Genomic DNA, 115,343 nt, shown 5'->3' with positions numbered 1-115,343 from the left:
TTAACAGCGCCGCCTTACGGGTCGCGCTGTTGGCTTGTTTGGAGAAATCATGGCCTATACCACTTTTTCACAGAATAAAAACGATCAACTGCTGGAACCGATGTTTTTCGGCCAGCCGGTTAACGTGGCGCGTTACGATCAGCAAAAATATGAAATTTTCGAAAAGCTGATCGAAAAACAGCTTTCGTTCTTCTGGCGCCCGGAAGAGGTGGACGTCTCCCGCGATCGTATCGACTATCAGGCGCTGCCGGAGCACGAAAAACACATTTTTATCAGCAATCTGAAATACCAGACGCTGCTGGACTCCATTCAGGGACGCAGCCCGAACGTGGCGTTGCTGCCGCTCATCTCCATCCCGGAGCTGGAAACCTGGGTGGAAACCTGGGCGTTCTCGGAAACTATCCACTCCCGTTCCTATACCCACATTATCCGCAACATCGTCAACGATCCGTCGATTGTGTTTGACGACATCGTTACCAATGAGGAAATCCTCAAACGGGCGAAGGACATTTCCGGGTTCTACGATGAGCTGATTGAACTGACCAGCTACTACCATTTGCTGGGAGAAGGCACCCATCAGGTCAACGGCAAAACCGTGGACGTCAACGTGTATGAGTTGAAGAAAAAACTCTACCTGTGCCTGATGAGCGTCAACGCGCTGGAAGCCATCCGTTTCTACGTCAGCTTCGCCTGCTCCTTCGCCTTCGCCGAACGCGAGCTGATGGAAGGCAACGCCAAGATCATCAAGCTGATCGCCCGTGACGAAGCGCTGCACCTCACCGGCACCCAGCACATGCTTAACCTGATGCGCGCCGGCCAGGACGACCCGGAAATGGCGCAAATCGCCGAAGAGTGTCAGCAGGCATGTTACGACCTGTTCGTACTGGCCGCTCAGCAAGAAAAAGAGTGGGCGGAATATCTGTTCCGCGACGGCTCAATGATTGGCCTGAACAAGGACATCCTGTGCCAGTATGTGGAGTACATCACCAATATCCGTATGCAGGCGGTTGGCCTGCCGCTGCCGTTTGAAACCCGCACCAACCCGATTCCCTGGATTAACGCCTGGCTGGTATCGGACAACGTGCAGGTGGCGCCGCAGGAAGTGGAAGTCAGCTCCTATCTGGTCGGCCAGATTGACTCGGAAATCAACACCGACGACCTCAGCGACTTCCAGCTGTAACCACGATGACCGCCTCCACCGTGACGCTGCGCCTCTCCGGGGCGCAGTTGCTCTGCTCCGATGAACACACCTCCTTACTGGAAGTGCTCGAATCCCAGCGGGTGCCGGTCGAATATCAGTGTCGTTCCGGCTATTGCGGCGCCTGCCGGTTGCGGCTGACCAAAGGCAAGGTCGCCTACCGGGAAACGCCGCTGGCCTGCCTGCAACGGGGCGAAATCCTGCCCTGCTGCTGTATGCCGCTGGACGATATCGAACTGGATATGTAACCGTACGTCATACCATTGCAGCCCGCTTTTCGTGCGGGTTCGCATAATCCCTTGTTCGCCCGCAACTTTGCTACGCCGGTTACGTCATCCTGCGTTACACTCTCCACAGGAAAAAACCACGGAGAGCAACGCACATGCTGACATTTATCCCGGTTCTGATTGTCGTCGCGCTGGTCCTTGTCTGGTCCGGCATCAAAATCGTGCCTCAGGGTTACCAGTGGACGGTGGAACGTTTTGGCCGCTATACCCGCACCCTGATGCCCGGCCTGAATCTAGTGGTGCCGTTCATGGACCGCATTGGCCGCAAGATCAACATGATGGAACAAGTGCTGGAAATTCCCTCGCAGGAAATCATCTCCAAGGACAACGCCAACGTCACCATTGATGCGGTTTGCTTTATCCAGGTGGTGGACGCTCCACGCGCCGCCTATGAGGTTAGCAATCTCGAACTGGCCATCATCAACCTGACCATGACCAACATTCGTACCGTACTCGGTTCGATGGAACTGGACGAAATGCTGTCCCAACGCGACAGCATCAACACCCGGCTGCTGCATATCGTGGATGAAGCCACCAACCCGTGGGGCATCAAGGTCACCCGTATTGAAATCCGCGACGTGCGCCCCCCCGCCGAACTGATCGCCTCAATGAACGCCCAGATGAAAGCGGAACGTACCAAGCGCGCGGATATTCTGGAAGCGGAAGGAGTCAGGCAGGCGGCCATTCTGAAAGCCGAAGGGGAAAAACAGGCGCAGATTCTCAAGGCCGAAGGGGAACGGCAATCCGCCTTCCTTGAAGCCGAAGCCCGCGAACGCGCCGCCGAGGCCGAGGCCCGCGCCACCCAGATGGTGTCCGAAGCGATTGCCGCCGGCAACATTCAGGCTATCAACTACTTTGTGGCGCAGAAATACACCGACGCGCTGCAAACCATTGGCAGCGCCAACAACAGCAAAGTCATCATGATGCCGCTGGACGCCAGCAACCTGATGGGCACCATCGGCGGCATCAGCGAACTGATTAAAGAAAGCCAGGCGGACCGGAGAAAATAATCATGATGGCGCTGCTGGTGCTGGAAAATGCCCACTGGTTCTGGCTGTCGCTCGGTGGGCTGCTGCTGGCGGCTGAAATGCTGGGCGCTGGCGGTTATCTGCTGTGGAGCGGCATCGCCGCGCTGCTTACCGGGATTTTCGCCTGGTTGCTGCCGCTGGACTGGACATGGCAATGCATCGCCTTCGCCGTGCTGACGGTGGCGGCGGCGCTGCTGTGGTGGCAATGGCTACGTCGGCGCATCGAAAAGCAACCGCCTCCGGTGCTTAACCAACGCGGCCAACAACTGATTGGCCTGCATACTACGCTGACCGAACCGCTGGTTAACGGCTTCAGTCGGGTAAACATCGGCGACAGCAGTTGGCGGGTACAGGCGGAACAGGATTTGCCCGTCGGTACCGTAGTGGAGATTATCGCCGTGGAAGGCATTACGCTGCGAGTGCGGCCGCGTACCTGATACGTCGCAAAGCGCATTCCGTCGAGACGGCGACGTTGCCGCTATCCGATGACATAACCGCTAATAACGGCTAATGCTTGCCATGCTCTCCTGACGATGCATGGCAGCAGCCCGCCAGTTGAGTAATGATCGGGCATTCGGCGCTGCTGTCGCCGGGGCAGGACTCCGCCAGCGTCAGCAAACGCAGACGCATCGCCTTGAGTTCTTCGATCTGCTGTTCGATATCGTCCACTTTCTGCAATGTGCGCGCCTTAACGTCGGCGCTGTGCCGCAGCGGATCATTGAACAACGTCACCAGTTCGCGGCACTCCTCCAGCGTGAACCCCACCTGACGCGCCTGACGCAACAAGGTCAGCTCCTCAATATGGTGGAGATCATAACTGCGGTAACCATTTTCACATCGCAGTGGCGCCGTCATCAGCCCCTTTTCTTCATAGAAACGGATGGTCTTGCTGGTCAGCCCGGTTTTTTTCGCCACATCGCTGATATTCATGATTCCCCCTTGACCCTTCCCTTACTGGAAGGTTTACGCTTCAGGTAGTGCTTAGAACTAATCAAAATCACGCTTGCGGTCAATGCCTTTGACGTTCGGCTGTGATCACTGAGGAATATTATTATGTCGCAAACCATACTGCTTTCATTGCAGGGATTATCCTGCGAACACTGTGTCGGAAGAGTAAAAAAAGCCCTGGAATCCCGCCCGGACGTGGAACAGGCCGATGTATCGCTAAAATACGCCAACGTCACTGGTGAAGCCGATAGCCAGTCGCTGGTAGCAACAATCGAAGCCGCGGGCTACGAAGCCAGCCCGGCGACCACGCCAACTGTCACCTTGCAGCTCTCCGGTCTCAACTGCCAGCATTGCGTCGCGTCAACCCGCAAAGCGCTGGAAGCGGTGCCGGGCGTAGCGGCGACGGACGTTACCCTGCAACAGGCGGCGGTTTATGGCGATGCCGAACCGCAGGCGCTGGTACAGGCGATAGAACAAGCCGGTTTTCATGCAACGCTGGCGCAGGAGAAACCCCTCCCAAAATCTGAGCCGCTGACACCCCACGCCTCCTCGCCGGACAGGCTGTCAGCGGCTTTCGACTCGGTTCCGGCAAACACCGTTCGTGATGACAACGTCGCCCATGATGACAACCGTGTTCATAACGGCGACGGTATTCATGACAACAACAGTATTCATGATAACGACAGCGTCCAGTTGTTGTTGAGCGGCATGAGCTGCGCCAGTTGCGTCAGCCGGGTACAGCAGGCGCTGCAAAGCGTCCCCGGCGTCACGCAGGCGCGCGTCAATCTGGCCGAGCGCAGCGCGCTGGTCAGCGGCAACACGCCGCATCAGGCGCTGATCGATGCCGTACAGAATGCGGGCTACGGCGCGGAAATCATTCTTGATGAAGCCGAGCGGCGCGCCCGGCAGGAGCAAACGTCTCGTCAGGCCATCCGGCGTTTTCGCTGGCAGGCCGCACTGGGGCTGGCGCTCGGTATCCCGCTGATGGTCTGGGGCATGATCGGCGATAACATGATGCTTACCGACGACAACCGCTCCGGGTGGCTGCTGGTCGGCGGGCTGACGCTGGCGGTCATGATCGCCGCCGGCGGGCATTTCTATCGCAATGCCTGGCGTAGCCTGACGAACGGCAGCGCGACTATGGATACGCTGGTGGCGCTCGGCACCGGCGCAGCCTGGCTTTACTCCATTACCGTCAACCTGTGGCCGACGTGGTTCCCGATGGAAGCGCGTCATCTTTATTACGAAGCCAGCGCCATGATTATCGGCCTGATCAATCTCGGCCACGCGCTGGAACAACGCGCCCGTCAGCGCTCTTCTCAGGCGCTGGAGCGTTTGCTGGATTTGACGCCGCCGACCGCGCGGCTGGTAACACCGCAAGGCGACCGCGTCATCCCACTAGCAGAGGTACAAACCGGTATGACGCTGCGCCTGACCACCGGCGACCGTATTCCGGTGGACGGCCTGCTGGAACACGGGGAACTGTGGATTGACGAAGCCATGCTCACCGGCGAGCCGATCCCGCAACAGAAAGCGGCCGGCGACAAGGTGCACGCCGGAACTCAGGTGCAGGACGGCAGCGCCACGTTGCGTGCAGGCGCGATCGGCAACCAGACCACGCTGGCGCGCATCATTCATCTGGTGCGTCAGGCGCAGAGCAGCAAACCGGCGATAGGCCAGTTGGCCGACCGGATTTCCGCCGTCTTTGTACCGGTCGTGGTGGCGATAGCGCTGCTGAGCGGCGCCATCTGGTACGTTGTCGGCCCGGCGCCCCATATCGTGTACACGCTGGTGATTGTCACCACGGTGCTGATCATCGCTTGCCCTTGTGCGCTGGGGCTGGCGACGCCGATGTCGATTATCTCCGGCGTCGGACGAGCCGCGGAACTGGGCGTACTGGTGCGGGACGCCGATGCACTTCAGCAGGCCAGCCAGCTTGACGTGCTGGTGTTCGACAAAACCGGCACGCTGACGGAAGGCAAACCGCGCGTGGTGGCGATCCATACCTTTGGCGATATCAGCGAATCGCAGGCGCTGCGCTGGGCTGCGTCGCTGGAACAAGGAGCCAGTCACCCACTGGCGCAGGCGATTGTTCTGCGGGCTGATGGCGTAGAACGGGGCGACGTCACGCAATTCCGCACCCTGCCCGGCCTGGGCGTCAGCGGTCAGGTCGACGGCGTGCCGCTGTTGCTCGGCAATCCGGCCTTGCTGGCGCAGAGCCAGATTCCGCTGGCTGACGGCGAGAACTCGCCGCGCGACTGGCTGGAGAAACAGTCGGCGCTCGGCATGACGCCGGTACTGTTGGTGGCGAACGGTCAGGTGGCGGCGCTGTTTTCAGTGCAGGACACTCTGCGTCAGGACAGCGTCAGCGCATTACAACGGCTGCATCGCCAGGGCTACCAGTTGGTAATGCTGACCGGCGATAATCCGGCGACGGCTCAGGCCATCGCCCTCGAAGCCGGCATCGACCAGGTCATCGCCGGGGTACTACCGGACGGCAAAGCGGACGCCATTCGCCATCTGCAATCGCTGGGAAAACGGGTTGCCATGATTGGCGATGGCATCAACGACGCGCCGGCGCTGGCGCAGGCCGACGTGGGGATCGCCATGGGCGGCGGCAGCGATATCGCGGTGGAAACCGCCGCCATGACGCTGATGCGCCACAGTTTGCACGGCGTCGCCGATGCGCTGGCGCTTTCCCGGGCCACGTTGGGCAACATGAAGCAGAACCTGTTGGGGGCCTTTGTCTACAACACGCTCGGCATTCCGATTGCCGCCGGCGTGCTCTACCCGTTGACCGGAACCCTGCTGAGCCCGGTGGTGGCGGGAGCGGCCATGGCGCTCTCATCCATTACCGTGGTGAGCAACGCCAACCGGCTGCTGCGTTTCACCCCCGCCGACGCACCAGCCAGACGCGACTGAGTCAAGCTGTCGACCACGGCGCGCTGTTCTCTCCCGAACATCGCGCCGCTTGCCACCATATGCGTCCCGTAGCGCGCAGCGAACGCATGCCGAATTAGCGATACAACTTGCCGGCTGAACCGTTTAGCATAGAGACCTGACGACGCGAAAGCGCACGTCCTGCAACAGCGCGACGCCTGATTGCAGGATAACGTCCTGAGTCGCCACTACCGGAGACGTCGATATGAAACGGCTGATACGCCAGATTGCAACGTTCCTCGGCCTTCTCTCGCCCGCGGGTTACCGTTACCCGGCGTTGGACGTCGAGATCGTCAACCAACGCCAGTTCCATTTGGTGGGCAGTATTCACATGGGCACAGTGGATATGTTTCCTCTGCCGTCTGAATTGCTGGCACGGCTGGAGCAGGCGACGGCGCTGATCGTAGAGGCCGACATTTCCGGCGGCGATTCGCCGTTTGATCCGGTGGGCACCGAACCGCCGCTGGCGGAGCGTCTGGATAGCGCCACGCTGCAGCGCTTGCAACGGTTATGCCGTGAATTGTCGTTCAACTACGACAGCCTCGACCGGGTACCGGCCTGGCAGGCGGCGCTGATGTTACAGGCGCGTCAGGCCATGATGCTGGGCCTGCGTCCGGATTACGGTATTGATTACCAGTTGATTAACGCCGCCCGGGACAAAGGGGTGAAGATCATCGAGCTGGAAGGCCAGCAGGCGCAGATCGACATGCTGCTGCAACTGCCGCAGGGCGGCCTGCCGTTGCTGGAAGACACCCTGACCCACTGGCATACCAATGCGCGTCTGTTACAAACGATGGTCAGTTGGTGGCTCAGCCATAAACCGACCTGGGCGGATAACGTGCCGCCCACCTTCAGCAACGAAATCACGGAAATGCTGATGAATCACCGGAATCAGCGCTGGCAACAGCAACTGGCCGCTCTGCCGCAGGGGAATTATGTGGTGTCTGTCGGCGCACTGCATTTATACGGTGAAAACAACCTGCCCGACTTGTTACAAGCCTATACGGCTACCTTTTGAAGCAAGGACAGTACATTATGACGCCCGCAGTAAAACTGCTTGAGAAGCAAAAAGTCGCTTTTACGCTTCACAGCTACCATCACGACGCTGATGAAACCAACTTCGGCGAAGAAGCCGCCCGCAAACTGGGGCTGGATAAACAACAGGTTTACAAAACCCTGCTGGTGTCGCTCAACGGCGATGCCAAACAGCTGGCGGTAGCGGTCACCCCGGTCGCCAGTCAGTTGGATCTGAAAAAAGTGGCCAAGGCGCTGGCCGCTAAAAAAGCCGATATGGCGGATCCGCAAATCGCCCAGCGAGTAACGGGCTATCTGGTGGGCGGCATCAGCCCGCTGGGGCAGAAGAAACTGCTGCCCACCGTGATCGACGACGGGGCGCAGCAATTCGATACTATTTTTATCTCCGGCGGCAAGCGGGGATTGGACCTCGAACTGGCGGCCGCCGACCTGGCCCGGTTGCTAAAAGCGCAGTTTGCCGATATCGCCAAGCGTGATTGACCGTAAAAATGAAGACGGCGGCAGAGGGTTCCACGGCCAGTGTTGCCCTCTGCCGCCGCTTCATAACCGTCCTTCCCTGGGGAGTACGATCGCTTCCCGGCGCGTTACCGGATGACGTTCGCCCCTTTATCCAGCAGCAGCGCATCCCCTTGTTTTACGTTCAGGGTCAGCCCTTTGGTGGCCAGTTCCGCGTTGCGCACCCGCAGCCCTTTTTCAGCGTCAATCCGCACCTGTTCAAAATGGAAACCGCTCAACGGCGCTTCCGGTACACCGATAATGTACCCGGCGGCCTTGCTACGGCCGGTTGATTCCAGATCGACGATAGTGACCTGGCTGAAATGCGGCGTTTTCACCTTGTCGAACGGCTGGGCCGGCTCGGTATCCGGCGGATAAATCTGTTCGCCCAGCGTAAACCCGCCCGCCTGCAGCAATTTATCCACCTCGGCCTGTACGATAGGCGCCGCCTGATAGTAACCGGAGAACACCAGCGGTACTTCGACATCCACCATCCGGGTATGACGATAGGTGACGTTCTTCACTTCACCGCCTTTGCCGCGCAGCGACTTGATGCGAATGCCGTACATCGAACCTTCAAAGCGGTTATTTTCCACCAGCACATTGTTGACGCCACCGGAGGTTTCGCTACCGATAGAAATGCCGCGTCCCTGCTTTAACACGTTGTTGGCAATATAAATATTGTCTACCACGCCATTCGGGAAACGGCTGTCCGGTTTTTCCGCCTTGATGGCGATATGGTCATCGTTACAGTCGATGACGTTGTTGGTGATGCGGATATTCTGGCTATCGATCGGGTCGATGGCGTCCGTGTTGGGCGCATGCCAGGGCGCAATAATGTTGGTGCCGTTCACCGTGACATCATGGGCATAGCGCATCACCACATGGAAGCTGGGAGAGTTGGTCAGGGTCACGCCGTCAATCAGTACCTGACTGGAACGGGTCACGTAAATCAGTCGTGGACGGTCGGTGCCGCCTTTCTTGCCGGTGGCGCGAATCGCCGCGCGCCAGCGTTCCCACCACACCGCACCTTGTCCATCAATGGTGCCTTCGCCGGTAATGGCGACGTTCTGCGCATCGGCAATACTGATAAACGGCAGCCAGCCATTTTCCGCTTCGGCGTAGCGGGTGCTATCGGTGGCGCGATAGGCATTTTCTCCGGTCGATGCCACTAGCGTGGCGTTCTTTTCCAGATGCAGGCGGACATTGCTTTTCAGGAACAGCGGCTCCACCAGATAGTTGCCCGCCGGCACCAGCACGGTGCCGCCGCCGGCGGCGGCGCATTCATCAATCGCCTTCTGAAAAGATTCCGTATTCAGCGCAATCTGCAAGCGATGCCCCTCGGCACCATAGCGGGTCACGTTACAGACCCGGTCCGGAAACGCTACCTTTTCAGCCGCCTGAGCCGCCACGCTTGCCAGTGCGCAGGACGCCAGCAGCGAAAACGCCACACCTTTATGCATAATCACCCCATAAGTAAAACAACGTTTCATTTATAGGAAATGTATCATCGCTAGCTTCCCAAAACGGTTGTGGCGATCACGATTTGGTTTGCGAAACAAGGTTTTGGGGATCTGCCCAGTTTTATTGGCAAATAATCGGGGAATTGAACAACAGAGTAAAAGCGGTGCTGAATCAGATTGAGAACGTCACGTATGGGGCTCTTTGTATTATTGAGCGCGGCATCAGGAAATGGCGGCCTCTGGGCTATCCAGAACACCGCACCCCATCCGCCGCCTGTTTTATTAAATTTACCCGCTACCCCGTATGCCCAATCCTCAAGGTGTCGCGGCTATGGTCAGAGCCGTCAGTATTAAAATAAGCGACAGACTCTTTCAACCGCTGCGTCTGTAGTTCCAGTTCATTTGCCGCGGCTACCGCCTGTTTAACCAGGGCTGTATTCTGCTGGGTGATCGAATCAATCTGAACAATCGACTCATTGATATAGCTAATGCCTTTTCCTTGCTCGCTCGTCGCCGTAGAGATTTCCACCATGATATCAGCGACATGCTGCACGGCACTGACCACCTCTTTGATGCTGCCGTCAGCCACTTTGATTTTCGCCGAGCCGCTACTGACGCGGGAAACCGATTCTTCTATCAGGCTTTTTATCTCTCTGGCCGCCTCTGCACTACGCAGGGCAAGGCTGCGCACCTCGCCAGCCACGACGGCGAAACCGCGCCCCTGTTCACCGGCACGCGCGGCTTCCACCGCCGCGTTCAGGGCAAGAATATTGGTTTGAAAGGCAATATTATTCACCACCTCGGTGATGTTGGCGATTTTGTCGGAGCTTTCAGAAATACCATTCATCGTGTCGTTAACTTCCTGCATCACCGCACCTCCCCGGGAGGCTATCTCAAGTGCGGAATGCGCCAGCTGACGGGCCTGCTCGGTATTGTCAGCATTCTGTTTAACAGTGGAGGTAATTTCCTCCATGCTCGCCGACGTTTTCTCCAGAGAAGTAGCCTGCCGCTCCGTGTGTGACGACAACTCCACGTTACCGGCAATAATTTCACCGGTACTGGCATTGATAGCCTCTGCTCCGGAACGGATATCTTCGATAACGTTGATTAGCTGTTCCCGCATCAAGCCCATCTCATGCAGCAGGCTGATTTTGTCGCCAGGTAATGTAGTGACCGGATAAGATAAATTACCTGCTGCAATGCGTGCGGCCACTTCTGCGGCGTAAGTGGGTTCGCCGCCAAGAATGCGCAAGATGCTACGGTTTATATAGTAAGCAAAAAATAAAAGCACAGCGCTGATTAATACAAAGACAATCACATTCTGATATAAAGAATAAATAAACGCCTCATCAATATCATCGACATAAAGACCGGTGGTAATTATCCAGTCCCAGGGGGCGTAGGGTGAATTATAGGCCACTTTAGGTTGTGCAACGGTGGAGCCGGGGCGCGGAAAAGCGTAAGCAGTATAAGCAGACTGGTTGTCTCTTGTTACCGTAACCATCTCTCTGAAAAGGTAGACGCCATTCGCGTCTTTAAAATCCTCGCCCTGCCCAATGAGTTTTTCATTTATTGGGTGCATTAAGACCCGGGCCTGGGAATTGAGTATTGTGAAATATCCTGAATCACCATAGCGCAGGTCTTTTATGGCTTTCATTGCGCGCTGCTGTGCTTCACTCTGAGTAATCAATCCATTGCTGGCTTGTTCGGCATTGGTTTTTACTACCCCCAACGCCAGTTGCGTAACATGCATTAGCTCACTTTTTCTTAGCGATAACTGATCCTGTTTGATTTTTACCGAACCATAAAGTAGCGTTCCTGCCAGACACAGCAAACTAATAATAAGCGGAAACCAAAGCCTCCTGGCGAGGGATATCTTCATCGGTTGATCACCTTTCATGAGATTATGTTATCAATTTTTTATGCCATACCCACCGCTTATGACACTATTTCGAATAAAATCAGCAATGCATTACTTTTTAAATAGCAGAAAATACAAATCTTTCTTATATGCTTTTTAAGCATAAAAAAGATTATCCATTAATAAATCTGGTTTACTCTCTACCCATGTAAACCAAGTCCGGCATAGTACAGTGAAGAAAAGACGCATCCTCCTTAGAGCCTATCCCAATAGGTGTCATTGACGCAGCCAGTTTGGACTCGGACAGCGCGGAGACAATATGCAACGCATATTGAACGGACAACGTCATTGTCCGGCCCAACGGGCGAGCGCGGCGAGTAAACCGGAGCGAACACGGAGTACGTGAGGATTTCGCGCACTGCCCAGGGCCTAAATGGCCCTATTGGGATAGGCTATTAGCCATCATGCGCCAACAATATCACAGGGTTAAGGCCGTACTCTCACAGAATGTTATAAAACTGATGCCGACGTCACTGATTTGTAAAAAAGCAGGTCAACGCGCTGTGCGCCGTCAATATCAGCAGGTCTTTTCTTCGTTAATAGCGAAAATCTATCGGCTGATTTAAGCATATTTATGAATATTGTTTTTTGGATAAAACCATTCAAAAAGTAGGATTATTTAATTCTCATTACCTCCCGGAAAATAGACATGTCCAAACTTGAGATTCAGGCAACCAGCGCTTCATTTACGCCAGCTCGCGTTCTCCGGACCGAGTCAGAAAACGACGCCTTCGGAATTGAGCTTAAAAAAGCACAGGCAGAGGAACACATCCCTTTCAGGAATGAAACTCACCTCAGGGCACAACCACAGCCGTCCGCTGCGGCACAGGAACTCATGGAGTGGCTTGCGATGTCCCCGGAAGAAAGGTTGTTTTTTTCCGTACTGTCCTCAATGGGAATATCCAAAGAACAGTATGAAGCTATGCCTCCGGAGCAACAGATGGAGCTAGACCGCAAGGTACAGGAGCGCATAAAAGAAATGGCAAAAGAAGGCTGTTCTCCATCAGCGCTCCAGGCATGATTTCCTGGCCCATCCTGAAGCGGCGGTATCCACTCTCAACAGCAGAATGGAAACCCGTGATGATGCGCTTCATGCACAGGGCCTGACACACAATTTGAAAACCAATGCCTCGCGAAGAGCGGTGTTCATGCCTGCGGGTAAGATAGCAACGTGGCGACACCCCGTGTTCGATGGCGGAAACGGCGATATAGCGCCCACACCAGAAAATACCAATAGAGCGCTATTTGCAGACTAATATAACTCGTCATCTACCGGTATATCGGTGTGCCGAGTAGGAAAACGATAAGTCCGAGTCGATAATTAAAACTAAAGCTATTAATTAAATCACCTGGGAGCGAATTAGTTTGCTTTTTGTATCAGCAACGTCGCCTGACCAATATTATCATTACAATTATCGTCGCTGATATAGGCTATAAACGGTGAGCCAGATGAATCCACAACAATCGGATTGCTGGTAACAGAGACGCCCCAACGAGCGTTTTTAAATCCACCTTGCACCATGACTGCATCAATAATACAGCTATTACCAGAAGAGCGATTACAATTCATACTATTAGACACAAGAGATAAAACATATCTCCCTGGCTCTAAAGAAAACTTAGCTGACGTACCTGCCAGGGTATCAAGAGCAGGCGCTGTCAGACAATTCCGTTGAGGATCAATAGTTATGCTTGTCGCCGCTTCACTGACAAAAGGAAGACATGCCAGCATGAATATGCCAATAGAGGTATTGCGCATGATTAAATCTCCTGAAAATTTTTGATAAATTAATGCAATTCCATTTCATTGAAAAAAAACAATTTACTTTATAAAAACTCACCCATAACGATGGTATTTCATACTAATCCATGCAATCAAAAAATGTCAATATTCAGCATCTTGCTGAACCACATTAAAAAACAGGCCGACAGATTCCAATTATTTAAACTGGCACAAAAAGATTACTCTAACTTAAATACCCTTAGCCCAAACTGTCTTTTATCAAACAATATTCCTTTCGGAACTAAGCTACAAAATAGTTATTATTCACGAATCACAACACCATCGGATAATATCGTCAATTAATAATTACCACGCAATGTTTCTGGATGACCATTATTCTTTACGAAACGCCGTCTGATAAAGTGGCTGTAATATCGTTGATGTTCTATTACGTGAACAAGAGTGAAGTATTCATGTACAAGGCTATATCGCAAAAGTTTTTTAGCCGAGAAAAAAGCGGTTCCCACTCTCAAAAAACAGAGCAGAAACCGCCATATGCATCAATTATTTATAAACAATCTCGCCTTTCGGCTCGTAATCTGCCGCCTGCAATGGAGAGTGTTTTTCGACGTACTGACGCAACACTTCCGCGTCCACAAAGCCGGTATTGACGTAGCTCGGCAGGTCGCTCAGTTTCGGGTAACCGTCACCGCCGGTGGCGTTAAAGCTCAGGGTGGAAATGCGGTAGATCTTGTCCGCCTGCAGCGGTTCGCCCTTGATCTTCACGTTCTTCACGCCGGTGCCGTCCGCTTCCAGGCTGACATTCAGGAACTGAGCATACGCGCCGGAATCCACCTTCTTATTGGCGACCACCGCCAGGTATTTTTCCACCTCGCTGCCTTTCAGGTCGGCATATACCAGCGTGTTGCCGAACGGTTGTACCTTGAGCAGGGTCTTGTAGGTGATGTCGCCGGACTCAATCGAATCCCGCACGCCGCCGCCGCTCATGACCCCGAAATCCGCTTTGGCCCGCTCCAACTGGGCAGACAACAGCACCCGCGACAGGTTGGTTTGCACGAAACGAACCTTGTTGCGGTCGCCTTCCAGTCGACCATTCACGCTGCCCACTTTCACATCCAGTTGCGCCTTGCCCTTCTCCTGGAACGGCGTCAGCAGTTTCATCATGTCCGGGTTCTGGCTGATTTCCTGGGTGTAGTACACGCGCTCGCTGCTGCCGTCGGCCTTCTCGACTTTCTTCTTCAGGTTGACAGGAATCAGTTGATAGTGAGCCAGCTTCAGCTCGCCGTTGCGGAAAGTAAAATCGGCGCGGCCCACATACTTGCCCCACTCATGCGCCTGCACAATCCAGGTGCCGTTCTGGCGATCCGGCGCGCAGGGGGTGCCGGGCACATAATCCACCTGTTTTTTATTCTCGCTGGCCATGCACACCGGGTCCTGCGAATGGCCGCCGACGATCATGTCGAGATATCCCGCAGGCAGGCTGCGCGCCATTTCTACATCGCCCGGCGCATTGGAGCCGTGATCGCCGTTATCGTAGTGCCCCATGTGGGTAGCGGCGATGATGACATCCGGCTTCTCTTTTTTGCGCAGTTGTTCCACGACCTTTTTCGCTTCATCGGCCGGTTTGCGAAACTCGATGTCGTGGAAATACTCCGGATTGCCGATTTTGGCGGTGTCGTCAGTCGTCAGGCCGATAACGGCAATCTTGATTCCCTGACGGTCAAACAGCGAGTAAGGCTTGAACAACCGCTTTTTGGTGCTTTTCTGGTAGATGTTGGCGGAAAGCAGCGGGAAATGCGCCCATTTTTCCTGCTGGCGCAATACCGTGAGCGGGTTGTCGAATTCATGGTTGCCGATAGCCATCGCGTCATAACCCACCAGGTTCATGCCGCGGAAGTCCGGCTCGGCGTCCTGCAGGTCGGATTCCGGCACCCCGGTGTTGATATCGCCGCCCGACAGCAGCAGTACGCTGCCCCCTTTGCCCGCCACTTCCTGACGAATCTGGTCCACCAGCGTTTTCTGCGCCGCCAGACCGTATTCGCCGTAGTCGTTATGCCAGAAATGACCGTGGTGGTCATTGGTGTGCAAAATCGTGATGTTGTAGGTTTTATCTTTTTCCCATGCCAGTGCATAAGGCGACGACAGCGCCAGCGTTACCGCCATCAGGCATCCCAGATTTTTGACAGAAAAATGCATAACCGCTCCCCGTAATAAAAATTCCTTATAGAATTGTTACATTAAACCTGTTGTGACGCGCACAAATTAACACAAATCAGCGCAGGATGGTTGACGTTATGATGAACCTGAGATGCCTCGCGTTATCGCAGAACAGCCATACTATTATTCTGATAATCCGTAACTTGAATCATGGCAGAAATACCGGTGGATGCGGCCGGCGGGATTTCTCCGCAAACAGAGATTGAATTAGCCCTATATATCAACGATAAAAGCAATAATTTAACTGAAAATATGTGTTACACTATTTAAATAGATGAAAAACACCATTTTATGTCTCACTCTGCCCGTCTTCCTGACGGTTTTCCCCCTCTGACGTTGAATAGTGCCATCGGTATACGGATAGGGAACGGTTTGGGCCGGCAGGGTACATAAGCATTCAGGAGCCGCAACCTACTGACGGCTCAGGAATATCCGCCCATTCTCGTTACGCATGGCAAAGGAGTCGGAATGCATGATAATACCACCCCCTTAATCTCCACGATGGCCGTCGGTCTGGTGCTGGCTTTTCTGCTCGGCATCCTGGCCAACCGACTGCGTATTTCCCCGCTGGTCGGGTATCTGGTCGCCGGCGTGTTGGTCGGTCCTTTTACGCCGGGTTTTGTCGCCGATACCCAACTGGCGCCGGAAATTGCCGAACTGGGCGTGATTTTGCTGATGTTCGGCGTTGGGCTGCATTTTTCGCTACGGGATTTGATGGCGGTAAAGTCGATCGCCATTCCCGGCGCGGTGGCGCAAATCATGATGGCGACCCTGCTCGGCGCTGGATTGTCGGCGCTGCTGGGATGGAGCCTGCCGGAGGGGTTGGTATTTGGTTTGTGTCTGTCCACCGCCAGTACCGTGGTGCTGCTGCGCGCGCTGGAAGAACGCCAGTTGATCGACAGTCAACGCGGGCAAATTGCCATTGGCTGGTTGATTGTCGAAGATCTGGCGATGGTGCTGACGCTGGTGCTGCTGCCGGCCTTCGCCGACATGCTGAAAACCGATACCACCAATACCAGTAAGCTGCTGCAGGACCTGGCGATTACGCTGGGCAAAGTAGTGGCGTTCATTACGCTGATGGTGGTGGTGGGCCGACGCGTGGTGCCGTGGGTGCTGGCGAAAAGCGCCAGTACCGGTTCACGCGAGCTGTTTACGCTGTCGGTGCTGGCAATGGCGCTCGGCATCGCGTTCGGCGCGGTCAAACTGTTTGACGTCTCGTTTGCGCTGGGGGCGTTTTTCGCCGGCATGGTGCTGAACGAGTCGGAACTGAGCCAGCGCGCCGCACACGACACTCTGCCGCTGCGCGATGCATTCGCGGTGCTGTTCTTCGTTTCCGTCGGCATGCTGTTCGACCCGATGATCCTGGTGAGCGAACCGCTGGCGGTGCTGAGCACGCTGCTGATTATCGTGGTTGGCAAGTCGATGGCCGCCTTTGTGCTGGTGCACATGTTCGGGCATTCCAAACGCACGGCGCTGACTATTTCCGTCAGTCTGGCGCAGATTGGCGAGTTCGCCTTTATTCTGGCCGGTCTTGGCATTTCGCTTGGCATGTTGTCGGAAAACGGCCGCAATCTGGTGCTGGCCGGCGCAATTTTGTCGATCATGCTCAACCCGCTGCTGTTCGCCTTGCTGGAACGCTATCTGGCCAAGCACGAAACCATTGAAGAGCAGATCGTCGAAGAAGCAATCGAAGAGGAAAAACAGATCCCGGTTGACCTGTGCAATCATGCGTTGCTGGTGGGTTATGGGCGTGTAGGCAGTCTGATCGGCGCCCGGTTGTATCAGGCTGGCGTACCGATGGTGGTGATTGAAACCTCGCGTGCGCGCGTCGATGCGCTGCGGGAACAAGGCATCAAAACGGTGCTGGGCAACGCCACGCGGCCCGATATCATGGACATCGCCCGTCTTGACTGCGCCAGTTGGCTGTTGCTGACCATCCCCAACGGCTACGAAGCCGGGGAAATTGTGGCGGCGGCGAGAGCGCGTCGCCCGGACCTGAAAATCATCGCCCGGGCTCACTATGACGATGAAGTCGCTTACATCACCGATCACGGCGCCGATCACGTGGTCATGGGCGAACGGGAAATCGCCGAAACCATGATCACCATGCTGAACGTCGACGAGATCGTCGCCGCCAAAGCGTGCCCGCTCTAAACCGTCCCCCGTCAGGCGCCGTTGGCGCCTGACGTCACGTCGCGTACCGCCATCGATGAGCGCCTTACGCCGGCGCGTTCACCAACTGCGCCAGCAACGCAATGTGCTGCGGGTCGTCGTTCAGCGCCGGGATATAATGGAAAGACTCCCCGCCGGCATGCAGGAAAATCTCCCGATTCTGTTCTTTGATCTCTTCCAGCGTTTCCAGGCAGTCGGCGGCAAAACCGGGGCAGATGACTTGAACCCGTTTTACCCTCTGCTTCGGCAGCGCCTGCATGGTTTCATCGGTGTAAGGCGTCAGCCAGACTTCACGGCCGAAACGAGACTGGAAGGTCATCATCACCTGTTCCGCCGGCAAGCCGAGCGCGGCAGTCAACGCCTGAGCCGTAGCGGCGCAGCGTTCAGGATAATCATCGCCTTCGTCAGCGTAGCGCTGCGGAATGCCGTGGAATGAAATAACCAGCTTATCCGGCACGCCATGCTCCGCAAATGACAGTTCGACGCGGTGCTTCAGCGCCGCGATATACGCCGGATGATCGGCATAATCACGGATAAAACGAATGCCCGGCACCTGACGCCGGGTACTCAGCAACTTCGCCAGACCATCCCACACGGCGGCGGTGGTGGAGCAGGAATACTGCGGGTACATCGGCAACACCGTCACTTCGGTGACGCCCTGCGCCAGCAGCGCATCCAGCGCGGACTGCAAACTCGGCGAACCATAGCTCATGCCCAACTCCACCGGCATATCCGGCAAACTCGCCGCCAGCGCCTGCTGCTGCCGGCGGCTGTAAACCAGCAGCGGCGATCCCGCCTCCATCCACACCGACTGGTAGAGCTTCGCCACCCGCGGTGAACGGGTCGGCAGAATAATGCCGCGCAGGATGGCGCACCACAACAGCCGGTTCAGATCCACGACGCGTTTATCACTCAGGAATTCGGCCAGATAACGTTTTACCGCCTGCGGCGTCGGTGCATCCGGCGTGCCCAGATTCACCATCAACACACCGCGTTTTTCTTTTTTCATCAACGTTTTCCTCTGCTGCCGCTTCGGCATCATCGTTTGGACGGGAACGGAGTGTCATTGTAGCGGAAACGCCGCTGTGAAAAACCGGCTGGCAGCGTGGTTAACGCCGATACCAGCAATTGTCGGGAGCAATACAGAGGAGAAAACAGCGGGAGAATGCGGGAAGAAGCGCCATCAGCCATGATGGCGCATCCGAAAGACGGAATCAGCCGAGGATACGGGCCAGCTCTGCGCTGACTTCGCTGACCTGGCGGGTGCCGTCAATCTTGTGGTAACGGGTGTGGTTAGCCGCGGCTTCCTGCTGATAGTAATTCACCAGCGGCGCGGTCTGCTGATGGTATTCCACCAGACGTTTGCGTACGGTGTCTTCCTGATCATCTTTACGGATGGTCAGCTCTTCACCCGTTACGTCATCTTTGCCTTCCACTTTAGGCGGATTGAACTTCACGTGATACACACGACCGGAAGCCGCATGCACGCGACGGCCGATGATGCGCTCGACGATCAGCTCGTCAGGCACGTCGAACTCAATCACATGATCGACATTAATGCCGGCTTCTTTCATCGCGTCAGCCTGAGGAATGGTACGCGGGAAACCATCCAGCAGGAAACCATTGCGGCAGTCATCTTGTGCGATGCGCTCTTTGACCAGGGCAATCACCAGTTCGTCTGTCACCAGTTTACCCGCATCCATGATTTCTTTTGCCTGCTTGCCCAGTTCACTACCGGCCTTTACCGCCGCACGCAGCATATCGCCGGTGGAAATTTGCGGAATGCCATACTTCTCCATAATGAACTGAGCCTGAGTACCTTTGCCTGCGCCCGGAGCGCCCAGCAGAATAATACGCATTGCGTAATTCCCCTTGCTATGTAGTTTTTTTAAAAAAAATTTGAAAAACGCTAAACCATACCATTCCGGAGGCGCTTCCTCAAGGAACGGGCTCGGTTCAGCGGGCGCGGTACTACTGAAATCTGTGATGGCGTATGACTTTTCAGCCGACTCTGAGAGTGTAGACGACGAATTGGCAACCCGGGAGTTACCAATCGTTAACATTAGAGCAAATATATGCAGAAGCGGTATAAAAAACGCCCCGGCAAGCCGGAGCGTTCAGTCTCATCATGATAAGCAGAATCAGGCAGTCAGCAGTTGGTTCATTCGACGGATAAACTGGTTAGGATCTTCCAGCGTACCGCGCTCGGCAAACAGCGCCTGATCCAACAGCAGCTCTACCCACTCGCCGAACTGCGCGTCATCCTGCGTATCGGCGGCGCGTTTTACCAGCGCATGTTCCGGGTTCAGTTCGAAAATGTACTTCACTTCCGGCGCCTGCTGGCCCGCAGCGGCAAACAACTTCGCCATCTGGGTGCTCATGTCGTTGGCGTCAGTGGTGACAATCGCCGGCGTGTCGGTCAGGCGGTGCGTCAGGCGCACCTCTTTCACGCGCTCGCCCAGCAGCGTCTTGACGCGATCGACAAACGGCTCCAGCGCCTTCTCCGCTTCTTTCTGCGACTCGTCAGCCTCATCCGCCAGTTTGTCCAGCGACTCGTCGGCCTTGCTGACCGACTGGAAGGACTTACCGTCGAACTCGGTCAGGTAGCTCATCATCCATTCGTCGATGCGATCGGAGAGCAGCAGCACTTCGATGCCTTTCTTGCGGAACAGCTCCAGATGCGGGCTGCTCTTGGCGGCGGCGTAGCTGTCGGCGGTGATGTAATAGATCTTGTCCTGACCTTCCACCATGCGGCCGATGTAGTCATCCAGCGACACGCTCTGCTCATCGCTGTCGTTATGGGTGGTGGCGAAACGCAGCAATTTGGCGATGGTTTCACGGTTGCCGCTATCTTCCGCCGGCCCTTCCTTCAGCACCAGGCCGAACTGGCGCCAGAAAGTCTGGTATTTTTCGCTATCGTCTTTGGCCAGTTTTTCCAGCATCTGCAGCACGCGCTTGGTCAACGCGGTACGCAGGCTCTGCGTGACACGGTTGTCCTGCAGAATTTCACGCGAGACGTTGAGCGGCAGGTCGTTGGAATCGATCAGACCGCGGACAAAACGCAGGTAGGTCGGCATGAACTGTTCGGCATCGTCCATAATGAACACGCGCTGCACGTACAGTTTCAGACCATGTTTGTGATCGCGGTTCCACATGTCCCACGGCGCCTGGGAAGGAATGTACAGCAGGCTGGTGTATTCCTGCTTCCCTTCCACCCGGTTGTGGCTCCAGCTCAGTGGGTCGGTAAAGTCATGGGCGATGTGCTTGTAAAACTCGTGGTACTCGTCGTCGCTGATCTCAGACTTGCTGCGGGTCCACAGCGCCTGAGCTTTGTTGATCTTCTCCCAGGTGACGGTCTCTTCCCCGCCCTCTTCCTCGCTTTCAGTACGGGATTCGATTTCCACCGGCAACGCGATGTGATCGGAATACTTGCTGATCACCGAGCGCACGCGCCAGTTGTCGAGGAACTCATCCTCGCCTTCGCGCAGGTGCAGGGTGATTTCGGTGCCGCGTTCCGCTCTGGCGATATCGGCGATGGTGTATTCGCCTTCACCGGCGGATTCCCAGAACACGCCCTGATCGGCGCTGGCGCCCGCCACACGGGTTTTCACCGTCACCTTATCGGCAACGATAAACGCGGAATAGAAACCGACCCCGAACTGGCCGATCAACTGGCTGTCTTTCGCCTGATCGGAACCGAGAGACTCCAGAAACGCCTTGGTGCCGGATTTGGCAATGGTACCCAGGTTGTCAATCACGTCATCGCGGCTCATGCCGATGCCGTTATCGCTAATGGTCAGGGTCCGCTGTTCTTTATTGATCGATACCCGAACGCGCAACTCGCCGTCGCCTTCATACAGATCCGGCGTCGACAGCGCGCGAAAGCGCAATTTATCCGCCGCATCGGATGCGTTGGAGATCAATTCGCGCAGGAACACTTCTTTATTGGAATACAGCGAATGGATCATCAGGTGCAGCAGTTGCTTCACTTCGGACTGGAAGCCGCGGGTCTCTTGGCCTTTCATACTCATTATTACTTCCCTCAATACGTATTTATTCAGGCTGATTCAACGGAGGATAAGCAACAGATGGGGATAACCCGATAGGGTTTCAAGGGGGGAACTGTAATTGACCACACCGGCTATTTGTCTACAGCGACAATTTGTCTACACCGACACGTTGACCGCACCAACAATTTGACGACATAAGCAATTTGCCGACATAAACAATTTGGCGACATAAACAATGTCAGCGAGATGTCGGCCGCCGACAGGCGGCCGCAGAAATCAGAACCGGATGGGGTGTCGCCCGGCCAGCGAGTGAGACAGCGTGGTGCCGTCCACCATTTCCAGCTCGCCGCCCACCGGCACGCCGTGAGCGATACGGCTGGCCATTACCCCATGTTCGGCGCACAGCTCGGCGATGTAATTGGCCGTTGCATCGCCTTCCACCGTCGGGTTGGTCGCCAGAATCACTTCACTGATGGTTTCCGTCGCCAGACGCTCTTCCAGTCGATCCAGCCCGATATCGCCGGGACCGATGCCGTCCAGCGGCGACAGGTGGCCCATCAGCACAAAATAACGGCCGGCGAACTGCCCGGTCTGCTCGATGGCATGAATATCCGCCGGGCTCTCCACCACACAAATCTGGCCGTTCTGCTGACGACGCGGATTGGCGCAGATGGTGCAGACCTCCTGCTCGGTAAAGGTCCGGCAATCGGCGCAGTGGCCGATCTCCGACATCGCGCGGGTGAGCGCCTGCGCCAGACGCATACCGCCGCTGCGATCGCGCTGCAGCAGATGAAACGCCATACGCTGCGCCGATTTTGGCCCCACGCCGGGTAAACAGCGCAGCGCCTCCATCAGCGATTCAAGAAGCGGGCTGGTTTGCATCAGAACGGCATCTTGAAGCCGGGCGGCAGCGGAATACCGCTGGAAACCGACGCCATTTTTTCCTGCTGGACTTCAGCGATACGACGCGCCGCATCATTGAAGGCCGCCGCAATCAGGTCTTCCAGCATCTCTTTGTCGTCTTCCATCAGACTGGGGTCGATTTCAACACGACGGCAGTTGTGAGCGCCATTAATGGTCACCTTCACCAGCCCGGCGCCCGATTCCCCGGTCACTTCCAGGTTGGCGATCTCTTCCTGCGCCTTCTGCATTTTTTCCTGCATCTGCTGAGCTTGCTTCATCAGATTGCCTAAACCGCCTTTACCAAACATATCGTTCTCTCTACCACTTCGGGCTGCCGGCAGGCAGCGGGTTAAACGGGGCGGATACTCTCTTCGTCCAGTTCCGCATCAAAGAAACGCCGTAGCGTTTGAATATTATTATCAGCCATGATGGACTGGCGCGCCTGCGCCAGCTTCTCTTCATAAATGGCCTGACGCCACTCCAGCGGCGTACGGACCGCCGGCGTATCGTCTTCGGTGACAGTCAGGCTGATCGGACGCCCGTAGTGCGTCGCCAGCGCTTCCGACAGCGCTTTCTGCGCCGCCGCCGAATTCAGATGGCGCTGGGAAGAGCGCAAGTGCAGGTGAATCGCGCCCTCCTCCGGCATCTCTTTAAACGCATTAAGCGCCAACTGTTGTACCAGCTTAGGCAACGTCAGACGATCGATTTCCGCCGCCCAGGCATCGCGTTCGATGGCTTCCACCGCCAGCCTTGCGGCCAGCTCCGGCGTCTTTTCATATTCCAGCGCCGAGCGTAGCGCCTTGGGCGTAGTCACCGGCGCCGTTTCAACCGGCTCGGCTTTCTTCTGCGCCCGCCAGCGATAAGCCTCCTGCTTTTTCTGCTCTTCCTGCGCCACGGCTTTGGCCGCCATTTGCTGCTGACCACGCTCGGTCACCGAAGCCAGCCGCTCCAGCGCCGAGTTTACCGGCCGCGTTTTTCCTGACGCCGCCGGTTCAGTCTTTTTTGTCGGGGTATTTCCCTGTCGGCTCAGCAACTGGCTGCGCGCCTGCAACAACTGTGCGGTCGCATCCGGCAAATTGCTGTCCGGAGTTGGTGGTGCCGCAGGTTCGCTACCCGCAGCAGGAGCTGGTCTGGCCGCCGGTTCATCGCCGGATGCGGCAGGCACCGCGCTGGATCTAACCGATGGCGGCACACGCGCCGGTTCGACGGGTAACGGCGCACTCGCCGCAGGCGTCGCGGATGGCGCGCTGACCGGAACCGGTTCGGCGATCGTCTGGCTGGGATGAAACGCCAGCGCCCGCAACAGGGTCATTTCCACGCCCATGCGGCGATCCGGCGCGTACGGCAATTCCTTGCGCCCCACCAGCAGCGTCTGATAGTAGAGCTGCACCTCGGCAGGCGGGATCACCCGCGCCAGTTCACGCAACCGGGGCGCGACCTGATTGTATTCTTCACCCAATGCGGAAGGCAGCAACTGCAGCATAGCAATCCGGTGCAGCAGCGTCAGGGTTTCCACCAGCAGCGCTTCCCAATCGACGCCGCGCGACGCCGCCTGCCCCATCAGCGCCATGACACCGGCGCCATCGCCTTTCACCAGCGCTTCAATCAACGCCAGCGGCTGCTCATCATCCAGCGTGCCCAGCATCTGGCTGACGGCGGCGGCGGTGACCTGCCCTTGCCCCATGGCGATAGCCTGATCGGTCAGGCTCAGCGCATCGCGCAGGCTGCCATCGGCGGCGCGGGCCAGCAATTGCAGCGCGCGCGGTTCCGAGGCCAGTTGTTCCTGCTCCAGCACCTGTTGCAAATGCTGACGAATCTGCTCGGCATCAAGCGCTTTGAGATGAAACTGCAAGCAGCGGGACAGAATCGTCACCGGCAATTTTTGCGGATCGGTGGTCGCCAGCAGGAATTTCACATGCGGCGGCGGCTCTTCCAGCGTTTTCAGCAACGCGTTGAAGCTGTGGCGGGAGAGCATGTGCACTTCGTCGATCAGGTAGACCTTGAAGCGGCCGCGGGCCGGAGCGTATTGCACGTTATCCAGCAGGTCGCGGGTATCTTCCACTTTGGTGCGGGATGCCGCATCAATCTCGATCAGGTCGACGAATCGTCCCTGCTCGATTTCCCGGCAGGTAGCGCACTGGCCGCAGGGCGTAGCCGTGATCCCGGTTTCGCAATTCAGCCCTTTCGCCAGTAAACGGGCGATAGTCGTCTTGCCTACGCCCCGGGTACCGGAAAACAGGTAAGCATGATGGATACGGCCTAACGAAAGACCATTGGCTAACGCCGTCAGGACATGTTCCTGTCCTACCACGTCAGCAAAGGTTTGGGGACGCCACTTACGGGCAAGAACCTGATAGCTCATCAATACCGCAGCAGTTGAGTTATTGAGGAGGTGATGCTAACACAGTCTCGCCGCCATCGGCGAGACTGCCGTCATCAATGGCCGGGGAAATCGACCAGGCTGTAGCAGGCGATGCCCATGCTTTCGAGGCGCTGCTGTCCACCCAGGTCAAAGAGATTGATGATAAAAGCGGCGTCGGCAACCTGGCCGCCGAGACGACGAATCAGTTTGACGGTCGCTTCGATCGTACCGCCGGTCGCCAGCAGATCGTCCACCACCAGCACTTTGTCGCTGGCGGTAATGGAATCGGCGTGAATTTCCAGCGTATCGCTGCCGTATTCCAGTTCATAGCTTTCGCTCAGCGTCGCGCGCGGCAATTTACCCGGCTTGCGCACCGGCACGAATCCGACGCCCAACGCCAGCGCCACCGGCGCGCCAAACAGGAAACCACGCGCTTCGGTACCGACCACTTTGGTAATGCCGGCGTCCTGATAGCGTTTAACCAGCATGTCGATGCTCGCCGAATAGGCCTGCGGATTCTCCAGCAGGCTGGTCACATCACGAAACAGTATGCCCGGCTTGGGGTAATCCGGAATACTCTTGATACTGTTTTTAATCAATTCTGGCTGCTGAGTTGCGGTCATAATGTTGTGCCTGATAAAACCTTATATTCACTGAACACCGCCACGGCCCTTCGTCATGCCGCCCGCAGGCGTTGGCGATAAAAAATACGGTGGCGGCTCGCGCACGAAAACGCTCAAATCTAGTCAAACTGACCGGCAAATGCAACCGGCCCGCGCAGATCCGCCTGTTTTTATCGCAGGCTATTGCTTCGGATCAATAACCGGTAAACGCAGCATAAAGGTTAGCAACGCGACCAGAATCACCAGCAGCAGGCCCCTGACCCAGTTAATATCCACCAGCCACAATGACAAGGCAAAAGTCGCGATAATCACCAGCACCGCCTTGGTTTTGACGCCCGGCGGCAGCGCGCGATGCTGCTGCCAGTGGCGCAAATAGCCGCCGAACCAGGAGCGGTACAGCAGCCAATAGTGGAAGCGCGGCGAGGAGCGGGCAAAACACCAGGCGGCCAACAGCAGAAACGGCGTGGTCGGCAACAACGGCAACACTACGCCCAACGCCGCCAGCACTACCGCCAGCCATCCCACGGTTATCAGCACCACTCGATACATCTTGCCTCCATTGCATTTCCACACGAACGTTCATTTCCAGATAGGTCACCCGGGCCGCAGCAGACCCGATCGCAATCCACAGGAATCGTTGTATCATACCGCCACGTTAACTCAATCCGTCCGCCGTAATGTTTGATCATTCCATTCTCGACCCCATTCATGCCTTCCTGACCGCCGCTACGCCAGATGAGTGGATCGACGAAGCGCGCAAACCGGAAAATCTGCCGGTATTGCTGCGCGATCATCTGTTATGCGAACTGAAAGCCGCCCAGAGCGCGCTGTTTTTGATCCGTCGTTACGCGGTGGATCAGGAGAGCCGGCATCAATTGCAGGACTGGATTGCCCCGTACGAGCATTTCGCTTTCCGACAAGTGGGCGACATGCAGATGCTGACAGCAGGCGGGCAAATTACCCGTCAGATTACCGCCCGCGCCGGCTGCCACTATAGTCAGGACATGATCGATAAAATGGTGATGTTGATCCGCGAAGAGCTGCACCATTTCTATCAGGTGCTGGAAGTCATGGAGCAAAAGGGCATTCCTTACCAGAACGTGCCCGCCAGCCGCTACGCCCGCGGCATGACGCAACACATGAAATCTCATGAGCCGGATGCGCTGGTGGACAAACTGATTATCGGCGCCTTTATCGAAGCGCGCTCCTGCGAGCGCTTCGCCAGACTGGCGCCGCATCTGGAAGAAGACCTGCGCAAATTCTACATTTCATTGCTGCGTTCCGAGGCCCGCCACTATCAGGATTATCTGGCGCTGGCGGAACAGATCGCCGGTCAGGAGATTACCGCGCGCGTCGCCTTTTTTGCGCAAACAGAAGCACAGCTGATCACCAGCCCGGACAACGATTTCAAATTCCACAGCGGCAAACCGGCGTTCAGCACCCACTGAACCGGCCCGTGATTCCACATACCGCGGCTTACGGATGCCGCGGTCGACCGACGGAGGAAACGCCATGGAAACACAGGCACTGCTGGCCGTGCTGGCGCGCCAGATTGATACGCTGGCGCGGGATATCGAGCCGATTGCCGCGCGACAGGCGCCCCGGTCACGTTTTGATCGCCAGTTATTCAGTTGTTACGGCACCCGGCTGGGCGATTATCTCGACGAGATCCGCCATAACTACCAACATCTGCAGCAATATGTACAGGAACAGCGCCTGGATCGGGTGGCGTTCATGGCGGAAAAACTGCTGACGCAAATGACGGCGCTGCAACGGGAACTGGCAACCCAACCGCTGCGGGAGCAGGAGCCCGCGACGCCGGCGCCGCAGGACCGGTACCAGAAACTGGCGGAATATCAGGGCTATGAGCGTCGACTGCTGGCGATGATTCAGGATCGGGAAAGCTTGCTGGCGACCCAGAGCCAACTCAGCGAGCAGCAACGCCTGCAACGCGAGCTGGCGGCGCTGGAAGGCCGACTGGCCCGTTGCCGTCAGGCGCTGTCGCGGCTGGAGCGTCAGATTGAACGCCAGGAGCAGGGGTTTTGACCTTTCGTGATCTTCGTTCACTATTCTCTGCTATGTTTTAGAAAAAACAGAACAGGATTGGAGTGAGGTAGAAAAATCATGTCGCTGGAAAATGAAACGCCAGAAGTCAAACTGGCGGTCGATCTCATTATGCTGTTGGAAGACAACCAGATAGCGCCGAAGGTAGTGCTGGCGGCGCTGGAAATCGTACGTCGGGACTACCAGTTGAAGGCCGACGCCCCACCCCACCAGACGCCCGCCTGACGCCGGAGCAGGCGTTCCCGCTCCGACGCATATTCCCGACAACGTTATTTAGCGGGTTTCCATCGCATCCTGCGGCGGTGTTAGTACGCGGGACACTTCCTGTATCTCGTTGCCCTGTGCGTTATGCAGGTGTACTTCCAACTGGTTGAAGGCGATGTCGATATTATTTTCGCGGCACAGACGATCGATGGTGCGGTTCAGTTCATCGACGGTGTAGCTGCGATCCCGCAGTTCCCGCACGTACAAACGCAGTTCATGATCCAGCGAGCTTGGGCCGAACGACAGGAAAAACACCTGCGGTTCCGGGTCGGTCATCACGCGTGGATTATCGCGCGCCGCCTGCAGCAGCACCTCTTTCACCTTGTCCAGATCGGAACCGTAGGCGACGCCGATACGAATCAGTACACGCGTGATGGTGTCCGACAGCGACCAGTTGATCAGACGTTCGGTAACAAACGCCTTGTTGGGAATGATGACTTCCTTGCGGTCAAAATCGGTAATCGTAGTGGCGCGGATACGGATCTTGCTGACCGAACCGGAGAACGTGCCGATGGTGATGGTGTCGCCAATACGCACCGGCCGTTCGAACAGGATAATCAGGCCCGACACGAAATTGGCGAAGATCTCCTGCAAACCAAAGCCCAACCCCACCGATAACGCCGCCACCAGCCACTGCAACTTGTCCCAGGAAACCCCGAGCGAGCTCAGCGACGTGACCGCACCGACGGCGGTAATCAGATAGGTCAGCACGGTGGTAATGGCGTAAGACGTGCCTTGCCGCAGTTGCAGGCGCGACAGCACCAGCACTTCCAGCAGACCTGGCAGGTTGCGGGTCATCACATAGGCCACGCCGCCAATCACCATCGCCACCAGCAGGTTGCCTAGCGTAACCGGCTGCAATACGGCGCCGCTGGCATTCGTGGTGCTGTAATGCCACAGCGTGATGCTGTCCAGATAAGAGAACACGGTCACCAGATCGGCCCAGATCCAGTAAAACGCGCCGGAGAATGCCAGGAACAGCACCATGGTGGTCAGGCGCAAAGATTGCTGGCTGATCTGCTCCAGCGCCAGCGGCGCTTCCGGCACCGGCTCGCTGCCTTCCGCCCCTTCTTTGACCAGATTCTGGCGTCGCGCCACCGCGCGGCGATACGCCAGACGGCGGGCCGCGACGCTTAAGCCACGAATAGTAGCGAAATAGACGATATTCCAGACGATCAACAGATACAGGCTGTCAATCCAGCGACTGGCCAGACGCAGCGTGGTATAGAAAAACCCGTTCAGCATCAACCCAATCAGAAACAGCGGCATGGCGGCCATCATGGTCACCACGATCAGTTGCACCGTGTGACGCTCCTTTTCCCGCCAGCAATCGCGGCATACCGGGAACACCAGAATGGTCAGCAACAGCAGGTTACAGACGATAATGATCTGCCCGATGACGTCATCCACCAGGTACAGCGGCGCTTTCTCGCCCACCACCGACCAGAACATCAGCGGCAGCAACGCGCCGCCAAGTCGCAACGTCTGACGCCGGTAATGCGCGCAGCGGTACGCTGGAATATTGAAGTGACGCTCGCTCAGACTGCCCGGCTTGAGACTAAACCAGGCGGTGGCGAACACCATCCAGAACAACGCCAGATTTTCGCTAAGCAGCCAGGCGAAGCTGCTGATCTGGCTATCCGTCCGCTTCAGCCATAGCCCCAGCGACAAAATCACCAGCACGCCCGGCAACGTACGCAAAATCAACAGCAGAATGGCTTTCGGCGTATGCAACTGGCTGTCACGCTTGAGCAGCCCCACATCGTCCGCCAGCTTACTCATATAGCTATCGATGCTTTTTCGCCGCCACAACAACAGGCAGACCATTATCAGCGCCGGGATGATCAGCAACAGCGAATTCATGATCCCCTGGCCCAGCGGTACGCCTTTCAGGTTGAAATGCAGATTTTTTATCTGCTGTTTCAGTGTCGACGGCAGATCCTTCAGCCAGTTCCAGTCCATCGGTTTATTGCTGCTGACCCAGAAGATTTGCTGAGTCAGCGTACGCTGCAGCGAGTCATTCACGCTCATCAATTGCTGGCGGCTGATTTGCAGGTTAATCGCCAGCATCAGCTGATTGCCAAGCTGCTTGTTGAGCTGGTCGAGCAGTTCGCGGCGCATGTCCAGAATCTGCTCCAGCGCATCGGTGACTTCGGCGTCCACCGTGGCATTGCTGTGAACGACCAGTTGCTGGATATATTCATCGCCACGGAACAACACATCGCGTTGCTGGTTGATATCAAACTGTTCCAGCCGCAGATCGGCGATTTGGGTGCTGATGTTGCCCATCGCATCGGCCGACGGCAGATTTTGCTGTTGTTGATAAAGGATACGCGACAGCAGCAGACTGCCTTTCAGCACCGTAATCTGTTCTTTCAGGTTGCGTTCCGACTGTGTGGCGCGATCCAGCCAGTTTTTTACCTGAATGCTCTCCTGAACCAGCGTATTGCCTGCTTCGGTCGCTTTGATCAAACGTTGGCTGAGCTGACGATTGGTATCCATCTCCGCTTTGACCAGCGGGTTCTCCTGAATACGCTGCAACTCATCCGAATTCTGCGCTTCCTTGGCGGTTTTCTCCGACAGGTTGAGACGTTTGTTGTTGATGACGCCCTGCAACGTCTGCACCATGTGTTCCAGCTGACCAATCTGTGCGGCGGTGTAATCCCGCTGCTTCTGCAGCAGATCCTGCATGGTGGTGTTCACTTCCAGACTTTTGCGCTGCTGCTCCATTTGCAGCCCGACCAGCGCCTGCTCCGCCTGCAGTAAAATCTGCTGACTCGGCCGTAGCGGCTCCTGCGACGGGTCAAGCCCACTGAGCTGGGTGCGCAGTTGCTGGCTGCGTTGCGAGGCGGCATATAACGCGCTCTGCACCCGCTCCGGCTGGGTCTGCAACGAAATCAGCTGGCTATTGTAGGTAGAGAGGTTTTCCTGCGCCGACTGCAAGTCATCCAGCGTTTCATTCAGGCGGGCCTCCAGCTGTTTTAGCGACAGCGACTCCAGCGATGGCTGAGACACCGGCGCAGCGCTCCCCAGCGACACCAGATCTTCATTCACCTGCTTCAGTTTGGCCGGCGCCTGCGCCGCCTGCTGCTTCAACTGGCTGGTTTCCTGCCTAACCCGGTCGATAGAGTCCAGCACATCCAGCGTTTGGGTTAAATCCTGCTGGGTCAGCTTGTCTACCGAAGTCAGACTTTTTTGTTTGTTGAGGGTATCAAGCCGATTCTGAATCTCATTCCGGGTCGGCAAATCGTTACCGGCGGCAAGCGCCGACCACTGCGGCATCAACCCGAGCAGAAACGCCCAGATATACGGCAGGCTACGGCGAACAGAATCATAAAGGAAAGAACGGAAAAGAACGGTAAACGAACCAGAAACGGCGAAACAGCGACTCATGATGCATCATCGGTTTTACAGAGATGGCGCAGTTTATCACGTCTGCCGGAAGACAAGGTATGTCAGGCTACATTTATGCATATCAGGCTTCGGAGCTACCGGTCTGACGTAAGGCCAGACTGCCGCGCAGCATATCGATCAGCCCATCGACCAGATACGGCGCTTCGTTTTTCAGGTCGAAGCTTGTCGGCATAAACAGCCAGTTTTCCATGATACCCGACAGATAAGCGCGCATGGCGACCGCTGCGCGTCGGGGATTCACGTCCATCGGCAACATCCCCTGCCGAATGCAGTTCATCAGCGAGGCTTCTATTTTGTAGTAGCAGTCGAAATACAGATCCTTACGGCCATTAAATGTCGGCAACATTTCACCGACAAACTCGCATTTATGGAATATGATCTCCATCATTGAGCGCCACTCGATATCTGACTCGGTCAATCTCAATATATAAATCAGCAACTCTCTGAGCACATGCAGTGGATCGTCAGGAAATTTTGCCTGATACTCAGTTTCGAAATCAGAAACTTTGGCTTCTGATCGCGCCCATATCTCATCAAACAGTTCAGCTTTGTTTTTAAAGTGCCAGTAAATAGCACCGCGGGTCACGCCGGCGGCAGTCGCAATATCGGACAATGATGTTGAGGAAACGCCATGCTCGGAAAACAGACGCAGCGCTGCGTCCATAATCTGAAGTTTGGTCTCATGAGCCTGTTGTTTGGTTTTTCGTGCCATAGCGCCGACTTTCAAGGGAAGCGAGATTTACATACATTCACGGATGTATGTAACATAGCACGAGCCTGAATTTATCGCAGCAATGGGTTTAAAAGCTTGTGATCCATTGGTCAATTAAAAATCGGATACTTGGGGTTTATCTATGAATAAAAACAGAAGGCTTACGCCTCTGGCGGCTATGCTGATGCTTTCTGGCGGCCTCGTACTCACAGGATGTGACAACAAGGCTTCTCAAGAAGGGGCCCATCAGGGAGGCGCACCGGAAGTCGGCATCGTTACGATAAAATCACAAACTCTGAATATCATCACCGAGCTGCCGGGACGCACAAGCGCCTATCGTATTGCCGAAGTACGCCCTCAGGTGAACGGTATTATTCTGAAGCGCAACTTTGTGGAAGGCAGCGACGTCAAGGCAGGCACATCGCTGTATCAGATCGATCCGGCCACGTATCAGGCCCAGTACAACAACGCCAAGGCCGCGCTGGTCCAGGCTCAGGCTAACGCGGAAATCGCGCGGTTGACCGTTAACCGCTACAAACCGCTGCTCGGCACCAACTACGTCAGCAAGCAGGATTACGATCAGGCTGTTGCCACCGCACGCCAGACCGAGGCGGCGGTTGCCGCGGCTAAAGCCAGCCTCGACAACGCGCAGATTAGCCTGAACTATACCCGCGTAACGGCCCCGATTACCGGTCGTGTCGGTAAATCCACCGTGACGGAAGGCGCGCTGGTGTCCAATGCGCAGACGACAGCGCTGACGACTATCCAGCAGTTGGATCCGATCTATGTGGACGTCACCCAGTCCACCAACGATTTCCTGCGCCTGAAAAAGGAACTGGAAAACGGCACCCTGCAACAGACCAATGGCAAAGCCAACGTTCAGCTGACGCTGGATAACGGCACCCATTATAACCAGCAAGGGACTCTGGAATTCTCCGACGTCACCGTGGATGAAACCACCGGTTCCATCACTTTACGCGCCGTGTTCCCGAATCCGGATCACAATCTGCTGCCGGGGATGTTTGTCCGCGCGCAGATGGATTCCGGCGTCACTCCCAACGCGATTCTGGTGCCTCAACAGGGCGTGAGCCGTACACCGCGCGGCGACGCTACCGTGATGCTGGTCGGCGAAGGCGACAAAGTGGAAGTCCATCCGATCACCACCGGCCAGGCCATCGGCGACAAATGGCTGGTGACGTCTGGCGTCAAACCGGGTGACCGTATCATCTTGACAGGCCTGCAGAAAATCAGACCGGGCATGCAGGTAAAAGCGCAGGAAGTGGCCGCAGGTAATGCGCAACAGCAGCAACCGCAGTCCCAACCCGCCAAGTCTTAACAGGAGCCGGTAATCCATGGCCAAGTTTTTCATAGATCGCCCGATTTTTGCCTGGGTCATCGCCATTATGGTGATGCTCACCGGGACACTGGCAATCCTGAAGTTGCCTATTGCGCAGTACCCAACCATTGCGCCGCCCGCGGTTCAGATTACCGCCAACTACCCGGGCGCGGATGCGAAAACCCTGCAGGATACCGTAACGCAGGTAATCGAACAGAACATGAACGGGATCGACAAGTTACTGTATATGTCTTCCAACAGTGACTCGTCAGGCACCGTGCAGATTACACTGACGTTCGATGCCGATGCCAACCCGGACATTGCTCAGGTGCAGGTACAGAATAAACTGCAACTGGCGATGCCGTTGCTGCCGCAGGAAGTGCAGCAGCAAGGCGTTAGCGTGCAGAAATCCAGCAGCAGCTTCCTGATGGTACTCGGTTTCGTCAGCGACGATAACAACATGACCCAGCAGGACATCGCGGACTTCGTCGGCGCCAGTATCAAAGACCCGATCAGCCGCGTACGCGGGGTGGGTGATACCCAGTTGTTCGGCGCCCAGTACGCCATGCGTATCTGGCTCGACCCGGACAAACTGAACAATTACCAGCTCACTACCAGCGACGTGGTCTCGGCGATTCAGGTGCAGAACAACCAAATCGCCGCCGGTCAGCTTGGCGGCACGCCGCCGGTTCCCGGTCAGAAGCTGAATGCGTCAATTATTGCGCAGACGCGGCTGAATTCGCCGGAACAGTTCGGCAATATTCTGCTCAAAGTGAATCAGGACGGTTCACAGGTTCGCCTGAATAACGTTGCCCGTATCGAACTCGGCGGCGAAAGCTACAGCGTCATCGCCCGCTATAACGGTCGTCCGGCCGCCGGTCTGGGTATTAAACTCGCTACCGGCGCCAACGCGCTTGATACGGCTTCAGCGGTAAAAGCGGAAATCACCAAATTACAGTCGAATTTCCCTGCCGGGCTGAAAGTGGTTTATCCGTATGACACCACGCCGTTCGTAAAAATCTCCATTTACGAGGTGGTGAAAACCCTGCTTGAAGCCATCGTGCTGGTATTCGTGGTGATGTACCTGTTCTTGCAGAACTTCCGCGCCACGCTGATTCCCACCATCGCCGTACCGGTGGTGCTGCTGGGAACCTTCTCCATACTGTCCGCCTTCGGCTATTCGATTAACACCCTGACCATGTTCGCCATGGTGCTAGCCATCGGCCTATTGGTGGACGATGCCATCGTCGTGGTGGAAAACGTGGAACGCGTGATGGCGGAAGAAGGGTTATCGCCCAAGGAAGCCACCCGCAAATCCATGGGGCAGATTCAGGGCGCGCTGGTCGGTATCGCGCTGGTGCTGTCCGCAGTATTCGTACCGATGGCGTTTTCCGGCGGCTCGACCGGCGCCATCTACCGCCAGTTCTCCGTCACCATCGTGTCCTCCATGGTGCTGTCGGTGCTGGTGGCGTTGATCCTGACGCCGGCACTGTGTGCAACCATCCTGAAACCGATTGCCAACCATGGCGAGAAAAAAGGTTTCTTCGGCTGGTTCAACCGTCTTTTCGATAAGAGCACCAATCACTACACCAACAGTGTCGCCAACATCCTGCGCAGCACTGGCCGTTATGTGGTGGTGTACCTGATTGTCGTGGCTGGATTGGGTCTGATGTTTACCCGTCTGCCAAGCTCCTTCCTGCCGCAGGAAGACCAGGGCGTATTACTGACAATGGTGCAGTTGCCGGTGGGCGCAACCCAGGAAAGCACGCAGAAAGTGCTTGATCAGGTTAACGATTACTACCTGCAACACGAAAAAGACAATGTGAACTCGGTGTTTACCGTTAACGGCTTCGGTTTCGCCGGTCGCGGACAGAACATGGGTATCGCCTTCGCCAGCCTGAAAGACTGGGATGAACGAAGTGGCGCAGCCAACAAGGTCGACGCAATTATTGGTCGCGCTTTTGGCGCCTTCTCGCAAATCAAGGAAGCGATGGTCATCCCGTTCAACATACCGGCGATCGTCGAGCTGGGTACCGCCAGTGGTTTTGACTTTGAACTGATCGATCAGAACAACCTCGGCCACGATAAGCTGATGGCCGCCCGTAACCAGTTGCTGGGAATGATCGCCCAACATCCTGACACGCTGGTGCGTGTTCGTCCCAACGGGATGGAAGACATGCCGCAATACCGGCTTGATATCGATCAGGAAAAAGCGGAATCGCTCGGGGTATCGATTGCCACCATCAACGCCACGCTGTCCACCGCGTTGGGGGGAACCTACGTCAATGACTTTATCGACCGCGGTAGGGTGAAAAAGGTGTATGTTCAGGCGGAAGCCAAATTCCGTATGCTGCCCAATGATATCCAGAAATGGTATGTCCGCGGCACCTCCGGCCAGATGGTCCCCTTCTCAGCTTTCGCTTCCGAGCGTTGGGAATACGGTTCGCCGCGTCTGGAGCGTTACAACGGCCTGCCGGCAGTAGAATTGGTGGGTGAAGCCGCTCCCGGCAAGAGTACCGGTGAAGCCATGGCGCTGATGGAAGAACTGGCGTCACAATTACCACCAGGAATCGGATTCGACTGGACCGGTATGTCCTATCAGGAACGACTGGCCGGTAACCAGGCGCCGGCGCTGATCATTATCTCCGCCATCGTGGTGTTCCTGTGTCTGGCCGCGTTGTATGAAAGCTGGTCGATTCCATTCTCCGTTATGCTGGTTGTACCGCTGGGTGTATTTGGTGCGGTGATGGCCGCCGGCCTGCGCGGACTGGAAAACGATGTTTACTTTAAGGTCGGCCTGCTGACAACCATCGGTTTGTCCGCCAAGAACGCCATTCTGATCGTCGAGTTCGCCAAGGACCTGATGGAGAAAGAAGGGAAAGGTCTGGTGGAAGCGACCCTGGATGCTGTACGTATGCGTCTGCGCCCCATTCTGATGACATCGCTGGCGTTCATTCTGGGCGTAGTACCGCTGGTAATCAGTACCGGCGCAGGCTCCGGCGCACAGAACGCGGTCGGTACCGGCGTAATGGGCGGGATGATCACCGCTACCGTACTGGCTATCTACTTCGTGCCGGTGTTCTTTGTGGTGGTGCGCCGCCGCTTCGGCAAGAAAAAAGAAGCGGACGACTCCCATCACGAGCACTCCCAGACCAGTCACTAACACATTCTATTGCTTCTCAAAGGCCGCTTATGCGGCCTTTTCCTTTTCAGGTTCAGGCCAGCATTCCCCCTATCCCCCAGCCCTGAGATTTCCCTGCAAATCGTAACGTTGATCATCACGCCAAAAAAGCGCAGAATATAGATATGTTATAACATAACAAATGAGGCTGTCATGAAAGCGGGTATCCATCCCAACTACCGCACTGTGCTGTTCCACGATACCAGTGAGAATGTATTTTATAAAATCGGCTCTACGATCAAAACCGATCGAACCTATGAGTACGAAGGCGAAGTCTATCCTTACGTCACTATCGACGTTTCTTCCGCCTCTCATCCTTATTACACCGGCAAGCAGAAAGAATACGCCAAAGAAGGTAGCGCAGCGCGTTTCCAACAGCGTTTCGGCCGTTTTCTGAAATCGTAATCTGGGGAATTATCCATGCAGGTATTAAGTTCTCTTCGCAGCGCCAAAACGCGTCACAAAGACTGTATCGTGGTCAAACGTCGCGGGCGCGTCTATGTCATCTGTAAGAGCAACCCACGTTTCAACGCGGTACAGGGCAGGAAAAAGAAAAAACGCTAATTATTATTTGCTCAAAAACTATCGGAAGGTGTGCTCATCACCACACCTTCTGTCATTGCCCCTTCATCAATCCCCTTAAAAAACAAAAAGATAAAATAATTATCTTTTCATTCCATCAAAATCTTTACAAATAAAGACAAGCCAGAAAAATTAATTAACACTGTGATTCTTGCTAACAACGAAAAAAATTAAATATACTTGTTCCAGTGGCCGATAAATATATCACGGCTCACCGGAAGCAGCCCGCACCGATAGCAGTAATCGTCATAAAATTGGTTCGACCACACCGTAAACGTTGGCTTTTTTGCTATAATGAATTCAGAATGATTGTTGACAGTGACGTCGAGTCATTCTCTGGCATTCACCGTGTTACCCCTGTTCGTCTTAAGATTAAGGGAAATTGAGGCATACTGAGGGGCATTCTATCTTCTGCACTTCATCACACCACCTGTCTGGCCGAGTGGTGGCCCTAAGTGACACTGAATCGTAGCTTACGGAGGGATAGAAATGGATGAGTACACACCTCAACATTATGATATTGCCCAACTCAGATTCTTGTGTGAAAATCTGCACGACGAAAGTATCGCGACATTAGGTGACAGCAGTCGTGGCTGGGTGAATGATCCGACCTCTGCGGTCAACCTTCAACTAAACGAACTTATCGAGCATATTGCGGCATTTGTTGTTACCTACAAAATAAAATACCCGCATGAAGCGGCGTTATGTGAACGGGTTGAGAAATATCTGGACGACACTTATATTCTTTTCAGCAATTACGGTATAAATGACTCCGAGTTGCAGAAATGGAAAAAATCCAAGTCACAATTATTCAGAATGTTCTCAGAAAAGAGCATCTGTACGGTAGTAAAAACTTAAGCAATAATTTGTCTCATACTTAATTTAAATCCAGGAAAATTAACAAGGTCACTATGAAAAAAATCGACTATTTAATGCGTTTGCGTAAATGCACAACCATCGACACGCTTGAGCGTGTTATAGAAAAAAACAAGTACGAGCTTTCCAACGATGAGCTTGAAATGTTCTATTCAGCTGCAGACCACCGCCTGGCAGAGCTGACGATGAATAAGCTTTACGACAAAGTACCAACTGCTGTGTGGAAATACGTTCGTTAAGCATTAAAAACAGCAGTTTAAATACATAAAGACACTGTGCCGATATTCTGTCGGCCTTTGTTTTTTATGAACTGTAAAGAATAACACCCCCTTTGTAACAAGAAGTATCACGCATTACTTAAATTTCTCTTTATTAATTCATTCACTCTCCCCAGAATTAAATCGAACCTTTCTGATTAAAAACCTTTTCACCGAATTTATCGTATAAAAAACGTTGTACCTTTTATTGATAAAACATCAGGCGGGGATATTAGAAATAATGTTGAAGCCATAGGGAGAGAGATAAAATGGTGGAGGCCCCGCCAGCTACATCCCGGCACACACGTCGCCTGCTGCGGCTGCTTCCTTCCGGACCTGACCGGGTCCACAGGTTAGTGTTGCGGGAGAACCAACGGGGCCTCCATTGACAGCTCCACAGTTGTGGAGCGGAGGGCATTATCGGTGATGAACTGGGCAATTGCAAGTTACCGCCGCCTAACCGCTGTTTTCTTACCCATCGCCAGCTTTTATACTGCTGATACCGTTCATTCTCTACCGGTTTCAACATATTGGATCCCGCCATGATTACCGAAGCGGACAATTTTCGTCAGCGAGTCATCCACGTTATCGCCGCCATTCCTTACGGCTGTGTCGTTACCTATGGCGATGTCGCTCGTCTTGCCGGCTCGGCCCGAGCCGCACGGCAGGTAGGCGGTATACTGCGGGGGCTCCCCGCCGGCAGCCAGCTACCCTGGTATCGGGTGATTAATCGAAAAGGAGAGATTTCGCTTACCGGCCCGGATTTTCAGCGGCAAAAATCGGCCCTTCAATCTGAAGGGGTGATACTGGATTTGGAAGGGAAGATCGATCTGGAGAGATTTCGCTGGCGGTACGTGCAGGATGTCCTGTAAGCAGGCACCGCCAGCGTGATTAACAATATTAATAGGATTGTGATGACGAATCTGAAACACCCTCATCGGACGCTGCCGGTGCATTCGGCGTCAGAAACCCGCCGGACTTCGCCGGCACCGGTACAGTCGGAACCGGTATCAGTGTCAGATCGGCATTATTCACCCCATTGCTGACCACCGGCATCACATGCTCGGTAATCAATGTCACCCGGTGGTTAATGGCAACGGCGGCACTGAGCAGGATACGGGCGTCCGGCCGGATTTCCGCCGGGTTATAAGGCAGCACAAACCGGAATGGCGCCTGCTGCCCTTCCGTGCGGATAACCCGCTGAGAGATCACTTTTGAAGGTGCATCCGGAATCGACGCATCGGATACGGTAACCGTCAGCACCGAATCCGGCGGCAACGCGATTTTTTGGCGAATATTGACTGTGCCGGTCACAGCGGGCATGCCGCTAACAGGTTGAGAAAGAGTCTGAGTCTGCCCCGTTGCCGGCGCAGTCGCTTCAGGAGCAACACCATGGTTATTCACACACCCGGAGAGCGCGATCGATACCGTAATACCACCAAAGATATGCCATAATCTCATAGGTAAGTCTCCTTAATTATTTTATCAGGATGACGGTCAGAAAAACCGCCACCCGTTAAGAAGTATGAACCAACCGGCATAACAATTATGGTGGAAAATTCCGATAGTTATCGTGTAATCATATTAACATCCCGGAACCTGCCAGTATCTTCATGTCTGAATTCGATGGAAAGCGTTCTTTTAGCGCACGACGAGCCATTCGCGTAATCACGATTAACCCAAATGCAGAACTATTAACCCAAAGGCAGAGCTATGAGCCAGGCATTACAAAATCTTCTCGAGTTGTTAAATCTGGAAAAACTGGAAGAAGGCCTGTTCCGCGGCCAGAGTCAGGATCTGGGGTTACGCCAGGTATTCGGCGGTCAGGTGGTCGGTCAGGCGCTATCGGCCGCTAAACAGACCGTGCCGGCTGACCGCTTCATTCATTCGTTTCACAGCTACTTCCTGCTTCCCGGCGACAGTCAGAAACCGATTATCTACGATGTGGAGACACTGCGGGACGGCAACAGTTTTAGCGCCAGACGCGTCAGCGCTATTCAGAACGGCCGTTCGATTTTTTACATGACCGCTTCTTTCCAGACACGGGAAAGCGGTTTTGAGCACCAGTGCGACATGCCGCAGGTGACGCCGCCCGACGACTTGCCGTCAGAGCAGGACATCGCCCGTAGTATGGAACATCTGATTCCGCCGGTTATGCGCCAGGTTTTTACCAATGACAGGCCGATAGAGATTCGCCCGGTAAAATTTCATAACCCGTTGAAAGGTGAAGCCGCGCCTCCAGTCAGACAGGTGTGGTGCCGGGCCAACGGCGTCATGCCGGATGACGAGCGAACCCACCAATATCTGCTTGGTTATACCTCCGATTGCCATTTTCTGCTCACGGCGCTGCAACCGCATGGCGTGGGGTTTCTGGAACGAGGAATGCAAGTCGCAACCATTGACCACGCGATGTGGTTCCACCGGCCGTTCCGGCTGGATGACTGGTTGCTTTACTCTGTCGAAAGCCCCTCGGCTTCCGGCGCCCGCGGGTTTGTTCGCGGCCAGTTCTATACCCGTGAAGGGGTGCTGGTGGCATCCAGCGTGCAGGAAGGCGTCATCCGGCGTCACGGTCAATAGCCCAGCGCCAGACATAAAAAAACCACCTTTTTCAAGGTGGTTTTTTGTTTGGTATATGACGGTAACCGTTATTATCCGCTACCGAACGGGAATTACTGGTTGTATGCGTTTTCGCCGTGGCTGTTGACGTCCAGACCTTCACGCTCTTGTTCTTCCGGTACACGCAGACCGACAGCAATGTCTGCAACCTTGAAGGAGATGAACGCGGCGACGCCGGACCACACGATAGCGACGATCACGCTAAACAGCTGTACCCATACCTGATGAGCCATGGTCACACCCTGCGCATAACCGGTACCACCCAGCGACGCGGCGGTGAACACGCCGGTCAGCAGACATCCGACGATGCCGCATACGCCGTGCACCCCGAACACATCGCACGGATCGTCGACGCGCAGCCATTTTTTCAGTACGGTCACACCCCACAGGCCAGCAAAACCACCGGCAAAGCCGATAATCATCGCGCCGCCGATACCCACAGTGCCTGCGGCCGGCGTGATGGCAACCAGACCGGCGATACAGCCAGAACAGGCGCCCAGCAGAGACGGTTTACCGCGACTAATCCACTCGCCAACGACCCAGGCCAGAATCGCAGCGGCTGTCGCCACCACGGTGGTCAGGAACGCCAGACCCGCGATGTTGTTGGCAGCAGCGGCAGAACCGGCGTTGAAACCGAACCAGCCGATATACAGGATAGCGGTGCCCAGGAATACCATCGGCAGATTATGCGGCTTGAAAGCCTCTTTGCCGAAACCGACACGTTTGCCCAACAGCAACGCGCCAACCAGACCAGCCACAGCGGCGTTGATGTGTACAACGGTGCCGCCAGCGAAGTCCAGCGCGCCGTCTGCCGCCAGATAACCGCCGCCCCATACCATGTGGGTCATCGGCAGATAAGACAAGGTGAACCACAGTGCGGAGAAGATCAGTACGGCAGAGAAACGAATACGCTCACCCAGCGCACCAATCACCAGCCCCACGGTAATGCAGGCAAAGGACGCCTGATAAGCCACATGGATAAACTGGTAGAAAGTACCGCTGACAGAGTTGATATCAATGCCATTCAGCATGAAATTGGTCAGGCTGCCGAAGAACGGGCTGCCTGTACTGAATGCCACGCTGTAGCCATAAATCACCCACAGAATGCAGACCAGCGCAAAAGCCACCATAATCTGAGTCAGCATGGACAGCACGTTTTTGCTACGAATCAGGCCGCCGTAAAACAGCGCCAATCCAGGAATCGTCATGAACAGCACCAATGCGGTACAAATCATCATGAACGCATTGTCCGCTTTGTCCGCCACAGGCGCCGGCGTATCCGCCATGACCCATGCAGGAAGCATGGCAGCCGCCCCTAAACCTAATGACAAGGAAAGTTTCTTCATTTTCTCTTCATCCCTATTTAATAAGGCTAAATCAGGTAATTGTTATAGTGCGGCTTCGTCAGTTTCGCCGGTGCGGATACGGATGACACGCTGCAGTTCCGCGACAAAGATTTTGCCATCGCCAATCTTACCGGTGTAGGCAGCTTTACTGATGACATCGATAACTTCATCCAACTGGTCGTCAGCGATCGCGATGTCAATTTTCACTTTTGGCAAAAAGTTAACGCTGTACTCCGCGCCACGATACAGTTCCGCATGCCCTTTCTGACGCCCAAACCCTTTCACCTCAGTGACGGTGAGCCCCTGGATGCCTACAGAAGACAATGCTTCGCGTACGTCTTCCAGCTTGAACGGTTTAATTACCACAGTAACCAGTTTCATCCTCATCCCCCTAACCATGTAAGTTCAGGCCTGCGCCCGTCACTCTCAAATATGTCCACGAATCACTTAAAGCAAATCGTGTGCCATAAATGTTGAGCCGAAGCAAAAGCGATAAAACGCGACCCGTTAGGGACAGAACGGAAGATGACTGTATGAAGTATGGACAATGAACAGGAAAAACAGGAGCGCGCGACGCACAAAAATAGTGCATCGCGCTTGGTTTCAGTGCAGCGCACTGCACAACAAGGCGGGCTCTGCCAAATTATGGTGCGAAACGCTGCACTGCGTTGGCAGTCATGGTGCCTGAGATATCAGTTCGGAAGAATCGTGCGGTTGCGAAAAGGCCAACTCTCGGCTCGCCTGCTGCAACTGGTACATCTGGTAATAACGCCCTTCCTTCGTCAGCAACTGTTCGTGCGTTCCCTGCTCCACCGTTTTACCGTGGTGCAGCACCAGAATGTTGTCCGCCTCGACAATGGTTGACAGGCGATGTGCGATCACCACCAGCGTGGTATGAGAACGCACCAATCGCAATGCCCGCTGGATAGCCTGCTCGGTACCGGAATCGATATTGGCGGTCGCTTCATCCAGAATCAGAATTCTGGGAGCCGCCACCAGCACTCTGGCCAGCGCCAGCAACTGTTTTTGCCCAACCGACAGGTTGTTCCCTTGCTCGCCGATACGAGTATGAAGACCTTCCGGCATGTCTCGCACCAGCGGCGCCAGTTGCACCGCTTCCAGCACCTGCCAGACGTTGTCCTCACTGATGTCGCGCCCCAGCGTGACATTGGCGTACATAGAGTCAGCCAGCACTACCGGGTCCTGTTGCACCATTGCCACATGCTGACGCAGCACCTGATGCGACAACGTCGGCAACGAACGATCATCGAGACGGATTTCCCCGCTATCCGGCACGTAATACCCCATTAACAGGCTTGCCAGCGTACTCTTACCACTGCCGGTATGCCCAACCAACGCGACAAATCCGCGATCCGGCACGTGCAGCTCGATGTCATGCAGCACCGGTTTGCCTTTATGGTAGGAAAACGTCATCTGATTGATATCGATACGCCCGCTCTCCAGCGCACGAACATCGTCACCATAACGCTGGCGGGCGCCGTCCATCAGCTCAAAAATACGCTCTCCCGCGACGACAGCCTGCTGCAACATTGACTGCTGGGTGGTGAGTTCAATCAGCGGCTCATTCAGACGCCCCAGATAGTTGATAAAGGCATACAGCACCCCCACCCCGACGGAACCGACCGAACTGAACCCAAACTGCAGTAACAGACCGCACATCACCAATGCCGAAAACAGGCTCAACAGCGGGCGCAACAGGAAACCGTCCAGCCGTAGCGTCTGCATGCGCGCATCATAATGCGACCAACTGGCGTCACTCAGCTTTTTGCCAAACCGTATCTGCTGGCGAAACTGCTGGATAACGCTCATGCCGCTGATGGACTCGTTGAAACCATCGTTGATGTCCGCCAGGTAACTGCGCATCCGCCGGACAATCGGCGTGCTGTAGCGTTGATAAATCACCATGACAATCGCGACCGCCGGAAAAATGGTCAGCGCCACCAGCGCCATGCGCCAGTCCAGACTGAACATGGCTATCAACATCGCCCCAATCAGCGCCGCGCTGCGCAACACGCTGCCCACTACCATCACATACAGATCGCGAACCACTTCCGTATCGTTGGTCACGCGTGAGATCAATTGCCCGACCGGTTGGGTATCGAACACCGCTAACGGTTGACGCAACGCCGCATCCATCACATCAATGCGCAGCTGTTGCACGACGCCAACCGCCACCCGGTTGAACATCAGCGCCTGAACATAATGCAATAGCGCCGCAATCCCCTGCAGCACGATATACCCTACCGCCAACCCGGCCGCCATCATCAGCGGAAATTCGCCTTTGCTCACCAGATGGTCAATGAAATAGCTGACCAGTACCGGCCCCGCTACTTCCGCGCCCGCCGCCACCCACAGCAGCAAAACTCCGGCCCCTACCGTTTTTTTCCACGGCAGACCGTAAGCCAGCAACCGTTTCAGCGTCGGCCATAATGCCCGGGAATTACTCATGCGGTCGCTCCTCATGGGGTGAATCATCCAGCGCGGCTTCCAGTTGTTGATAACGATACATATCGCGATACCAGCCGGCCTGCTGCGACAGTTGCCCATGATCGCCGCATTGCGCGACATGCCCTTGCTGCAACACCAGAATTTCATCGGCATCCACCAGCGCCGACAAACGATGCGCGCTGATAATTAGCGTTCGCCTCTGCCCCCACTGACGCAAATTACTCAAAATCTGGTGCTCCGTGCGACCATCCACCGCAGACAACGCATCATCCAGCACCAGCACTTCAGCTTCCAACAGCAGAGCACGGGCAATGGCGATGCGCTGTTTCTGGCCGCCGGACAGCATCACCCCCCGTTCGCCGACTTCGGTCTGATACCCCTGCGGCAAGCGAAGAATATCGTCATGCACATTTGCCAGCCGCGCCGCTTCTTCAATCTGTTGTTGGGAAGCATCAGGGCGCCCCAGCGCAATATTGTTGGCTACCGAGTCCGAAAACAGGAACGGCGTCTGGCCGACTACTGCAAATCGGCTTCGCAGCTCATCCAGTCGAATCTGGTTTAATGGCTGTTGGTGATAGGTAATCTGCCCTTGTTCGACATCAAAATAACGCAGCAGCAATGCCAGCAGCGTACTCTTGCCGGAACCGGTCGGGCCGCAAAGCCCCAGGGTTTTCCCCGGCGCCAGCGTAAAACGGACATCATTGAGCACCGACGCCGAATGCCCCGGGTAATGGAAGGCGGTAATCTCCGCAACCAGCGTTCCCGGCTGGGCAGGCAGCGCCTGAGAGCCATCCACCACCACCGGAGCCTCAGACAAGAGCTGACGGATGCGGCTATAGGCGGCGCTGCCGCGCTCGACAATATTAAACATCCAGGCCAGCGCCAGCATCGGCCAAATCATCAGGCCAAGGTACATCACAAAACTGGTCAACGACCCCAACGTCATAGAACCATTAATCACCATCCAACTGCCGCCCCCTACCGCCAGCAGGTTGCAGAAGGCCACCGCGATATAAATCGTCGGGTCGAAACGCGCATCCACCCGCGCCACTCGCATGTTTTTCTGACCGGCGTCGGCGGCGACCCGGGCGAAACTGCCTGACTGGTGATCTTCCAGACCAAACGCTTTAATCATGCGGATACTGGTGAGGCTCTCCTGGGCATGGTCATTGAGCGAGGAGAATGCCGCCTGCGCGTCTTTGAAACGCTGATGCAACTGCGTACCATAACGTTTGATGATCACCGCCATCAGCGGCATCGGCGCCAGCGCTATTAGCGTCAGTTGCCAACTGAGTTGGGTACACATCACCACCAGTACCGCGCACCCCATCACCAGCGAATCCACCAGCGTCAACACCCCTTCCCCGGCGGCGAAGACCACCCGGTCCACGTCATTGGTCGCGCGAGCGATCAGGTCTCCGGTGCGATGGCGAAGGTAAAAAGCAGGATGCTGTCGGCTCAGTTGGCGATAGAAATCTTCACGCAGCTCAACGGCCAGTTGATAGGCTGCGCCAAATAGCCAGATGCGCCAGAAATAGCGCAACAGATAGGTCAATAACGCAACCAGAAGAATCCCGCCAATCCACCACAGTACCGTGGTCGTGGTCATTTGACGCTGCGTTACGCCGTCGACAATGATGCCAACCAGTCTGGGCGGCAGTAATTGCAGGATAGCAATCACAATCAATAGGATTACCGCCCCCAGATAGCGCTTCCATTCACGGCGGAAATACCATCCTAGTTGAACAAAAAGTCTCACGCGATTTCAGTCCATTAGCTACAGAATTATGATGCAGGGAACAGATTATTATACATAAAGTGTATGGCGAATAAATTTTATACCTGCAGGGGCAAAGCCGTTGTCTGTTTCATGCACTCCATAGCGAAACTGGATGTGACATCAACCAACCCCGGAATGCCATTAACCAGCCGTTTGTAAAAAGCGTCATAGCTTTTCATATCCGCCACCTGAACCTGCATCAGATAATCGTATTCTCCCGCCATACGGTAAAACGCCAGCACCTCCGGCATATCGGAGACAAAATGGGAAAACTCCTGGTACCAGGCGCTATTGTGCTGCTGGGTTTTCAACAACACAAATGCCGTCAGCCCCAGCCCCAGCTTTTCATTATCCAGCAAAGCGACGCGGGACTTGATGTACCCGTCATCTTCCAGCCGTTTTAGCCGTTTCCAGCAAGGAGTGGACGTCAGGTTCACCGCCTCGGCCAGCGCCTGCAACGACAGAGTACAATCCTGCTGTAGCAATGACAGCAGCATACGATCGGTTTTATCCAGCATATCGACATAAAAGAGAAAAATTTTCTCTCATTAGCCCTTTTTAAAAACAAAAAGGCAATCTTTTTTTCTGCAAAAAACGATACGCTAAATCCTATCCTCGCCATTGTGCGTACGCGTTGCGTCGGATGGCGAAACAGACTTTGAAAACATAATTCTTATTCAGCAGGACAACATCACATGACCAGCACCTGGGTACGCGACGCCGTCAGCGCGATTGAGGCCGATTTTCAACGTTCGGCAGACACTCACCTGATTCGCCTGACCTTGCCGGACTACCCCGGCATCTACTTTTACCTCAAGGATGAGAGCACGCATCCGAGCGGCAGTCTGAAACACCGCCTTGCCCGCTCCCTGTTTCTGTACGGTCTGTGCAACGGCTGGATTAACGAGGGCACGCCGATTATTGAGGCCTCGTCCGGCAGTACCGCCGTGTCGGAAGCCTATTTCGCCCGCTTGCTGGGACTGCCGTTTATTGCCGTGATGCCTGCCTGTACAGCCAGACGAAAAATCGAACAAATCACGTTCTATGGCGGGAATTGCCATTTCGTTGAACAATCCGGCCAGATTTACGCCGCCTCCGAAGCGCTGGCCAAAGAGCTGCACGGCCACTACATGGATCAGTTCACGTACGCCGAACGCGCTACCGACTGGCGCGGCAATAACAACATCGCGGACAGCATCTACCGGCAAATGGAACGTGAACCGTTCCCGGTACCGGACTATTTGGTGATGAGCGCGGGCACGGGCGGTACTTCCGCCACGCTGGGGCGCTACATCCGTTACAAAGGTTTGGATACGCAACTGGTGGTGGTGGATCCGGAAAACTCGGTGTTCTACGACTGCTATCGCCAGCAAGATCGCACACTCACCGGGAAATGCAGCAGCCGTATCGAAGGCATCGGCCGCCCGCGCGCCGAGCCGTCGTTTATCCCCGGCGTGATCGACGACATGATGAAAGTGCCCGACGCCGCCAGTATCGCCACCCTTTACTGGCTGGAGCGGATTCTGGGGCGCAAGGTCGGCCCGTCCACCGGTACCAACGTCTGGGGTATGCTGCAACTGGCCGGGCAGATGGTGGCGGAGGGGCGCCGCGGTGCGATCGTCACGTTGCTGTGCGACAGCGGCGAGCGCTATCTCGACACTTACTACAATCAGGATTGGGTACGCGCCCAGATTGGCGATATCACCCCTTATCTTCAGCAACTGACTGAAGGATATCGAATTCCGTGACGCTATCCCGGGAGGCCTCGTTCCCCTTACGCTGAACTGCGCCGGGATTTCAGGTACCATAGCCGCCAGAATATGGTTGACGGATAGCGGCCGCCTGGCGGCTCCCACGCATGAGGGTGAACGAGAATGACAAGCGCAGTTGTAGTTTTCAGTGGTGGACAGGATTCCACCACCTGCCTGATACAGGCCCTGCAGCAGTATGATGAAGTCCATTGCGTCACATTTGATTACGGGCAACGCCACCGCGCTGAAATCGACGTCGCCGCGGAGCTGGCGCAGACGTTGGGAGCCAGAGCGCACAAGGTGCTGAATGTCGGCTTGCTCAACGAACTGGCGGTCAGTAGCCTGACCCGTGACAATATCCCTGTCCCCGAATTTGATGCCAATGCCGACGGATTGCCCAGTACCTTTGTTCCCGGTCGAAACATTCTTTTTCTGACGCTGGCCTCGATTTACGCCTATCAGGTGGGCGCGGATACCGTTATCACCGGCGTCTGCGAAACCGACTTTTCCGGCTACCCCGACTGTCGTGACGAATTCGTCAAGGCGTTGAATCAGGCGGTAACGTTGGGTCTGGCAAGAGACATTCGCTTTGTTACACCGCTGATGTGGCTCAACAAGGCAGAAACCTGGGCGCTGGCGGACTATTATCAACAGCTTGATACCGTTAGAAACCATACGCTTACCTGCTACAACGGCATTAAAGGAACGGGGTGCGGGCAGTGCGCCGCATGCCACCTGCGGGCAAAAGGGCTGGCGGAATACCAGCATAACCCATCGGCCGTGATGGCTTCCCTGAAGCACAAAACCGGTCTGAAATGAAGGTACCGGTACCAGACAAGCCAACGCTCGTCTGGTACTGATCTTTCACATTCAGTTTTCGCTACTGTCGGGGAATTGCGTTTTTGCCAGTTTTCCCCGACGATGCTCCGACTTACAGGCGCAAGCGGGATTGGTTACGCTCGATCAGCGCACTGCCGATTCCCGGCACTTCCTGCAGCTGTTCAATCTGGGTAAACGGCCCATTTTGCTCACGATAAGACACAATCGCCTGCGCCTTTTTCAGTCCTACCCCATTGAGCGCCGCGGCCAGTTGTTCCGCCGTTGCGGTGTTAATACTCACTTCCTCTTCATCTGTCGCCGACGTGGTCGCCTTTTCAAGCTTCTGCTCCGGCGAAGCGGATTTCACCGCAGCGACGCCGGTTTTATCCGGCGCCGTCACGGCTGGCGCGGCATGAAGCCACGTTGATACTCCGGCAAAACTCATCCCCACAATCAGACATAACGCTTTAATTCCTGAATTTTTCATGCTGCTTCCTCCTTGTGTTTGACAGCCCGGTCACAATGCCCGAGCCTTCAAAACACGGCAAACAGCAAACTAAAAATGTGGAAAAGGCCGCGAAAGCGGCCTTTGGATGTTGCAGTGATTTGCAGAATTCTGCGAGGTTTATTGCACTTCTTGTGCAGCGCTACCGTACTTGATCTTCGCCTGACTGCGCAGGCTCGTCAGCAGGGTGTCAAACAGCGCGCCGACAGAACTCTGTTCCACCTGGGCGCCGAACTGTTTCTTCTGATCATCCGACAAGACATGCGGTTTCACTGCGTCCAGCGCGATCAGCACGACATTGCCGGCCTGATCCTGAGCCACCGCGTAAGAAGGCTTGTCTTTCTTCGGCTGCTGCATCGCAAACACCGTTTCGGCCAGCGCATCGGTCTGCCCGGTAGAGGACATCTCTTTCGCTGCGCTAAAGCTCAGGCCAGCAGCCGTCATGCTGTCGGTTTTCCCCTGATAAAGGTCAGCCATAATCTTTTCAGCTTCAACCTTGGCCTGTTGTTCAGCTTTCTGGCGTTTCAGCGTCTGAACCACCTGATCGCGCACCTGATCCAGCGACTGGGTCGCCTCCGGTTTATGTTCGGTCACGCGCAATACAAACGCACGGTCGCCTTCAACGCTGATCACATCCGAGTTATTACCCGGCGTGCCATTCTCGCCGACTAGCGAACCACCGAAAATAGCCTGGGTGACCGGCTGGAAGTTCAGTGCAGCTGGCACATTGTCACGCGTAAACCAGTCGCTCTGAACCGCTTTGACATTGGCGACTTTCTCAGCGGAGACCAACGATTCATTATCATTGCTGGCGGCTTCGCTGATTTTCTGCTGCAGAGAATAGAACGCATCCAGCGCTTTCTCGCGTTTTACCTTCTCCGCCAAATCGGCGCGAACTTCGTCCAGCGCCTTGACGCGCTGCGCCTGAATATCATCCAGACGAATAATCAGGTAGCCGACCGAGGATTTGATGACGTCAGACAGCTGGCCTTTCTCTTTCAGACCGGCCTGTTTGATTTCATCCACCGTAGAGCCGTTATCCATCCAACCCAGGTCACCGCCGTTGCGACGGGAAACGATGTCGGTAGATTTCTCTTTAGCCAACGCGGCAAAATCAGCGCCTTTCTTCAGTTGCTCCAGCGCGGCTCTGGCGTCTGCTTCGGTTTTCAACTGAATGACGCTGTATTTTTTACGTTCCGGCTGGGTGAACTCACTCTTATGCTGCTCGTAGTAGGCTGCGATATCGGTGTTATCCACCTTGGTTTTATCCATGATGGAAGCGGCATCCAGCATGATATAGCTGACTTTGAACTGTTCAGGCGCCAGATAGCGACCCTTGTTCTGATCGTAGAAGTTTTTCACTTCCTCATCAGAAACGGTCTGGTTCTTGGCGCGAGCGCTCAGATCGATAGTTGCCGTGCGAATGGTGCGATCCTGCGCCGCCATCGCCACCAGGTTATCGAGCTCTTGCTGCAATACGAAGTCAGTATTGCCCAGCCCGCGAATCAATTGCTGGGTTAACAGCTGCTTGCGCAGAAACTGCGCGTAGGCATCCGGCGTCAGCCCCAGCTGACTCACCTGCGCCAGGTATTTATCATTATCGAAACGGTTGTTGGTCTGGAACTCAGGCACGGAGAAAATCGCCTGTTTGACCTGTTCGTCGCTGATATTCAGTCCCAGATTATGGGAATATTGAACAACCAGCGTTTCGTCGATCAGCTGTGACAGTACCTGCCTGCGCAACTGCTGCATATACCCTTCGTTGGCAGCCAGCGCGGAGAAATTCTCTCCCAGCATCTCTTGCTGACGACTGCGTTCGTTCTGTACGCCCTGCTCTAGCTGAGCCCGGGTAATTTCCTGCCCATTCACCTTGGCCGCGTAATCGCCTGAACCTCGTATCAGGTAATCCCCCACGCCGGTCAACACGAATGAACCAATAATCAAGGCAAGAATAATTTTCAGCACGACGTTGTTAGCGGCCGCGCGTAAATTGTCCATCATAATGTGACAACACTCCGCTGTAGAATGGATAACACTTCCCCTGCGCAGGCCGTAGCCATGCCTCCCTGCTATTGCTATAGCCGCATTCGGCTAGGGCGCACTCAAGTATTTGCCTGATAACAGTAATCTTAATGACCTGTAAAAAAAGGCACATCATACCATGATGCGCCTTATATCTTACCCTACCCAGTACGCCGAGTCAGGTAGTTGTTTGGACTGGAAAACCGTCCCACCTCAGATTTTGCTACTTAATCATCAATTCACTGAGTCTTTCAGTGCTTTTCCAGCACGGAAACCCGGCACTTTAGCGGCCGGAATGCTGATTTCTTTCCCGGTTTGCGGGTTACGGCCGGTGCGTGCTGCGCGCTCACGCACGGAGAACGTACCAAAACCGACTAAAGCAACGTCATCCCCTGCTTTCAGAGATTCAGTAACAGACCCAATAATTGCATCCAACACACGCCCTGCTGCCGCTTTGGAAATATCAGCATCTGCGGCAATTTTGTCGATCAATTGTGACTTGTTCACACTCTCATCCCCTCTGAAATACTGTCATTACGCCAGAGCGCCCAGCGCAACACGTAGCTTTATCAATTCAGTCAAGCCGCAGACTACCAGCCAGCAGGCTCAACAGTGCTCTAACTTAGCGGCACGAAAAAAGGCTGGCAAGCACCATTTTACTTACCAGCCTTTATTTTCTCAGTGGTTTTTGCGATAGGTCACTATTTTTTGGCTACCGACTTCACCACATCCATGCCATAAGGCGAGTTCTGCAAAGCAATAGTGAGCACTTCCTCAATGCGTTTGACCGGGTGAATCTCCAGATCGGCAATCACATTCTGCGGAATCTCTTCCAGATCGCGCTTGTTCTCTTCCGGAATCAGCACGGTCTTGATCCCGCCGCGATGCGCGGCCAGCAGTTTCTCTTTCAACCCGCCAATCGGCAGTACCAGCCCACGCAGGGTGATTTCACCGGTCATCGCCACATCGGCGCGCACCGGGTTGCCGGTCAGGCAGGACACCAGTGCGGTACACATGGCGATACCGGCGCTCGGACCGTCTTTCGGCGTAGCGCCTTCCGGCACATGCACGTGGATATCGCGCTTTTCATAAAAGTCGGAGTTGATCCCCAGCTTTTCCGCTCTGGCGCGCACTACGGTCAGCGCAGCCTGAATCGACTCCTGCATGACCTCACCCAGCGAACCGGTATAGGTCAGCTTGCCTTTGCCCGGCACACTGGCGGTTTCGATGGTCAGCAAGTCGCCGCCCACTTCCGTCCAGGCTAGGCCCGTTACCTGACCCACGCGGTTCTCTTCGTCCGCACGGCCGTAATCGTAGCGTTGAACGCCAAGATATTCCTTCAGGTTATCGCCGGTGATCTGGATATGCTTGAGTGCTTTGTCCATCATCAGCGATTTTACCGCTTTACGGCACAGTTTAGAGATTTCGCGCTCCAGACTACGCACCCCGGCTTCGCGGGTGTAATAGCGGATAATGCCGATAATAGCGCTATCTTCGACCGTCAGTTCGCCTTTTTTCAGGGCGTTGCGCTCAATCTGTTTCGGCAGCAAATGCTGGCGGGCGATATTGAGTTTTTCGTCCTCGGTATAACCGGACAGACGAATCACTTCCATACGATCCAGCAACGGCGCTGGAATATTCATGGAGTTGGACGTCGCCACAAACATCACGTCGGACAGGTCGTAGTCCACTTCCAGATAGTGATCGTTAAACGCTACGTTCTGTTCCGGATCCAGCACTTCCAGCAAAGCGGAAGCCGGGTCGCCGCGCATATCGGAGGACATCTTATCGATCTCATCCAACAGGAACAGCGGGTTTTTCACCCCCACTTTGGCCATCTTCTGAATCAGCTTGCCCGGCATGGAACCGATATAGGTACGGCGGTGACCACGGATTTCCGCTTCATCACGCACGCCGCCCAACGCCATACGCACATATTTACGACCGGTGGCTTTGGCGATCGACTGACCCAGAGAGGTTTTACCCACCCCCGGCGGCCCGACCAGACACAGGATCGGCCCTCTGATCTTGCTGACACGGCTCTGCACCGCCAGATATTCGAGGATACGTTCCTTGACGCGTTCCAGACCATAGTGGTCGCTGTCCAGCATCTCCTGGGCTTTAACCAGATCTTTCTTCACCTTGCTGCGCGCCTGCCACGGTACCTGCACCATCCAGTCGATGTAGCTGCGCACCACGGTCGCCTCAGCCGACATCGGCGACATCATACGCAGCTTCTGCAACTCGGCTTCAGCTTTTTCGCGAGCCTCTTTCGGCATGCTGGCGGATTCGATCTTGCGTTTCAGCGCTTCCTGTTCGTCAGGCGCGTCATCCATTTCTCCCAGCTCTTTCTGAATGGCCTTCATCTGCTCATTCAGGTAATACTCGCGCTGGCTTTTTTCCATCTGTTTTTTAACGCGGCTGCGGATCCGTTTCTCCACCTGCAACAGGTCAATCTCGGACTCCATCATCGCCATCAGGTATTCCAGACGTTCGGTCACGTCGGACATTTCCAGCACAGACTGTTTGTCCGCCAGCTTCAGCGGCATGTGCGCGGCGATGGTATCAGCAAGACGCGCCGCATCATCAATACTATTAAGAGATGTTAATACTTCAGGGGGAATTTTCTTATTCAGTTTGATGTAGCCTTCAAACTGATTGATGGCCGTGCGCATGAGCACTTCCTGCTCACGCTCTTCAATTGCCGGCGACTCCAGGTATTCCGCCTGGGCCGCAAAATGTTCTCCGCTGTCAGAGAGTGTCGTGATGCGCGCTCGCTGCAAGCCTTCCACCAGCACCTTTACGGTACCATCAGGCAGTTTCAGCATTTGAAGAATAGAGGCGACCGTCCCTACCGAGAAAAGATCGTTAACACCAGGCTCATCCGTTGAGGCTTCTTTCTGTGCCACCAGCATGATCTTTTTGTCGTGATCCATAGCCGCTTCAAGGCACCGAATTGATTTCTCCCGACCAACAAACAACGGAATGACCATGTGCGGATAAACCACCACATCGCGCAACGGCAATACGGGGATTTCTATGCGTTCGGAACGCTCAGGGTTCATAGAGCTCTCTCTTAGTTTCGTTTCCGCCAGGTTAAGGGAATCCGTGAACGCGGGCATCACGGGTTTCACCTATAGGTAATCGAGTATATGGGGATAAATATCTCACATTCAACGACTGAACGTGTGTAAAAAAAAATGGGGGGCTAAAACCCCCCATTTTATCGTTTACCGTTGTTTTTTAGGCTAATTATTCGCCAGATGCCTGCTGTGCTTCAGGCTTGCCGTAAATCAGCAGCGGCTCGGTTTGCCCCGAAATGACAGAATCGTCGATCACCAATTTATCCACGTTTTCCAGCGAAGGCAGGTCGTACATGGTTTCCAGCAACGCCGCTTCTACTATGGAGCGCAAACCACGAGCGCCGGTCTTACGCGCCATGGCTTTTTTCGCAATGGCGGTCAACGCTTCGTCACGGAACTCCAGCTCCGCGCCTTCCAGTTTGAAAAGCGCCTGATACTGTTTGGTCAGCGCATTCTTCGGCTCGCGCAGGATCTGGATCAACGCTTCCTCATCCAGTTCTTTCAGCGTCGCTACCACCGGCAAACGCCCGATAAACTCGGGGATAAGACCAAACTTGATCAAATCGCCCGGCTCTACCTGGCTCAGCAGTTCACCTTCTGTCGCCTTCTGGGACAGGCCCTTCACCGTGGCGTTGAAACCAATGCCGCGACCGGTATCGGTACGCTGTTCAATAACCTTGTCCAATCCGGCAAATGCACCGCCACAGATAAACAGGATTTTGGAGGTATCCACCTGCAAAAACTCCTGCTGCGGGTGCTTACGCCCGCCCTGCGGCGGAACGGCGGCGATAGTGCCTTCAATCAGCTTCAGCAACGCCTGCTGCACCCCTTCTCCGGACACGTCGCGAGTGATGGACGGGTTGTCGGATTTACGGGAAATCTTGTCGATCTCATCGATGTAGACAATACCGCGCTGCGCTTTCTGCACATCGTAGTCACACTTCTGCAGCAGCTTCTGGATAATGTTTTCAACGTCCTCGCCCACATAACCGGCTTCGGTCAATGTGGTGGCGTCAGCCATAGTGAAAGGCACATCCAGGAAACGAGCCAGCGTTTCCGCCAGCAATGTTTTCCCGCTACCGGTCGGACCGATCAGCAGGATGTTGCTTTTGCCCAGTTCGACGCCATTATTGCTGTCGCCATTACGCAGACGTTTGTAGTGGTTGTAGACAGCAACCGCCAGCACCTTTTTCGCCTGTTCCTGACCGATAACATAATCGTCCAGATGACGGCGGATTTCGTGTGGCGTCGGTAACGCACTGCGCTCACGGTGTGGCGCTACTTCTTTAATTTCTTCGCGAATAATGTCGTTACACAAGTCAACACATTCATCGCAGATATACACTGACGGCCCGGCGATCAGCTTACGAACCTCGTGTTGGCTTTTGCCGCAGAAAGAACAGTACAGCAGTTTTCCTGAACCGTCTTTGCGCTTATCTGTCATGAGTCAAACCTCTTCTCTAGTCTCTTGCCCGCAGGCCAACCACATAGCAATCGCGCCACAGCAAACGCCAGCCTACTACCATAATGGCCGGCACCCCGCGTCATCTGGCTATTTCGCATCCCTGGCGTTATTCACGATGGGTAAGTACAGAATCTACCAACCCATAGTCTACTGCCTCGGCGGCAGAGAGGAAACGGTCACGCTCCGTGTCCCTTTCTATTGCTTCAAGAGGCTGACCGGTATGTTTGGCCATCAACTCGTTCATCCGAGCCTTCACCTTAAGGATCTCTTTAGCGTGAATCTCGATATCCGTCGCCTGTCCCTGGAATCCGCCCAGCGGCTGGTGGATCATCACCCGGGAATTCGGCAGGCAGAAGCGTTTGCCCTTGGTACCCGCCGTCAGCAGGAAAGCGCCCATCGACGCCGCTTGCCCCATACAGATGGTGCTGACATCCGGCTTAATAAATTGCATGGTGTCGTAAATCGACATGCCGGCGGTAATCACGCCCCCTGGAGAGTTAATGTACAGATAGATATCTTTTTCAGGGTTTTCGGCTTCCAGAAACAGCATCTGCGCCACAATCAGGTTAGCCATGTGATCCTCGACCTGACCGGTCAAAAAGATCACGCGTTCCTTCAGGAGTCGGGAATAGATATCGTAAGAACGCTCCCCACGCGAAGTCTGCTCAACCACCATCGGCACCAAGGCCATGTGAGGGGCCAGTTTTTCTTGTTCGCCACTGTATGACATTAACGTCTCCTAGATAAAATGCATTTGGCGCATACCGCCTGATTCTACTTGAGATGGAAAGTGATGACCATGCTCAGACACGCAGTTAGCCATCTCTCCGTCGCCGGAATCGGGCGAGTTTCCCTGACGATGCAATCTACGCGGTATTAACCAGTTGGGGACCGATGCATCCTTTTTCAAGCTTACACCAGCGATTCATTTTGGTTAAAGCGATATCCTGCGCTGAAAGCGGGTTTGATTGCGCCTTGATTAATCAGCCATCAATAGATTAATCGCTATTAATCATAGTGCAGATTTGGCAGGAGCTGGCGGCAGGCCGTTCAGTTTGTCGCATCAGGGAAGAAAAAGCCCGCAGCATAAACCGCGGGCTTTTGAAGAAACGATTTCAGGTGAAAAAGCGTGATTAGGCAGCGGTTGTCTGATTCATCAGCTCGTTGAAGCTGACCGCTTTTTCTACCACTTTCGCCTTGGACAACAGCGTTTCGATAGCCTGTTCTTCCAGGGCAACGTTACGCATATTGTTCATCATTTCTTTGTTTTTCTTGTAGTACTCAACCACTTCACGCGGATCTTCGTACGCAGAGGCGATTTCGTCGATCAACACGTTGACGCGGTCTTCGTCGGCTTTCAGCTCGTTGGAAGCGATCACTTCGCCCAGCAGCAGGCCAACAACAACGCGGCGTTTAGCCTGCTCTTCGAACAGTTCGCGCGGCAGTTCCAGAGCCTGTTTCTCATTGCCGCCGAAACGCTGAGCAGCCTGACGACGCAGCACATCGACTTCGCCGTCGATCAGTGCGGCCGGCACATCAATGTCGTTCGCCTTGACCAGACCGTCGATAACCTGAGTTTTCACGCGGTTGCGGATCGCGCCTTTCAGCTCGCGTTCCATGTTCTTGCGGACTTCGGCGCGCAGGCCATCCAGAGAACCGTCTTCAACGCCAAAGCGTTTGATGAAATCGGCAGTCAGTTCCGGCAGTTCACGCTCTTCCACTTTCTTCAGCACGATGGCGAATTTAGCGTCCTGACCTTTCAGGTTTTCAGCGTGGTAGTCTTCCGGGAATTTCACCTCGATGGTGAACTCATCGCCCGCTTTATGACCAACGATACCGTCTTCGAAGCCCGGGATCATACGGCCCTGACCCATAGCCAGAACGAAATCGGAGGCTTTGCCGCCTTCGAATTCTTCACCGCCGACAGAACCGGTGAAATCGATGGTTACGCGGTCTTCAGCAGTCGCGGCGCGATCGGTTTCTTTCCAGGTTGCCTGCTGTTTGCGCAGGGTATCCAGCATGCCGTCGACGTCGGATTCGGAAACGTCCACCAGCGGTTTTTCAACCTCGATGGTGTCCAGATCTTTCAGCTCGACTTCCGGATAAACTTCGAACTCTACGGAGTAGGTAAAATCACCACCGATCTGGTACTCGCCCGGAACATAGTTCGGCGCGCCAGCCGGATTGATTTTTTCTTTGATGATGGCATCAACGAAGTGACGCTGCATCAGATCGCCCAACACGTCCTGACGGACGGATGCGCCGTAGCGCTGCTCAACAATTTTCGCCGGCACTTTGCCTTTGCGGAAACCATCGATACGAACTTTTTTAGCCACATTGACCAGTTCGCTCTTAACGGCATTCTCAATGCTGTCAGCAGCAACGGTAATCGTTACGCGGCGCCCAAGGCCTTGAGTGGTTTCAACTGAAACTTGCATCTTGTTACCTCAAAAAATCACAGTGCTCGGTCAACCTCAGAGGCCGTTTTCATAAAGCGCCCTGGGGCGACCTTGCTGATCACAGTCTCACAGAACCAGGACGGCCACTTTACCGGACCAGTTCCCTATAGTCAGAAGCGTCCCGAATACATTCCGGAAAATAAGACGCGGCATTATAGCGGCATCGATAGACCGAGTCGAGGAGAGTAACCAGACTATTGGCGGAGGGCTTTCACACTTTTTATCTGCAAACCGCCTGTAAATGGATCAACCGGCGTTGCCGGCGGTTCGTCGCCGGGCAGTTCAGGTCACTCAACGCTGCAATCCCGCGCCGCCACAGGGCGGAGACGAAGGCACCGCCATCTGCAGGTCCAGCCACTCTTTCGGCGTGTAGGTATGCAGCGCCAGCGCATGCACCGCTCCCGCCAGTTCATCAGCCAATACGCGGTAGATCGCGCGATGGCGGCCAATCACCCGCTCGCCGGTAAAGCATTCGCTGACCAGCACCACCTTGAAATGACTTTCAGAGCCGGCAGGCACGTTATGACGATAACTTTCGTCAATAACTTCAAGGTGTTGCGGTTCGAATTCCGAACGCAACTTGGCTTCTATCGTTTCACGAATCATAGGGTTACCTTTTTCAGGCGTCAGTGAAAATTGCGTCGATAACACGGCCTTTTATCACTGACTGCTCGCTTATCCACTTCAAATTTAGTCATTTTTTGATTATTAATGGGAATATATTGACCATCTGGATACGCGGCGACAGTCGGATTCATCAACCCGACATGCCATTCTCCGCTGCCAGACGTCATTCACGCATAGCACGCTGGAAAAAAGGAATGCAGCTCAGCAGGATACTGACCACTTTCTGCTCTTTCTCTTGTCCAAGACGATGATATGATACCGGACTATGTTTATCAGCCAACCACCGTTTCATGACGAGAAGACACGCATGTTAAAAAAATTCATTTTCCCGTTGTTCGCCGCACTCGTGCTGGCAGGATGCGCCAGCAAGAGCAACACGCTGGATGTCACCCCGAAAATCGCCTTGCCGTCGCAGGATCCTACCCTGATGGGTGTAACCATCAGCATTAACGGCGCCGACCAGCGTGCCGATCAGTCGCTGGCGCGGGTCAACCGTGACGGCCAGTTGGTGACCCTGACGCCGTCGCGCGATTTGCGTTTCCTGCTGCAGGAAGTGCTGGAAAAACAGATGTCGACCCGCGGTTATATGATCGGCACCGGCGGCCCGGTGGCGCTGCAGGTGGTGGTTAATACCCTGTATGCTGATGTCGCCGAAGGCAATCTGCGTTACAACATCACCACCCGCGCGGATATCTCCATTATTGCGCAGGCCGCCAACGGCAATAAGCAGATTAAGAACTACCGCGCCAGCTATAATGTACAAGGCGCGCTTACCGCCACTAACAGCAAGATTACCGAGTCGGTCAATCAGGTGTTGAGTGATGTCATTAGCGATATGGCTCAGGACACCAGCATCAGTACCTTCATCAAAACCAACTCCCGGTAACAGTTTATTCCGCCTCACCTCCCTTGCCCTGTCAGGGCAAGGGAAAAGGACCTCGCATGCTCAGCCGTCTTTTTTCGCTTTTCCGTGAACGCAACAGTGTCATTCTTCTGATTTTGGGTTTTGCCTCGGGTTTACCGCTGGCACTGACTTCCGGCACGTTGCAGGCGTGGATGACGGTAGAAAATGTGGATCTGAAAACCATCGGCTTCTTCTCGCTGGTGGGGCAAGCCTATGTCTTCAAGTTCCTGTGGTCGCCGCTGATGGACCGCTATACGCCGCCGTTTATGGGGCGCCGCCGCGGCTGGCTGCTGGTGACGCAGCTGTCGCTGGTAGCGGCGATCGTCTTTATCGGTACGCTGAATCCCTCGCATCATTTATGGTGGCTGGCGATGCTGGCCGTCATCATCGCGTTCTGTTCCGCATCGCAGGACATCGTGTTTGATGCGTACAAAACCGATTTGTTGCCGCCGGAGGAACGCGGCAGCGGCGCGGCCATTTCCGTTCTGGGCTATCGGCTGGCTATGCTGGTTTCCGGCGGCCTGGCGTTGTGGATTGCCGATCGCTTTCTCGGCTGGCACGCCACCTACTGGCTGATGGCGGGTCTTTTGTTGCTGTGCACGCTGGCGACCTGGCTGTCGCCGGAGCCCGCCGTCAGCGAACCCGCTCCGCGCTCTCTTGAACAAGCGGTCTTCGCACCGCTGAAAGATTTTTTCAGCCGCAATAACGCCTGGCTGATTCTGATGCTGATTGTGCTGTATAAGCTGGGGGATGCGTTTGCCGTCAGTCTCAGCACTACCTTTCTGATCCGGGGGGTCGGTTTCAATCCAGGCGAAGTGGGGTTGGTCAACAAGACGCTGGGCCTGTTCGCCACGATTATCGGCGCGCTGTACGGCGGAGTGCTGATGCAACGCTGGACGCTGTTCCGGTCATTGATGCTGTTCGGCCTGCTGCAGGCCGTGTCGAATGCCGGTTACTGGCTGTTGGCTGTCACGGACAAGCAGTTATTTACCATGGCATCGGCGGTATTTCTGGAAAACCTGTGCGGCGGCATGGGAACCGCGGCCTTTGTGGCGTTATTGATGATGCTTTGTAACAAATCGTTTTCCGCAACCCAGTTCGCTCTGCTGTCCGCTCTGTCGGCAGTCGGGCGGGTTTACGTCGGCCCGATTGCCGGCTGGTTTGTCGAACTGTACGGCTGGGCATGGTTTTACCTGTTTTCGATCATCATCGCCATTCCGGGGCTGTTCCTGTTGAAAATTTGCCGCCCATCGCTGGAACAGGCGCAATCGGGAGGCGCTTTCGCTCGTCGTAACGCCTATCCACACCTTTATACGCTGGCTTCCCGCCTGTTTTTTATCGGCTGCGTACTGTTTGCCGGCGGTCTGCTTGTCTGGGGAATGATGGGTCTGGGCTGGCTAGGAAACACCGGCGCGGAAAACATGCTGATGACCGCCGGCGCTATACTGGCGGTACTGGCGATGCTACTTGGCGGCATGCTGGATTATCTGTCGTCACACCGCCTGTAAATCGGGCGGTTGTAAATCAATAAATGCAGGCTATCGCTAAAAAGCGCGCCGTCATTATCTATTATCACTTTATTAAATTATTTTTCTTCTCAGGCATCAGCGAGTAGAAACATTTATTTCATTATTCTTAATAATTCCGCCTGAGCACGTTATTTAACGCAACTTTATAGAAACGAAATATTAACACCAGAGCGAAATAGTATTCAGAAATAGTTGTAATTCCTGAAAAGCGATACATACTTTTTCTGTAGTCGGTTTACCCACTGTTTTTAAAAGTAATTTTGAGAAATGTATCTCAGATGTGACAGGTCAGGCAAAAACTGTAAACAGCAGGCTGACATCTCTTTAATCATGTTTACAGTGCGGTAACCTTCCCGTAAAATGCCCGCTCGCGTGAAATGACAATAGAGCCCTTGTAATTGAGGTCGCTAGATGAGACTCAGGAAATACAATAAAATTTTTGGGATGTTGTCTTTAATCGCAACCACACTGCTTCTCAGTGGTTGTGATATGGCATTGATGAACCCCAAAGGACAAGTCGGGTTAGAGCAACGTTCGTTGATACTGACAGCACTCGGTTTGATGCTGATCGTTGTTATCCCGGTGATCATTATGACGATTGCCTTCGCCTGGAAGTTCAGAGCTTCCAACGAAAAAGCGAAGTACACGCCAAACTGGTCGCACTCCAACAAAATCGAAGCCGTTGTCTGGACGGTTCCCATCATCATTATCATCATCCTTGGGACGATCACCTGGAAAACCACCCATTCGCTTGATCCCTACAAGCCTCTGGATTCCAATGTCAAACCCATCAATGTTGAAGTGGTGTCGCTGGACTGGAAATGGCTGTTCATCTACCCGGACCTTGGCATCGCCACGGTCAATGAACTGGCATTCCCGACCAATGTTCCGGTCAATTTCAAGATTACGTCCGATACGGTGATGAACTCCTTCTTTATTCCGCGTCTTGGTGGTCAGATCTATGCCATGGCCGGGATGCAGACCAAGCTGCACCTGATCGCCAACGAGTCGGGCAAGTACGACGGCATTTCCGGCGGTTACAGCGGCAAAGGGTTCTCCGGCATGAAATTCACCGCCATCGCGACCCCGGATCAGCAAGCGTTTGACCAATGGGTTGAGAATGTACGCAAGTCATCCAAGACGCTGAGCACGATGAATGACTTTAACAAACTGGCGCAACCGACCGAGTACCACCCGGTGGAGTACTACTCTCAGGTCCAACCTGAGCTGTTCAGCCAGATCATTACCAAATTCATTGGCAACAACATGAACATGCAGCACGGTGCCGAAGGCGAGCCTAAGAAAGAAGAAGGCATGCAGAATCACCAGGGCATGAACATGAGCGAGCACTCCTCTCATTAAAAGGAGTCGAGGGATAAACGATGTTCGGAAAATTAACTCTTGATGCGATCCCCTACCATGAGCCGATTATCATGGTCACGGTGGCGGCAATCATTTTAGGCGGATTGGCGCTGCTGGCTGCCGTTACCTATTTTGGTAAATGGAAATGGCTGTGGTCCGAGTGGTTCACCTCCGTAGACCACAAGAAAATCGGTATCATGTACATCATCGTCGGTCTGGTGATGATGCTGCGTGGTTTTGCCGATGCCGTCATGATGCGTGGTCAGCAGGTGCTGGCCTCTGCCGGTGACGCAGGTTTCCTCAACCCTCACCACTATGACCAGATCTTCACCGCCCATGGCGTGATCATGATCTTCTTCGTGGCGACGCCGTTCGTGGTCGGTCTGATGAACCTGGCGGTTCCGCTGCAGATCGGCGCACGTGACGTAGCCTTCCCCTTCCTGAACTCACTCAGCTTCTGGCTGTTTGTAGTCGGCGTGATTCTTATCAACCTGTCTCTGGGGATCGGCGAGTTCGCCCAGACCGGTTGGGTAGCCTATCCGCCGTTGTCAGGTAAGGAATACAGTCCAGGCGTCGGGGTAGACTACTGGATCTGGAGTCTCCAGATTTCCGGTGTGGGTACCACGCTGACTGGCGTTAACTTCTTCGCCACCATCATGAAAATGCGTGCGCCTGGCATGACGCTGATGAAAATGCCGGTGTTCACCTGGACGGCGTTGTGCACCAACGTACTGATTATTGCCGCTTTCCCGATTCTGACGGTAACCATCGCTCTGCTGACGCTGGACCGTTACCTCGGCACCCATTTCTTCACCAATGATATGGGCGGCAACATGATGATGTACATCAACCTGATTTGGGCCTGGGGCCATCCGGAAGTGTACATCCTGGTGCTGCCGGTCTTCGGTATTTACTCCGAAGTGGTGGCAACCTTCTGTAAAAAGCGTCTGTTCGGTTATACCTCGCTGGTATGGGCGACTATCGCGATTACCGTTCTGTCGTTTATCGTCTGGCTGCACCACTTCTTCACTATGGGGTCGGGCGCCAACGTCAACGCCTTCTTCGGTATCGCGACGATGATTATTTCTATCCCGACCGGGGTTAAAATATTCAACTGGCTGTTCACCATGTACCAGGGGCGTATTCAGCCGCACTCCGCCATGCTGTGGACCACCGGCTTCATCATCACCTTCTCCATCGGTGGTATGACCGGGGTACTGCTGGCCGTGCCGGGCGCCAACTTTGTACTGCACAACAGTCTGTTCCTGATCGCTCACTTCCATAACGTGATCATCGGCGGCGTGGTGTTTGGCTGCTTTGCCGGTATCACCTACTGGTTCCCAAAAGCATTTGGCTTCAAGCTGAATGAAACCTGGGGCAAACGCGCCTTCTGGTTCTGGATCATCGGTTTCTTCGTAGCCTTTATGCCGCTGTACGTGCTGGGCTTCATGGGGATGACCCGTCGTCTGAGCCAGCAGATCAATCCGGAATTCCACCCGCTGCTGGTGGTGGCCTCTATCGGCGCCGGCCTGATTGCGCTGGGCGTCCTGTGCCAGATTATCCAGTTTGCCGTCAGTATCCGCGATCGCGACCAGAACCGCGACCTGACTGGCGACCCGTGGGATGCGCGTACGCTGGAATGGGCAACGTCTTCTCCGCCTCCGTTCTATAACTTTGCCATTGTGCCGCAGGTTCAGGAACGCGATGCATTCTGGGAAATCAAAGAAAAAGGCGATGCTTATCGCAAACCGGCCCAGTATGAAGAAATTCATATGCCTAAGAATACCGGCGCAGGCGTGATCATCTCCGCATTCAGCCTGGTATTTGGTTTCGCGATGATCTGGTACATCTGGTGGCTGGCGATTATCGGTTTTGTGGGCATGGTTGCGACCTGGATCGTGCACAGCTTTAATCAGGACGTGGATTACTACGTACCGGTTAAAGAGGTCGAACAAATCGAAAATCAAAACTTCGATAAACTCAGCAAAGCAGGCGTGAAAAATGTCCACTGATACGTTAACTCATCACAATGCAGCCCATGCCGAGCATGGGCACCACGACACCGGCGGCAATAAAGTCTTCGGTTTCTGGATCTACCTGATGAGCGACTGCATCCTGTTCGGGATGTTGTTCGCGACCTACGCCGTTCTGGTGAACGGCACCGCTGGCGGCCCGACCGGCAAGGAACTGTTCGATCTGAAGTTCGTGCTGGTGGAAACCTTCGCCCTGCTGTTCAGTAGTATCACCTACGGCATGGCGATGATCGCCATGAACAAAGGCAACAAGAGCCAGGTTAACGCCTGGCTGGGTTTGACCTTCCTGTTCGGGCTGGTGTTCATCGGTATGGAAATCTACGAATTCCATCACCTGATCGCAGAAGGCGCCGGTCCTGACCGCAGCGCGTTCCTGTCCGCGTTCTTTGCGCTGGTCGGCACCCACGGTATCCACGTGACCTCCGGTCTGATCTGGATCGCCATCATGATGATCCAGGTAACGAAATACGGCCTGACCAGCACCAACAAGACCCGTCTGATGTGTCTGAGCCTGTTCTGGCACTTCCTTGACGTGGTATGGATTTGTGTCTTCACTGTTGTTTATCTGATGGGGGCGATGTAATGAGTCATTCCACACACGATCATGCCGGCGCCAGCCACGGTAGCGTGAAGTCCTATCTGATTGGTTTCGTCCTGTCCATCATCCTGACCGTTATTCCGTTCGGTCTGGTGATGAACGGTTCGGCTTCCCACAGCGTCATTCTGCTGACCGTGCTGGGCTGCGCCGTTATCCAGATTCTGGTTCATCTGGTGTACTTCCTGCATCTCAATACCTCATCAGAAGAGCGTTGGAATGTGGTAGCCATTGTGTTTACCGCCCTGATTATCGCAATCGTGGTGGTGGGATCCCTGTGGATCATGATGAATGCGCACCACAACATGATGATTCAGTAACCGAGCCTTTTACATGATGATTAAGCAATACCTGCAGGTCACCAAACCCGGCATTATTTTTGGCAACCTGATTTCCGTTATCGGCGGATTTTTGCTGGCAGCCAAGGGCACCATCAACTATCCGCTGTTTGTCGCGACCCTGATCGGGGTGTCGCTGGTCGTTGCATCGGGTTGCGTCTTTAACAACGTTATCGATCGCGATATCGACAAAAAAATGGAGAGGACCAAGAATCGGGTTCTGGTGAAGGGGCTGATTCCGCTGAAGAACACGCTGATTTACGCTTCGCTGTTAGGTATTGCTGGCTTCGCGTTACTGTACCTCGCGGCAAATCCGCTGGCCATGTGGCTGGCGGTGATGGGGTTTGTGGTATATGTCGGCGTTTACAGCCTGTACATGAAACGCCATTCGGTTTACGGCACGTTGATTGGCAGCCTGTCGGGTGCGGCGCCGCCGGTAATCGGCTATTGCGCTGTCAGCAATCAGTTTGACGCCGGCGCGCTGATTCTGCTGCTGATTTTCAGCCTGTGGCAGATGCCGCACTCCTATGCCATCGCGATTTTCCGCTTTAAGGATTATCAGGCCGCCAATATTCCGGTGCTGCCGGTCGTCAAAGGCATTTCCGTGGCGAAGCATCATATTACGCTGTACATCCTGGCGTTTATGATTGCGACCCTGATGCTGTCGCTGGGCGGTTACGCCGGCTACAAATACCTGGTGGTGGCGGCGGCGGTCAGCGTCTGGTGGCTTGGCATGGCGTTGTCCGGCTACAAAAGCCCGAACGACGATCGCGTATGGGCAAGAAAGCTGTTCGTGTTTTCCATCGTGGCCATCACCTCCCTGAGCGTCATGATGTCGGTGGATTCGATGGCGCCGATGCAGGAAAGCCTGCTGACTTACCTGCACTGATATCATCAGTACACGCTTACCGACAGACGGGCTTGCCCGTCTGTTTTTTTTCATGCAGCGATCGGCACCGAATTGGCCGGTCTACACTGAGGCCCGCCACAGAGGGTTTTCCCAGTCATCAGCCTGACTGAAATCAAACTTACCACACCCGCCCTCTCCTCCCCAGCAAGCCTCGCTGAGTGTGGCGCGAATCAGGGAACGCTGAAAAACCTGGCGCTAAAGTGCCGGACGTTTTAGGATAAAAAATCACTTTTATTTGCTAATCGTCCGCGAGCGCTGATGGATCCTCTTTCCGATGTTCTAGCCTTATTGAAGCCAGTTAACTACATGTCTGCCGGATTTGACGGCGGCGGCGACTGGGCGATTCAATTCCCTGACCAAACGGGAACGATCAAGAGCGGCGCGATAGTCACGGGGCGCTGCTGGCTAGCGGTGGAGGGGGTTGACGAGCCGGTTCAACTCGAAAGCGGCGACTGTTTTGTTCTTCCGCGAGGGGAACCGTTTCACCTTGCCAGCCAAATGGACGTTAAGCCGGTGCAGGCGGCGGAGGTGTTCACGGGAGCGGAAAGCGGCGGCATAGTTAGCTGGAACGGCGGCGGCGACGTATTTATCGTCAGTAGCCGCTTCTCCGTTTCCGAACTGCATGCCGACATGCTGTTGAAACTTTTGCCCCGCATCGTTCACATCCGTAGCACCGCGGATCAAACAACACTACGGTGGCTGGTAGAACGAATGATGCAGGAACTGCGAGTACCGCAGCCCGGCGGCGTCCTCATCTTGCAGCATTTGGCGCACATGATCCTGGTGCAAGCGCTCAGGCTGCATCTGGATTGCCGTGACGTCGGGCTGCTGTCGGCTCTGGCCGACAAAAACGTTGGTGCGGCAATCGCCGCCATCCATGAAAAACCCGCCCTGAACTGGACGGTTCAGGAACTGGGCGAACTGACGGGTATGTCGCGCTCCTCATTCGCACAGCGTTTTAAAGAAGCCGTCGGTACGTCTCCAATCAATTACCTGACGCAATGGCGTATGCTGCTTGCCAGCGATCGACTAATGAACTCAGACGATCCGGTTTCCACCATCGCCTTTTCGCTTGGGTATGAATCGGAAAGCGCATTCAGCACCGCGTTCAAGCGAATTATAGGGCACTCCCCAAGGCGATATAGCCGCTCGGTAAGACCGGGCGCATAACTTGCCTCAGCCCTTACCCCCGGATGAAACCTCAAGGGCGTCATATCCCTCGCTCTTAATTCAGAGTAGCATTTCCCCAAAAACGTCAGATCCCGATCCTGGACGATAGCGAAAGATATTTGGATTTTCCGGTATAGATCGTACAAAACGAGTTCAATAGAATGCCCCAACGGCTTGAGATTGAGGCGCCTAATCACCCCGTCATCAGCCGTTTCACCATGCTTTTTTCACCGGGAAATGAAAAAGGGGGCTCGACCATGCGAATTTTTGTTACTGGAGCCAGCGGATTCGTCGGTTCCGCGGTTGTCCGCGAATTGATCGCTAATGGATACCAGGTTCTTGGGCTTGTCCGCTCAGACAAGTCCGCCGATGATTTACGGGCTATCGGCGGTTCGGCTCATCGCGGCGACATAGAGGATCTCGACAGCGTTCTCGCCGGAGCTGCGGTCTGTGACGGCATTATCCATACCGCCTTTAACAATGATTTTTCCAAATTTCAGGCCAACTGCGAAACTGACCGCCGCCTGATCGAGGCACTGGGATCAGTTATCGAAGGCTCCACCCGCCGGCTTGTGATTACATCAGCCATTGGCATTCTTCCCAAGAGCCAAAGAACCACCGAAGACTCAATGCCCGCAATGGGGCCTGCAGCGAATCCGCGCGCAGCAACGGAAGAAGCCGTCGACGCGGTCATCGCAAAGGGCGTCCATGCCTCGATCGTCCGGCTCGCCTCATCCGTTCACGGCGCAGGCGACCATGCGTTCGTGCCTTTACTGATCGACATTGCGCGCAAAACAGGAGTTTCGGCCTACATAGGAGATGGTCAAAATTGCTGGCCAGCCGTGCATCGTCTCGACGCTGCAATGCTGTATCGTCTCGCACTGGAACGAGGTACCTCGGGCGCTCGCTATCATGCCGTCACCGAGGAACGCATTCCGTTCAGAGACATCGCCATTGCTATCGGTCGTGGGTTAGGCGTACCCATCATTTCGAAGTCCGCAGCCGAAGCAGAGGCGCACTTCGGATGGTTCTCGCATTTTGTTTCATTCGACCTGGACGCATCAAACCGCCTGACGCGGGAAAGACTCGGCTGGAACCCGATTATGCCTTCGCTGCTTTCCGATCTCGAAAGAGAGATGTATTTCCAGACACCTGAATCTGCACACACCTAGCGTCGACTGAGCGGGCAATCCGGCCTGGAATGCAATCTGCTAAACAGACAGAAGAAATGCTAAACCGGCTTTGCTCTTTGCTATCAGGGCGAACCTGAGTTGCGCAGCTCACTTATGAATAATCGTTCACCGACGAGCACATGTTGCAGCGACTGGCGATGGAGCGAAATGCGTAGAACAGTGAAGGCGGCCGACCTCCATCGCACGTCGGCCTGGCAACAAAGGAGGCATGCATGAAACAGATTTATCCCGATCTCTGGCAGACCCGTGTGGAGCACCCATTCTCGGGCGTAAACTCCCACGCCTATCTGCTGGTACAAGACACCGGCAACATCCTCTTTTACAACTCTGGCTCGCGGCAGGAGTATCGACACATTCAAGCACTGGGTGGGGTAGCCTATCAGTTTTTGAGCCACCGGGATGAAGTAGGCGGCGCACTCGCCGAGATAAAAACGCTTTTTGGCTCGAAACTCTGTTGCCACCGACTAGAGGAAGCGGACGCCAGAAAGGTAACGCCGGTCGATTACCTGTTCGATAGCCGGGAGACCCTTCAGGGCAACATTGAGGTGATACCAACCCCCGGTCATACCAAAGGCAGCGTGTGTTTTCTGGTTCATTCAGTTTATGGGCAAACATATCTCTTTACCGGAGACACTATCTATATGAACCACGGGATGTGGGAAACCCGCACCAATTGGTATGAAGGCGGCTCGAAATCGGACCTCAAGAGCAGCCTTATGCTTCTGCGCGACCTCGAACCCACGGTAGTTATTTCAAGCGCCTCGGTTGGCACCGTTCCGTTCAAAGCGGTCTTCGCAGAGGAATGGCGATCTGATATCGACAATGTCCTTCGCGCGCTGTCCTAACGGTTCTCAGCAGAGCGTCCGGATCTCACACTTTCGCTTTTGGCGGCAGGAGAAGGCGCACGTCACATGATGGAGGGCAAGAAGTGAGCTAGCGTGAACTAACCCGAGCCCTTCTGACTGCCGCCGCGATGCGCCACTGTGGCTCCCGGCCCATAAAACGCTGGCGCCGTACAAAGGTTAAAACCCTCGCTGATTCATTGCCTTATTTTATATTTATCGCCACTACCGACCGCGTAATGAACCTGGCGGCGGACATTTTTTATCCTCCCTCCCCTGTTTTGCCAAATACAGAAACAAACCTGTCGTTTACGCTTTTGGGCCCGGACACTAAAATAGCGCTAACGAAATGTCAGAGGTAGCAATGAACGATAATCGCATGACCCCTGTTGAGCAGAGGGCGACATGGGGACTGGGTCTGGTCTTTTCACTTCGCATGCTGGGCATGTTCATGGTGCTTCCGGTGCTGACCACTTACGGAATGGCCCTGCAGGGCGCCAGCGAATCACTGATTGGCGTAGCGATCGGCATTTATGGCCTGATGCAGGCGATCTTCCAAATCCCATTCGGGCTGATGTCCGACCGCATCGGACGTAAACCGCTGATTGTCGGCGGCCTGCTGATATTTGTGCTGGGCAGCGTCATCGCCGCGCTTAGCGATTCTATCTGGGGCATTATTCTGGGTCGTGCGCTACAAGGCTCCGGCGCGATTTCCGCTGCGGTCATGGCGCTGCTGTCGGATTTAACCCGCGAACAAAACCGCACCAAAGCGATGGCGTTCATCGGCGTCAGCTTCGGCGTTACCTTTGCCATCGCCATGGTGGTCGGCCCGATCGTCACCCACGCGTTGGGCCTGAATGCGCTGTTCTGGGGGATCGCGTTGCTGGCGCTGCTGGCTATCGTTATTACCCTGGCAGTCATCCCCTCGTCGTCATCCCATGTGTTGAATCGCGAGTCCGCTATCGTACGCGACGGCGTCAGCAAAGTGCTGGCCAACAGCCGGCTGCTGAAACTCAACTTCGGCATCATGTGCCTGCACATCCTGCTGATGTCGAGCTTTGTGGCATTACCGCGGGTAATGGAGCAGGCAGGTCTGGCGCCGCAGCATCACTGGAAGGTCTATCTGGTGACGATGCTGGTGTCGTTCGCCGCCGTCGTGCCGTTCGTCATCTATGCCGAGGTCAAACGGCGGATGAAGCAGGTCTTTATTGCCTGCGTCATGATTCTGATTGCGGCAGAGCTGGTATTGCTGCAGGCGGGCAATCAGGCATTGTGGCAGATACTTATCGGCATTCAGCTGTTCTTCCTGGGGTTCAACGTTATGGAAGCGCTGTTGCCGTCACTGATCAGCAAGGAGTCGCCTGCCGGTTACAAAGGCACCGCGATGGGGGTTTATTCCACCACCCAGTTTATCGGGGTGGCGATTGGCGGCAGCCTCGGCGGCGCGCTGTATGACCTGCATGGCGCATCGCTGGTGTTCAGCGCCGGCGCGCTGCTGGGGCTGGCCTGGTTGCTGGTCAGCTTCACCATGCAGGAGCCGCCTTATCTGAGCAGCCTGCGCATTGCCCTGCCGGATGAAGCGCTGCGGGACAATGCGCTGTCCGATAAACTGCAGCAGCATCCGGGTGTGGCGGATGTGGTGATTGTGCCGGATGAACTCAGCGCCTACGTGAAAATCGATCGCAAAAAGACCAGCCGACAGCAGTTGGAGCAGTTGGTCAGTCAATAAGGCTCGATGGCTTGCCCACGCCGGGCAAGCCGTATCAAAACATCCCGTTGGTGTTGGCGCTCGTTTCAGGTATCGGCTGTACCACATCCCAGTGCTCCACGATCTTACCGTTATCAACGCGCAGAATATCGACCACCGCCCGTCCCCGATCGCTGGGGTCATTCCGTGCAAATACATGCAGATAGACCAGATTACCGTCGGTAGCGGTGCGGATAATACGGTGCTCGGATTGCGGATAACGACGGAATAAATCGGTGAAAAAGGCCACAAATGCCTCGCGCCCGGTCGCTGCATACGGATTATGCTGAATATAGTCTGCGCTCAGGTATTTATCCGCCAGATCGACCCGGCGATGGCTTAACACTTCCGTATAAAACTCAACCACCAACGCACGGTTCTTTTCTTCCTGCACCAGATCCCGCTTACCAGCCAGCCCGGCGATATCCGCCTCACCTAGCGGGGATGCCGTCTGAGCCAGGGCAGGCAACATCGTTGACAGACTCAACGCCAATACAGCACACAATATTTTCATCCATCATGACCTTAATAACGTCTGGCGGAAAATGGGGCGCCGTACATCGATCGGGGTATCTACGGCGCGCTCAGGCTTGTCGGGCAATGTTTAGGCTGGCACAGGTGCATCTGACGCGATCAGCCCTTCGCGGCGTAGCGTGATCCAGAATTCCGGCGGAATCGCCACTTTCATTGACTCGGCATTGGCGCGTACCTGTCCTGGAACCCGCGATCCTGGGATAACGGCGGATACAATCGAAGGCGCTGCCGCAAACTGTAATGCCGCCGTGCGAATGTCGATACCAAACCGATCGGCAATCGCCGCCAGCCGCGCACGTTTTTCTATCGCTCCCGGCGGAATGTTGTCGCTGAAGTGATAGCGGCTGCGCCCGCCCAGAAAGCCGTCATTCAGCGGGGTGCCGACAACCACTGAGATTCCTTTTTTCTGTAACGTCGGGAAGGTGTTATGTAACGTTTCAGCATGATCGAGCAGTGAATACTGGCAGGCCAATAATACGATATCCGGCGTCGGCACGTCTGATTCAGCAGCCAGCACCGCAGCATTCGGCGTGTTGATGCCAAATCCCCAGCCACGGATCAGCCCTTCATCACGCATCCGCGATAATTCCACCATCGCGCCCTTGGCAGCCTGGGCGAAATGCGCCTGCCACGGGCGCGGCAGCTCGGTATTATCCGGTGATAAATCATGGATATAGACAATATCGAGTTTCGGCACCCCCAACCGTTGCAGACTATCTTCAACCGAACGACGCGCACCGGCGGCGGAGAAATCGTATTCATAACTGAATGGCGCAGGCGATGCCCACAATGCGGCATTGGCTGTAGGTTTTGTCGTCGGTCTCAGTACCCTGCCGACTTTGGTGGAAATAATGTATTCATCCGGGCGCTTACTGCGCAAAAATCGCCCAAGACGGTATTCACTTAAGCCATAGCCATAAAACGGCGACGTGTCGAAATAGCGCACCCCTGAATCCCAGGCGGCCTCCAGTACGCTATGCGCCTGCTCATCGCTGATCGCCGCAAAAATATTGCCGATTTGCGTCCCTCCCATACCAAAGCGATACGGCGTACGATAGCGCATGCCGGGTATCGACTGATTTAACGGCAGGCTGGTACGAATAATGTTTCCCCGGGTTGGCAAAATAGAACCACGTTCTTTCAGCGATGGTGGAAGCACCGCCGGAGTACCGTTATTACTTTGTGCTTGAGCGATGCCGTTAAAAGCCAGTGTCGTAATGGCACTGCCAGCGGCAACCTTGAGAAAGTGTCGACGATTCATTGCGCTCTCCTTGTAACAGACTTTTTGATGACTTCGGCACACTCAGCACGCAAGGCAGTAGGACATCCCTGTCCTCTGCTTTATGTTGTCCCAGACGTGGTATGAGTTCGCATTCTTTTACCGTCGACACCTACTGGTTGTGAAGTACTTACAGTCGTGTTAGCTGCATGAATACGTTTGTTTTTTATGTATCAATCTGATTTGAAAAGTTATTTATTTTTTGTCAACACAGACCGGGAGAGCTTTACAATGCGAAGGGAACAGAACCGGAAAATTGCAGCAAAACCATCACTACCTCCCCAGTAAATACTTTAAGGCTGGCAATGAAAAAGGCGCCTCAGGCGCCTTATCAACAAACCATGCATTTCTGTCGCTGATTAACCGCAACAGGGATAGCGTGGATCAATCGCGGAAGTTATTGAACTGGAAAGGTTGACCCAGATCGGCGCCGCGCACCAGCGCAATCACGCCTTGCAGGTCGTCGCGGGATTTCCCGGTAACACGCACCTGTTCGCCCTGAATCTGCGCCTGAACCTTGAGCTTGCTGTCTTTGATCAGTTTGACGATCTTCTTTGCCAGCGTGGCTTCAATACCCTGTTTCAGCTTGGCTTCCACACTGTAGGTTTTGCCGCTGTGCTCCATTTCTTCAGGGATTTCCAGCGAACCGCCTTCAATTCCGCGTTTTGCCAGCTTTTCCCGCAGAATTTCAATCAATTGCTTAACCTGAAAATCCGATTCGCTGGCCGCCTTGATGGTTTGTGCTTTTTCATTCAGATCGAAGCTGGCCGGCACATTACGAAAGTCCCAGCGGGTGCCCAGCTCGCGGGTGGCGTTTTCCACCGCATTGCGGACTTCCTGCATGTCGATTTCCGAAACAATATCGAAAGATGGCATAATTTTTTCTCCTGACAATAGCTGCCGAGCATGATAACCGCTCACGCCAAATAAGCAAAATTCGCCCTGCTTACTGCTACTCGCGCAACAAGCGGCGGGCGGACGGCGGCGGAATACTTTATGATAAGCCGGATAAACACAGGCTGGCCCCCGACAAAGGAAACTGCGGATGAAAATTACTGTTCTTGGCTGTGGCGCCATCGGTCAACTCTGGCTCAATGCGTTACACCGGCAAGGGCATGATGTACAAGGCTGGCTACGTATCCCGCAAACGTCCTGTCAGGTTAACGTTACGATGCTCTCCGGCGAGCGTTGTAACCTTAATCTGACAGCCAATAACGCCGAACATCTGGCGCAAAGCGAACTGCTGCTGGTCACGCTGAAGGCCTGGCAGGTATCCGATGCGGTTTCCGCCCTGCTGCCCCGGCTACGCCCCGACTGCACCATTCTGCTGTTGCACAACGGAATGGGAACCTGGGAAGAGCTGCCGGCAATCAGTCGGCCATTGCTATTAGGGGTGACCACGCACGCGGCACGGCGGGATCCGACGACGGTGGTGCATGTCGCGGCAGGCATCACCCATATCGGTACGCTCGACCGTTCGACAAATCGGGAAGAAGAACAAAGCCAACTGGCGGAAACGCTGCATCAGGCTCTGTCTGACGTCGCCTGGCATAACCACATTACCGCAACCTGCTGGCTGAAACTGGCCGCCAATTGCGTCATCAATCCGCTAACCGTGCTGTATCAATGTACCAACGGCGAATTGCAAGCTTACCCGGAGCAGGTTGAGACGCTCTGTCAGGAAGTGGCGCAGGTCATGGACCGCGAAGGCTTCCATACTTCGTCGGAAAGCCTGCAACTCTACGTCAATCAAATCATTCAGAACACGGCGGCCAATACCTCCTCGATGCGTCAGGACGTACTGGCGCAGCGCCATACGGAGATCGACTACATCACCGGTTACCTGCTGCGCCGCGCCCGCGCCCACGGGCTTTCCCTGCCGGAAAACAGCCGTCTGTTCGACTATATCAAACGAAAGGAGAGTGAATATGACCGCCTCGGTTCTGGTCTGTCTGGCGCCTGGTAGCGAAGAAATCGAAGCTGTGACCACCATCGATCTGCTGGTCAGAGCAGGAGTCCGCGTGACCACGGCCAGCGTGGCGAGCGATGGCAGTACGGAAATCACCTGCTCCCGCGGCGTAAAGCTGATTGCCGACGCGCCACTGGTGGCCGTTGCCGATCATGACTTTGACGCGGTCGTGCTGCCCGGCGGTCTGCAAGGCGCGGAGTGTTTCCGCGACAGCCCGCTGCTGGTCGAACGCCTGCGGCAAACCCATCAGGAAGGCAAAATCGTGGCGGCGATCTGCGCGTCGCCCGCAGTGGTGCTGGAACACCACCAGTTGTTTCCGATCGGCAATATGACCGGCTACCCAACGCTGAAAGCGCGGATTTCACCGGAAAAATGGCTGGAAAAGCGCGTGGTGTTCGACCCGCGCGTCAATCTGCTGACCAGCCAGGGCCCCGGCACCAGTATCGACTTCGCCCTGAAGCTGATCGATCTGTTGCTGGGTAAAGATAAGGCGGCGGAAATCGCCGCGCAGTTGGTGCTGCCGCCGGGAATTTATAACTATCAGGACCCGGCCTGAAGCCCAGAGACAAAAAAAGCGCCGGATTAGGCGCTTTTTTCTCAGTTACGTCATGAACGGCCTGTCAGGGACGATAGACTTTGACGTTGTTGAACCCTTGTTCGCGCAGGTACAGCGCCTGCAAACGGCTCATCACTCCGCGCTCGCAATACAGCAGGTAGGTTTTGCTCTGATCCAAATCGCCGAACTGCGTCCCCAATTTGTAGAACGGCAGCGATTTTACCTCTACCTGTTCCAGCGCCAGCGGGCGCTCATCCTGCTCGTCCGGCGAACGAATATCCAGCAGAATATCGCTCGCGGCAAAGGCGCCGACCGTTTCCACTTCGGTCACATCCTGCCGGGTCTGTTCGGCAATATCGCGGATATCGATGTTACGCGCTTCCTCCACCACCCGTTCAAGAATCGAGAAATCAAACAGACTTTCTTCATGCTCGATTTTGGCCTTCACCGCCTTCACCGTCGGGCTTTTGGAAATCACGCCGCAGTATTCGGGCATGGTTTTGGCGAAATCTTCGGTGCCAAGCTCGCGCGCCATACGGATGATGTGTTCTTTATCGTGAGAAATCAGTGGACGCAGGATCAGCGTATCCGAGGCGTTATCAATCAGCCGCAGGTTGGTCAGCGTCTGGCTGGATACCTGGCCTAGCGCTTCGCCGGTCACCAGCGCCTGCACGCCATAGCGTTCGGCAACGCGCGACGCCGCCCGCACCATCATGCGCTTGAGCACCACGCCCATCTGGCCGTCGTCCACCTTCTCCAGGATTTCACCGACCACCGGTTCGAAATCGATGGCGACAAAACGCACCCGGTGTGAACTGCCGAAACGGTTCCACAGGTAATGCGCGACCTGACGCACGCCGATTTCATGCGCGGCGCCGCCCAGATTGAAGAAGCAGTAATGCACCCGGCAACCACGGCGCATCAGCATGTAGCTGGAAACACCGGAGTCAAATCCGCCGGAGATCAACGACAGCACGTCTTCCTGCGTGCCGATGGGGAAACCGCCGATCCCTTCGTAGCGCCCTTTAATCAGCAGCAGGCGATCCTGCTCGATTTCCAGATGCACCGTGACCTGCGGAGCGGTCAGATTAACGCGCGCGCTCTCGATATGCTGATTCAGTCCGCCGCCGACGTAGCGCTCCACATCCTGAGAGCTGAAATCGTGCTTGCCGCGGCGCTTCACCCGCACGCAGAAGGTTTTACCCTCCAGTTGCTCGCGGTAGGTGGTCAGCGTTTGTTCAAAAATATGGTGGACATCGGTGTAAGCGCACTCTTCCACTTCAAGAATGTGGTGAATGCCCGGGATACGCGTCAACGCATCACGTATCGCTATACGTTGATTTTCGTCTTTGGCGCGAACGTCGATATGATCCCAGTGACGGACAACCGCCAGCGTTTCATCATACTGTTTTAAAACGTTACGGATGTTACCGGTAAGAATTTTTATAAAGCGCAATCGCACAGATTGGCTCTTGATGGTGATTTCCGGGAACAATTTAATGATAAACTTCATGGCGGCTATCGTTAGTTGGTTCTGAGGGCGTAAAACAGGTACGCGGATAAAACGCAGGTACCCTGAGCGCTAAAATTACGTTATCGGTAAAACCATCCTTGTCCGGGTGGCGTTACCAATAGCATCCAGGGCGCGGAGTATACCACCATATTGCGGTAAGCTGCGCGGATTAAGCGCATAATTGCGTATCATTGAGGCGCTTGCCGTGACAATCCGGTGGCGTCGGCGCCGACAGGCGCGTATAAACAAGATCCGGAAACGAATATGCCGAAAAAAACTGAACAACCCGTCAGCTTTGAAAGCTCGCTCGCCGAACTGGAGCAGATCGTGTCGCGTCTGGAATCGGGCGAACTGCCGCTGGAAGAGGCGCTGAACGCCTTTGAGCAGGGTGTCCAGCTTGCCCGTCAGGGGCAATTGAAATTGCAGCAGGCCGAACAGCGCGTTCAGATTCTGCTGAATGACGATCCCGATGCCGCCCTGACACCTTTTACGCCGGATAATGAGTCGTTATGACAGATTTTCTCAAGCAGCTCACTGCTCACCATCAACGCATCAACGCCGCACTCAACCAGTTTATTTCCACCCTGCCTTTTCAGAGTAGTCCACTGGTGGAAGCTATGGCGCACGGCGCATTGTTAGGTGGCAAGCGTCTGCGTCCTTTTCTGGTCTATACCACCGGCCAGTTGTTCGGTATCTCGCAGGATAACCTCGACGCGCCGGCCGCCGCCGTTGAATGTATTCATGCCTACTCCCTGATTCACGATGATTTACCGGCCATGGATGATGACGATCTGCGGCGCGGTCAGCCTACCTGTCATGTCAGATTCGGCGAGGACAAGGCGATTCTGGCGGGCGATGCCTTACAGACGCTGGCGTTCTCCATTCTGGCGGACGCGCCGATGCCGCAAGTCAGCGACCGCGATCGGCTGGCGATGATTTCCGAACTGGCCAACGCCAGCGGCGTGGCCGGCATGTGCGGCGGTCAGGCGCTGGATCTGGAAGCGGAAGGCCATCAGGTTGACCTGCTGGCGCTGGAGCGCATCCACCGCCATAAAACCGGCGCGCTGATTAGGGCCTCGGTACGATTGGGCGCGCTGGCCGCCGGCGAGCGCGGGCGCCTCGCCCTGCCTTGCCTCGACCGCTACGCCAACGCTGTCGGACTGGCCTTTCAGGTGCAGGACGATATTCTTGATGTGATTGGCGACAGCGCCACCACCGGCAAACGCCAGGGCGCCGACCAGCAGCTCGGTAAAAGCACCTACCCGGCGTTGTTGGGACTTGAGCAGGCCAAAATCAAAGCCCGGGAACTGTGTCAGGAATCCCTCTCGGCGCTGAATGAACTGGAAGAAACGCTGGACAGACCCGCCGCTATTGCACCGTTGCGGGCGCTGGCGAACTATGTCGTTGAACGTGATAAATAATTTTAATATCAATACCGCTTGATGAGTATCCGATGACCTTTGATATAGCGAAATACCCCACGCTGGCGCTGGTGGAAAACCCCGAGGAACTGCGCCTGCTGCCAAGGGAAAGCCTGCCCAAATTGTGCGACGAGCTGCGACAGTATCTGCTGGACAGCGTCAGCCGCTCAAGCGGGCATTTTGCCTCGGGTCTGGGTACGGTCGAGCTGACCGTGGCATTGCATTACGTCTATAACACCCCGTTCGACCATCTGGTGTGGGACGTGGGCCACCAGGCTTACCCGCACAAAATCCTGACCGAACGACGCGACCGCATCGCCACCATCCGTCAGAAAGGCGGCCTGCACCCGTTTCCCTGGCGCGGCGAGAGCGAGTACGACGTGCTGAGCGTCGGTCACTCCTCGACGTCCATCAGCGCCGGCATCGGCATGGCCGTAGCCGCCGAACGTGAAGGACAGGGTCGCCGCACCGTCTGCGTGATCGGCGACGGCGCCATTACCGCCGGCATGGCGTTTGAAGCCATGAACCACGCCGGTGATATCAAACCGGATATGCTGGTCGTGCTGAACGACAATGAAATGTCGATTTCCGAAAACGTCGGCGCGCTGAACAATCATCTGGCGCAATTGCTGTCCGGCAAGCTCTATTCCACCCTGCGCGAAGGCGGCAAGAAAGTGCTGTCCGGTCTGCCGCCCATCAAGGAACTGGTCAAACGCACCGAAGAGCACCTGAAAGGCATGGTAGTGCCCGGTACGTTGTTCGAAGAGCTGGGATTCAATTATATCGGCCCGGTGGATGGGCATGACGTGCAGTCGCTGGTCCAGACCCTGAAAAATATGCGCAGCCTGAAAGGCCCGCAGTTGCTGCATATCATGACCAAGAAAGGCAAAGGCTATGCGCCGGCCGAGCAGGACCCGATCAGTTGGCATGCAGTGCCGAAATTCGACCCGGCCAGCGGCACGTTACCGAAGAACAAAGAAGCGCTGCCTACCTACTCCGCCGTTTTCGGCCAGTGGCTGAAGGAAACCGCCGCCGCGGATAACCGCCTGATGGCGATAACCCCGGCCATGCGCGAAGGCTCCGGCATGGTGTCGTTTTCGCGTGAATATCCGCAGCAGTACTTCGACGTCGCCATCGCCGAGCAACATGCGGTGACCTTTGCCGCCGGGCTGGCGATCGGCGGTTATCGCCCGGTGGTGGCGATTTATTCCACCTTCCTGCAACGCGCCTATGACCAGGTTATTCATGACGTCGCTATCCAGAACCTGCCGGTGTTGTTCGCCATCGATCGCGGCGGCATCGTCGGTGCCGACGGTCAGACCCATCAGGGCGCGTTTGATCTTTCGTTCCTGCGCTGCATCCCCCAGATGGTGATCATGACGCCCAGCGACGAAAACGAGTGCCGGCTGATGCTGCATACCGGCTACCATTACCAGCAAGGGCCGTGTGCGGTACGCTACCCGCGCGGCAATGTGCTGGGTGTAGCGCTGACGCCGCTGGAAACCCTGCCGCTCGGCAAAGGCGTGATGAAGCGTCAGGGGGAGAAGGTCGCCATTCTGAATTTCGGTACCCTGCTGCCGGAAGCGCAACAGGCGGCTGAGGCGCTTAACGCCACGCTGGTGGATATGCGCTTCGTCAAACCGCTGGACGAGACGCTGATAGCCTCGCTGGCCGCCAGCCATGACGTGCTGGTCACGCTGGAAGAAAACGCCATTATGGGCGGCGCCGGCAGCGGCGTGAACGAGTACCTGATGGCGAAACGCCTGGCCGTGCCGGTGCTCAACCTCGGCCTGCCCGATATGTTCATTCCGCAAGGTACTCAGGCGGAAATCCGCGCCGACCTGGCACTGGACGCGGCTGGCATCGAGCGCCGCATCCGCGACTGGCTGGCTTGACTGGCGCCAATTAGGCGGACATAAAAAAACCGGGGTAACCCGGTTTTTTTACAGCGGCAGATTTCTTACCGTCACGAGAAAAGCGGCGCTCGTGCGCACAGCTGCTATATCACATAGTGCCCGGCCACATACAAAACCGCGGCTGAAATCACCCCTGCGACAATATCGTCGACCATGATGCCCATGCCGCCATGTACGTTGCGATCAAACCAGCGAATCGGCCAGGGCTTGAAAATGTCCAGAACCCGGAAAATCACAAACCCGGCAACCACCCATCCCCAGTGGGTCGACGGCACCGCCATCAGGGTGATCCACATCCCGACAAATTCGTCCCAAACGATGCTGCCGTGGTCATGCACGCCCATGTCTTTCGCGGTGCGATGACACAGATAAACGCCGATGCAAATACTGAGCATCACCAACAGCGAATAGAGCTGCAACGGCAACAGCATCAGCAGATACCACACCGGGATGGCCGCCAGCGAGCCTGCGGTGCCGGGCATCCACGGCGACAGGCCGCTGCCGAATCCGGTCGCCAGCAAATGCCACGGATTACTCATCCGCAGGCGGCTTTTGGCGACCAGCGATCCTTTGTTTTCATGCGCCAAAATGGTCATACCCTTTCAGATTAACAGTCACCGGTTGCCCTGAACGGAAGAAGCTCAGCCCTTCAGAAGCCGGCCCGATCTGGCCGATGCAGGTATAGCGAGCGCCCAGATGGCCGATCGCCACTTCCAGCGCACCCCGGTTCAGCTCCGGTACGGTAAAGCACAGTTCATAATCTTCACCGCCGCCGAGCGCCCATCGCATCACTTGTTCCGGGTCGTCATGGCGTAGCAACGCGCTGGAATACGGCAACGCATCCAGATTGATGCGCGCGCCGCAATCGCTGGCCTTAAGAATATGCCCCAAATCAGACGCCAGCCCGTCAGACAGATCGATAGCCGCACTGGCCAGATCGCGCAGCGCCTGCCCGTGCAGAATACGCGGCTGGGGGCGCAAATGGCGCTGCAGCAGCCATTGACGATCGTCGGCGTCGGACACCTGAAGTCGATCCTGCAAAATAGCCAAACCGGCGGCGCTGTCGCCCAGCGTTCCGGTGACGTAAATCCAGTCGCCGATGCGCGCTCCGCTGCGTTTCAGCGCCCGGCCCGACGGCACCAGCCCCTGAATGGTTAGCGTCATGCTGAGCGGCCCACGGGTAGTGTCGCCGCCAATCAGTTGCATATCGTAGTAAGAAAGCTGTTCAAACAGGCTATCGCTGTAGGCGGCCAGCCAGTCGGCATCGATACCAGGCAAAGTCAGCGCCAGCGAGACAAAGGCCGGGTCGGCTCCCATTGCCGCCAGATCGCTCAGATTGACCGCCAGAGATTTGTACGCCAGATCGGCCGGATCGATGTCGGGCAGGAAATGAATACCGGATACCAGCGTATCCGTGCTGACCGCCAGCAACTGTTTGTCCGGAATGTTCAGCAGGGCGCAGTCATCGCCGATCCCCAGTTCAACATCCCGTCGTGAATAGCCCACCCGGTTGAAATAGCGGGCAATCACATCAAACTCACCTTGAGCCATAATCTTTCCAGATCGTGGTAACCTAAAAAACCAAGGCCGGAAAACCGGCCCTGACTGACTTATCTTTTACCCGGCCGCAGGTGAGGCCCGGCTTTGTCCAGCACACCGTTCACGAACTTGTGGCTGTCTTCGGCGCCAAACACTTTGGCCAGCTCAATCGCTTCGTTGATGGCAACCTTGTAAGGCACATCCTCGCGTTTGCTGAGCTCATACACCGCCAGACGCAGAATGGCTCTCTCCACCTGCCCGAGTTCGTCCAACTGACGGGAAAGATACGGCGCCATCTGGGCATCCAGCTTTTCCGCCTGGGTGGCAACGCCCGCCAGCAACTCGCGGAAATAGGCGATGTCCACGCCTTTGACATCCTGCTCGCTCAGGAACTGGAGTTCAACATCGGCAATATCGTTTTTGGACAACTGCCAGGAATAAAGCGCTTGAACCGCACATTCACGAGCGCGGCGACGAGCAGCAGGTTTCACGGAATACCCCTTACAAAATAAATCAGGCTGACTTGATTGAGTGTAATACATTGATCATTTCAAGCGCGGTCAGAGCGGCTTCCGCCCCTTTGTTCCCCGCTTTGGTGCCGGCGCGCTCAATGGCCTGCTCGATACTTTCCGTAGTCAGCACACCGAAGGCGACCGGAATGTCGCTGTTCATCGCGACGTGAGACAGACCGGAGCTGCATTCGCCGGCAACAAATTCAAAATGCGCGGTACCGCCGCGGATCACCGTACCCAGCGCCACTATGGCGTCATATTTCTGGCTGTTGGCCAGCGCACGCACGGTCAGCGGCAATTCATAGGCGCCCGGCACCCACACGACGGTGACGTTTTCTTCTTTCACCTGGCCGATACGCTTGAGAGCGTCCAGCGCGCCTTCCAGCAGGCTGTCATTGATGAAGTGATTGAAACGGGCAATAGCAATCGCCACGCGGGCATTCGGAGCGGCAACAACACCTTCAATAATGTTCATAGCTTTCCTTTGACTGTTTTACGACCCCGCAGGGGGGCGGATTCTATCATATTCTTCCGGGCGCGTATCCGCTTTTGACCCAGTGGCGGATATCCATCGCATGACACGCGCAGGGATGTGTTATTGAGGCTTCAGCGTCAGGCGGATATCCGGCCCCACCTGACAGAGATCCGTCATAGCAAACGCGGGCGCCTGCGACAGCTGCTCCAGCCCCGGCAGCACGCACAGCGGCCGGGCCGCTTCCCCCAGCAATCTGGGCGCGAGATAGACGATCAGCTCATCCACCACGCCGGCCTGCAACAACGCGCCGGCCAGACGAGGGCCCGCTTCCACCCACACCGTATTGATCTGACGTTTGCCCAGCGACATCATCAGAGCGACCAAATCAATGCCGCCGCCGTGCAGCGGCATATCCAGTTGCTCCACGCCGTCCGGCCATGACTGACCATCCTGACGCGGACGCGCCAGCCAGGTTTGTCCCGGCTGGCTGACCAGACGATGCTGCGGGGTCACGCGCGACTGGCTATCGACAATGACGCGCACCGGCTGGCGCACGGCGCTTTCAGGGTAAAGCCGCTGGGTATCCGCATCCAGTTCCGACCAGCGTACGGTCAGCGACGGGTCATCCGCCAGCACGGTGGCGCTGCTGCTGAGGATCGCCGAACTCTGCGCCCGAAAACGCTGCACATCCTGGCGGGACTGCGGCGACGTGATCCACTGGCTTTCGCCGGACGCCATCGCCGTACGGCCATCCAGCGAGGCGCCGAGTTTAAGCTGCACGTAAGGGAAACCGGTGCGCATCCGTTTCAGAAAGCCCCGGTTAATTTTTTCCGCCTGCTCCATCATCACACTGTGCCGCACCTCGATGCCGGCCTGTTGCAGACGGTGCAGACCGCGACCAGCCACCTGCGGATTCGGGTCCTGCATCGCCGCCACTACCCGCGCCACACCGGCTGCGATCAACGCATCGGCGCACGGAGGCGTGCGGCCGTGATGACTGCACGGCTCAAGCGTCACATAGGCGGTGGCGCCGCGCGCTTTGTCGCCCGCCATGCGCAGCGCATGCACTTCCGCATGCGGCTCACCCGCTTTCTGGTGATACCCTTCCCCCACGATCTCGTCATCTCTGACGATCACGCACCCGACGTTCGGGTTCGGCGCCGTCGTGAAGCGCCCGCGGCGAGCAAGCTCCAGCGCGCGGGCCATGTAAAATTCATCAGCGTGTGTAGCCATCCTGTGCGTATCCTGGATTCAGAGCCATATAGGGAGCGCGCGATGCGTAAAAACCAACGCGCTGTTAATCCTGCAGACGGGCGATCTCTTCGCCAAACTCGCGGATATCCTCGAAACTGCGGTACACCGACGCAAAACGGATGTAGGCCACCTTGTCGAGCTTTCTCAGCGCATCCATCACCAGATTGCCCACCATTTTGGCGGTCACTTCCCGCTCGCCGGTCGCGCGCAGCTGAGATTTGATGTGAGTGATGGCCATTTCCACGTCGTCAGAGCTGACCGGACGTTTCTCCAACGCCTTCAGCATACCGCTGCGCAGTTTGTCCTCATTGAACGGCTCGCGCACATCATTACTCTTGATGACGCGCGGCATCACCAGTTCCGCCACTTCAAAGGTGGTAAAGCGCTCGTTGCACACCAGACACTGCCGGCGACGACGAACCTGAGAACCTTCCCCCACCAGACGGGAATCAATCACTTTGGTATCCACTGCGGCACAAAAAGGACAATGCATAACGTTTCCAGACCATAGCCTTATAACCTTGGCCTAGTTTACCCCGAATTTCGCCTATAACCCAAATCCCGACATGACGCGTTTTTTTCCCGCCGACCTTATCGCGGTTTAGGTTCGATTGAAGTGACTTACGCTAAAGTAGCGCCGCATTCTGGTCATACTGTTTGCAAACGACACGTGGATTGCCACCGCCGTTTAGCATGCCCAGACAATCAAACGGAAACCGCCCCGGTTTCGCATTGTTTCACTACCGGAGACCCCCTCAATGGGACCTGACCCTAATCCTCACCCAGGACAAAGCGTCATTCACCGGTAAGTCAGCTTTTACGCTGCCTTGCCGGTTACTACAGGCAAGGCAGCGACGCCCCGATCGTCCCTGCTGATTGCGTTATAAGCCACACGCGGATGGGTTGCCTCTGCGTGTTATCAGGCCGCAGCCCTTCTCTGGCTGCGGCAGGGAGATATTTGTATGCGTTTAATTCGACTCACACAGCAATGGCTCTCACAGCTCGGTCATCATTTGCCGCGTCGTCTGTTCCAGCGCGATCCCATGCCGGACGGAAAAGCGACCGTCGGTCAGGCCATGAGCGACGCTATGGCGTCGCGTTGTCTGCGTCTGGCGCGTCTTGACGAAACCAGCCTGTATCAGGAATTCAATAGCCATCCTGAAGGGTTGCTGCCGGCTGAAGCCGAGCAGGCGCGGGTGCGCCACGGCGATAACCGGATTCCCGGCGAGCAAGCTGCGCCCTGGTGGCGACACTTATGGCGTTGCTATCGCAACCCGTTCAACCTGCTGCTGACATTGCTGGGCCTGATTTCTTACGCCACGGAAGACCTGACCGCCGCGCTGGTCATCGCGCTGATGGTGCTGATTTCCACCCTGCTTAATTTCATTCAGGAAGCGCGTTCCGGCAAAGCCGCCGATGCGCTGAAAGCGATGGTCAGCAACAAGGTGACCGTGCTGCGCAGCGATACCCAGACCGGTTACAGCGACTATCAGGACATTCCGTTGGATCAACTGGTGCCGGGCGATATCGTCAAACTGGCGGCGGGCGACATGATCCCGGCCGACCTGCGTATCCTGCAGGCCCGTGACCTGTTCATCAGCCAGGCATCGCTGACCGGCGAATCGCTGCCGGTGGAAAAAGTGGCGCACAGCCGCCAGAGCGAGCAAGCGGCAGCGCTGGAATGCGACACGCTCTGCTTTATGGGCACCAACGTGGTCAGCGGCACCGCGCTGGCGATGGTGATTGCCACCGGCGGCAATACCTGGTTCGGCCAGTTGGCCGGCCGCGTGGTGCAGCAGCCCGGCGAAGCAAACGCCTTCCAGCAAGGCATCAGCCGCGTCAGCTGGCTGCTGATCCGTTTCATGCTGGTGATGACGCCGATTGTGTTGCTTATCAATGGCTACACCAAAGGCGACTGGTGGGAAGCCGCGCTGTTCGCCCTGTCGGTCGCCGTCGGTCTGACGCCGGAAATGCTGCCGATGATCGTCACCTCGACGCTGGCTAAAGGCGCAGTTAAACTGTCGCGTCAAAAAGTCATCGTCAAACGGCTGGATGCCATCCAGAACTTCGGCGCCATGGATATCCTGTGTACCGACAAGACCGGCACGCTGACGCAGGATAAGATCGTGCTGGAATGCCATACCGATGCGTTTGGCAACGCCAGCCAGCGGGTGCTGCGCCACGCCTGGCTGAACAGCGCCTACCAGACCGGGTTGCGCAATTTGCTGGATCAGGCGGTGCTGGAGGGAATCCCGCCGCAGGAACAACAGGTTGCCTTGTCCCGCTGGCGCAAAGTGGACGAAATCCCGTTTGATTTTGAGCGCCGCCGCATGTCGGTGGTGGTGGCGGAAAACGATGACGAGCACTGGCTGATCTGTAAAGGCGCGCTGGAAGAAACCCTTGGCGCCTGCGCTCGGGTGCGTCACGGCGAGCAACTGTTGCCGCTGGATGCGCCCTTGTTGTCGCGCATCCGCCATTTAACGGATGACCTTAACCGTCAGGGACTGCGCGTAGTGGCAGTCGCCAGCAAAGTAATGCCCGCCGATCGTCAGGATTATGGCCGGGTGGATGAATCCGACCTGATTCTGGAAGGCTATATCGCTTTTCTCGATCCGCCGAAAGAGAGCACCGCGCCTGCGCTGAAGGCGCTGAAAGACCACGGCGTGACGGTGAAAATCCTCACCGGCGACAGCGAACTGGTAGCCGCCAAGGTGTGCCGTGAAGTGGATATTGAACTGACCGGCGTCCTGACCGGCCGCGACGTCGACGCCTTAAGCGATGACCAACTGGCGCACGCAGCCCGCGACACCACGCTGTTTGCCCGCCTGACGCCGCTGCACAAAGAGCGGATTGTGCGCCTGCTGCGTTCGGAAGGCCACGTGGTCGGTTTCATGGGCGACGGCATCAATGACGCGCCGGCGCTGCGGGCGGCGGATATCGGTATTTCGGTGGATTCGGCGGTGGATATCGCCCGCGAGGCGGCGGATATTATCCTGCTGGAAAAAAGCCTGATGGTGCTGGAAGAAGGCGTCATCGAAGGCCGACGCACCTTCGTCAACATGCTGAAATACATCAAGATGACCGCCAGTTCCAACTTCGGCAACGTCTTCAGCGTGCTGATCGCCAGCGCTTTCCTGCCGTTTCTGCCGATGCTGCCGCTGCATCTGTTGATCCAGAACCTGATGTACGATATTTCGCAGATCGCCATCCCGTTCGACAATGTGGACGACGATCAGGTCAAAAAACCGCAGCGCTGGAATGCCGGCGATCTCGGGCGGTTTATGGTGTTCTTCGGCCCGATCAGCTCTATTTTCGACGTTCTGACGTTCTCGCTGATGTGGTGGTTCTTCCACGCCAACACGCTGGATTCTCAGACGCTGTTCCAGTCCGGCTGGTTTATTGAAGGACTGTTGTCGCAAACGCTGATTGTGCACATGATCCGCACCCGCCGCATCCCGTTTATCCAGAGCCGTCCGTCCTGGCCGGTGATGGTGATGACGTTGTTAATCATGGCGACCGGCATCGGGCTGGTGTTCTCGCCGCTGGCCAGCTTCCTGCAGCTGCAGGCGCTGCCATTAAGCTACTTCCCGTGGCTGCTGGCGATCCTGAGCGGTTATCTGCTGCTCACTCAGGCGATGAAAGGCTTCTTTGCCCGCCGCTACGGCTGGCAATAACAACAACCGGCGCAGCGGCTGATTACCGCTGAGCCCTGATTTCCTCTCTTGATTCAGCCTGTTCTGCTTACCTTTTTTCCCAAAACGTCATTCACTATAAGGGACAACAAATCACGTCTACACTGACACTAAATTGAATAATGAAATGACCCGCCAAGGGCTTAGGGAGAAACAGGATATGATTTTTCACCGCCGCGTTATCCCGATGTTATCCGTCATGGTGCTGCTCGCCGGATGTGCGCAACCGCAGACCACTCGCGTACAGAACGAACTTGGTCAGATTAACCAGAAACTGCGCGACCTCACCAACCGCGCCGTCGCGCTGGAACAGCAGAATACGTTAAACGCCAACTCCACCTCCGGCGTTTATTTGCTGCCTGCCGCCTACAATCGGGCATTGCTCGACAGCAGCATCGGCAAGTTAAGTCTGGAACTCAGCAAGGTTGAGCCGGAAGCCAACGGCACGCGAGCCTTGCTGACTATCCGCACCATGAACACGCTGACGTTACCGGCCTTCCGCGCGCAACTTGACTGGGGAGCGCTTGACCCGGTCAGCGGTAAGCCGTTAACCGGCGACACGCAGACTCAGTGGCTGATTATCCCGCCAACGCTGACGCCGGTCTCGGAAATCACGGTAGAGGTGCGGCTTTCCGGCCTGACGCCGGAGCAGCTCGGTTTCGTGCGGGTGCATGATGTAGCGGCGGACCCTACGCTGCGTCGCAGCGAACCGAGTCAGTGACAACCCTGAATCGGCCCCCAGCGTCGACCATAAGAAAACCCCGCCGAATGGCGGGGTTTGTGTTTGCAATTCCGGGCAGTGAAAAAGCGGTTACGGCAGCAACGACGGCTGGTCCGCGCCTTCTTTTTCCACTTTCTGCACCAGCATATGCTCGCGCTTCATACCCAGCTTGAGCGCCAGAGCGGATGCCACATAGATAGAGGATGCCGTACCGATGGTGATACCGATCAGCATCGTCAGCGAGAACCCCTGCAGCATCGCGCCGCCGAACAGATACAACATCAGGATAACCACTAACGTCGTCCCCGACGTGATCAAGGTCCGGTGCAGCGTTTGGGTCAACGACACGTTGAAAATCTCGTAAGGCGTACCGCGGCGGATCTTGCGGAAGTTTTCACGAATACGGTCAGAAACCACGATGCTGTCGTTCAGCGAGTAGCCGATGACCGACATCAGCGACGCCACAATGGTCAGGTCGATTTCAACAGAGAACAGCGACAGCACGCCCATGGTGATGATAACGTCGTGCGCCAGCGCGATAACCACACCCGCAGCCAGACGCCATTCGAAACGAAAGCCGACGTAAACCAAAATACAGATTAACGCCGCCAGCAACGCCATGGCGCCGGTCTGCGCCAGATCCGCGCCCACGCTCGGCCCGACGAACTCGATGCGTTTAACCGCTGCATTCTGGCTGGTTGCTTCGTTGATCACGCTGACAACCTTGCTGCCCAGCACCTGACCGCCGGTTTCACCTTGAGCAGGCGGCATACGCACCATAATGTCGCGGCTGCTGCCGAAGTTCTGCACCAACGGATCGGCAAAGCCGGCTTTCTCCAGCGCCCCGCGCATCTGCTCCAGATCCACGGATTTTTCCAGCGAAATTTCGATAACCGTGCCGCCGGTAAAATCCAGCCCCCAGTTGAAGCCGCGCACGCCCATCACGACGATAGACAGCACCAGCAGCAAACCGGAGAAGCCGAAGGCCCAGTAGTCCCAGCGCATAAAGTCATAAACCTTACGGCCGTAATTCAATTGTTCAACAGTATATTCCTGTGCCACAACGCACTCCTCAGATAGACAGCTTTTTGATGCGTTTGCCGCCGTACAACAGGTTTACGATGGCACGGGTACCCACGATCGCAGTAAACATGGACGTCGCCACGCCGATACCGGTCGTAATCGCAAATCCTTTAATCGAGCCGGTACCGATCGCATACAGGATAATGACCTTAATCAGCGTCGTGACGTTCGCATCGAAGATGGAACTGAATGCGCCCCGGTAACCTTCGTCGATCGCCTGCTGAACGGAACGTCCGTTGCTTAGCTCTTCTTTGATACGCTCGTTAATCAGTACGTTGGCGTCCACCGCAACCGCAAGGGTTAACACGATACCCGCGATCCCCGGCATGGTCAGCGTGGCCCCCGGCAACAGCGACATAATGCCGACCACCAGCACCAGGTTCGACAGCAGAGCCGACGTCGCAATCATGCCGAACTTCTTGTAGAAGATGATCATGAACAGGATCGACACGGCCAGGCCAGCCAGACAGGCTTCCAGCCCCTGGGTAATATTCTGCATACCGAGGGTTGGGCCGATGGTGCGTTCTTCCACAATCTGAATCGGCGCAATCAGCGCGCCGGCACGCAGCAGCAGCGACAGCTGACGGGCTTCGTTCGGGTTGTTGATGCCGGTAATACGGAAGCTGTTGCCCAGACGGGACTGGATAGTGGCGACGTTAATCACCTCTTCCTGTTTTTCCAGAATCGCGCGGCCGTTGGCATCTTTCTTACCGCTGTCCTTATACTCCACGAACAGGGTCGCCATCGGTTTGCCGATGTTGTCCTTGGTGAAGTTGGACATCATGTTGCCGCCGGCGCTGTCCAGCGAGATATTTACCTGCGGACGGTTGTATTCATCGTTGCCGGAGGTGGAGTCGGTAATGTGGTCGCCGGTCAGAATCACGCGCTTGTACAACGCCACCGGTCCGCCATCACGCATATTCATCACTTCGGTGTCGCCCGGCACGCGGCCGCTGCTCAGCGCGGCTGGATCGACATTGCTGTTGACCAGACGGAACTCCAGCGTAGCGGTCGCACCCAGAATTTCTTTGGCGCGCGCGGTGTCCTGAATCCCCGGCAGTTCCACCACGATGCGGTCGGCGCCCTGACGCTGCACCAGCGGTTCGGCTACGCCGAGCTGGTTGACGCGATTGCGCAGGATGTTGATGTTCTGCTGCACCGCATATTCGCGGGCTTCACGCAGACGGGCATCGCTCATGACCGCACGCAGCGTATCGCTGCCGCTGGCATTAATCACCAGATCGCGATGACGGGAGGTCAGGTAATTGACCGCGTCGTCACGCAGTTGGCCGTCGCGGAACAGAATGTCCACGCCATAATTGTCTGACTTGCGAACAGAAGCATACTGGATGCCTTTCTCGCGCAGATCGCTGCGCAGGGAATCCATCGTCTGCTCCTGCAGCTTGCCTAACGCGGTGTCCATATCCACTTCCATCAGGAAGTGCACGCCGCCACGCAGGTCAAGACCCAGTTTCATCGGTTCCGCCCCCAGCATTCTCAGCCAGGTAGGGGTAGCGGGCGCCAGGTTGAGCGCAACCACATACTTCTCGCCCAGCGCGGTCAGCAAAACTTCACGAGCGCGGAGCTGTACGTCCGGCGTGGAGAAGCGCGCGAGAATGGCACCGTTTTCCAGCGCAATAGACTTGCTGGCGACATTTTGTTCTTTCAAAACATTCTGGATCTGGACCAGCGTAGATTCACTGGCGGCGGTTCCTCGCGCGCCAGTGACCTGAATTGCCGGATCCTCACCATACAGGTTAGGAAGTGCGTAGAGCAGACCAATGACGATCGCCACGATCAGCATCAGGTACTTCCACAGAGGATAGCGGTTTAACACGGTAGTTCCCTTCGGGAAAGTCGAAAAATTACAGGGCCTTCATGGTACCCTTCGGCAGTACGGACGTCACGTAGTCACGCTTGATCACGACTTCGTTGGTATCGTTCAGGGCGATGGTGATAAATCCATTATCAGCCACTTTGGTCACACGACCCACCAGGCCGCCGTTGGTCAGCACTTCGTCGCCTTTGCTGATCGAATCCATCAACTTTTTGTGTTCCTTAGCACGTTTTTGCTGAGGGCGCAGGATCATGAAGTAAAAAATCAGACCGAACACGGCCAGCATAATCACCAGAGAGTACGGGCTTCCCTGAGCCGGAGCACCTGCGGTTGCTGCCACTGCGTCGGAAATGAAAAAACTCATTTAAATGTCCTCTTTAGTTATCAAAACAACAGTTATCAACACGAAAAGTTATCAAAACAAAAAATTATCAAGACGAAAAGTTATCTTTAAAACGTTCATGCCACGCAAACGTGCTTACTGCGGCGCATGACCTTCATGGGCATTTCCCGCCGCGTTTTCGACTAACGGCGGAACCGGTTTACCGATGCGCTGGTAAAACTCGGTCACAAAGCTCTCTAATCTACCGTCCTCGATAGCCTGACGTAAACCCGCCATCAGGCGCTGATAATAGCGCAGGTTGTGGATGGTATTGAGGCGCGCGCCAAGTATTTCGTTACAACGGTCCAGATGGTGCAAGTAGGCGCGGCTATAATTGCGACACGTGTAGCAATCACAGTGTTCATCCAGCGGTCCGGTGTCATCTTTGTGCTTGGCGTTACGAATCTTGACTACGCCGTCCGTGACGAACAGGTGGCCGTTACGGGCGTTGCGGGTCGGCATCACGCAATCAAACATGTCGATGCCGCGGCGTACCCCTTCCACCAAATCTTCCGGTTTACCCACCCCCATCAAATAGCGGGGTTTATCCGTCGGCAATTGCGGGCAGACATGCTCCAGAATGCGGTGCATATCGGCCTTCGGCTCGCCGACCGCAAGGCCGCCCACAGCGTAACCATCAAAGCCGATGTCCACCAGCCCTTTTACCGACACATCACGTAAATCTTCGTAAACACTACCCTGAACGATGCCGAACAGCGCGTTTTTGTTGCTTAATTCATCAAAACGCTGACGACTGCGCTTCGCCCAACGCAGCGACATTTCCATCGATCGCTTAGCGTAGTCCCAGTCAGCCGGGTAAGGGGTGCACTCATCGAAAATCATCACGATATCGGAACCGAGATCGTACTGAATTTCCATGGATTTTTCCGGGCTAAGGAAAATAGCGTCGCCGTTGATCGGGTTGCGGAAGTGCACGCCTTCCTCGGTGATCTTGCGGATATCCCCCAGGCTAAAGACCTGAAAACCGCCGGAATCGGTCAGGATCGGACCATGCCACTGCATAAAATCATGCAGATCGCCGTGCCGTTTCATGATTTCCTGCCCCGGACGCAGCCACAGGTGGAAGGTGTTGCCCAGAATGATCTGAGCGCCGGTGTCTTTGACTTCTTCCGGCGTCATTCCTTTAACGGTGCCATAGGTGCCGACCGGCATAAACGCCGGGGTTTCCACCATACCACGATCAAAAACCAGACGACCGCGACGCGCGCGGCCGTCCGTTTGCAACAGTTCGTACTTCACTTAGCCTCCAGCATCAGAAAACAGTCTGATGACGTTATTGATATACCCACAGAACCTGGCCTGCGGTATGAAACATGAAAATGAATCGACGGCGGACTACCCCACCTGCTCCTGTTCCGCCGACGGATTACGGGTGATGAACATCGCATCTCCGTAACTGAAAAAGCGGTATTGCTCAGCCACTGCCTGCCGGTAAGCGGTCATGGTGTGGCGGTAACCGGCGAATGCGGAAACCAGCATAATCAGCGTCGATTCCGGCAGGTGGAAATTGGTCACCAGCGCATCCACCACCCGGTAGTGATAACCGGGATAGATAAAGATACGGGTATCGCCGAAAAACGGCGCGATAGCCTCCCCGGTACTGGCCTGAGCCGCGCTTTCCAGCGAACGTACCGAGGTAGTGCCGACCGCAATAACGCGATTGCCGCGCGCTTTGCAGGCCAGCACCGCATCCACCACCGCCTGCGGCACCTCGGCATACTCGGCGTGCATGATGTGATCTTCGATGGACTCCACCCGCACCGGCTGGAACGTGCCGGCGCCGACATGCAGGGTAACGAAGGCCATTTCCACGCCTTTTTCTTTCAGCGCAGCCAGCAGCGGCTCGTCGAAATGCAAACCGGCGGTCGGCGCCGCCACCGCGCCGGGGCGCTGGCTATACACCGTCTGGTACAATTCTCGGTCCGCCGCCTCATCGGGGCGGTCAATATAGGGTGGCAGCGGCATATGCCCGATGTCATTGAGAATGGTCAGCACATCGCGCGTATCGTCAAAGCGGATTTCGAACAGCGCGTCATGGCGTTCCAGCATGGTGGCTTTCACGCTTTCATCTTCGCCGAGCAGCAGTTCGGTGCCGGGCTTCGGCGCCTTGGATGCGCGCACATGCGCCAGCACACGCTGGTCATCCAGCATTCGTTCCACCAGCACTTCCAGCTTGCCGCCGCTGGCCTTACGTCCGAACAGGCGCGCCGGAATCACCCGGGTATTGTTGAACACCAGCAGATCGCCCGGCTGTAATTTATCGAGCAGATCGGTAAAGACGCCGTGCGTGAGCGCGCCTGTGGGGCCATCCAGCGACAACAGACGGCAACCGCTGCGTTTTGCCTGCGGATAACGGGCAATCAGAGACTCAGGCAATTCAAACGAAAAATCGGCAACACGCATGACCATTCACTTAATTTTCGGCACAGTGGAACAAAAGAAGCGGCCTAGTCTAGAGCCCGTCGGGACCGGCTGCAAGAAATAAGCGGGACAGAGCGTCGCCTTCCTCTATACTTGCCGCATTGATTACGCCTCTTCACCTTTCAGGGACCGCTCCGACGCCATGAATTTTCTCGCGCACCTGCATCTCGCCACGCTGGCGCAAAGCTCGCTGACCGGAAACCTGATGGCGGATTTCGTACGCGGCAACCCCGACAGTCTGTACCCGCCCGAAATCGTCGCCGGTATCCGTCTGCACCGTCGCGTCGATGTGTTGACCGACAGCCTGCCGGAAGTGCGTACCGCCTGCCGCCATTTCAGCGCCGACTATCGCCGGGTCGCGCCGATCGCGCTGGATGTGCTGTGGGACCACTTTCTGGCGCGCAACTGGCCGGAGCTGGAACCGGCGATACCGTTGACGCGCTTCGTCGCCGACGCGGAACAGCAGATCGCGCCCCATCTGGCCGACAGCCCGGAGCGCTTTCGCAACCTTAACCATTATCTGTGGCCGGAACGCTGGCTGGAACGCTACGCCGAACTGCCGTTTATCGCCGACGTGCTGCACCGCATGTCGGTACGCCGGCCGAAGCTGGCGGCGCTTTCCGGCTCATTCAGCGATATTGAGCATCACTACCATCAATTTGAAACATTATTCTGGCAGTTCTATCCTCGTATGATGCATCTGGCAAAAACAGGTCAGCTTGATGGCCCGGCTGACGCCGCACGGTAAAACGAGGAACAGCTCGCCAGGCTGTTCATCTGTCAGTGAAAAGAATTATCAATTGATTCGATAGACAAAAGCTATCTTATTGATTGGTCGCTTTCGCTTTATTCACCGGCAGGCTGTACCTATACTTACGGCGTTTATTACATTCACCTATCATTAACAGCTATTTACAGGAGTAATTATGGTCCTGGTAACTCGTCCTGCCCCCGACTTCACTGCCGCTGCCGTACTGGGAAGTGGGGAAATCGTTGAGAATTTCAATCTGAAAAAGCACATCAACGGTAAACCGGCTGTGATCTTCTTCTGGCCGATGGACTTCACCTTCGTATGCCCGTCCGAGCTGATCGCGTTCGATCACCGCTACGAAGAGTTCAAGAAGCGTGGCGTTGAAGTGGTTGGTGTGTCTTTTGACTCCGAATTCGTGCACAACGCCTGGCGTAAAACCCCGGTCGAAAACGGCGGTATCGGCGAAGTGAAATACGCGATGGTCGCTGACGTTAAACGCGAAATCCAGAAAGCCTACGGCATCGAACATCCGGAAGCCGGCGTGGCGCTGCGTGGTTCTTTCCTGATCGACAAAAACGGCATCGTGCGTCACCAGGTGGTGAACGATCTGCCGCTGGGTCGTAACATCGATGAAATGGTGCGTATGGTTGACGCGCTGCAGTTCCACGAAGAGCACGGCGAAGTATGCCCGGCTCAGTGGGAAAAAGGCAAAGCGGGTATGGGCGCGTCTCCGGACGGCGTTGCAAAATACCTGAAGGAAAACGCCAACAACCTGTAATCGGCGTATTCGATATCAGTAATCAGCCAGCGGCTTCGTCCGCTGGCTTTTTTATGCCCGCCATCCGGCGGCGGGCAATGCAGGTCAGTACGCTCAGCTACCGCGCCGACGAAGCGCGTAACTCGCCAGCAGCAGTGCAATCCACACCATGCCGGCGTACAGCGCAATGCGGGTATCCGGGAAGTAGCCAATCAGGCCGATGATAAACACCAGGAACACGATGCCGACCACCGCGGTCGCTGCGCCGCCCGGCAACGGAAACGCCAGCGCTTTGGCCTGCTCGCGGCTCAGTTTGCGGCGAAAGGCAATCTGCGAGCACAGAATCATGATCCACACCCAGACGGTGGCGAAGGTCGCCAGCGAGGCGATCACCAGAAACACCTTCTCCGGCATGATGTAGTTGAGGTACACCGCCACCAGCAGCGCCAGCACCATCACCACCACCGTGACCCAGGGCGTGCCGCGCCGCGACAGGCGGCTGAACACCTGCGGCGCATGCCCCTGCTCCGCCATGCCGTGCAGCATGCGGCCGACGCCGAACACGTCGCTGTTGATGGCGGAGAGCGAAGCGGTAATCACCACGAAATTAAGGATACCGGCCGCCGCCGTGATGCCCATGTGCTGGAAGGTCAGTACGAACGGGCTGCCGCTGGTCCCTACCTGATTCCACGGATAAATCGACATGATCACGAACAGGGTGCCGACATAGAACACCAGAATACGCCAGGGCACCGAGTTGATGGCGCGCGGAATGGATTTATGCGGCTCTTTGGCTTCGCCGGCGGTGATCCCGATAATCTCCACGCCGCCATAGGCAAACATCACCATCTGCAACGACAGAATCATCCCCATCACGCCGTTGCTGAAGAAACCGCCGTTGGTCCACAAATTATGGATGCCGGTAGGCTCGCCGCCGTTGCCGATCCCCCAGACGATGATGCCGATCCCGGCCACGATCATCACCACAATGGTGGCGACCTTGAAGAACGACAGCCAGAACTCCAGCTCGCCGAACACTTTAACGTTCATCAGGTTGATGGCGCCGATGATCAGCACCACGCTCAACACCCAGATCCAATGCGGCACCGCCGGAAACCAGACGCCCATATAGATGCCGAAGGCGGTAACGTCGGCAATCGCCACAATCAGCATTTCAAAGCAGTAGGTCCAGCCGGTGATGTAACCGGCCAGCGGGCCGAGGTAATCGCGAGCGTAGCGGGAAAAGGAACTGGCCTGCGGGTTGTTGACGGACATCTCGCCCAGCGCACGCATAATGATATAGGCGAACACGCCGCCAATCAGATACGCCAGCAACACGCTGGGGCCCGCCATCTGGATAGCGCTGGCCGAACCATAAAACAGCCCGGTGCCGATGGCTGAGCCCAGCGCGATAAAACGAATATGCCGCGTACTTAAGCCGCGCTTGAGTCTGGATTGTTGTTCCATAGGTTTGGATTGTTGTTCCATAAATGAGCAACCCTGTCTTTACAAACGAAAAAACCACAGGCAAACGCCTGTGGTGAAAAACATCAGTCAAACCGTACTCAGGAATGTGCGGTAACTTCCTGACGACCGGTGATGCGGTCATAAATCGCCACAACCAGCAGAATGATCAGCGACGGCGGCAGCCAGGCCAGCCCTTGCTCGCTCATCGGCAGGCTCTGCATCCAGCCCGGCAGCAACGGCTGAAAAGCGGACGACTTGATGCCGTCAACCAGACCGAACAACAGACTGACCAACATCACCGGCGCGATGACGTGGGTGCTGTTATTCCACCAGCGGCGGGTGAAACTCAACAGCACCAGAACGATACACGGCGGATAGATGGCGGTCAGCACCGGCACCGACAGCTGAATCAGGTGACTCAGCCCCAGATTGGACACCACCATCGAGAACAGCCCCAGCACAAATACCAACGCACGGTAGGACAACGGCAGGTACTGAGCAAAAAATTCGGCGCAGGCGCAGGTCAACCCTACCGCGGTCACCATACAGGCGATAAAAATCAGCAACGCCAGGAAGCTGCTGCCCATATTACCGAAGGTGTATTGCACATAAGCGTGCAGGATCTCGGCGCCATTCTGCGCGTTCGGCACCAGCGAACCGCTGAAAGAACCGAGGTGGAACAGGCTCAGGTACACCAACGTCAGCCCCAGACCGGCGATCAGCCCAGCCAGAATGGTGTAACGGGTCAACAGCGCCGCATCGGTGATGCCGCGTGAACGAGCGGCGTTGACAATCACAATGCCGAACACCATCGCGCCCAGCGTGTCCATGGTCAGGTAGCCGTTGACGAAACCGCTGGAAAACGGCACCTGCTGGTACGCTTCGGCGGTCGGCGCCGGCGAGCCGGCCGGCCATAGCAGCGCCGCGATGCCCAGCACGGTCAGCGCGATGATTTTCACCGGCGCCAGAATATGCCCAACGGTATCCAGCAAACGGCCGGGATAGAGCGAAATCGCGATCACAATGGCGAAGTAAATCAGGCTGTAAATCAACAGCGGCGACGCGCCTTCGCCCACCAGCGGCGCGATCCCGACTTCGAACGATACCGTAGCGGTACGCGGCGTGGCGAACAGCGGCCCGACCGCCAGATAGCAGACCGTCGCCAGCAGTACGCCGGCTTTTTTGCCGATCGGGCTGCTCAGCGTATCAATACCGCCGCCCACGCGGGCCAACGCTATCACCGTCAGCACCGGCAGGCCCACCGCGGTAATCAGGAAACCGAGCGCGGCGATCCACACGTGCTCACCAGCCTGCTGACCGACCATCGGCGGGAAAATGATGTTTCCGGCGCCGACAAACAGAGCAAAGGTCATGAAGCCCAATGCCACGATATCTTTGGAAGTTAAACGATGACTCATATGTATGTTGTTGTTGCCTGTAAAAATGTTGTTGTCTGTAAAAAACGGTGTTGCCGGCAGAAACCGGGCGCTAAAGCGGCGCACGCGAAAAGCGAGACGTCCGTGCGATGTGCAGGATTATGGATGTGAGATTTTATTGCACAGCGTTAATGGGGGCTAAGTAAAACGTTTATAGCAATAAAAGGCAATACGCGATCGGTAAACCAGAACATTAATCTAATATTTTGTAAAAAAATAGCATCTCAGTTTATCTTTTAACGGGCAGGCTATACATGATTTGTGCATTAAAACAGTTTGTAGCGCGATAAATCAGCTCAAAATTACGACAACGAGCAATAATTATCCATATTAAAAACTTATAGAAATAAAAAACGCCGGTAATACGCGCCGGCGTTATAAAAAAGCATATTGGTTTGCAGCGCCGGTGATTACCAGACGCGTTTGGCGATATCCACCACCAGCTTCAGTTTGTCCCACTGCTGCGCTTCCGACAGCGTGTTGCCCTCTTCGGTAGAAGCAAAGCCGCACTGCGGGCTTAAGCACAGCTGGTTCAGCGCAATATATTGCGTCGCTTCGGCAATGCGCTTCTGCACGTCGTCCGCATTTTCCAGCGTCCCGGTCTTGGTGGTAATCAGGCCCAGCACCACCTTCTGGTGACCCGGCTTGATGAAACGCAACGGTTCGAACCCGCCCGCCCGTTCGGTATCATATTCGAGGAAGAACGCATCCACTTTCACTTCGCCAAACAGGGTTTCCGCCACCGGCTCATAGCCGCCTTCGGAAATCCAGGTGGAACGGAAGTTGCCGCGGCAAACATGCAGGCCCACCACCAGATCGGCCGGTTTACCTTCCAGCGCCTTGTTCAGCACCTGCGCATAGGTGCGACGCAGATAATCCGGATCATCGCCGCGTTCGCGGATTTGGCGCTTCTGGTCTTCGGAGCACAGATACGCCCACACCGTATCGTCCAGTTGCAGATAACGGCAGCCCGCGTCATAGAACGCATGGATGGCATCACGCCAGGTCTGCGCCAGATCGTCGAAGTAGTCGGCCAGATCCGGATAAACGGTACTGTCGATTACGCTACGGCCGCCGCGGAAATGCAGCACGCTCGGGCTGGGGATGGTCATTTTGGCTACGGCGTCGCCGGCCACGCTTTTGAGGAAACGGAAATCGTCCAGCATCGGGTGCTGCGGATTAAAGCTGACCTTGCCGGTCACTTTTACACCGCGGGCTTTAGTCTGCACGCCGTTGAACTGGATGCCCTGCTCCGCTTCATAACGTTCCACGCCGTTCAGGTTGTCAAAGAAGTCGAAGTGCCACCAGGCGCGACGAAACTCGCCGTCGGTCACCAGTTGCAGACCCGCCGCGCGCTGCAATTCCACCGCACGCTGAATTTCCTGATCTTCGACGCGGCGCAACGCTGCCGCATCAATCTCACCGGCCTGAAACTGCAAACGCGCCTGCTTGATGGCAGCCGGACGCAACAAACTGCCGACCACATCGGCACGGAACGGAGGAAGGGCTTGTGTCATGTTTAGCTCCTGCACTTCAGCTGACGCGAAACGGATCGGTTTCAGTCAGTCGATTTTTAGATGAATTGATTTTTAGAGGAAATAGTTACGCCGCTGAACTTTATAGCCATCCAGACGGCTAGACATGGAGCTATCCTGTCATGAGTTTTTCTCAGCGACAATGGAAGAATTTTCACGTCACGTGAAATAAATTCATCTTAGGCATCAGTTTATTGCAGGATCACCCATCGACGACGAAACGGCATCGCCAAGCCCAAGCAGTTGTCTGGCTTGCTCGCGCGCCATTTCCGGCAGCGGCAGGTAACCATCCTGGCTGACCAGCGCCTGCCCCGGCGCCGACAGTACCCGCTCCAGAAACGCGGCGGTCAGCGGTTCCAGCGGTTTACCAGGCATTTTATTGACGTAGATGTAGAGATAGCGGGTATAGGGATAACGCCCGCTGCGGATGGTGTCGGCGGTCGGCAGCACGTAATCGTCTTTGTCGCTGGCCGCCAGCGGCAGCACCCGTACCCCGCTGGCGCGAAAGCCGATGCTGGCGTAACCGATGGCGTTGACCGACGCCGCCACCGCCTGCACTACCGAGGCTGAACCGGGCAATTCGTTGACCTGCGGCAGGAAATCGCCGCCGCACAGCGCCTGTTGTTTGAAAAAGCCATAGGTGCCGGAGGCTGAATTGCGCCCATAACGCAGTAGCGATCGTTGTCGCCAGACGCCGTTCAGCCCCAGTTCCTGCCAACGTTGCACCGTTTTTCCAGCGCCGCAGCGGCGCGTCACGGAAAAGATGGCGTCAAGCTGGCGCACCGTCAGCCCGGTAATCGGGTTATCCTGATTGACCAGCACCACCAGCGCGTCCAGCGCCACCGGCACCGCCGTCGGCGCGTACCCGTAATGCTGCTCGAACGCTTCGATTTCGCTGCTCTTCATCGGCCGGCTCATCGGCCCCAGCTGCGCCGCCCCTGCCGCCAGCGCCGTCGGCGCCGACGACGAGCCGGCCGCCTGAATCTGCAGGTTAACGCCAGGGTAATGCTGGCTGAAATCCGCCGCCCAGAAGGTCATCAGGTTCGCCAGCGTGTCGGAGCCGGCGCTGGACAGGTTACCCGCCAGCATCGCCTGCGGCGCAGCGGCGGCGGCCTGACCGAACAGGCACAACAGCAAGGCAAGCAGGCGGAGGGTGGGTATCATGTGCGGTTTCCATCGGGGTGAAAGACAAGAGCACGCTATTTTCGGCACAGCGGCGGAGACAATCAAGCCCCGCCGCCGTCATTACAGCTGTGGATTCGCGGCGTTCTGACTCAGCACCGAACGGACTATCAGCCGGTTCGGCAACGTGAACATGAAGCGGGAGCCGGCGCCCTCTTCGCTGAGAATCTCCAGCCGGGAGTCGTGGTGGCTGAGCGCATGCTTGACGATCGCCAGCCCCAGCCCGCTGCCGCCGGTCTGGCGCGAACGGGCCTTGTCGACGCGATAAAAACGCTCGGTCAGGCGGGGAAGATGTTCGGCGGCGATGCCCGGGCCGTTGTCGCTGACCTGAAACTGCGCGCCCTGCGGCGTCTGCTGCCAGCACACCTCAATGCGGGTACCCTGCGGCGTATGGTTGACGGCGTTATACACCAGATTCGACACCGCGCTGCGCAACTGCTCTTCGTTGCCGAACACCTGCAGTTGCTCGTTGACGCGAAACACAATCTCGTGACGCCCCTGACTCAGGGTATCGGCTTCACGCTTGAGCACCCGCAGCATCAGCGGGATATCCACCTTCTCGTTAAGATCGATGGCGGCGGCGGCTTCGATGCGCGACAGCGTCAACAATTGCCGCACCAACCCGTCCATGCGGCGGGTTTGCTCCTGCATGGTGTGCAATGCCTTAGACTGCAACGCGCCATCCAGCGATTCGTCGTTCATCATCTCCAGATAGCCCTGCAACACCGTCAACGGCGTGCGCAGCTCGTGGCTGACGTTGGCGAAGAAGTTGCGGCGCGCGCCTTCCAGTTGGTGCATCTGGGTCACATCGCGGGCCACCATCAGCAGTTGTCCTTCCGAGTAGGGCATCACCCGGAATTCCACGTGGTGGGAATTTTTCAGCATCAGCGTCAGCGGGCGGCTGAAGTCTTGCTGTTGCATGTACTGAGTGAACTCCGGGTAACGCAGCAGGTTGAGGATGTTCTGACCGTTGTCTTCCGGCCAGCGAAAGCTGAGCAGGTGCTGAGCCAGCCGGTTACACCAGATGATGACGCCCTCTTCGGTGGTGATGACCACCGCATCCGGCAACGATTCCGCCCCGCTGCGAAAGCGTTTAATCAGCAGCGCCAGCTCGCGCCGACGGCGGCGGTTGCGCAGTTGCATCTGATAGAGGCCGTAAAACAGCGGCTCCCAGCTCCAGCGGCCGGGCGGCGGGGTCATGCTGCGGTCAACCCACAGCCAGTAGGACAGGCGCAGCTGGTTATAGAAGTTCCAGCACAGCGCCGCCAGTACCGACGCCAGCAGAAACCAGGGCAGATAGCCGATAATCAGCCCCAGCAGCAGACCGGGCAAACAAAAAAAAGCCAGCTCCAGCGCCAGCTTTTTCCAGGACAAACGTTCTAGCACGTCAGATTTTCTCCGGGACTCACGCTATCAATAACGTGTTGAGAAACGGTATCCAGTTCCCCGAACGGTCTGAACCATCTTGTCGTGTCCGCTGGTTTCCAGCGCCTTGCGCAGGCGGCGGATATGGACATCCACAGTGCGATCCTCAACATAAACGTTAGTGCCCCATACGTGATTCAGCAACTGCTCACGACTATATACCCGTTCCGGGTGCGTCATAAAGAAATGCAGCAGCTTGAACTCCGTCGGCCCCATATCCAGCGCGTGTTCTTCCGTGGTCACCCGATGCGAAGAGGGATCCAGGCTCAACCCGCGCATTTCAATCACTTCCTCAACCGCCATCGGCGAAATCCGGCGCATCACCGCCTTGATGCGCGCCACCAGTTCTTTGGGCGAAAACGGTTTGGTGATGTAATCGTCGGCGCCGACTTCAAGACCACGCACGCGATCTTCTTCTTCACCACGCGCCGTCAGCATCATGACCGGAATATCACGGGTCAGCGCTTCGCGTTTCATGTGCTTGATAAACTGCAAACCGGACCCGCCGGGCAGCATCCAGTCCAGCAGCACCAGTTCAGGATAAGGTTCGGCCAGCCGGGTAACGGCGCTGTCGTAATCCTCAGCCTCAACCGGCTGATAACCGTTCTGTTCCAGCACGAAGCACACCATCTCGCGAATCGGCGCTTCATCTTCCACCACCAAAATACGTCTTGCCATATCAATCCTGCCGTTAATCGTCACGGTTAGCGTGCGGTGTGCATTATGCGTCAGTTTTATGACAGATTTATGAAAAATGGCGCCCCGGACTACGGTACGTTTCCGCCCTGACAGCCGCAGCCCCCTGCCGCTGCCGAAGACCGCCGGTACGCTTAATTTCTCACATTACCTGTCCGCGACGACACAGCCAAATACTCCCGGGTAGCCGGGGCCATACAGATATTATGGGACATGCCCTAAACTGCACGCCTATAATCGCCGATGATAAAGACGCGGTGTTTCGCCATGACGAACAAGCGCCTTGCCTCACTGACCGCCATTGTCCGCAAGCACCGCCAAAACAACATATCGTTTGCACTCACCTGCAGGGAGTCTCATGCGAATTATTCACACGTCTGACTGGCATCTCGGTCAGTACTTTTATACCCGGAGCCGTGCGCCTGAGCATCAGGCATTTTTACACTGGCTGGTTCAGCAGGTTGAGCAGTATCAGGCCGATGCAGTAATAGTAGCAGGCGATGTGTTCGACAACGGCGCGCCGCCCAGTTATGCCCGTGAAATGTATAACCATTTTGTGGTGGCGTTGCAGCGCACCGGCTGCCAGTTGGTGGTGATGGGCGGCAACCATGATTCGGTCGCCACCCTGAATGAATCACGCGCGCTGCTGGCCTGCCTGAATACCCGGGTGGTCGCCGGTTTTGACGGCGATATCCACGAACAGGTGCTGGTGCTGAACAACCGCGCAGGCGAGCCCGGCGCGCTGCTGTGCGCCGTTCCTTTTTTGCGTCCGCGCGACGTGCTCACCAGCCAGGCCGGCCAGTCCGGCGCGCAAAAACAGCAGGCGTTGCAGGATGCCATCACCCATCATTATCAGCGCTGTTACCAGCTCGCCTGCGAGCAGCGTGAAGCGCTGGGTCGCGAACTGCCGATTGTGCTGACCGGCCACCTCACCACGGTGGGCGTCGCCACGTCCGATTCGGTGCGCGATATCTATATCGGCACGCTGGACGCGTTCCCGGCGCAGGCCTTCCCCCCGGCGGACTACATCGCGCTCGGCCATATTCATCGCCCGCAGCGGGTGGCGCAATGCGAACACATCCGGTACAGCGGCTCGCCAATCCCGCTGAGTTTTGACGAACTGAATCATGAGAAATCGGTGTATCTGGTGCATTTCGAGCAGGGAAAACTGCAGGAGGTCACCGCGCTGACCGTGCCGACCGAACAACCGATGCAACTGGTGAAAGGCAATCTGCCGGAGATCGAACGCCGGCTGGCCGGATTCCGCGACTATCACGGCGACAAACCGGTGTGGCTGGACATTGAAATCGCCACCCAGGATTACCTGAGCGACATTCAGCAGCACATTCAGGCGCTGACCGAACCGCTGAACGTGGAAGTGCTATTGCTGCGCCGGGCGCGGGAACAGCAGCAACAAATGCTGGTGCAACTGGAAAAGGAAACGCTGGAGGAGCTGCAACCCGCCGAGGTGTTTGCCCGACGGCTGGCGCTGGAGAGCGATCTGGACGAGGCGCGCCAGCAGCGCCTGAAAGGGTTGTTCGACCGGGTCATTCAGGAGATTGACGAGCAGCGACGGGAGGCGTCCGCATGAAAATTCTTAGCCTGCGATTGAAAAACCTCAACTCGCTGCAGGGCGAGTGGAAAATCGATTTCACCCGCGAGCCGTTCGCCAGCAACAGTCTGTTCGCCATCACCGGCCCTACCGGCGCGGGTAAAACCACGCTGCTGGACGCCATCTGCCTCGCGCTGTACCACCAGACGCCGCGTCTGAAGGTCGGCCCCAGCCAGAACGAGCTGATGACGCGCCACACCGCCGAATGTCTGGCGGAAGTGGAATTCGAGGTGAAGAATGTCGCCTACCGCGCCTTCTGGAGCCAGCGGCGCGCCCATAACAGCCCGGAAGGCAATCTGCAGCCGCCCAAGGTGGAACTGGCGTTGTGCGCCGACGGCAAAATCCTCACCGACAAGGTGAACGACAAGCTGACGATGATCGCCGATATCACTGGACTGGATTTCGATCGTTTCACCAAATCGATGATGCTGTCCCAGGGGCAGTTCGCCGCCTTCCTGAACGCCGATGCCAATCAGCGGGCCGAACTGCTCGAAGAGCTGACCGGCACCGACATTTACGGCCAGATCTCGGAGCGGGTATTCGAGAAACACAAAGACGCCCAGAGCAAGCTGGAAACCCTGCGGGCGCAGGTCACTACGCTGGAACTGCTGAGCGACGAACAGCGTCAGGCGCTGGAGCAGCAGCTGGAAGCCATCCGCCAGCAGGAACAATCGCTGTCATTGCACCGGGAAGAGGTGTTGGGGCATCAACGCTGGTACGACACGCTGCTGCAGCTCCAGCAGGCGCAACAACAGGCCCAGCAGCAGCGTGCCGCACAGGAACAATTGCAGCAACAATCGCAATCGCAGATGGATAAGCTGCAGCGCAGCGAACCGGCGGAAAAACTGCGTCCGCGTTTTGATGAACGCGAGCGCGCGCTACGGGAAAAACAGCGCCTGACCCAGCAGTTGAATAGCGTCCGCCAGCAGATCAGCCGCCAGCAGGATGCGCTCAATCTGTTGAAAATCCAGCTGGAAAAAGCGCAGGCCACCCGACAGCAGCACGCCGAGTATCGCCAGCAGCAGGAAACCTTGATCAATGAACGTATCCTGCCGCTCGACCACCACATCGCCACCCAGCAGGCCCAGCGCGCCCAGCAACAGCAGGCGCTGGATAACCTGCTGGAGCAGCAGAAAACGCTGATCGCCAGCCTGACCAGACTACAACGCCAGCAGGAACAAACACGGCAACGGCTGGAAGACATCGAAAACTATCGCCGGCAGCATAGCCGCCATCAGCATTTGGGCAGCCATATTCCGCTGTGGCAGGCGCAATTTCCCCAGCAGCAGAAATGGCAGCAGGACTTGCAGGTGCTGCAGGAAAAAGCGGCGCAGCAGCAGATTCAGGCGGAATACCTTGACCAGCAGCGCGCCTCGCTCGCCGAAAAACATCAGGCGCAGCAAAGCGCCTGCGAGCGAGCGAGCCAACTGCTGACCGAGCACTTGCAGCAGGATGAACAGCTGGAAGCGGAGCAACCGCTGGCGGACCTACGCCAGCAACTGGCCCGGCTCATGGCCGAACGGCCGGATCGCCAGCAACTGGCCACCAGCGCCGCCGTGCTACAGCAGTTGATTAGCCAGCGCACCCTGCTGGAAGCGCAACAGCTGGACACCCAACGCCGCATTCAGGCGCTGGAAGATCAACAGACCCAGCAGCGTCAGGACTATCAGCGTCAGGCCGACCATCTGGCCGACCTCGACAAACGTCACGAACTGGAGCTGCGCATCGTCAGTCTGGAACGCGAGCGCCAGCAACTGCAACCGGGCAAAGAGTGCCCGCTGTGCGGCTCCCCGCATCATCCGGCGGTGGAACGCTATCAGGCGCTGCGTCCTTCGGAAACCCAGCTCCGGCTGCATGCGCTGCGTCAGGAAGTGGAGGCGCTGAAAGCCAGCGTGGTGCAAACCGAAACCCAGCTTCAGTTGCAAAAACAGCACCGCCTGCAGCAGCAAAACGCGCTCGACGGCGTCCGACGCGATTACGAGTCGCTGCAGTTGCAGTGCAAATCAGTCAGTGAACGCTTACTTGTTGATTTCGATCCGCTGCAACTGCCGGCCCTGCATCAGTGGATTGAAGAATCCAACGTGCAGGAGCAGTCGCTGCAAGCGCAGATCGCCAGTCGTGAGCGTAATCAGCGCCATATTCAGGAAAGTAAGGATTTACTCACCTCGGCGCAGCAACTGCTGGCGCAAACCGTACAGCAACTGGAACTGAACACCCAGCAACAGTCGTCGCTGCACGCCTCGCGGGAAGAACTGCGGCTGTTGCTGGAAAAAACCGAACGCGAGTTGCAACGCCTGCACGACAGCCTCAGCCAGACGCTGGATACGTTCGAACTGACGGCGCCTACGCTGGCGCAGCAGGAAGACTGGCTGCGTCAACGCCAGACGGAATGGCTGCGCTGGCAGGAAAACGAACACGAACAGCATCAGTGCCAGCCGCAACTCGCCGCGCTGGAAGCGGAAATCATCGCCAGCCAGCAGCGGCAGGAAGAAACCGACGCCGCCATCAAAACCTATCAGCAGCAACTGGCCGACACCCAGCGCACGCTGGAACAGGCGCAGCAACAGCGCTGGCAATTGATGGGCAATCAGGCGGTGAATGAGGTGCTGAAGCAATTGCGGCAGGTCAGCCAGACGCTGGAGCTGGAAAGCCAGCAGGCGCAGCAGCAGTGGCAACAGGGCCAGTCGTTGCACAGCCGCCTGAACGGGGAAATCGGCAGTCTGGAGCAGCAAAACCAGCATGCCGAAACCGCATTGCAGCAGCTTCAGACCGGATTTGCGGAAGAGCTGACCGCCGCCGGGTTCGACGATGAAGCCGCCTTCCGCCATGCCTTGCTGGCCGAGGCCGAGCGCCATCATCTCCTCACGCTAAAAGAGCGGCTCAACCAGCGTCAGCAGCAGGTGGATGCGTTGCAGCAGCAGGCGGACAGCGCGCTGGAGCAACACATGACGACCCGGCCGGAATCGATGCCGGAAGGCATTAGCGACCATGACATCCGTCAGTTGCTTTCCGGCCTTGGGGACATGGTGAAAGCCGAAGCCGCACATCAGGGTGAACTGCGCCAGCAGCTTGCCAGCGATCAGCAACGCCGCGACAAACAGCGCCAGTTGCTGGAAGCCATCGCCCGCGGTCAGCAACAGTGCGACGACTGGGGCTACCTCAATCAGTTGATTGGCTCGCAGAAAGGCGACAAATTCCGCCGCTTCGCGCAGGGGCTGACGCTAGATCATCTGGTGTTTCTGGCCAACCGCCAGCTGTCGCGTCTGCATGGGCGCTATCTGCTGCAGCGCAAGGCATCCGACACGCTGGAATTGCAGGTGGCCGATACCTGGCAGGCCGACGCGGTACGCGATACCCGCACGCTGTCCGGCGGCGAAAGTTTTCTGGTCAGCCTGGCGCTGGCGCTGGCGCTATCCGATCTGGTCAGCACCAAAACCCGTATCGACTCGCTGTTCCTCGACGAAGGTTTTGGCACGCTGGACGGCGAGACGCTGGATACCGCGCTGGACGTACTGGATAACCTGAATGCTTCCGGCAAGAGCATCGGCGTCATCAGCCATGTGGAAGCGATGAAAGATCGTATCCAGGTGCAAATCCGGGTCAGAAAGCGCAACGGTCTGGGCGTCAGCCAGCTCGACAGCGCGTATGCGGTGAAATAAATTCAGCGGGGACGCATCTGGCGTCCCCGCTGGACGTTTACCGCGCTTGCGGCCACAACCAGGCGGCGCCGCGCACGCCGCTGGAGTCGCCGTGCATCGCCTGTCGAACCGGCGTATCGCACTCGCCGCCGAACACCCACTGTTTCAGCAAACCGGGCACGGTGTCATACAGCCGTTTGACATTACTCATGCCGCCGCCCAGCACAATCACATCCGGGTCCAGCAGATTGACGATATGCGCCAGCGATTTGGCCAGCCGCCGCTCATAGCGTTGCAATGCCTGTTCCGCCAGCGCATCGCCCCGCCCGGCCAGATCAATAATTTCATGGCCCTGACGCGTCTGGCCGCTCAGGCGCTGATAATCCATGCCAAAGCCGGTGCCGGAAATAAACGTCTCGATGCACCCCGTGCGGCCGCAATAGCAAGGCATCGACTGCTGGTCGCGCCATTCGTCGGCATCCATCCACGGCAGCGGATTATGCCCCCACTCGCCCGCCACGCCGTTGCGCCCGATGTGCGCCTGCCCATTCAAGGCGATGCCGGCGCCGCAACCGGTGCCGATAATCACCGCAAACACCTTGCCGGCGCCAGCCGCCGCGCCATCCACCGCTTCGGATACCGCAAAGCAGTTGGCGTCGTTCGCCACCCGTACCGGCCGGCCTAACAGCTGCGCCAGATCCTGATCCAGCGGCTGCTGATTCAGCCACACCGAATTGGCGTTTTTGACCCGGCCGGTCACCGGCGACAGCGTGCCGGGAATACCGACGCCCACGCTGCCGCGCTGTCCGGTGGCCTGCTCCGCCATGCCAACCAGATCGGCGATAACCTGCAGGGTTTGACGATAATCGTGGCGCGGCGTCGCCACCCGGTGGCGGAATGCCTCACGCCCCGCGTCCGTCAGCGCAATGACCTCGGTTTTGGTACCGCCCAAATCAATACCTATTCGCACGTTGTCTCCTGTTTATCCACCGAACTCGCGTATTCCTGATGATGACATTATCGTACCTTCCCTCACCACAATTCGTTATCATGCCCGCTGCGAATAACCCCTGCGTCCTGATACTCGCCCCACGTTATCACGTGGAAACGCGCCAGCGACGCGCCAGTCTGGGAAGAAAGAATGCTGTGGTTTAAAAATTTGATGATTTATCGCCTGAGCCGCGATATCAGCCTCTCTGCGGACGCCATGGAGACACAGCTGGCCTCCTTCGCCTTTACCCCCTGCGGCAGTCAGGATCTGACCAAAACCGGCTGGGTCTCGCCGATGGGGCCGCACGGCGATGCCCTGACCCACGTGGTCAACGGTCAGATACTGATCTGCGCCCGCAAAGAAGAGAAGATCCTGCCTGCGCCGGTCATTAAGCAGGCGCTGCAGGCCCGGATCGACAAGCTGGAAGGCGAACAGCACCGCAAACTGAAGAAAACCGAGAAGGACGCGCTGAAAGACGACGTGCTGCACAGCCTGCTGCCCCGTGCGTTCAGCCGTTTTAGCCAGATTTCACTGTGGATCGACACCGTCAATCACCTGATCATGGTGGATGCCGCCAGCGCCAAGAAAGCCGAGGATACGCTGGCGCTGTTGCGTAAAACGTTGGGGTCGCTGCCGGTGGTGCCGTTAACCATGGAAAACCCGATCGAGCTGACGTTGACCGAATGGGTACGTTCCGGCCAGACGCCAGCCGGTTTTACGCTGCAGGATGAAGCCGAACTGAAAGCGGTGCTGGAAGACGGCGGCGTCATTCGCTGCAAGAAACAGGAGCTGGTCAGCGACGAAATCGCCACCCACATCGAAGCGGGCAAAGTGGTGACCAAACTGGCGCTGGACTGGCAGGAACGCATCCAACTGGTGCTGGCGGACGACGGTTCGCTCAAGCGTCTGAAATTCGCCGATACCCTGCGCGAGCAGAACGACGATATCGACCGGGAAGACGTGGCTCAGCGGTTTGACGCCGACTTTACGCTGATGACCGGCGAAGTGGCGGCATTGATCGCCAACCTGACGGAAGCGTTGGGTGGCGAGGCGCAGCGGTAATTACACCAGCCGCAACAGGGCACCAGATAAGCTGGTTCCCTGTTGATTGCCGACAAAACTTCTTACAGGTAATGGTTTTTTGTGGCGTCAAAACTGCGCTGAGGTGGGCGACTTCGCCGGGTGAGCGACAGGACGTCGCGAAAGCCCGTGCCGCGCCGGACAAAAACGTCGGGAACGTTTTTGAACAGCGTTTACGCTGGCCCGAAGGGCGAGCCCCAGGGATGGGGCGAGTAACCGCGTCACGGGCGGCCCGAACAGCGAAGTCGAACGCCGAAGGTAGCGCGCAGCGCCGCAGTTTAGCCCTCAGCCAGTGGTCAAGGAGAGGCGGCGTCTGAGCCTCTCCTTGTCGTGCGTGCGATGAAATGGCAAGGAAACTCCACCGTTTATCTCGCACGAAATCACTCACAGGTCGGACAAACATCACCATTCGCAAAACATCCGGCTCGCCCGATAACCCGGCACCCTGTCGTGTTACAGCTTAAAGTGACTGATCGACGAGTGCAGTTCTTCCGACTGCGATTGCAACGAGGCGAAAGCGGATGCCGCTTCCTGCACCATCGCCGCGTTCTGCTGCACCATTGAATCCAGCTGCGCCACCGCTTTGTTGATCTCCTGAATCCCGCGCATCTGTTCTCCTGACGCATGGGTGATTTCCGACATCACCGTACTCACGGAAGACACGCCGCCGACAATTTCGGTCATGGTGTTGCCGGCCTGACGCACCTGCCGCGAACCGGTATTCACGCTCTCTACGGTGGACTCGATCAGCGCCTTGATCTCTTTCGCCGCCTGCGCGCTACGCTGCGCCAGCGAACGCACCTCGCCAGCCACTACCGCAAAACCGCGCCCTTGTTCGCCGGCGCGGGCGGCTTCCACCGCAGCGTTCAGCGCCAGGATATTGGTCTGGAAGGCAATACCGTCGATCACGCCGATAATATCGCCGATCTTACCGGAAGCCACCTCGATTTCCTGCATAGTGTCGACGACCTCGGCCACCACTTTACCGCCGACGCTGGCATCGTTCGCCAGCGAGCGGGTACGATCGTTCACCTGCTGGGCGGAACCGGCCGACTGGGTAACGGTGGCGGAAATCTGCTCCAGCGCGGCGGCGGTTTGCTGCAGGCTGGCCGCCGCCGCTTCGGTGCGGGACGCCAGATCGTTGTTACCGGTCGCCACTTCGTCGGTCGCAGTTTGCAGCGATGCGCTGATGTCGCGAATCTGCAGCATGATCATGCTGAGTTTGTCGACAAAGGTGTTGAACGAGCGGGCAATCTGCGCCACTTCATCATGACCGTCGTCCGGCAGACGCAGGGTCAGGTCGTTGGTGCCGTGGCTGATGTCGTCCATCGCATCGCGAATCTGCAGCAGACGTTTGAGCGAGGCGTTGATCAACAGCCCTACCACCACCGAACCCAGAATGCTGATGATCACCAGCGCGATCACCGACGTCCACAGCAGCGAGCCCATACCGGCGGTGGCTTCCGCCTTGTCCAGCGCGACCAGCACATACCAGTCGGTGCCGACCACCGGCTGAGTTCTTACCAGCATGTCGCGCCCGCTGATGTTCAACTGCACCGGGCGGTCGGATTTCAGCACCTGTCCCAGATTCACCTGCGGGGCGATTTCGGTCAGTTTTTTCAACGTCAGTTTGGCGTCCGGATGGGCGATGATGGTGCCATCGGCCTGAATCAGAATGCCGTAGCTGGCGGGCGTCGGATGGATGGCTTTGACGTTGGCGATGACGCTGTCCATGGTCACGTCGCTGCCCAGCACGCCCTTAACGCTGCCGCCGTCCAGCACCGGCGCCACAAACGACACCACAATGGTATTGGTCGCCATATCCAGATACGGCGCGGTCGCGATGGCTTTACCTTCTCTCACCGCCTGCTGGTACCAGGGGCGGACGGTAGGGTCATAATTGGCCGGAATGCCGCCGGGATCGGCAAATTTGGCGGTGTGGTTGGCGTACCCCATATACACGTTGATGAAGCTGCCCGCCGTCGTCATCTGTTTGAACACCGGAATCGGATCATCGTTGGTCAGCACCACGCTATTGAGCGACGTAATGATTTGTTTTTTAGCGGCTACCCAGTCGCTGATGGCCAGGCTGTGGCCAGCGGTCACGGCGGTAAGCAGGTTATTGATGGATTCATCGTTATATTTATCAGTCACCCGGTAATTCAAAAAAGTGTTAATTACCAGGGCAACCACAATGATAGCCGTGCACACGGCCAGAATACGAGCGCGAGTAGTTTTAAGCATAGTGACCACGTAATTATTGAAATGCTTTTTTTTAGATAACCACAACGATCGCCTCATCAGTTACGAGGCATTCCATTCGAGAAAGTGAAACTGTTTGTCAGAAGTATCTCCTCTCAATTACGCGGACTAACGACACCGCAACCAACAGGAAGGCCCTCTCACAGGAAAATACAATGGCCGCTATCAGATTTACAGATTTATCTGAAATTTTTCATATAAGAAAATAATATGAATTTTGCAATTAATAACAAATCAACAATATAGCCAAATATATATTTTCAAATCACTATCGTTTCGATGGGTAATTACCAAACGTCATTATCACTATACCCAAAATAATTCGAGTTGCAGGAAGGCGGCAAGTGAGTGAATCCCGATGAGCTTACTCAGGTAAGTGATTCGGGTGAATGAGCGCAGCCAACACACCTGCAACTTGAAGTATGACGGGTATATAAAATGGAATAGCAAAACGTTTCTACAATCATATGGCGGCAGGATGACAAACAGATGGCACTGCGGCATGGATAAGCCGGGAGCGTAACTTAATATCAGAAACGACATATCAGAAACGACATATCAGAAAACGGCTGCCGATATCACCGACAGCCGATTATCACGAAAGGAAAAGATGACCGAAATCAGAGATAACGGCACAGATAGGACGATGGTTCGGACACCTTCAGCTTGAATTCGCTTTTTTCCGGCACGTTGAAGACCGCACCGGCTTCAAACAGTTGCCATTCCTGCTCGCCCGGCAGCAGCACGTTCAGCGCGCCGCTGACTACCGTCATTTCTTCCGCCTGCCCGGTGCCAAAGGTATATTCGCCGGCTTCCATCACCCCGACGCTGGCGCGGCCGATGCGGCTGCCGTCAAAACCGATGGATTTTACTTTCCCTTCAAAATACTCATTTACATTCAGCATAATGCCCAACCTTTCTGTTAAAAAATCGATTGACCGTCAGGCCGCCGGCAGACGCAGTGTCTGCACCAGTTCCGAAACAATCACGGCCGGCGCCCGGGTGGCGTCCACCACATAGTGCGCCACATCCTGATACAGCGCTTCGCGCTCCCTGAGCACCGCTTCCATCTCTTCGGCGATCGGCCGCCCGGTCAGCGTCGGTCGCTGGTGCGCCTGCGGACTGGCCTGCAACCGCTGCGCCAGCGCCTGCGCCGGCGCGTGTAGGTAGATTACGATCCCCTGCGTACGCATAAACTGACGATTCTGTTCCAGCAGCACCATACCGCCGCCGGTCGCCACAATCCGGTTCGGCGCCGTCACCGCGTGCAATGCCTCGCTTTCCCGGCGGCGAAACCCCGGCCACCCTTCAGCGGCGACCACATCCGCCACGGTCAGGCCGCTGGTATGCTGCATAAAAATGTCCGTATCGACAAACTCATAGCCAAGCGACCGCGCCAGCTCACCGCCAACCGTGGTTTTTCCGCACCCTCTGGCACCGACCATAAAAATGGGTTGTGTCATGTCACGACCAGTCCTTATTTTTCTCAGGCCTGCCAGCCGCAGCGGGGACTGCTGCCAGCCGGCGCCTGTCGAACCAAGAGCAGAATCATACAGGCAATAATCCTCATTAAGAAAGCCTCCGCGCTGCCCCGGCATGGGGAAAGCCACTTCACGCCAGCTTTCCGTTTAAATTCAGCACAACACGCCATAATGCTTACCAAATATGGCAAGTTACGCCGTAAAAACCGGTGTTATGCCGCCGGTCGCATGACAAACAGTCAGGCCGCCAGTCGGCGGCCTGTGCGTGCGGCAAAAGCGCCGATCAATAGGTATGGAAATAGTCCTGG

General features: G+C 56.1%; 100 protein-coding genes, 1 other RNA gene and 1 other annotated feature (1 of these 102 cut by a window edge). Of the genes, 45 read left to right on the top strand and 56 right to left on the bottom strand.

Features of this window, described 5'->3' with window-relative positions:
• Positions 1-49: 49 nt before the first annotated feature.
• The 4 genes from nrdB (at position 50) to CPA59_RS05770 (ending at position 2,950) form a co-directional block, all read left to right on the top strand.
• On the top strand, positions 50-1,180 hold the full coding sequence (gene nrdB, locus CPA59_RS05785; RefSeq protein WP_038661112.1) for a class Ia ribonucleoside-diphosphate reductase subunit beta: 1,131 nt from the start codon (positions 50-52) through the stop codon (positions 1,178-1,180).
• A 5-nt stretch (positions 1,181-1,185) separates the two neighbouring features.
• Positions 1,186-1,446 carry a class I ribonucleotide reductase maintenance protein YfaE gene (yfaE, locus tag CPA59_RS05780; RefSeq protein WP_038661115.1) on the top strand — a complete coding sequence of 87 codons (261 nt, stop codon included), beginning with the start codon at positions 1,186-1,188 and terminating at the stop codon, positions 1,444-1,446.
• 134 nt (positions 1,447-1,580) lie between these two features.
• On the top strand, positions 1,581-2,495 hold the full coding sequence (locus tag CPA59_RS05775) for an SPFH domain-containing protein (RefSeq protein ID WP_038918222.1): 915 nt from the start codon (positions 1,581-1,583) through the stop codon (positions 2,493-2,495).
• Between the two features lie 5 nt (positions 2,496-2,500).
• Positions 2,501-2,950 (top strand): NfeD family protein, encoded by a 450-nt coding sequence (locus CPA59_RS05770; RefSeq protein ID WP_174213761.1) that lies wholly within the window; start codon positions 2,501-2,503, stop codon positions 2,948-2,950.
• Between the two features lie 70 nt (positions 2,951-3,020).
• On the opposite strand, the gene cueR is transcribed toward CPA59_RS05770, so the two are convergent.
• Positions 3,021-3,443, bottom strand: a complete 423-nt coding sequence (gene cueR / locus CPA59_RS05765; RefSeq protein WP_038918220.1) for a Cu(I)-responsive transcriptional regulator — start codon at positions 3,441-3,443, stop codon at positions 3,021-3,023.
• A gap of 123 nt (positions 3,444-3,566) precedes the next feature.
• On the opposite strand from cueR, the gene copA reads away from it, so the two are divergent.
• The 3 genes from copA to ybaK all read left to right on the top strand — a co-directional run bounded on the left by copA (position 3,567) and on the right by ybaK (position 7,916).
• Complete coding sequence (copA, locus tag CPA59_RS05760; protein WP_107758869.1) at positions 3,567-6,383, top strand: copper-exporting P-type ATPase CopA; 2,817 nt, start codon at positions 3,567-3,569, stop codon at positions 6,381-6,383.
• Positions 6,384-6,606: 223 nt separating this feature from the next.
• Positions 6,607-7,419, top strand: a complete 813-nt coding sequence (locus CPA59_RS05755) for a TraB/GumN family protein (RefSeq protein ID WP_049854174.1) — start codon at positions 6,607-6,609, stop codon at positions 7,417-7,419.
• A gap of 17 nt (positions 7,420-7,436) precedes the next feature.
• Positions 7,437-7,916, top strand: a complete 480-nt coding sequence (gene ybaK / locus CPA59_RS05750; RefSeq protein ID WP_038918217.1) for a Cys-tRNA(Pro)/Cys-tRNA(Cys) deacylase YbaK — start codon at positions 7,437-7,439, stop codon at positions 7,914-7,916.
• Positions 7,917-8,020: 104 nt separating this feature from the next.
• Here the strand turns inward: ybaK and CPA59_RS05745 are convergent, their stop codons facing one another.
• Complete coding sequence (locus tag CPA59_RS05745; RefSeq protein ID WP_107758868.1) at positions 8,021-9,394, bottom strand: glycoside hydrolase family 28 protein; 1,374 nt, start codon at positions 9,392-9,394, stop codon at positions 8,021-8,023.
• Positions 9,395-9,689: 295 nt separating this feature from the next.
• On the bottom strand, positions 9,690-11,276 hold the full coding sequence (locus CPA59_RS05740; protein WP_038918215.1) for a methyl-accepting chemotaxis protein: 1,587 nt from the start codon (positions 11,274-11,276) through the stop codon (positions 9,690-9,692).
• 688 nt (positions 11,277-11,964) lie between these two features.
• On the opposite strand from CPA59_RS05740, the gene CPA59_RS05735 reads away from it, so the two are divergent.
• A complete protein-coding gene (locus tag CPA59_RS05735) occupies positions 11,965-12,336 on the top strand; it encodes a hypothetical protein (protein ID WP_107758867.1) in 372 nt (123 codons plus the stop codon).
• Positions 12,337-12,675: 339 nt separating this feature from the next.
• On the opposite strand, the gene CPA59_RS05730 is transcribed toward CPA59_RS05735, so the two are convergent.
• Together CPA59_RS05730 and ushA are read right to left on the bottom strand one after the other, a co-directional pair.
• Positions 12,676-13,074: a hypothetical protein gene (locus tag CPA59_RS05730; RefSeq protein ID WP_071605174.1), complete on the bottom strand. Its 399-nt coding sequence runs from the start codon at positions 13,072-13,074 to the stop codon at positions 12,676-12,678.
• A gap of 528 nt (positions 13,075-13,602) precedes the next feature.
• The gene (gene ushA, locus CPA59_RS05725; protein WP_038918213.1) at positions 13,603-15,255 is read right to left on the bottom strand and encodes a bifunctional UDP-sugar hydrolase/5'-nucleotidase UshA; all 1,653 of its coding nucleotides are present in this window, start codon (positions 15,253-15,255) and stop codon (positions 13,603-13,605) included.
• A gap of 489 nt (positions 15,256-15,744) precedes the next feature.
• On the opposite strand from ushA, the gene ybaL reads away from it, so the two are divergent.
• Complete coding sequence (gene ybaL / locus CPA59_RS05720; protein WP_038918212.1) at positions 15,745-17,430, top strand: YbaL family putative K(+) efflux transporter; 1,686 nt, start codon at positions 15,745-15,747, stop codon at positions 17,428-17,430.
• A gap of 64 nt (positions 17,431-17,494) precedes the next feature.
• On the opposite strand, the gene hemH is transcribed toward ybaL, so the two are convergent.
• The 8 genes from hemH to CPA59_RS05680 all read right to left on the bottom strand — a co-directional run bounded on the left by hemH (position 17,495) and on the right by CPA59_RS05680 (position 25,895).
• Positions 17,495-18,457, bottom strand: coding sequence for a ferrochelatase (gene hemH, locus CPA59_RS05715; RefSeq protein ID WP_107758866.1), 963 nt, complete (start codon positions 18,455-18,457; stop codon positions 17,495-17,497).
• 205 nt (positions 18,458-18,662) lie between these two features.
• Positions 18,663-19,307 carry an adenylate kinase gene (gene adk / locus CPA59_RS05710; protein WP_038661156.1) on the bottom strand — a complete coding sequence of 215 codons (645 nt, stop codon included), beginning with the start codon at positions 19,305-19,307 and terminating at the stop codon, positions 18,663-18,665.
• Between the two features lie 282 nt (positions 19,308-19,589).
• Positions 19,590-21,473: a molecular chaperone HtpG gene (gene htpG / locus CPA59_RS05705; RefSeq protein WP_162942966.1), complete on the bottom strand. Its 1,884-nt coding sequence runs from the start codon at positions 21,471-21,473 to the stop codon at positions 19,590-19,592.
• Positions 21,474-21,734: 261 nt separating this feature from the next.
• Positions 21,735-22,340 carry a recombination mediator RecR gene (recR, locus tag CPA59_RS05700; RefSeq protein ID WP_038661158.1) on the bottom strand — a complete coding sequence of 202 codons (606 nt, stop codon included), beginning with the start codon at positions 22,338-22,340 and terminating at the stop codon, positions 21,735-21,737.
• Positions 22,340-22,669, bottom strand: coding sequence for a YbaB/EbfC family nucleoid-associated protein (locus tag CPA59_RS05695; protein WP_016942050.1), 330 nt, complete (start codon positions 22,667-22,669; stop codon positions 22,340-22,342). Before CPA59_RS05695 ends, recR begins: the two co-directional genes overlap by 1 nt.
• A gap of 41 nt (positions 22,670-22,710) precedes the next feature.
• A complete protein-coding gene (gene dnaX, locus CPA59_RS05690; protein ID WP_107758865.1) occupies positions 22,711-24,723 on the bottom strand; it encodes a DNA polymerase III subunit gamma/tau in 2,013 nt (670 codons plus the stop codon).
• Positions 23,320-23,384, bottom strand: a sequence feature (DnaX frameshifting element). It overlaps the preceding gene by 65 nt.
• 74 nt (positions 24,724-24,797) lie before the next feature.
• On the bottom strand, positions 24,798-25,346 hold the full coding sequence (gene apt, locus CPA59_RS05685; protein WP_038661165.1) for an adenine phosphoribosyltransferase: 549 nt from the start codon (positions 25,344-25,346) through the stop codon (positions 24,798-24,800).
• A gap of 180 nt (positions 25,347-25,526) precedes the next feature.
• Positions 25,527-25,895, bottom strand: a complete 369-nt coding sequence (locus tag CPA59_RS05680) for a DUF454 family protein (protein WP_033570174.1) — start codon at positions 25,893-25,895, stop codon at positions 25,527-25,529.
• 128 nt (positions 25,896-26,023) lie between these two features.
• Here CPA59_RS05680 and CPA59_RS05675 point away from each other — a divergent pair, with 128 nt between their 5' ends.
• The 3 genes from CPA59_RS05675 (at position 26,024) to rsmS (ending at position 27,635) form a co-directional block, all read left to right on the top strand.
• Positions 26,024-26,794 carry a tRNA-(ms[2]io[6]A)-hydroxylase gene (locus CPA59_RS05675; RefSeq protein WP_107758864.1) on the top strand — a complete coding sequence of 257 codons (771 nt, stop codon included), beginning with the start codon at positions 26,024-26,026 and terminating at the stop codon, positions 26,792-26,794.
• 64 nt (positions 26,795-26,858) lie between these two features.
• Positions 26,859-27,392 carry a primosomal replication protein PriC gene (gene priC, locus CPA59_RS05670; RefSeq protein WP_100849119.1) on the top strand — a complete coding sequence of 178 codons (534 nt, stop codon included), beginning with the start codon at positions 26,859-26,861 and terminating at the stop codon, positions 27,390-27,392.
• 78 nt (positions 27,393-27,470) lie between these two features.
• Positions 27,471-27,635: a pleiotropic regulatory protein RsmS gene (rsmS, locus tag CPA59_RS05665; RefSeq protein WP_071605173.1), complete on the top strand. Its 165-nt coding sequence runs from the start codon at positions 27,471-27,473 to the stop codon at positions 27,633-27,635.
• Between the two features lie 48 nt (positions 27,636-27,683).
• Here rsmS and mscK read toward each other — a convergent pair whose 3' ends face one another.
• Both mscK and acrR read right to left on the bottom strand, forming a co-directional pair.
• Positions 27,684-31,067 carry a mechanosensitive channel MscK gene (mscK, locus tag CPA59_RS05660; protein ID WP_100849117.1) on the bottom strand — a complete coding sequence of 1,128 codons (3,384 nt, stop codon included), beginning with the start codon at positions 31,065-31,067 and terminating at the stop codon, positions 27,684-27,686.
• 82 nt (positions 31,068-31,149) lie between these two features.
• Positions 31,150-31,800 (bottom strand): multidrug efflux transporter transcriptional repressor AcrR, encoded by a 651-nt coding sequence (acrR, locus tag CPA59_RS05655; protein ID WP_038918203.1) that lies wholly within the window; start codon positions 31,798-31,800, stop codon positions 31,150-31,152.
• 142 nt (positions 31,801-31,942) lie between these two features.
• Here acrR and CPA59_RS05650 point away from each other — a divergent pair, with 142 nt between their 5' ends.
• From CPA59_RS05650 to CPA59_RS05625, 6 genes are all read left to right on the top strand, one after another.
• Complete coding sequence (locus CPA59_RS05650) at positions 31,943-33,136, top strand: efflux RND transporter periplasmic adaptor subunit (RefSeq protein ID WP_038918202.1); 1,194 nt, start codon at positions 31,943-31,945, stop codon at positions 33,134-33,136.
• 16 nt (positions 33,137-33,152) lie between these two features.
• A complete protein-coding gene (locus CPA59_RS05645) occupies positions 33,153-36,299 on the top strand; it encodes an efflux RND transporter permease subunit (protein ID WP_038918200.1) in 3,147 nt (1,048 codons plus the stop codon).
• 171 nt (positions 36,300-36,470) lie between these two features.
• The gene (locus CPA59_RS05640) at positions 36,471-36,722 is read left to right on the top strand and encodes a type B 50S ribosomal protein L31 (RefSeq protein WP_038661187.1); all 252 of its coding nucleotides are present in this window, start codon (positions 36,471-36,473) and stop codon (positions 36,720-36,722) included.
• 15 nt (positions 36,723-36,737) lie between these two features.
• Positions 36,738-36,881 (top strand): type B 50S ribosomal protein L36, encoded by a 144-nt coding sequence (gene ykgO, locus CPA59_RS05635; protein WP_013316871.1) that lies wholly within the window; start codon positions 36,738-36,740, stop codon positions 36,879-36,881.
• Between the two features lie 507 nt (positions 36,882-37,388).
• Entirely contained in the window at positions 37,389-37,757 is a 369-nt protein-coding gene (tomB, locus tag CPA59_RS05630) for an Hha toxicity modulator TomB (RefSeq protein ID WP_042859087.1), read from the top strand.
• Positions 37,758-37,810: 53 nt separating this feature from the next.
• Complete coding sequence (locus tag CPA59_RS05625) at positions 37,811-38,014, top strand: HHA domain-containing protein (RefSeq protein ID WP_009114000.1); 204 nt, start codon at positions 37,811-37,813, stop codon at positions 38,012-38,014.
• Between the two features lie 297 nt (positions 38,015-38,311).
• On the opposite strand, the gene ffs is transcribed toward CPA59_RS05625, so the two are convergent.
• An RNA gene (ffs, locus tag CPA59_RS05620) (signal recognition particle sRNA small type) lies at positions 38,312-38,408 on the bottom strand.
• Between the two features lie 166 nt (positions 38,409-38,574).
• Here ffs and CPA59_RS05615 point away from each other — a divergent pair.
• Complete coding sequence (locus tag CPA59_RS05615; RefSeq protein WP_038918197.1) at positions 38,575-38,904, top strand: MGMT family protein; 330 nt, start codon at positions 38,575-38,577, stop codon at positions 38,902-38,904.
• A gap of 28 nt (positions 38,905-38,932) precedes the next feature.
• On the opposite strand, the gene CPA59_RS05610 is transcribed toward CPA59_RS05615, so the two are convergent.
• Positions 38,933-39,493: a YbaY family lipoprotein gene (locus tag CPA59_RS05610; RefSeq protein WP_049854165.1), complete on the bottom strand. Its 561-nt coding sequence runs from the start codon at positions 39,491-39,493 to the stop codon at positions 38,933-38,935.
• Between the two features lie 252 nt (positions 39,494-39,745).
• Between CPA59_RS05610 and tesB the strand changes: the two genes are divergently transcribed.
• Positions 39,746-40,609 carry an acyl-CoA thioesterase II gene (gene tesB / locus CPA59_RS05605; protein WP_049854164.1) on the top strand — a complete coding sequence of 288 codons (864 nt, stop codon included), beginning with the start codon at positions 39,746-39,748 and terminating at the stop codon, positions 40,607-40,609.
• Positions 40,610-40,701: 92 nt separating this feature from the next.
• Here the strand turns inward: tesB and amtB are convergent, their stop codons facing one another.
• The 5 genes from amtB to CPA59_RS05580 form a co-directional block, all read right to left on the bottom strand.
• Positions 40,702-41,994, bottom strand: a complete 1,293-nt coding sequence (gene amtB, locus CPA59_RS05600; protein ID WP_038661206.1) for an ammonium transporter AmtB — start codon at positions 41,992-41,994, stop codon at positions 40,702-40,704.
• A 42-nt stretch (positions 41,995-42,036) separates the two neighbouring features.
• Complete coding sequence (glnK, locus tag CPA59_RS05595; RefSeq protein ID WP_002208627.1) at positions 42,037-42,375, bottom strand: P-II family nitrogen regulator; 339 nt, start codon at positions 42,373-42,375, stop codon at positions 42,037-42,039.
• 294 nt (positions 42,376-42,669) lie between these two features.
• Positions 42,670-44,463 carry a SmdB family multidrug efflux ABC transporter permease/ATP-binding protein gene (locus CPA59_RS05590; RefSeq protein WP_049854163.1) on the bottom strand — a complete coding sequence of 598 codons (1,794 nt, stop codon included), beginning with the start codon at positions 44,461-44,463 and terminating at the stop codon, positions 42,670-42,672.
• Positions 44,456-46,222 carry a SmdA family multidrug ABC transporter permease/ATP-binding protein gene (locus tag CPA59_RS05585; protein ID WP_049854162.1) on the bottom strand — a complete coding sequence of 589 codons (1,767 nt, stop codon included), beginning with the start codon at positions 46,220-46,222 and terminating at the stop codon, positions 44,456-44,458. The genes CPA59_RS05590 and CPA59_RS05585 overlap by 8 nt, the downstream gene beginning before the upstream one ends.
• 77 nt (positions 46,223-46,299) lie before the next feature.
• Positions 46,300-46,761, bottom strand: coding sequence for an Lrp/AsnC family transcriptional regulator (locus CPA59_RS05580; protein WP_013316862.1), 462 nt, complete (start codon positions 46,759-46,761; stop codon positions 46,300-46,302).
• A 177-nt stretch (positions 46,762-46,938) separates the two neighbouring features.
• Between CPA59_RS05580 and CPA59_RS05575 the strand changes: the two genes are divergently transcribed.
• On the top strand, positions 46,939-47,991 hold the full coding sequence (locus CPA59_RS05575) for a PLP-dependent cysteine synthase family protein (protein WP_038661218.1): 1,053 nt from the start codon (positions 46,939-46,941) through the stop codon (positions 47,989-47,991).
• A gap of 126 nt (positions 47,992-48,117) precedes the next feature.
• Positions 48,118-48,813: a 7-cyano-7-deazaguanine synthase QueC gene (gene queC / locus CPA59_RS05570; RefSeq protein WP_100849112.1), complete on the top strand. Its 696-nt coding sequence runs from the start codon at positions 48,118-48,120 to the stop codon at positions 48,811-48,813.
• Positions 48,814-48,925: 112 nt separating this feature from the next.
• Here queC and CPA59_RS05565 read toward each other — a convergent pair whose 3' ends face one another.
• From CPA59_RS05565 to bolA, 8 genes are all read right to left on the bottom strand, one after another.
• On the bottom strand, positions 48,926-49,300 hold the full coding sequence (locus tag CPA59_RS05565) for a helix-hairpin-helix domain-containing protein (RefSeq protein ID WP_038918192.1): 375 nt from the start codon (positions 49,298-49,300) through the stop codon (positions 48,926-48,928).
• Positions 49,301-49,438: 138 nt separating this feature from the next.
• Positions 49,439-51,319 (bottom strand): peptidylprolyl isomerase, encoded by a 1,881-nt coding sequence (gene ppiD, locus CPA59_RS05560; RefSeq protein WP_107758863.1) that lies wholly within the window; start codon positions 51,317-51,319, stop codon positions 49,439-49,441.
• 255 nt (positions 51,320-51,574) lie between these two features.
• On the bottom strand, positions 51,575-51,847 hold the full coding sequence (gene hupB / locus CPA59_RS05555; protein WP_012770737.1) for a nucleoid-associated protein HU-beta: 273 nt from the start codon (positions 51,845-51,847) through the stop codon (positions 51,575-51,577).
• A 194-nt stretch (positions 51,848-52,041) separates the two neighbouring features.
• The gene (lon, locus tag CPA59_RS05550) at positions 52,042-54,405 is read right to left on the bottom strand and encodes an endopeptidase La (protein ID WP_013316856.1); all 2,364 of its coding nucleotides are present in this window, start codon (positions 54,403-54,405) and stop codon (positions 52,042-52,044) included.
• Positions 54,406-54,592: 187 nt separating this feature from the next.
• Positions 54,593-55,867, bottom strand: coding sequence for an ATP-dependent protease ATP-binding subunit ClpX (gene clpX / locus CPA59_RS05545; RefSeq protein ID WP_107758862.1), 1,275 nt, complete (start codon positions 55,865-55,867; stop codon positions 54,593-54,595).
• 127 nt (positions 55,868-55,994) lie between these two features.
• Complete coding sequence (clpP, locus tag CPA59_RS05540) at positions 55,995-56,618, bottom strand: ATP-dependent Clp endopeptidase proteolytic subunit ClpP (protein ID WP_038918189.1); 624 nt, start codon at positions 56,616-56,618, stop codon at positions 55,995-55,997.
• A gap of 403 nt (positions 56,619-57,021) precedes the next feature.
• Positions 57,022-58,326: a trigger factor gene (gene tig, locus CPA59_RS05535; RefSeq protein WP_100849111.1), complete on the bottom strand. Its 1,305-nt coding sequence runs from the start codon at positions 58,324-58,326 to the stop codon at positions 57,022-57,024.
• 312 nt (positions 58,327-58,638) lie between these two features.
• On the bottom strand, positions 58,639-58,953 hold the full coding sequence (bolA, locus tag CPA59_RS05530; RefSeq protein ID WP_013316852.1) for a transcriptional regulator BolA: 315 nt from the start codon (positions 58,951-58,953) through the stop codon (positions 58,639-58,641).
• A gap of 328 nt (positions 58,954-59,281) precedes the next feature.
• Between bolA and CPA59_RS05525 the strand changes: the two genes are divergently transcribed.
• The 11 genes from CPA59_RS05525 to CPA59_RS05475 all read left to right on the top strand — a co-directional run bounded on the left by CPA59_RS05525 (position 59,282) and on the right by CPA59_RS05475 (position 71,579).
• Complete coding sequence (locus tag CPA59_RS05525) at positions 59,282-59,860, top strand: lipoprotein (RefSeq protein ID WP_038661242.1); 579 nt, start codon at positions 59,282-59,284, stop codon at positions 59,858-59,860.
• A 56-nt stretch (positions 59,861-59,916) separates the two neighbouring features.
• The gene (gene ampG, locus CPA59_RS05520; RefSeq protein ID WP_107758861.1) at positions 59,917-61,386 is read left to right on the top strand and encodes a muropeptide MFS transporter AmpG; all 1,470 of its coding nucleotides are present in this window, start codon (positions 59,917-59,919) and stop codon (positions 61,384-61,386) included.
• 432 nt (positions 61,387-61,818) lie between these two features.
• Complete coding sequence (cyoA, locus tag CPA59_RS05515) at positions 61,819-62,769, top strand: cytochrome o ubiquinol oxidase subunit II (RefSeq protein ID WP_107758860.1); 951 nt, start codon at positions 61,819-61,821, stop codon at positions 62,767-62,769.
• A gap of 20 nt (positions 62,770-62,789) precedes the next feature.
• Complete coding sequence (cyoB, locus tag CPA59_RS05510; RefSeq protein WP_107758859.1) at positions 62,790-64,781, top strand: cytochrome o ubiquinol oxidase subunit I; 1,992 nt, start codon at positions 62,790-62,792, stop codon at positions 64,779-64,781.
• Positions 64,771-65,385: a cytochrome o ubiquinol oxidase subunit III gene (locus tag CPA59_RS05505; RefSeq protein WP_038918182.1), complete on the top strand. Its 615-nt coding sequence runs from the start codon at positions 64,771-64,773 to the stop codon at positions 65,383-65,385. The genes cyoB and CPA59_RS05505 overlap by 11 nt, the downstream gene beginning before the upstream one ends.
• Positions 65,385-65,717 carry a cytochrome o ubiquinol oxidase subunit IV gene (locus tag CPA59_RS05500; RefSeq protein ID WP_022632553.1) on the top strand — a complete coding sequence of 111 codons (333 nt, stop codon included), beginning with the start codon at positions 65,385-65,387 and terminating at the stop codon, positions 65,715-65,717. Before CPA59_RS05505 ends, CPA59_RS05500 begins: the two co-directional genes overlap by 1 nt.
• Before the next feature lie 16 nt (positions 65,718-65,733).
• Positions 65,734-66,624, top strand: a complete 891-nt coding sequence (gene cyoE / locus CPA59_RS05495; protein ID WP_038668788.1) for a heme o synthase — start codon at positions 65,734-65,736, stop codon at positions 66,622-66,624.
• A 279-nt stretch (positions 66,625-66,903) separates the two neighbouring features.
• Entirely contained in the window at positions 66,904-67,815 is a 912-nt protein-coding gene (locus tag CPA59_RS05490) for an AraC family transcriptional regulator (protein ID WP_107758858.1), read from the top strand.
• Between the two features lie 161 nt (positions 67,816-67,976).
• Positions 67,977-68,987, top strand: a complete 1,011-nt coding sequence (locus tag CPA59_RS05485) for an SDR family oxidoreductase (protein WP_369831424.1) — start codon at positions 67,977-67,979, stop codon at positions 68,985-68,987.
• Between the two features lie 233 nt (positions 68,988-69,220).
• The gene (locus CPA59_RS05480; protein WP_038918179.1) at positions 69,221-69,853 is read left to right on the top strand and encodes an MBL fold metallo-hydrolase; all 633 of its coding nucleotides are present in this window, start codon (positions 69,221-69,223) and stop codon (positions 69,851-69,853) included.
• Positions 69,854-70,214: 361 nt separating this feature from the next.
• Positions 70,215-71,579, top strand: coding sequence for an MFS transporter (locus tag CPA59_RS05475; protein ID WP_107758856.1), 1,365 nt, complete (start codon positions 70,215-70,217; stop codon positions 71,577-71,579).
• A gap of 34 nt (positions 71,580-71,613) precedes the next feature.
• On the opposite strand, the gene CPA59_RS05470 is transcribed toward CPA59_RS05475, so the two are convergent.
• The 3 genes from CPA59_RS05470 to CPA59_RS05460 form a co-directional block, all read right to left on the bottom strand.
• A complete protein-coding gene (locus CPA59_RS05470; RefSeq protein ID WP_107758855.1) occupies positions 71,614-72,111 on the bottom strand; it encodes a nuclear transport factor 2 family protein in 498 nt (165 codons plus the stop codon).
• A gap of 90 nt (positions 72,112-72,201) precedes the next feature.
• Positions 72,202-73,392: an aldo/keto reductase gene (locus CPA59_RS05465; RefSeq protein WP_107758854.1), complete on the bottom strand. Its 1,191-nt coding sequence runs from the start codon at positions 73,390-73,392 to the stop codon at positions 72,202-72,204.
• A 402-nt stretch (positions 73,393-73,794) separates the two neighbouring features.
• Positions 73,795-74,286, bottom strand: coding sequence for a YajQ family cyclic di-GMP-binding protein (locus tag CPA59_RS05460; protein WP_038918174.1), 492 nt, complete (start codon positions 74,284-74,286; stop codon positions 73,795-73,797).
• Positions 74,287-74,455: 169 nt separating this feature from the next.
• Here CPA59_RS05460 and panE point away from each other — a divergent pair, with 169 nt between their 5' ends.
• Entirely contained in the window at positions 74,456-75,376 is a 921-nt protein-coding gene (gene panE / locus CPA59_RS05455) for a 2-dehydropantoate 2-reductase (protein WP_107758853.1), read from the top strand.
• Positions 75,339-75,935: a protein deglycase YajL gene (gene yajL, locus CPA59_RS05450; protein ID WP_107758852.1), complete on the top strand. Its 597-nt coding sequence runs from the start codon at positions 75,339-75,341 to the stop codon at positions 75,933-75,935. Before panE ends, yajL begins: the two co-directional genes overlap by 38 nt.
• Before the next feature lie 64 nt (positions 75,936-75,999).
• On the opposite strand, the gene thiI is transcribed toward yajL, so the two are convergent.
• On the bottom strand, positions 76,000-77,448 hold the full coding sequence (gene thiI, locus CPA59_RS05445) for a tRNA uracil 4-sulfurtransferase ThiI (RefSeq protein ID WP_107758851.1): 1,449 nt from the start codon (positions 77,446-77,448) through the stop codon (positions 76,000-76,002).
• Positions 77,449-77,712: 264 nt separating this feature from the next.
• Here thiI and xseB point away from each other — a divergent pair, with 264 nt between their 5' ends.
• From xseB to dxs, 3 genes are read left to right on the top strand one after another with little or no spacing between them, the layout of a single operon-like run.
• Positions 77,713-77,961 (top strand): exodeoxyribonuclease VII small subunit, encoded by a 249-nt coding sequence (gene xseB, locus CPA59_RS05440; protein WP_013316834.1) that lies wholly within the window; start codon positions 77,713-77,715, stop codon positions 77,959-77,961.
• Positions 77,958-78,869 carry a (2E,6E)-farnesyl diphosphate synthase gene (ispA, locus tag CPA59_RS05435; RefSeq protein ID WP_038918169.1) on the top strand — a complete coding sequence of 304 codons (912 nt, stop codon included), beginning with the start codon at positions 77,958-77,960 and terminating at the stop codon, positions 78,867-78,869. Before xseB ends, ispA begins: the two co-directional genes overlap by 4 nt.
• 32 nt (positions 78,870-78,901) lie before the next feature.
• Complete coding sequence (gene dxs, locus CPA59_RS05430; protein WP_049854121.1) at positions 78,902-80,764, top strand: 1-deoxy-D-xylulose-5-phosphate synthase; 1,863 nt, start codon at positions 78,902-78,904, stop codon at positions 80,762-80,764.
• Between the two features lie 104 nt (positions 80,765-80,868).
• Here dxs and pgpA read toward each other — a convergent pair whose 3' ends face one another.
• From pgpA to nrdR, 6 genes are all read right to left on the bottom strand, one after another.
• Entirely contained in the window at positions 80,869-81,381 is a 513-nt protein-coding gene (gene pgpA, locus CPA59_RS05425) for a phosphatidylglycerophosphatase A (protein WP_038661278.1), read from the bottom strand.
• Complete coding sequence (gene thiL / locus CPA59_RS05420) at positions 81,362-82,336, bottom strand: thiamine-phosphate kinase (protein ID WP_038918166.1); 975 nt, start codon at positions 82,334-82,336, stop codon at positions 81,362-81,364. Before thiL ends, pgpA begins: the two co-directional genes overlap by 20 nt.
• Positions 82,337-82,395: 59 nt before the next feature.
• Positions 82,396-82,815, bottom strand: coding sequence for a transcription antitermination factor NusB (nusB, locus tag CPA59_RS05415; protein ID WP_038918165.1), 420 nt, complete (start codon positions 82,813-82,815; stop codon positions 82,396-82,398).
• Positions 82,816-82,837: 22 nt separating this feature from the next.
• Positions 82,838-83,311, bottom strand: coding sequence for a 6,7-dimethyl-8-ribityllumazine synthase (gene ribE, locus CPA59_RS05410; RefSeq protein ID WP_013316828.1), 474 nt, complete (start codon positions 83,309-83,311; stop codon positions 82,838-82,840).
• Between the two features lie 120 nt (positions 83,312-83,431).
• Positions 83,432-84,544 (bottom strand): bifunctional diaminohydroxyphosphoribosylaminopyrimidine deaminase/5-amino-6-(5-phosphoribosylamino)uracil reductase RibD, encoded by a 1,113-nt coding sequence (gene ribD / locus CPA59_RS05405; protein ID WP_049854120.1) that lies wholly within the window; start codon positions 84,542-84,544, stop codon positions 83,432-83,434.
• A gap of 64 nt (positions 84,545-84,608) precedes the next feature.
• Positions 84,609-85,058: a transcriptional regulator NrdR gene (nrdR, locus tag CPA59_RS05400; RefSeq protein ID WP_012883737.1), complete on the bottom strand. Its 450-nt coding sequence runs from the start codon at positions 85,056-85,058 to the stop codon at positions 84,609-84,611.
• 469 nt (positions 85,059-85,527) lie between these two features.
• Here nrdR and mgtA point away from each other — a divergent pair, with 469 nt between their 5' ends.
• Together mgtA and CPA59_RS05390 are read left to right on the top strand one after the other, a co-directional pair.
• On the top strand, positions 85,528-88,239 hold the full coding sequence (gene mgtA, locus CPA59_RS05395; RefSeq protein WP_107758850.1) for a magnesium-translocating P-type ATPase: 2,712 nt from the start codon (positions 85,528-85,530) through the stop codon (positions 88,237-88,239).
• 178 nt (positions 88,240-88,417) lie between these two features.
• Entirely contained in the window at positions 88,418-88,978 is a 561-nt protein-coding gene (locus CPA59_RS05390; RefSeq protein WP_107758849.1) for a DUF3251 domain-containing protein, read from the top strand.
• A gap of 90 nt (positions 88,979-89,068) precedes the next feature.
• Here the strand turns inward: CPA59_RS05390 and secF are convergent, their stop codons facing one another.
• The 5 genes from secF to queA all read right to left on the bottom strand — a co-directional run bounded on the left by secF (position 89,069) and on the right by queA (position 94,704).
• Positions 89,069-90,040, bottom strand: coding sequence for a protein translocase subunit SecF (gene secF / locus CPA59_RS05385; protein WP_038918160.1), 972 nt, complete (start codon positions 90,038-90,040; stop codon positions 89,069-89,071).
• A gap of 10 nt (positions 90,041-90,050) precedes the next feature.
• Positions 90,051-91,898, bottom strand: coding sequence for a protein translocase subunit SecD (gene secD / locus CPA59_RS05380; protein ID WP_071605171.1), 1,848 nt, complete (start codon positions 91,896-91,898; stop codon positions 90,051-90,053).
• A 28-nt stretch (positions 91,899-91,926) separates the two neighbouring features.
• Positions 91,927-92,262: a preprotein translocase subunit YajC gene (gene yajC / locus CPA59_RS05375; RefSeq protein WP_012770768.1), complete on the bottom strand. Its 336-nt coding sequence runs from the start codon at positions 92,260-92,262 to the stop codon at positions 91,927-91,929.
• 114 nt (positions 92,263-92,376) lie between these two features.
• On the bottom strand, positions 92,377-93,540 hold the full coding sequence (gene tgt / locus CPA59_RS05370; protein ID WP_107758848.1) for a tRNA guanosine(34) transglycosylase Tgt: 1,164 nt from the start codon (positions 93,538-93,540) through the stop codon (positions 92,377-92,379).
• 96 nt (positions 93,541-93,636) lie between these two features.
• A complete protein-coding gene (gene queA, locus CPA59_RS05365; protein ID WP_107760769.1) occupies positions 93,637-94,704 on the bottom strand; it encodes a tRNA preQ1(34) S-adenosylmethionine ribosyltransferase-isomerase QueA in 1,068 nt (355 codons plus the stop codon).
• A gap of 160 nt (positions 94,705-94,864) precedes the next feature.
• Between queA and CPA59_RS05360 the strand changes: the two genes are divergently transcribed.
• On the top strand, positions 94,865-95,470 hold the full coding sequence (locus tag CPA59_RS05360; RefSeq protein ID WP_107758847.1) for an ACP phosphodiesterase: 606 nt from the start codon (positions 94,865-94,867) through the stop codon (positions 95,468-95,470).
• A 178-nt stretch (positions 95,471-95,648) separates the two neighbouring features.
• A complete protein-coding gene (locus tag CPA59_RS05355; RefSeq protein ID WP_038661321.1) occupies positions 95,649-96,251 on the top strand; it encodes a peroxiredoxin C in 603 nt (200 codons plus the stop codon).
• A 93-nt stretch (positions 96,252-96,344) separates the two neighbouring features.
• On the opposite strand, the gene proY is transcribed toward CPA59_RS05355, so the two are convergent.
• The 6 genes from proY to phoB form a co-directional block, all read right to left on the bottom strand.
• Positions 96,345-97,697 (bottom strand): proline-specific permease ProY, encoded by a 1,353-nt coding sequence (gene proY / locus CPA59_RS05350; RefSeq protein WP_038920839.1) that lies wholly within the window; start codon positions 97,695-97,697, stop codon positions 96,345-96,347.
• A gap of 98 nt (positions 97,698-97,795) precedes the next feature.
• Positions 97,796-99,115: a branched-chain amino acid transport system II carrier protein gene (gene brnQ / locus CPA59_RS05345; protein ID WP_038918152.1), complete on the bottom strand. Its 1,320-nt coding sequence runs from the start codon at positions 99,113-99,115 to the stop codon at positions 97,796-97,798.
• A gap of 428 nt (positions 99,116-99,543) precedes the next feature.
• Positions 99,544-100,650, bottom strand: coding sequence for a cobalamin-independent methionine synthase II family protein (locus tag CPA59_RS05340; protein ID WP_107758846.1), 1,107 nt, complete (start codon positions 100,648-100,650; stop codon positions 99,544-99,546).
• A 204-nt stretch (positions 100,651-100,854) separates the two neighbouring features.
• Positions 100,855-101,832 carry a PstS family phosphate ABC transporter substrate-binding protein gene (locus CPA59_RS05335; RefSeq protein WP_107758845.1) on the bottom strand — a complete coding sequence of 326 codons (978 nt, stop codon included), beginning with the start codon at positions 101,830-101,832 and terminating at the stop codon, positions 100,855-100,857.
• A gap of 81 nt (positions 101,833-101,913) precedes the next feature.
• Positions 101,914-103,236 carry a phosphate regulon sensor histidine kinase PhoR gene (phoR, locus tag CPA59_RS05330; RefSeq protein WP_049842511.1) on the bottom strand — a complete coding sequence of 441 codons (1,323 nt, stop codon included), beginning with the start codon at positions 103,234-103,236 and terminating at the stop codon, positions 101,914-101,916.
• Between the two features lie 27 nt (positions 103,237-103,263).
• Positions 103,264-103,953 (bottom strand): phosphate response regulator transcription factor PhoB, encoded by a 690-nt coding sequence (phoB, locus tag CPA59_RS05325; protein WP_012770778.1) that lies wholly within the window; start codon positions 103,951-103,953, stop codon positions 103,264-103,266.
• Between the two features lie 376 nt (positions 103,954-104,329).
• Here phoB and sbcD point away from each other — a divergent pair, with 376 nt between their 5' ends.
• The gene (sbcD, locus tag CPA59_RS05320; protein ID WP_038918149.1) at positions 104,330-105,562 is read left to right on the top strand and encodes an exonuclease subunit SbcD; all 1,233 of its coding nucleotides are present in this window, start codon (positions 104,330-104,332) and stop codon (positions 105,560-105,562) included.
• A complete protein-coding gene (locus tag CPA59_RS05315) occupies positions 105,559-109,242 on the top strand; it encodes an AAA family ATPase (protein WP_107758844.1) in 3,684 nt (1,227 codons plus the stop codon). The genes sbcD and CPA59_RS05315 overlap by 4 nt, the downstream gene beginning before the upstream one ends.
• A 37-nt stretch (positions 109,243-109,279) precedes the next feature.
• On the opposite strand, the gene mak is transcribed toward CPA59_RS05315, so the two are convergent.
• Positions 109,280-110,191, bottom strand: coding sequence for a fructokinase (mak, locus tag CPA59_RS05310; protein ID WP_100849095.1), 912 nt, complete (start codon positions 110,189-110,191; stop codon positions 109,280-109,282).
• 171 nt (positions 110,192-110,362) lie between these two features.
• On the opposite strand from mak, the gene rdgC reads away from it, so the two are divergent.
• Positions 110,363-111,274, top strand: a complete 912-nt coding sequence (gene rdgC / locus CPA59_RS05305; RefSeq protein WP_033570236.1) for a recombination-associated protein RdgC — start codon at positions 110,363-110,365, stop codon at positions 111,272-111,274.
• A gap of 471 nt (positions 111,275-111,745) precedes the next feature.
• Here the strand turns inward: rdgC and CPA59_RS05295 are convergent, their stop codons facing one another.
• From CPA59_RS05295 to CPA59_RS05280, 4 genes are all read right to left on the bottom strand, one after another.
• A complete protein-coding gene (locus CPA59_RS05295) occupies positions 111,746-113,536 on the bottom strand; it encodes a methyl-accepting chemotaxis protein (protein WP_038920838.1) in 1,791 nt (596 codons plus the stop codon).
• A gap of 638 nt (positions 113,537-114,174) precedes the next feature.
• The gene (gene ppnP / locus CPA59_RS05290; protein ID WP_038918144.1) at positions 114,175-114,459 is read right to left on the bottom strand and encodes a pyrimidine/purine nucleoside phosphorylase; all 285 of its coding nucleotides are present in this window, start codon (positions 114,457-114,459) and stop codon (positions 114,175-114,177) included.
• Between the two features lie 36 nt (positions 114,460-114,495).
• Positions 114,496-115,017, bottom strand: coding sequence for a shikimate kinase AroL (gene aroL / locus CPA59_RS05285; protein WP_038918143.1), 522 nt, complete (start codon positions 115,015-115,017; stop codon positions 114,496-114,498).
• Between the two features lie 301 nt (positions 115,018-115,318).
• On the bottom strand, positions 115,319-115,343 hold the final stretch of the coding sequence (locus CPA59_RS05280; protein WP_107758843.1) for an asparaginase. The gene runs 1,022 nt beyond the window's last position; the window shows 25 of its 1,047 coding nt (coding positions 1,023-1,047); the start codon falls outside the window, past its right edge; its stop codon occupies positions 115,319-115,321.

This window comes from Dickeya sp. Secpp 1600 (assembly GCF_003049805.1).
Classification (GTDB): Bacteria; Pseudomonadota; Gammaproteobacteria; order Enterobacterales; family Enterobacteriaceae; genus Dickeya; species Dickeya fangzhongdai.
The sequence above is the reverse complement of the archived record's forward strand: the minus strand, read 5'-3'. Positions and strand labels throughout refer to the sequence as shown.

Excerpts from the sequence above, each read along its gene's own strand:
- mscK (WP_100849117.1), bottom strand. The coding sequence starts at position 31,067 with ATGAGTCGCTGTTTCGCCGTTTCTGGTTCGTTTACCGTTCTTTTCCGT.
- recR (WP_038661158.1), bottom strand. The coding sequence starts at position 22,340 with ATGCAAACCAGCCCGCTTCTTGAATCGCTGATGGAGGCGCTGCGCTGT.
- adk (WP_038661156.1), bottom strand. The coding sequence starts at position 19,307 with ATGCGTATTATTCTGCTGGGCGCTCCGGGCGCAGGCAAAGGTACTCAG.
- ispA (WP_038918169.1), top strand. The coding sequence starts at position 77,958 with ATGACAGATTTTCTCAAGCAGCTCACTGCTCACCATCAACGCATCAAC.
- CPA59_RS05735 (WP_107758867.1), top strand. The coding sequence starts at position 11,965 with ATGTCCAAACTTGAGATTCAGGCAACCAGCGCTTCATTTACGCCAGCT.
- CPA59_RS05590 (WP_049854163.1), bottom strand. The coding sequence starts at position 44,463 with ATGAGTAATTCCCGGGCATTATGGCCGACGCTGAAACGGTTGCTGGCT.
- CPA59_RS05650 (WP_038918202.1), top strand. The coding sequence starts at position 31,943 with ATGAATAAAAACAGAAGGCTTACGCCTCTGGCGGCTATGCTGATGCTT.
- CPA59_RS05295 (WP_038920838.1), bottom strand. The coding sequence starts at position 113,536 with ATGCTTAAAACTACTCGCGCTCGTATTCTGGCCGTGTGCACGGCTATC.
- CPA59_RS05340 (WP_107758846.1), bottom strand. The coding sequence starts at position 100,650 with ATGACACAAGCCCTTCCTCCGTTCCGTGCCGATGTGGTCGGCAGTTTG.
- CPA59_RS05500 (WP_022632553.1), top strand. The coding sequence starts at position 65,385 with ATGAGTCATTCCACACACGATCATGCCGGCGCCAGCCACGGTAGCGTG.
- CPA59_RS05730 (WP_071605174.1), bottom strand. The coding sequence starts at position 13,074 with ATGCGCAATACCTCTATTGGCATATTCATGCTGGCATGTCTTCCTTTT.
- ribE (WP_013316828.1), bottom strand. The coding sequence starts at position 83,311 with ATGAACATTATTGAAGGTGTTGTTGCCGCTCCGAATGCCCGCGTGGCG.
- ybaK (WP_038918217.1), top strand. The coding sequence starts at position 7,437 with ATGACGCCCGCAGTAAAACTGCTTGAGAAGCAAAAAGTCGCTTTTACG.
- CPA59_RS05625 (WP_009114000.1), top strand. The coding sequence starts at position 37,811 with ATGAAAAAAATCGACTATTTAATGCGTTTGCGTAAATGCACAACCATC.
- ppiD (WP_107758863.1), bottom strand. The coding sequence starts at position 51,319 with ATGATGGACAATTTACGCGCGGCCGCTAACAACGTCGTGCTGAAAATT.
- glnK (WP_002208627.1), bottom strand. The coding sequence starts at position 42,375 with ATGAAACTGGTTACTGTGGTAATTAAACCGTTCAAGCTGGAAGACGTA.
- apt (WP_038661165.1), bottom strand. The coding sequence starts at position 25,346 with ATGACCGCAACTCAGCAGCCAGAATTGATTAAAAACAGTATCAAGAGT.
- clpP (WP_038918189.1), bottom strand. The coding sequence starts at position 56,618 with ATGTCATACAGTGGCGAACAAGAAAAACTGGCCCCTCACATGGCCTTG.
- CPA59_RS05675 (WP_107758864.1), top strand. The coding sequence starts at position 26,024 with ATGTTTGATCATTCCATTCTCGACCCCATTCATGCCTTCCTGACCGCC.
- tig (WP_100849111.1), bottom strand. The coding sequence starts at position 58,326 with ATGCAAGTTTCAGTTGAAACCACTCAAGGCCTTGGGCGCCGCGTAACG.
- amtB (WP_038661206.1), bottom strand. The coding sequence starts at position 41,994 with ATGAAGAAACTTTCCTTGTCATTAGGTTTAGGGGCGGCTGCCATGCTT.
- CPA59_RS05695 (WP_016942050.1), bottom strand. The coding sequence starts at position 22,669 with ATGTTTGGTAAAGGCGGTTTAGGCAATCTGATGAAGCAAGCTCAGCAG.
- copA (WP_107758869.1), top strand. The coding sequence starts at position 3,567 with ATGTCGCAAACCATACTGCTTTCATTGCAGGGATTATCCTGCGAACAC.
- CPA59_RS05775 (WP_038918222.1), top strand. The coding sequence starts at position 1,581 with ATGCTGACATTTATCCCGGTTCTGATTGTCGTCGCGCTGGTCCTTGTC.
- CPA59_RS05355 (WP_038661321.1), top strand. The coding sequence starts at position 95,649 with ATGGTCCTGGTAACTCGTCCTGCCCCCGACTTCACTGCCGCTGCCGTA.
- nrdR (WP_012883737.1), bottom strand. The coding sequence starts at position 85,058 with ATGCATTGTCCTTTTTGTGCCGCAGTGGATACCAAAGTGATTGATTCC.
- priC (WP_100849119.1), top strand. The coding sequence starts at position 26,859 with ATGGAAACACAGGCACTGCTGGCCGTGCTGGCGCGCCAGATTGATACG.
- clpX (WP_107758862.1), bottom strand. The coding sequence starts at position 55,867 with ATGACAGATAAGCGCAAAGACGGTTCAGGAAAACTGCTGTACTGTTCT.
- panE (WP_107758853.1), top strand. The coding sequence starts at position 74,456 with ATGAAAATTACTGTTCTTGGCTGTGGCGCCATCGGTCAACTCTGGCTC.
- CPA59_RS05640 (WP_038661187.1), top strand. The coding sequence starts at position 36,471 with ATGAAAGCGGGTATCCATCCCAACTACCGCACTGTGCTGTTCCACGAT.
- CPA59_RS05610 (WP_049854165.1), bottom strand. The coding sequence starts at position 39,493 with ATGAGATTATGGCATATCTTTGGTGGTATTACGGTATCGATCGCGCTC.
- ppnP (WP_038918144.1), bottom strand. The coding sequence starts at position 114,459 with ATGCTGAATGTAAATGAGTATTTTGAAGGGAAAGTAAAATCCATCGGT.
- CPA59_RS05615 (WP_038918197.1), top strand. The coding sequence starts at position 38,575 with ATGATTACCGAAGCGGACAATTTTCGTCAGCGAGTCATCCACGTTATC.
- tomB (WP_042859087.1), top strand. The coding sequence starts at position 37,389 with ATGGATGAGTACACACCTCAACATTATGATATTGCCCAACTCAGATTC.
- CPA59_RS05770 (WP_174213761.1), top strand. The coding sequence starts at position 2,501 with ATGGCGCTGCTGGTGCTGGAAAATGCCCACTGGTTCTGGCTGTCGCTC.
- brnQ (WP_038918152.1), bottom strand. The coding sequence starts at position 99,115 with ATGAGTCATCGTTTAACTTCCAAAGATATCGTGGCATTGGGCTTCATG.
- cueR (WP_038918220.1), bottom strand. The coding sequence starts at position 3,443 with ATGAATATCAGCGATGTGGCGAAAAAAACCGGGCTGACCAGCAAGACC.
- dxs (WP_049854121.1), top strand. The coding sequence starts at position 78,902 with ATGACCTTTGATATAGCGAAATACCCCACGCTGGCGCTGGTGGAAAAC.
- bolA (WP_013316852.1), bottom strand. The coding sequence starts at position 58,953 with ATGATTCGTGAAACGATAGAAGCCAAGTTGCGTTCGGAATTCGAACCG.
- CPA59_RS05475 (WP_107758856.1), top strand. The coding sequence starts at position 70,215 with ATGAACGATAATCGCATGACCCCTGTTGAGCAGAGGGCGACATGGGGA.
- CPA59_RS05335 (WP_107758845.1), bottom strand. The coding sequence starts at position 101,832 with ATGATACCCACCCTCCGCCTGCTTGCCTTGCTGTTGTGCCTGTTCGGT.
- cyoA (WP_107758860.1), top strand. The coding sequence starts at position 61,819 with ATGAGACTCAGGAAATACAATAAAATTTTTGGGATGTTGTCTTTAATC.
- proY (WP_038920839.1), bottom strand. The coding sequence starts at position 97,697 with ATGGAACAACAATCCAGACTCAAGCGCGGCTTAAGTACGCGGCATATT.
- yajL (WP_107758852.1), top strand. The coding sequence starts at position 75,339 with ATGACCGCCTCGGTTCTGGTCTGTCTGGCGCCTGGTAGCGAAGAAATC.
- cyoB (WP_107758859.1), top strand. The coding sequence starts at position 62,790 with ATGTTCGGAAAATTAACTCTTGATGCGATCCCCTACCATGAGCCGATT.
- CPA59_RS05315 (WP_107758844.1), top strand. The coding sequence starts at position 105,559 with ATGAAAATTCTTAGCCTGCGATTGAAAAACCTCAACTCGCTGCAGGGC.
- CPA59_RS05470 (WP_107758855.1), bottom strand. The coding sequence starts at position 72,111 with ATGAAAATATTGTGTGCTGTATTGGCGTTGAGTCTGTCAACGATGTTG.
- nrdB (WP_038661112.1), top strand. The coding sequence starts at position 50 with ATGGCCTATACCACTTTTTCACAGAATAAAAACGATCAACTGCTGGAA.
- hemH (WP_107758866.1), bottom strand. The coding sequence starts at position 18,457 with ATGAAAAAAGAAAAACGCGGTGTGTTGATGGTGAATCTGGGCACGCCG.
- yajC (WP_012770768.1), bottom strand. The coding sequence starts at position 92,262 with ATGAGTTTTTTCATTTCCGACGCAGTGGCAGCAACCGCAGGTGCTCCG.
- queC (WP_100849112.1), top strand. The coding sequence starts at position 48,118 with ATGACAAGCGCAGTTGTAGTTTTCAGTGGTGGACAGGATTCCACCACC.
- cyoE (WP_038668788.1), top strand. The coding sequence starts at position 65,734 with ATGATTAAGCAATACCTGCAGGTCACCAAACCCGGCATTATTTTTGGC.
- htpG (WP_162942966.1), bottom strand. The coding sequence starts at position 21,473 with ATGAAAGGCCAAGAGACCCGCGGCTTCCAGTCCGAAGTGAAGCAACTG.
- acrR (WP_038918203.1), bottom strand. The coding sequence starts at position 31,800 with ATGGCACGAAAAACCAAACAACAGGCTCATGAGACCAAACTTCAGATT.
- ybaL (WP_038918212.1), top strand. The coding sequence starts at position 15,745 with ATGCATGATAATACCACCCCCTTAATCTCCACGATGGCCGTCGGTCTG.
- CPA59_RS05490 (WP_107758858.1), top strand. The coding sequence starts at position 66,904 with ATGGATCCTCTTTCCGATGTTCTAGCCTTATTGAAGCCAGTTAACTAC.
- tesB (WP_049854164.1), top strand. The coding sequence starts at position 39,746 with ATGAGCCAGGCATTACAAAATCTTCTCGAGTTGTTAAATCTGGAAAAA.
- CPA59_RS05645 (WP_038918200.1), top strand. The coding sequence starts at position 33,153 with ATGGCCAAGTTTTTCATAGATCGCCCGATTTTTGCCTGGGTCATCGCC.
- lon (WP_013316856.1), bottom strand. The coding sequence starts at position 54,405 with ATGAACCCTGAGCGTTCCGAACGCATAGAAATCCCCGTATTGCCGTTG.
- yfaE (WP_038661115.1), top strand. The coding sequence starts at position 1,186 with ATGACCGCCTCCACCGTGACGCTGCGCCTCTCCGGGGCGCAGTTGCTC.
- ushA (WP_038918213.1), bottom strand. The coding sequence starts at position 15,255 with ATGCATTTTTCTGTCAAAAATCTGGGATGCCTGATGGCGGTAACGCTG.
- ribD (WP_049854120.1), bottom strand. The coding sequence starts at position 84,544 with ATGGCTACACACGCTGATGAATTTTACATGGCCCGCGCGCTGGAGCTT.
- CPA59_RS05485 (WP_369831424.1), top strand. The coding sequence starts at position 67,977 with ATGCCCCAACGGCTTGAGATTGAGGCGCCTAATCACCCCGTCATCAGC.
- CPA59_RS05565 (WP_038918192.1), bottom strand. The coding sequence starts at position 49,300 with ATGAAAAATTCAGGAATTAAAGCGTTATGTCTGATTGTGGGGATGAGT.
- queA (WP_107760769.1), bottom strand. The coding sequence starts at position 94,704 with ATGCGTGTTGCCGATTTTTCGTTTGAATTGCCTGAGTCTCTGATTGCC.
- CPA59_RS05740 (WP_038918215.1), bottom strand. The coding sequence starts at position 11,276 with ATGAAGATATCCCTCGCCAGGAGGCTTTGGTTTCCGCTTATTATTAGT.
- thiL (WP_038918166.1), bottom strand. The coding sequence starts at position 82,336 with ATGGCTCAAGGTGAGTTTGATGTGATTGCCCGCTATTTCAACCGGGTG.
- CPA59_RS05745 (WP_107758868.1), bottom strand. The coding sequence starts at position 9,394 with ATGCATAAAGGTGTGGCGTTTTCGCTGCTGGCGTCCTGCGCACTGGCA.
- phoB (WP_012770778.1), bottom strand. The coding sequence starts at position 103,953 with ATGGCAAGACGTATTTTGGTGGTGGAAGATGAAGCGCCGATTCGCGAG.
- CPA59_RS05680 (WP_033570174.1), bottom strand. The coding sequence starts at position 25,895 with ATGTATCGAGTGGTGCTGATAACCGTGGGATGGCTGGCGGTAGTGCTG.
- ykgO (WP_013316871.1), top strand. The coding sequence starts at position 36,738 with ATGCAGGTATTAAGTTCTCTTCGCAGCGCCAAAACGCGTCACAAAGAC.
- CPA59_RS05575 (WP_038661218.1), top strand. The coding sequence starts at position 46,939 with ATGACCAGCACCTGGGTACGCGACGCCGTCAGCGCGATTGAGGCCGAT.
- CPA59_RS05580 (WP_013316862.1), bottom strand. The coding sequence starts at position 46,761 with ATGCTGGATAAAACCGATCGTATGCTGCTGTCATTGCTACAGCAGGAT.
- rsmS (WP_071605173.1), top strand. The coding sequence starts at position 27,471 with ATGTCGCTGGAAAATGAAACGCCAGAAGTCAAACTGGCGGTCGATCTC.
- pgpA (WP_038661278.1), bottom strand. The coding sequence starts at position 81,381 with ATGACCATTTTGGCGCATGAAAACAAAGGATCGCTGGTCGCCAAAAGC.
- CPA59_RS05755 (WP_049854174.1), top strand. The coding sequence starts at position 6,607 with ATGAAACGGCTGATACGCCAGATTGCAACGTTCCTCGGCCTTCTCTCG.
- CPA59_RS05460 (WP_038918174.1), bottom strand. The coding sequence starts at position 74,286 with ATGCCATCTTTCGATATTGTTTCGGAAATCGACATGCAGGAAGTCCGC.
- sbcD (WP_038918149.1), top strand. The coding sequence starts at position 104,330 with ATGCGAATTATTCACACGTCTGACTGGCATCTCGGTCAGTACTTTTAT.
- dnaX (WP_107758865.1), bottom strand. The coding sequence starts at position 24,723 with ATGAGCTATCAGGTTCTTGCCCGTAAGTGGCGTCCCCAAACCTTTGCT.
- CPA59_RS05505 (WP_038918182.1), top strand. The coding sequence starts at position 64,771 with ATGTCCACTGATACGTTAACTCATCACAATGCAGCCCATGCCGAGCAT.
- ampG (WP_107758861.1), top strand. The coding sequence starts at position 59,917 with ATGCTCAGCCGTCTTTTTTCGCTTTTCCGTGAACGCAACAGTGTCATT.
- CPA59_RS05390 (WP_107758849.1), top strand. The coding sequence starts at position 88,418 with ATGATTTTTCACCGCCGCGTTATCCCGATGTTATCCGTCATGGTGCTG.
- thiI (WP_107758851.1), bottom strand. The coding sequence starts at position 77,448 with ATGAAGTTTATCATTAAATTGTTCCCGGAAATCACCATCAAGAGCCAA.
- CPA59_RS05480 (WP_038918179.1), top strand. The coding sequence starts at position 69,221 with ATGAAACAGATTTATCCCGATCTCTGGCAGACCCGTGTGGAGCACCCA.
- CPA59_RS05525 (WP_038661242.1), top strand. The coding sequence starts at position 59,282 with ATGTTAAAAAAATTCATTTTCCCGTTGTTCGCCGCACTCGTGCTGGCA.
- CPA59_RS05465 (WP_107758854.1), bottom strand. The coding sequence starts at position 73,392 with ATGAATCGTCGACACTTTCTCAAGGTTGCCGCTGGCAGTGCCATTACG.
- mgtA (WP_107758850.1), top strand. The coding sequence starts at position 85,528 with ATGCGTTTAATTCGACTCACACAGCAATGGCTCTCACAGCTCGGTCAT.
- rdgC (WP_033570236.1), top strand. The coding sequence starts at position 110,363 with ATGCTGTGGTTTAAAAATTTGATGATTTATCGCCTGAGCCGCGATATC.
- xseB (WP_013316834.1), top strand. The coding sequence starts at position 77,713 with ATGCCGAAAAAAACTGAACAACCCGTCAGCTTTGAAAGCTCGCTCGCC.
- CPA59_RS05360 (WP_107758847.1), top strand. The coding sequence starts at position 94,865 with ATGAATTTTCTCGCGCACCTGCATCTCGCCACGCTGGCGCAAAGCTCG.
- aroL (WP_038918143.1), bottom strand. The coding sequence starts at position 115,017 with ATGACACAACCCATTTTTATGGTCGGTGCCAGAGGGTGCGGAAAAACC.